We start from the raw sequence: 114,322 nt of genomic DNA on the forward strand, positions 1-114,322 counted from the left end.
GGCCTTCCAAATACAGCAATCATATTCCCTATATACACACGACATTCAGAAACCCTCGACCTTAACCGGTCGGGGGTTTTGTCGTTTCTGATGATAAATGTCGGAAAAAAACGGTGAGGCTTGGCCTTGATGGTGTCTTGCGCATGATATGCGCGGTAAAGTCTGTTTCTTCCACAGCGAAGCTCTTGTTTCTTAGTTCGCGAGAAAAGAATACATTAAGTTCTCGGAGGTTCTGTTGATGCCCTGATCGCGCAGTCAAATGCGATCTGTGATGGAAGTTCCGCCATACCGTGGCACCATCAACAGGATATATTAGATGAATCACCTCAAAAACCATCAAATCTTTGAGTCACAGGACTTGCATGAAACGCAAGCCTTTCTGTCGGATATGAACAGTATTGACACAATTGACGCGATTGGTAAAAACGCCATCACAGATGTTTCTATTCATTCTGCAGCCCTTGCCGATATTGTCCTTCTCGGTGCATCTTTTGGGGCTGGGCGCATTCATCTCAAAACCCCGGCGACCGAAACCGATGACTTGTTCCTTCTGTTTGTGAATGGCGGAAATGGTCAGGTCAAACACGGGGCGCATGAATTTGAAATTTCGCCCCAACGCGGGCTGATGCGCAACATGCGTGTACCGTTGTCCGCGATTGAGGAAGAGTTTTCGGCTCTTGGCGCGCACTTGCCGGTTTCAACCTTGCGCGAACATGCCCATGCCCTGACCGGGCGCGATATCTTTCGCAACGAACTGGTTTTCGATGCGGCAATCGATGTGACATTACCGGGCCAGAGACATGTTGCAGACACGCTTCACTATATCGCAAATGCGCTTGACGGGCCGCTCTATAATCTTGAAAACACGATTATTTTAGGCGAATTGCGTGATCTTCTTCTGACCAGTATTCTGATGCAGTTGCCAAACTCCTATTTGGACGTTTTGCATGACCGGCCATCGACAGTTGCCTTGCCGCGATATGTCAAGCGCGCCCGTGATTACATCCATGAATATGCGCAGACTGCTATTCATCTCGCCGATCTGGTTGCTTATGCTGGATGTGGCTATCGCACGCTTCTGGTGGGATTCAACGATGTCTTTGGCATGGCGCCCATGGCCTATGTCAAGATTGTCCGTTTAAACCGGGCTCATAATGATCTGCTTGAAGCTGCCCCGGGAGCGACGGTTGCCAAGGTTGCCAATAAGTGGGGGTTTGGCCATGCCGGACGGTTTGCGCAAAGCTATGCCATGCATTTTGGCGTTTCACCGTCCGAAACGCTCAAACGTTGTCGTTAACTGCGACATGAATCCTGTTCGATCATTGGCCTGAAAAAGGCAAGGCGATCCACTTTTATGCATTGCCTGTCCACTTATGGTTGGTAATCGGCGTGCGGTATTTATTTCTTCTGGTTTGATGAAAAACTTCTGCTTAATCCATGCCCCATGGCCGGGAAGAGGGGAGCGTTTTCAATGCCGTGCTTCCTGCGCGATATTCGTCATGCGGGGCCCTAATCCCGGATGCAGAAACAAAAAAGAAAGAAGGGTCCGGGCATGCAGATCAGAAGACTGACGCCAACTTGTTATAATTTGTATCGCTGGGCTGGGCTGCCGTTGAAGCGACACTTCCCGTCCGGAAAAACAGGATAGTGTCGCTTGATCGCTCCATAAACGTATTCATGCAGAAAGGTCGATCTACTGCGAGAGCTCTTTGCGATCCGTCGGGGCAAAAACGATGAACTTGCTGATCAGGAACATGCTGACGGAATAGGTTGCAATACCTGAAAGTTGGGACAAATATTCATTTAGCCCGACAAAGCGAACGGACATGTATAGAACCGCGAGGTTTGCAACATAGCAACATGCTGCGGCGATGATATATGCCGCAAACTGATACCTTGTCCGAGAGGACTTCGCAGAAAATGTCCAAATCTTGTTCAGCTGGTAGCTAACCGCAAGGCCAACCGCGTAACCGGCAAAGTTCGCAAGAAAATATGATATGTCGGTAAAGTACGTGAGGGCATAGATCACCGATAATCCGATAGCGGTATTGATCACGCCAACCGCTCCGAACTTTACCGCTTCGATTAAGCTTTTACGCATAACTATTTTCGGGCGTGTAGAAAATACTGAGCGCCTAACGGCAGCCAAGTTATTGATTTTTCCAGAACACGCAACTTTGCAAGCATCGAAGGAAAGAACATGCGATACTTGGTCGTATTATCAACCCAGCCAGCATCAGACGCGCGCGCGCGCAGGAGCGGCGCTGTTATGAGATGGGCATTTGCATCAAACGGGCAGGTGTTCACTGCACGCAGTGTAAGGGGATTGTAGGGGTTGTGTTCATAGATAAACAGGCTTCCGCCAGGTTTTGTAATTCTACGCAGCTCAGCCATCCAGTGAACATGTTCGGAATGCGGGATATGGTGGAAAACGCATGCAGAAAAAACGATATCGACAGAGTTATCGGCGAGCGGGACGCGGTTCTCGCTAATTTGTGCGTATTTCTCGTTCCCGGGAAAGCGGTTTTTGGAAATCTCGATACTTTTCCCCGATACATCCACGCAATTCAGGGCGCTTTCAGGAAAATACTTCCGAAAGAACGGAATAGAATTTCCGATGCCGCTCCCGAAGTCCACAATGTCATTCGCAGGCGCTTTGATCTTGTCTATTTGATTGCGAAGATCGCGGATCTTGTATTCCGAGAAAAACTCGGGGTTCTCGCCAGTTATTTCGATATTGCGGGCATGATCCTTGTAATATTCTTCCGCAAATGAGTCGAACTCGGCTTCAAGACTATATTCAGTGTTTTTATTGGTCATCGGTGTGCTCTTTACCGGCGTGGACGTGGTTGTTGCTCTGTTGATGAATAACGTCCTGTATTATAAACAGCGGGCGCCCTTTTGACTCGATGTACAGTCGCCCCAAATACTCTCCGATAATTCCCATCAGGACCAGTTGAACACTGCCAATGGACAGAATTACGATGATTATCGATGTCCAGCCATCTACCGAATTTCCAAACACAAAATTGAAAAGGGCATAAATGATCATTGCGAAGGCCGCCAGTCCAACGGCAAAGCCGGCATGAGCTGCAACTCTAAGCGGTCTGATTGAAAAGCTGGTAATAGCGTCGATCGAAAACTTGATCATCTTAGAGAGCGGATATTTTGTTGTGCCTGCAAATCTGGGGGCACGAGCATACAGGATGGGTTCTTGCTTAAACCCGATCCAGCTGACCATGCCACGAATGAACCTGTGATGCTCTGGCATCTTGAGAAGAACATCCAGTGCTCTTCTTGTCATGAGACGGAAATCACCTGTGTCAGCAGGGATCTCGATATCTGTGATCCGCTGGAGAAGACGATAGAAAACAAATGCAGATGCCTTCTTAAATAGCGTTTCTCCCTCACGTTCGAGACGTTGTCCAAAAACAACATCAACGCCAGCATCTACTTTTTTCATCATGTCATGAAGAAGCTCTGGTGGATCCTGCAGATCCGCATCAATAATAAAAATACGTTCTCCGCAACATACTTCCAGTCCTGCCGAGAGTGCAAGTTGATGTCCATGATTCCGGGACAGGTTTACTACAACAACATTTGGATCGGATTGAACGATGTCTCCCATGATCTCCAGTGTTTTGTCTGAAGATCCATCATTTACAAGAACAATTTCATATCCGTCTTTTTCGTATGTCTTGCAGGCATCAGTTAATCTTTTGTGTAGCTCGTGTATTACGTCTTCTTCATTGTAACAGGGGACGACTACCGAAAGTTTTTTTTGAGGTATCATTTCTTTTCTTTTCTGCATTGCGTCAAACTTTTTAACTACAAAAAGATTACGTGAGTTAATTCTGCGCGAGAATAAAGTTGGCGGAATCCTATATGGGTTGGCAGCCCACTGCAACACGGAATTGCGCTCTGGTTGCTTGGGAGTGTTTATTATTTGTTGACGGGATGATGGCGATGTTTTTAAAGGGACGCAAAGCGCGTCATGCGCTTCAAAATTAGGGGGTGGTTTGATGACGCTTTTGGTTTCGACCTTGAGTTATATTACGATTGTTGGGGGTCTTCTGGGGGCCGGTACTTATTTCCTAGTGAGCAAAACAACCGAGTATCGTGAGTGGGCTTTATCGTTTAGCAGCGAAATCCGGGTGCGGCCTGCAGAATTGCTTGCTTACGTCGTGATGTTGGGGTGTTTCCTTGCGTATCTCTTTTACGGCGTAAACTACCGTCACCACGACGAAGTGGGTCTTCTCTGGGGTGGCATTGGCCCTATGGTCTGGAGTGGCCGTTTCTTCCCTCTTGGTCATCAAGAGTTTAATATTCTGAATCTGAATGTTACAGGTGGAAGTTTCGTTGTTCTTTATTGCGTAATCGTTCTTCAGATGTTGCTTGCAGTCCTGATGCTGATGGACGCATTACGATTGCAAGACTGCAAGGCAAGAATACTATTCGTTTTCTGTATATTTATTACTGCAATTTGGCTTCCTTTTGAAAATCTGGTTGTTCCAGAGCGTAACGCCATGTTCTTCATGATTGCCTCCTTCTGGGGGTATATGAGGTTTTTGCGTGGGAGCAATGTATATTTTGCCGTAGTTGCCGTTTGTGCTGCCCATATCTCTATGTACTACAAGGAGCCGATTTTCGCGTTCTATCTTGTGTTTGCCGGCGTGCATATGATCACCAAGTTCATTTCGGTTGTAGAGTTGAAATGGTCCGCTTTGCGGAGGGTTGTCTTGGGGTCCCCGGTCGAGTTGGGGTGGTGTCTTGCGTCTGTTGGGTTCTTTGCTGCTTATGTCTATTGGGTCGTTCTTGGTCCTGCATTGACAGATGTTTATCTATTCTCGCCGAGCAACTTTTACATGAACCTCATGTTCTTCGTGAAGGATGTGAGCGCAATTCCGCTGTTCTTTGTTCTTGTCATTAACTTTGTTATGCTCAGGAATATCGGCGTTGAGGGGCGGATTGCCATTTCGTGTGTTGCAGCAGCTTTTGTTTACTTCCTTGAAATCAACATCATCGGATTGGTGCCAAGATACTATTTCCACTCAATCCCTTACCTGTATATCGGGATTGCGTTTGTGATGTTGACACGTGAAGTATGGTCTGCCGGAAGTAAAAAACAGATATTGGTCCTGGGTGCGGCCTATGCGGTTGTCGTCCTGTGCATTCCGCAGGCAGCCCGCTCCAACTACTTCTTCTCCATCTCCCAAAAGTCGAACCAGTTAAGCTATTCATATATTGAAGGGGTAGTGAACGAGATCGTCGACGGGGTCGATTCTGACGTCAATGTATTCTATCTGCATAAGGAAACTCCTTACGGACAATACAAGACTGCGGTGATGAGGCAGTTTTTGCTGAAACAGTTGAATGATCGGAAGGGCTTCCGCATCAACCTTTACAGCCTGACTGGATGCATGGATCATGACAGGAATCAGGACTCCGATGTCGTTCATTGCTTCAAATACGATCAGGATATTGATTTTGATATTGTTGCCCTGGACGGCATCACCCCGGAAAGTGTCACTGCGATCAATATTGAAGATTACAAAGTGTTCGACGAGTACCATTTCGAGGTTGAGGGTGCGAACATTGATCGTGACATGTTCTATTTCATGAGCCCGGTCAGCCGGTAGTCAGCAGTGGAAGATGGTTATGTATTTGCCAGAAGGTAAGTCTGTACTGGTCGTCGGCGGGGCCGGTTATATCGGATCGCATATGATCCATTTGCTAAGAGACCTGAATATTAGACATGTTGTTCTGGATGATCTGAGCTCCGGGCATCGTGAGGCTTTGCAGGGTTCTCGGCTGATTGAGGGAAATTGCGGTGATGCGACGTTGCTTCGCAACGTTTTTGCCGAGCATGATATTGATGCTGTCATACATTTTGCTTCATTCATAGAAGTAGGGGCATCCGTTCGCAATCCTGCTGCGTATTATGAGAATAACGTCTGCAATACGGTCACATTGCTTTCGGAAATGGTTCGAGCAGACGTAAAGAAGTTCATTTTTTCCTCGACCGCCGCAGTCTACGGATTGCCGGAAACAAGCAAGATCGATGAAAGTCACCGCAAGGGACCAATTAATCCCTACGGGAGAACCAAGTTGATGGTCGAAGAAATTTTGGGGGACTTCGAAAAAGCTTATGGGCTGCGATCTGTCTGTTTGCGTTACTTCAATGCAGCCGGAGCGCACCCGGACGGGGCGATTGGCGAGAATCATAATCCGGAAACCCATCTCATCCCGCTCGCGATAGCTGCCGCAATTACCCGGGAGAAGGTGTTGAAGGTCTTTGGTGATGATTATGACACCAGGGACGGAACATGTGTGCGGGACTACATCCATGTTTGTGATCTTGCTGACGCGCATCTTCTCGCTTTGAAATACCTGAATCAGAATGAGGCAAGCCTTGCGGCAAATCTCGGAAACGAGGCCGGTTTCACGGTTTTGGAAGTGATTGATGCTGTGTCGCGGCTCGCCGGGCAAGTGCCCTATGAGGTTGCCGCAAGAAGAGATGGTGATCCTGCTGTTCTTGTCGCGGATGCAACCAGGGCCAGAGAAGTTTTAGGCTGGACCCCGCAATACACAGACGTGAATGATATCGTTTCACATGCCTTGCAGTGGTATCGCAAGATCGCAGCTTGATAACAGCGATGTTGTTTATGTTCACGTCGCCTGACTGAAATGAGGCGCGGTCGAACGGCGTTCGACCATGCTGCAAAGTTTGATGCCTGCATTAATCAGGATTGAGTGGTGATCTCCGGTGCTTGTGGGCAAGGCAGGGCGGGGCGATTACTTTCCTGCAGCCATGCTGGATGCGGGCGGGGCGCTGTCACGCAGGCTGGAAAGGTAATCCTGACTAATGTCGTGAACAGCCATGATGTGGCCGTAGAGTAGTTCTTCGGCTGCCTTGAAATCCCCGCGCAAGATGGCATCAACAATGCCCTGATGTTCCTCGTGCGAGGAGGCAAGGCGGGCGAGGCTCTGGAACTGGACGCGGCGGAACGGGGCTACGCGCCGTCTGACTGATAATGTCACATCTACCAGCACGTCATTATGTGTCCCGCGATAAAGCGCGTTATGGAAAGACCGGTTGAGTGTCTCATAACTGTCGCTGTCGCCAAGCCGGACGGTTTCAGCCAGTTCATGATGGATCTTTTCAAGATTGTGCCGTTCACCACTGGTCATGCGCTTTGCTGCCAGTCGCCCGCACATGGCTTCAAGTTCGGCCATGCTTTCAAACATCGCTGTCAGGCGTTCGGGGGTGGCGAGTGAAACATAGACCCCCTTGTTGGGAATCTTTTCGGCAAGTTCGGTCGCGGTGAGCAATTGCAGCGCTTCGCGAACCGGGGTGCGCGACACGCCAAACCGTTTGGCCAGAAGCGGTTCTTCCAGTCTTTGCCCCGGTGGCAGCTTTCCCCTGACGATATCGTCTTCAAGCACCTGACACAGCTGCTGGGCAATGCCAAGCGGTTCTGTCTGTTCGGTTGGCGCAAAGAGCGTTTGACGAAGCTCTGTCATCTGATGTTTGAGCCCTTCTTGCGAGGTCTGGAAGCATTTCCCTTTTGGCGATGTATACACGAATTTTACCGGGAAATCCAAGTATCCTGCTACTTGTAAAGCGGGGTGTGATTCCTCAGTCATGTTTTGCACAATAATTATACATAAATAATATGCTACCTATAAAAATGATCATAAATAATGCATCGTGCGTGGTGATTGATATGTCGAAATATTGTTAAGTTATTGAAAAATATAGATTGGCATGTGTGTTGCAGGATGTATACACAATGCGGATTGCATTCCGTTGAGATTACTTTTCATAGAAATAGCTATCTCTATCAGGGAGACATCAATGACAAATGTTAAACGGCGCGACTTTCTGACGAAGTCGGCAATCGGGGCTGCAGCCACCGGGGCCGCAGTCATCGCAGCACCAAACATCGTGCGTGCAGAAGAAACCTTTAACTGGAAAATGACCAATGCCTATGGTCCGGGGTCGCCCTTTTATGTGACCGGTCCGGGCAGCCCGGAAGATTTCTGTGCGCGGGTAAGGGAGATGTCGAACGGGCGTCTCAATATCCAGCATTTCGCCGCAGGCGAGCTGATCCCGGCCCTTGAGGGCTTTGACGCCGTTCAGGCCGGTACGGTCGAAATGAATGCCGCCAATGCCTATTTCTGGGCAGGTAAAATTTTTGCAGCCCAGTATTTCACCACGGTTCCGTTCGGCCTGAACTTCCAGGGCATGAATGCATGGCTTTATCATGCGGGCGGGCTTGATCTGTGGCATGAAGTTTATAAGCCATACGGGCTTGTTGCCTTCCCGATGGGCAATACCGGCGTTCAGATGACCGGCTGGTTCCGCGAGCCGATTGAAAGCCTTGATGACTTCAAGGGCCTGAAAATGCGTATTCCGGGTCTAGCGGGCAAGGTCTATCAGCAGATCGGTGTTGAAGTGAAGCTGCTTCCGGGCGGGGAAATCTTCCCGGCACTGGAACGTGGCGTGATTGATGCTGCCGAATTTGTCGGTCCCTATCAGGATCGTCGTCTTGGTCTGCAGAAGGCCGCAAAATATTACTACACCACCGGCTGGCATGAGCCGTCCAACGTGACCGAGCTTCTGATCAATCAGAAAGCCTGGGAAAGCCTTCCGGCCGACCTTCAGGCGATTGTCAAGAACGCGGCACAGGCCTGCAACCTTGACAGCCATTCCTGGTGCGAAGCCAATAACGCAGCAGCCCTGCGTGATCTGGTCGAGAACTTTGGCGTTACCGCCCAGACACTTCCGGACGAAGTGGTGACCAAACTTAAGGGCATCACCAAGGAAACCCTTGAAGCCGAAGCTGCCAAGGATCCGGTCACCAAAAAGGTCCATGAAAGCTTCATGGCGTTCCGTGATACGCATCACGAATGGGCCGCTGTCAGTGAAAAGCCCTATCACGGCATCATTTCATCCAAAGACGGGATGAGCTGATATGAAGTCGACCCGTACTGAGCCGTTATTCGACCGTGTTCTTGGCCTGATTGTTGATATTGCCGGATGGGGGGCTGCGATCAGTGGTCTGGCCCTTGTGCTGGTGGTCGGGGGGAATGTGTTGTTGCGCTATCTGTTTAACTCCGGAAGTGTGGCTATGCAGGAACTTGAATGGCATCTGGTGTCGCCGATTGCCCTGATGGGCATGGCTTACGGGATGCGCCACGGCGGTCATGTGCGGGTCGATTTTCTTTATGAACGTCTGGGCCCCAAAGCCCAGGCGATCATTGACCTGTTTTCAGCACTCCTGATGGCTGTTCTTGGCGGGGCATTGATCTGGTTTTCGATCCCCTATGTCGAACAATCCATCATGATGGGCGAAGGGTCCCCCGATCCGGGAGGCTTGCCATATCGCTTTTTGCTGAAGGCCTTCATTCCTGTCGGATTTGGCTTGTTGCTTGTTCAGGCAATTTCGCAAGCCTTGATGAATTATCGCCAGATCCGCGTAGAAGATGACGCACCCGCCTATAATACGCCCGCCGCGGTTTCGCCGAGCGGTGCAGGAGACTAATCAGACATGACCGGAAATGAATGGCTGGCCATCGGCATGGTCGGGGGCTTCTTTGGCTTCCTTGTGCTTGGTGTGCCAGTGGCGATCTCGCTTGCGATTTCGGGATTTGCCTTTGGGATTATGGGGTTTGGCACCGGCCTGTTTAACCTGTTGCCCGCACGTGTCTACGGGGTTGTGACCAACTATACGCTGCTTGCCTTGCCGCTTTTCATCTTCATGGGCGTGATGCTTGAAAAGTCGAAGCTTGCCGAAGAACTGATTGATGTGATCGGCCATGCCATGGGCCGCCTCAAGGGCGGCATGGGGTTGGCGATTGTCATTGTCGGGGTTCTGATGGGGGCATCGTCGGGCGTGGTTGGGGCAACCGTTGTGACGGTCGGTTTGCTGTCGCTACAGCCGCTGATCAATCGCGGCTATGACAAGGGGGTGGCAAGCGGGGTGATCTGCGCGTCCGGAACGCTTGGGCAAATCATTCCGCCCAGTCTGGTTCTGATCCTGCTTGCCGATATTCTGGGTGAGTCTGTTGGTACGCTGTTTGCCGCGGCAATGGTGCCGGGATTGATCCTTGCCGGGATGCTTGGGCTTTATCTTGTGCTGCTTGGTATTTTCAAACCGGAAATGGTGCCGGCCATCCCGCAGGACGAACGCGATGCACTCGGTTCGCGTGATTTGCTGATCAAGATCGTTAAGGTGGTTTTGCCGCCGCTCGCCCTTGTGTTTGCTGTGCTTGGATCAATCGTCGGCGGTATTGCAGCCCCGACCGAGGCCGCATCGATGGGGGCACTTGGTGCTTTGTTGCTCGCACTTTTCACCGGTCGGCTAAGCCTTGGTGTGATGCGCGAAGTCCTGCACGATACCCTGATCACCAGTGCAATGGTGTTCTTTATCCTGATCTGTGCGCAGCCCTTTGGTCTTGCCTTCCGGGGGCTTGGCGGCGAAGGCCTTGTTCATGCGATGTTTGAATGGGTGCCGGGCGGGGATATGGGCAACCTTCTGTTCATGATGGGGGTGATCTTTATTCTTGGCTTCTTCCTTGAATGGATCGAGATTTCCTATATCGCGCTTCCGATGTTCCTGCCGGTATTTCTTAATAGCGGGATCGACATGGCATGGCTTGCCATTCTGGTGGCGATGAATTTGCAAACGAGCTTCCTCACACCTCCCTTTGGCTGGGCGCTGTTCTTCCTTAAGGGGGTTGCACCGCCTTCGGTGTCGACAACTGATATCTATCGCGGGGTGATACCGTTTATCGGCATTCAGGCGCTTGCCCTTATATTGCTGTTTATCTTTCCTGAGCTGACAAGCTGGTTGCCTGATCTGATCGGGTGGTGATGAAATCATTCTACGATGTGAAAAGCCGCTGAACTGAAAATCAAAACGGCGCTATGAACAAAAGTCACGGACATGCCGGGTAACAAGCCCGGTATGTCCGAAGCGTTACGGCAGGGAGGCCGAAAGACAATGTTACGTTCCAGAACCGCCCTTGGGGGAATGGTTACCGCCCCGCATCATCTGGCCGCACAGGCCGGGCGTGATATCCTGCGCAACGGCGGCAACGCGGTCGAGGCGATGATTGCCGCAGCCGCCACCATTGCAGTTGTCTATCCGCATATGAATGCGATTGGCGGCGACGGGTTCTGGCTGATCGCAGAACCGGGCAAGGATCCGGTTGCCATTCGGGCCTGTGGCGCGGCTGCGGGGGCGGCAACGCCGGACTTTTATCGTGAACAGGGGCATGCCGCGATCCCGGCACGCGGGCCGCTTGCCGCACTGACGGTGGCGGGGGCGATTGGTGGCTGGATCAAGGCAGCCGAAATTGCCAAGGGGCTTGGTGGCAAGGTTCCGCTGGCACGTCTGCTTGAAGATGCCGTACATCATGCCAAAACCGGCATTCCGGTAACACAGTCCCAGGTCGAGCTGACCACTACCAAGATGGCGGATCTTAAGGATGTGCCGGGCTTTGTTGAGACCTATGCCGCCAATGGCATTCCCGAAATTGGTGACGTGTTAAAGCAGCCCGCCCTTGGCGCGACGCTTGAACATCTGGGCAAGGTCGGACTGGATGATTTCTATCGCGGTGACGTCGCGCGCAGCAACGCCAAGGGACTGTCGCTGGTTGGAAGCCCGATTGCACTTGCCGATCTGGAAAGCTATCACGCCAAAGTCATGACACCGCTTTCGGTCAGACTTTCGGCCGGAACGGTCTTTAACATGGTGCCGCCGACCCAAGGGGTTGCGTCATTGATGATCCTTGGCCTGTTTGATCGTCTTGGTGTCAGCGCGGCAGACGGATTTGATCATATCCATGGCCTGATTGAATCGACCAAGCGCGCCTTCATCGCGCGCAACAATCATGTCGGCGATCCCGACCGCATGACCATTGATCCGATGGATTTGTTGTCTGATGCGACGCTGGATCGCGAAGCTTCCAAAATCAGCATGAAGACGGCACTGCCCTGGCCGCATATCGCCAAACCCGGTGATACGATCTGGATGGGGACGGTTGATTCAAACGGCGTTGCCGTAAGCTATATCCAGAGCATCTTCTGGGAATTCGGATCGGGCATCGTTGTGCCCGAAACCGGCGTTTTGTGGCAGAACCGCGGAGCAAGCTTTACGCTTCATGATGGCCCAAATCAGCTCGGACCGGGACGCTTGCCGTTCCATACGCTTAACCCGGCGATGGCACGCCTGAATGACGGGGCGGTTCTGACCTATGGCACCATGGGGGGCGAGGGACAGCCACAAACCCAGTCAGCCGTCTTTACCCGCAATGTCCTGTTTGGTCAGGATTTGCAGGAAGCAATCACCGCGCCGCGCTGGTTGCTGGGCAAGACCTGGGGTGATGAAACCACCACCCTTAAACTCGAAAACCGCTTTGATCCGGTCTTGATTGAGAAGCTTAAATCAGCCGGTCACGCGGTTGAGGTCGTTGGTCCCTATGAAGACATGATGGGCCATGCGGGCGGTATCCGGTTACGTCCGAATGGCGTGATGGAAGGGGCGACGGATCCGCGTGCGGATGGGACGGTTGCGGCCATTTGATTTAAAGTGATCCAGTGCCAGCTTTACGCTTTCGTGTTGTGGTTGTGGGAGTTGAGGTTCGGTTAAACTAACCATTTTCTTTTAAGGTGCGGTTCGGTACCTTTTACGAAACTGAAAATTGCCTGAAGATCAGGTCAGTAACGTTCGTAAAGGAAGTAAAGCTGTGAGCGCTTTTTCTGCAATCCTTATTGGTTTGGCCGTTCTTCTTGTTCTTCTGCTGCTGTACGGCGTGAGCATATACAACCGCTTGGTGTCGTTGCGTCAATCAGCCCGCGAGGGTTGGAGTGGTATTGACGTGCAACTTAAACGCCGCAGCAACCTTGTGCCAAATCTTGTCGAAACCGTGAAGGGCTATGCAAAGCACGAAAAGCAGTTGTTTGAAGAAGTGACTGAGTTGCGCGCAAAAACATCTGACGCAAGTTCGTCAGATGCAAATGCAAGGCAGGAGTTGGAGGGGCAAATGTCGACTGCGCTGATGCGGATATTTGCCGTAGCAGAGGCCTATCCGGAATTGCAGGCGGACAAGACCTTCATCGAGCTTCAGCAGTCTTTGTCTGAGCTGGAAAATCAGATCCAGATGGCGAGACGCTATTACAATGGCACCGTGCGGGATCTCAATATCGCCGTGCAATCGTTTCCAAGCAATATCGTCGCCGGTAGTTTTGGCTTTGTTGAGGGCAGCTACTACGAAGTTGAGCACGCGATTGAGCGTCATGTGCCTGGCGTGAAGTTTGATTGATGTTTGCTAGGGCGTCCAAAAAATCCATCATTTGTGTGAATGCCGGTCCTGCTATCAGGCTGTGGCTTTGGTTGGCAGTGTTCATGACGCTGATAGTCTCCAATGCTTCCGTTTCTGCGCAGGCTATCGGGGCCGCGTCGGGCGAACGGATAACGACATTCAGATCGGAGGTTTTTGTTCAGCAAAACGGCGGCATTCGTGTCATTGAAGACATACATGTCGAAGCGCAGGGAGAGCTGATCAAAAGAGGTGTCTATCGTGATTTTCCATTGGTTACGATGAATGCTTTGAAGTTCTATGATCTTGCCGATATTCAAATCGAAAGTATTTTGCTTGATGGGCGGATCGTGCCGTACCATACGGAAAAGCTGGATGGTGCAATACGGATTTACATGGGCGATCCACAGCGCACCCTGTCGATTGGTGAGCACAAGTTCACAATCACATATTTCCTGAATAATCAGATATCGCTCGGAGAAGGTACCGACGAGCTTTACTGGAACGTCACCGGTAATGACTGGCAGTTTTCAATCGATATTGTTGACGCAAAAGTTCATCTACCTGTTGGGGCCGAGGTCAATGATCTGGCCGTATATGTCGGACCCCAAGGCCAGAAGGGTGGCCGTTATGAGGTCCTGTCAGGTGCAGGAAACTTTGTAGAAGTTAGAAATGCAGTTGCCTTGTCAAAAGGAGATGGGCTGACCATTGCGGTGTCATGGCCATCCGGATATGTGAGCCATCCTGCTTTCGTCAATGCAGTAGGAAAGCTTGTTTCCGATAACCTCGGAATTTTCATCGGCATGACTTTGTGCTTGCTGCTTTTGGTTTATCTGACGTTCTCCTGGCGCAAATTTGGCAAGGATCCAAAACCACCAACTGTTGTACCTCGGTTTGAGCTACCTGTTGGAAGATCAGCAGCAGAAGTCGGGTTCCTGTGGCGCAAAGCAAAAGGCGGTCAGAATTTCGCAACCAAGGCATTCGCCGTTGTGTTGACGAGTTTGGCGGTAAAGAGATGCCTGACGATCAGTGTGACCGGTAAGGGGGAATACATCCTGTCAAAGCTGCCCGGCGTGCGCGATGACCTGCCAGATGACGAGCAAACTGTCTTGAACTCGTTGTTGCGCCAATCGGATGTCAAGGAAATCACCATTGGCCGCGAGTACCGAAAGGAAGTTGAAAGTGCACGGAACTCGTTGCTTGACCGGTATTCTGCTGCTCAAAGATCCCGTTATTTCGTGCGTAATGACTTTCCCTGGAAAATTGGTTTTGTAATGGCCGTACTGGCCGTCGCTGCCGTGGTTATGCTTGACCCTGTAATTGGTGCGCGTGATCCCGAATCTTTCATTGGTACTGCGATTGGAAGCATCATGCTCGTAGGTGCCATAATTCTGATCTTTAATTTTTTGCAGGCAATTCTGGCAGGGATTTTCGACCGAGGTAAGCCTGTCGAAAGGGCGATAGGAAAATTGGTTATAGTAAGTTTGGGATTTATGGCTCCGGCATGGGTTTTTGGCTTTATCCTGCTAGGAGCGATGTCACCCGTTGCGTTATGCGTTGCTGTTTTTGCTATTGTTGTCTGCTGCCTGTTCCGCATCTGGATGGAAGTTCCAACACAAGAGTTCTTGAAGCTCCATGCCGAGATTGAGGGATATCGTCGTTACCTTACTGTGGCAGAGCAGGACCGAATGAACTTCATGAACCGTGAAATGGGGGATGCTATTGCGATTTTCGAAAAGCATTTGCCGTTTGCTATGGCGCTCGATGCAGAAGACGTCTGGACGCAGCGGTTTGAAGATTATCTGCGTTCATTGCCCTCAGAAGCCGAAGGTCGGAACAAGGAATATAACCCAGCGTGGTACAAAGATGGTCGTGGGTGGCAGAACATAGGCAGTTTCAGTAGCAGCTCTGTCGGCCAGCTAAGTGCTGCTGCGGTATCTTTCGGTGCTCCAACAATTTCTTCTGCCGGAATTGCATCTGGTGGTGGCGGCTTTTCCGGCGGCGGTCGAGGTGGTGGCGGCGGTGGCGGTTGGTGATAGAGATGTTGCGTGTCCAGAAAAAAAAAAGCCCCGCAAATGCGGGGCTTTTTCGTTTAGGTAAACTCCCACTCGATCACATGGCGATAGGTTTCACCGGGATTGAGCCAAGGGCTTGGGAAGTCTGTGCGGTTGGGGCTGTTGGGATAGGTCTGGGGTTCCAGCGCAATGCCTGCGGATGTGTGCAGGGGAATGCCGGTTTCGGTTTTCATCGTCTTGTTGAAATGCTGGGCAAGGTAGAATTGTAGCCCGGCCTCGGTCGAGAACAGTTTGATCGAACGGCTGCTTTCAGGATCGGACAGGGTGGCGATTTGGCGCAGTGTACCGCGATCACCGGTCAGGCAGAAATTATGATCAAAGCCCTGTGTGGCGTTGGGCTGCATGTCTGAAATGCGGGCCGGGCTGCGGAAGTCATAACCGGTCCCGGCCACGCCACGGGCATCCGCAAGAGGGATCAGCTTGTTATCGACCGGAAGCCATTGATCGGCACTGATCTGTAAAACGTGGTCCGCTGCCGTTTGGTCGAATTTCCCCGACAGGTTCCAATAGGCGTGGCTTGTCATATTGACCGGGCAGGGCGCATCACAGGTCGCCGTGATTTCAAGCCTAAGGCGGTTTTGTGCAATGATTGAATAGGTTGCGGTTGCAACCATATTGCCCGGATATCCCTGATCACCATCGGGTGAGGAGAGCTGGAAGGTGACGCTGCTTTCCGACTGGTTGGTAATGTTCCAGATGCGTCGGTCAAAACCGTCCTTGCCGCCATGAAGATGGGTGTCGCCTTCGTTGGCAGAAAGCATGACTTCGTGGCCGGCCGGATCGGTGTAGCGGGAATTTTCGATCCGGTTGGCATAGCGCCCGCAAACAGCCCCGATATAGCTGTCCTGGGCAAGATAGGCATCATCATCAGACAGGCCAACAGCGATGTTTGTCGGGGCAGGTTTCGAATCCTCATACAAATCAAGGGCGCAAATACGCGCGCCAAGCGCAGAAACCGTAAGGCGAATCTGCGATGTCGCAAGCGTCACGCGCGGGGAGTTTTTACCCGAAATACGTGTTTGTGCCGATGGTATTACCATGTATGGTGCGTGGTGGCTTTCAGGCATTCGATCCTCTCGTAATCCTTGATTTTTCTACGTTTATTTCATGTTGTCAATCGCTGTGGGCGATGGGGGCTGCCTTGGAATAACTATATGGTTGAGCGGCTTCAAATCATATTGTAATACTATATGGCTTTTAAGCAATAAACCACACTTAGGGAGGAAATCGTGGTGAAATTCACAAAGCTTGCAGTTTCGACTGCAGCGCTTGGCGTTGCGCTTGGTCTTTCTTTTGCGGCCCATGCCGAAATGATGATTGGTTTTTCTCAGATCGGTTCTGAAAGCGGCTGGCGTACATCCGAAACCGCGTCGATCAAGGCTGAAGCCGAGAAACGTGGTATTGATCTGAAATTCTCGGATGCTCAGCAGAAGCAGGAAAACCAGATCAAGGCTGTTCGTTCATTCATCGCGCAGGGTGTTGACGGAATTCTTCTGGCTCCGGTGGTGGAAACCGGCTGGGACCAGGTTCTGAAAGAAGCAAAAGACGCCGGTATTCCGGTTGTTCTGGTTGACCGCGGTGTAGATGCCAGCGAAGACCTTTATCTGACCAAGGTCGCATCTGACTTTGTGGTCGAGGGTGCACTTGCTGCGGCTTGGTTGGCAACTGAAACCAACGCGGTTTGCGATGTTGTTGAACTGCAGGGAACTGTTGGTTCATCTGCTGCAAACGACCGTAAAGCCGGTTTTGAGTCGGTAATTTCCAACTTCCCGGGCATCAATATCATCCGTTCGCAGTCTGGAGACTTCACCCGCTCGGGCGGCAAGGAAGTCATGGAAAGCTTCCTGAAAGCTGAAAACGGCGGCAAGGACATCTGTGCTGTTTATGCACATAATGATGACATGGCGCTGGGTGCAGTCCAGGCGATCAAGGAAGCCGGCCTTAATCCGGGTGATGATATCAAGATCGTATCGATCGATGCGGTTCCTGATATCTTCAAGGCAATGGCCGATGGCGATACCAATGCTACCATCGAACTGAACCCGCATCTGGGTGGTCCGTCCTTTGATGCCATCAAGGCAGCCAAGGCCGGTCAGGAAGTTCCGAAATGGATCAAGGCAAATGGTCCGCTCTTCCTGCCTGATACCGCAGCAGAAGAATACAAAATGCGCAGCAAATAACAGCCTGACCCGGCATCATGAACGTGTTCGTGACGCCGGGGACGACTGGCTTGCCATTGCAATGACGTACCCCGGTCATGCCGGGGTGCGTCATGCTGTATCGGGATAAAAATCTGAATAACAGGGAGAGGGTGAGGCAATGACAGACACCGCACTTTCTGCAGGGACGGAAGATATCGTTCTTTCGGTGCGCGGTGCCGGAAAGTTCTTTCCCGGCGTCAAGGCGTTACAGGATGTCGATTTCGACCTGAAACGCGGCGAAATTCATGCCCTTCTTGGGGAAAACGGGGCGGGTAAATCCACCCTGATCAAAGTAATTACCGGGGTTCATCCCCGCGACGCCGGGGCGGTTATGCTCGACGGCGAGGAAATCCACCCGCAGCATCCGGGCGATGCGCAGGGGTTGGGGATTTCGACAGTTTATCAGGAAGTCAATCTGGTGCCGACCTTGTCGGTTGCCGAAAACCTGATGCTCGAACGCCAGACACGAAAGTTTGGCCTGATTTCATGGAAAAAGACCGAGGCCGATGCCAAGGCGGCACTGGAGATACTTGGTCTTGATATTGATGTGAACCGGCCGCTTGGATCCTATTCGGTGGCGATCCAGCAGCTTGTTGCCATCGCACGCGCCGTGGCGCTGGATGCACGCGTTCTGATTTTGGATGAACCAACGGCATCGCTTGACGGTGAAGAAATCAAGACGCTGTTTCGCATCATGCGCGAGCTGCGCGACAAGGGACTGGGTATTGTCTTTGTGACCCATTTCCTGGATCAGGTCTATGCGGTTACGGATCGCATCACGGTTCTGCGCAACGGACGTCTGGTCGGAACATTTGTGACCAGTGAACTTGCACAGATTGATCTGATCAATCACATGCTTGGCCGTGAACTGGCCGAGGTCAGTGCCCATCGTCATCAGGATGAAGGTAACTATTCCGGGCCAAAACGCACCATTCAGATCAAGAATCTTGGCAAGAAGCGTGTGCTTGAACCGGTGTCCCTTGATCTTCAGGCCGGTGAAATCGTTGGTCTGGCAGGCCTTCTGGGATCCGGGCGAACCGAACTTTCCGAACTGATATTCGGAACGCAAAAGGCTGACAGCGGTCTTGTGTTCCTTGACGGGGAACCGGTGATGTTGCGATCCCCGCGTCATGCGATCCGGTCGGGCTTTGGCCTGTGTCCGGAAGACCGCAAACAGGATGGTATTGTAGCGGAACTGAGTGTGCGCGAAAATATTGTTCTGGCCCTTCAGGGGCGGCGTGGTTGGCTGCGTCCGATCCCGCGCGCCGAGCAACAGAAATTTGCCGATGACATGATCAAGGCATTGGGCATTGCGACGCCAGACAGTGAAAAGCCGGTCGGGCAGTTGAGTGGTGGCAACCAGCAAAAGGTCATTCTGGCGCGCTGGCTGGTGTCAAAACCGATCCTTCTGATCCTTGATGAACCGACCCGTGGCATTGATGTCGGTGCGCATGCCGACATCATCAAACTGATCAAGGAGCTTTGCGACGAAGGTCTGGCCTTGCTGGTCGCCTCAAGCGAGCTTGAAGAAATCGTCGCCTTTGCCGATCGCGTTGCAGTGATGCGTGATCGTGAAAAGGTTTCCGAACTGGTGGGTGCGGAAATCACCCAGAACAAGATCATCGAGGCAATTGCGCGATGACCAGTTTGCAAGACAAAAAGAAATTACGGGAAAGCAGCACCATGTCTGCATCTTCTTTGATAAGTCGGCCCTGGTTCGGCCCGGTCGCGGCACTGGTTCTGATTGTGCTGGGGATCGGGGTGATTTCGCCCGACTTCTTTAGTATCCGCATTGTTGACGGGCATCTTTATGGATCGCTGGTCGATGTCGTTCATCGTGGCGCGTCAACAGCACTTGTGGCTGTTGGCATGGCGATTGTCATCGGGACGCGCGGGATTGACCTTTCTGTGGGGTCGATCATTGCCATTTCCGGGGCGGTGATGGCGGTTCTGATCCGCGACACCGATTTGCATCCGGCAGTGATTATCCTGGCCGCACTTGGGGCCGGTGTGCTGTGTGGATTGTGGAACGGGGTACTTGTTGCGTTCCTTGATATTCAGCCGATTATTGCCACCCTGATCCTGATGGTCGCGGGGCGTGGTATTGCCCAGATGATCACCGGTGGTCAGATTGTGACCTTCCATGGTGAGTTTTTCGAGGCCATTGGCAGTGGCTACTTGCTGGGTATTCCCTGGCGCGTGATCATTGCGGCTGCGGTGATTGCCGCGATCTATTTCATCATGCGCAAGACGGCCCTTGGCCTGTTTGTTGAGTCGGTTGGTGGCAACGCACGCGCCAGCCGGGTTGCAGGCATTGATGCACGTGGCATCAAGCTGATGGCCTATGCGGCATCTGGCCTGTGTTCTGCCTTTGCCGGGATCATTATTGCGGCTGATATTCGCGGGGCGGATGCCAATAATGCCGGGCTTTGGCTTGAACTTGATGCGATCCTTGCCGTCGTGATTGGCGGTGCATCGCTGATGGGCGGCCGGTTCTTTATTGCCATGACGGTGATTGGTGTTCTGATCATTCAGGCCCTGACGACCGGCATTCTTCTGTCGGGCTTGCCGTCGCAATATACCCTGATCGTCAAGGCAGCAGTGGTGATGGTTGTGCTTCTTGTGCAGGCACCAAAATCGCGTCAACTGGTCGGGCAGGCGATGGAACGCTTGAAGCGGGGAAAAGCAGATGAAAATTAATGAACGTTTTTACCCGATCCTGGCGACGCTGGCGGTTCTGGCCTTGCTGTATGGTTACGGGATTTTTGAACATCGCGCCTTTTCCGATACCTATGTTCTGGGCGCACTTCTGACCGATAATGCCTTTTTGATCATTACCGCCGTGGGTATGACATTTGTCATTCTTTCGGGCGGGATTGACCTGTCTGTCGGGTCAATGATCGCCTTTATCGGGGTTCTGATGGCCGAACTGGTTACCGGGTTTGGCATGCATCCGCTGATGGCAGCGCTGATTTCGCTGATTGTTGGTGCGGCGTTCGGGGCTTTCATGGGCGTCATCATCGCCAAGTTCGATATTCAGCCCTTTATCATCACGCTTGCAGGCATGTTCTTTTTGCGCGGGGTCTGCTTCCTGATCAATCTGGATTCCGTTCCGATTGATCACCCGTTTGTTGCGGCTTTCAGCGGCTTCAAGGTCCAGCTGCCCGGCCGTGGCTGGTTGACAGCATCAGCACTTTTGATGCTGGCGACCGTGATTGGCGGAGTGGTCATTGCCCATTACACGCGATTTGGGCGCAATGTCTATGCGATTGGTGGCGACCGTCATTCGGCCGAGCTTCTGGGCATTCCGGTTCATAGCACCATCATTCGCGTTTACACCCTGTCGGGTTTCTTCAGTGCGCTTTCAGGTGTGGTCTTTGCGTTCTATACCGCATCGGCCTATCCGCTGGCAGCTGTCGGGGTCGAGCTTGACGCGATTGCCGCTGTGGTGATTGGCGGGACGCTTCTGACCGGCGGGATGGGCTTTGTGATGGGAACGTTCTTTGGCGGGATCATCATGGGGGTTATCCAGACCCTGATCGCCTTTGACGGATCGCTTAACAGTTGGTGGACCAAGATCATGATTGGTGCCTTGCTGTTTGGCTTTATCGTCCTGCAACGTCTGATCACCCGGTCCTTCTCGGGGATGCGGGCCGGGACGACGTGATCCGGATCGCAAGTCTGTATCCATATCCATGCAAACAGGCACCCATCGGGTGCCTGTTTTTTTATGCGCGATCCGGAACGCGCAAACAAAAAATGCTGCGGTCATCGCGCAGCATTTTTATCGGGTGGAATGCAGCCGGTATTACAGCCCGATCTGGTCCCAGTCATGTTCGACCGACATGCCAAGTTGCTGGCGCAACTGGCGCATGGTGCCGCGCAGAAGGCGGCGCATGGCTTCGCGGGCGTCGCCCGGTTCTCGCTGGGCGATGGCCTTATAGACGGCCAGATGATCCGGAAGGGATTTGACATGGGCCTTTGGGCCGCCTGACGACAGGCGGAACGACCCGATCAGGGCGGTTTCGATCAACATGCCAAACGATTTCATGAAATCATTGCCCGACGCATCAAGGATCGCCTGATGAAAGGCAAGGTCGGTCATATAGACCGCGTCTGTACCCAGTTCGGCATTTTCCATGCCGGTATAGGCCGCTTCGATCAGGGCAAGCTGTTCTTCGGTCGCACGTTCGGCGGCCATGGCGGCGGTGTTCGGCTCGATAATCATGCGGGTTTCAAACAGACCATAAAGGAATGCCGGGTCCGGGTCCGGGAAGTGCCAGGACAGAACATCGGGATCCAGCAGGTTCCAGCTTGAGCGTGGCTTGACGCGTGTACCGGTTTTGGGGCGGCTTTCGATCAGGCCCTTGGCCGATAGAATTTTGATCGCCTCGCGCAGGGCCGTGCGCGATACATCAAGGGATTCACTTAAGGCAGCCTCGGTCGGAAGCACATCACCCGGTGCCAGCTGGCCCGAAACAATCCGGGCTCCTAAATCGTGCGCAACAATGCTGTGCAGGCTGCGTTTGGCATAGGTTCTCGACATGGACGACATTAAATTCCCTCCGGCGTGGCCTTATTGGTAAACAAAAAGGCAAAAGGCCCGCTTTGCAATTATTCATATAATATGAATTAATTTCGAGGGCAACTTATCTGACCCCATCAAGGCTTTGTGTTGCAAAGCATATAATTAATTCGGAGAGGGAGGAGGTCAGCCGAACGGGATGCCAAAGGTCACGAAGTTATAGACTACCATGCGGCAGATCGAAAGAACTCACTTCACCCGTTTGTCGCTTGACAGGCCCGGATATCCTGATCATTAATGTTATTGTATGAAGAATTAAAAAGCATAATTTTCAGGAGGAAGCATCATGAATACGAGCGGGGCGAAACAGCCGGACTGCTGAGCCCGATGCCAAACCGGTAAAAATTGCAGGCAGCATTCTGCCCTTCGGGGCTTTTGTCTTTTGCGCTGCACATATTCGGGATTGATGCAATTTCTGATAATTTTGAATAGAGAAACGGACCGTGCGGGGCGGAGTCCCTGTGTCCGGGCCGAAAGAGAAACAAAGAGAAACCAGACGACGGGAGAAGCAACGATCATGTCTGATCGCATGCCGACACACTATACCAGCCTTGAAGACAAGTCGGTGTTTATCACCGGTGGCGCATCGGGCATTGGCGAGGCGATTGTGACCGCCTTTGTTGAACAGGGCGCGAAAGTCGCCTTTGTCGACATCATGGAAGATGCGGGCGCAGCGCTTGTTGAAAAATTGTCAAAGGATGCGCGCAATGCGCCGGTCTTTATCAAATGCGACCTGACCGATGTTGACGCCTTGCGCGCGGCGATCGCCAGGGCAGCCGAGATCAATGGCCCGATCACCGGGCTTTTGAACAATGCGGCAAACGATACCCGTCATAAATGGCAGGACGTTACCCCGGAATACTGGGATGAACGCCAGGCCATCAATATTCGCCCGTCCTTCTTTGCCATTCAGGCCGTTGCCCCGATGATGCAGCAAAACGGTGGCGGCGCGATCATCAATTTCGGTTCTGTCAGCTGGATGATGGGGCAGGGCGGCATGCCCGGCTATACCACGGCCAAGGCAGCAACCCATGGCCTGACGCGCGGCATGGCGCGTGATCTGGGCAAGGATCATATCCGGGTCAATACGCTGGTTCCGGGTTGGGTCATGACCCAGCGCCAGCTTGATCTTTGGGTTGACGAGGCGGCCGAGCGCGAAATCGACGAGCGCCAGTGCCTTAAGAACAAGGTGATGCCACAGGATATCGCGCGCATGGCGCTGTTCCTGATTTCCGATGAAAGCCGGATGGTTACCGCCCAGAACTTTATCGTTGATGGTGGCTGGGTCTGATCGCAGACCCGCCAGCACGACATTCACGCACAGACAAAGATCACTCGGGACGAATTTTCATGAGACTGGTTCAATACAAGGATACCGCTGGCGCCCAGCATGTTGCCGTTGTCGAAGATCAGGATACCCTGATTGCCCTGACCGGTGTTGCGACCACCCGCGAACTGGCGGGGATCGCGATTGCGCAAGGGGTCACCATGATCGAGGCCGCCAAGGCCCGCATGGGCGAGGAGCGCCTCGACTATAATGCAATTGCATCCGAAGGCCGCCTTTTAGCGCCGATCACCCATGCCGATCCGGCACATTTTCTGGTGACGGGCACCGGCCTTACCCATCTGGGGTCGGCATCCGCACGTGCGAACATGCACAAGGCCGACAACAAGGCGGCTGACGAAACCGATTCCATGAAGATGTTCCGCATGGGGGTTGAGGGTGGCAAACCGGCCGCCGGTCAGAAGGGCGTTCAGCCCGAATGGTTCTATAAGGGCGATGGTTCGGTTGTTGCCAATCCGGGCGCGGATATTCCGAGCCCGTCCTTTGCCCTTGATGGCAGTGAAGAACCCGAAATTGCTGCGATCTATGTCATTGATCAGGATGGCAATCCGGTGCGTATCGGCTTCGCGATTGGCAACGAGTTTTCCGACCATGTCATGGAACGCCAGAACTATCTTTATCTGGCGCATTCAAAACTGCGCGCATGCTCGATGGGACCGGAATTGCTGCTGGGCGATCTGCCCAGCCATGTCGAAGGCACCTCGCGCCTGTATCGCGATGGCAAGGTGATCTGGGAAAAGCCGTTCCTGAGCGGCGAAGACAATATGTCGCACTCGCTCGCCAACCTTGAATATCATCATTTCAAATATGACCTGTTCTGCCGTCCGGGCGATGTCCATGCGCATTTCTTTGGTACCGCGACGCTGTCCTTTGCCGATGGCATTAAAACGCAGGATGGCGATGAATTTGAAATCGAAGCTGCACCCTTCGGGCGTGCCATTCGCAACCGCCTGAAAGTTCAGGCGGAACGTCCGGTGGTGATCAAAACCATCTGATATTTCGGGAATTATCGTAATTCCAAGGGGCGTAAAAGCCTCGTCTCCCTCCGAACGACACGAACTCCCCCGGCGCAGCAATGTGCCGGGGTTTTCTTTTGCGCATCTTGGTACGTGCCAATGAATGTTGGGAGAAATGTCAAAGGGCAGCGATTGAAACGCTGCCCTTTTTTTGATGTTTTGCGGTGGTGACGCGAAGAGGGGTTATGTCTGTTCGCTTACGGCGGGGGCAGGGCGGAGCACCATGGTCACGACGATGGATGCAACGATCAGGACGGTCCCGCCAACGGCAAACACACCCATGGCACCGGTGAAATCGACCAGAAGTCCGCCAAGAACCGCACCGCTGGCAATTGCGGTTTGGAAGCCCGCGACAACAAGGCCGCCGCCGCTTTCGGCTTCGTCCGGAACCGTGCGCGTGATCCAGGTTGACCAGGCAACCGGTACTCCGCCAAATGCTGCACCCCAGATCGCAACAAGAACGATGGTCGGAGTGAGTGCGCCATTGATCATCACCATACCAAGGGTCGCAAGCCCCATGACAAGCGGCATCAGGGCGATGGTCATGCGAAGCGAACGGGCGATCAGCGCCCCTGCCAGATGGGTGCCGATAAAATTGGCGAGCCCGAAGCCCAGCAGCACGCCGGAAACACCCGCCGTTGCCACACCCGTCACGTTTTCAAGGAACGGCCGGACATAGGTGAACAGGGCAAAGTGACCGGTGATGATGATAACCAGTGAAAACAGGCCAAACTTCATGCCCGGACGATTGATCAGGTCAACAAGGGTGCGAAGCGACGCCCGTCCGCGCGGTGGCAGGGATGGCAGGGTTGCGAACTGAACGATGAAGGTGATCACACCAATGCCTGCGGCCAGCAGGAACACTGCGCGCCAGCTTATAATGTCGCCAAGGAAGCTGCCAACCGGGGCGGCAAAGACCGTGGCAGCCGAAACGCCACTGAACATGATGGCAAGGGCGCGCGGCACCTGTTTTTCTGGCACCAGTCGCATGATGGTGGCCGCCGACATGGTCCAGAAACCGCCAAGGGCAATGCCCAAAAGAACACGGCCAAGCAACAGAAAGGCAAAGCTTTCGGCCATGGCGACCATGACGCTTGAAATCACCAGCAAGATCGAGAAGCTCAGCAAGACATTGCGCCGGTCAAAACGGCGGGTCACGGTCGCAATCAGAAGGCTTGTGATCAGCGCGAGAAAGGCCGTGGCCGAAATGGCCTGTCCTGCCAGACCTTCGGAGACGTGAAGGTCGTATGCAATCGGGGTCAGCAGGCTGACCGGGAGGAATTCGGCTGTGACCAGTCCGAAGACCCCGAGTGTCATGGATATGACGGCAGCCCATGCGGCGGGCGCTGGCGCGACGGAGGGCGTCTGCGCGGGCCGGGTGCCTGATTGTGGTTCACTCATGGGGAAGTCCTTTGAGTTTGTGTTTTTGCGTTGCACCCAAAATAGTCTGGACCGCCCGGACGATCTATGACAGTTTGTCTGAATTGATTGATCAATCGTCCGGAATATCATGTCGCCCATCGCAAATACCGCATTTAACAGCCCGTCAGACCATATCGGAGGCCCGTTCAATGCGGCTGGTCACGACATGGTCAATGAGCTTCTTTCGGGGGTGCGCCTGCGCGGTCTTGACTATCGCCGGATCGAGATTTCGACCCCCTATGGCCTGCGCTTTGGCGAGGATGTCGATGATGGCCGTGCATGGTTTCATTTCATCGGGCAGGGCAATGTCCATCTGCGTACCAAAAGCGGGGCGGTCCATGTTCTGGGCTGTGGGGATGCGGTGTTGTTGCCCTGTGCGGGTATTCACGACCTTTACAGCGAAGATGGCGTTGCGCTACGCAGTGTGGATACCTTTGAGAAGGCACCTTTATGTGATGCGGCATCGGAAATCAGGGCTTGTGAGGCCGATGTTTGCCGGTCAAAGGACAACCTGATTTTCAGTTGTGCGATGGAGTTTGATCTGGGCTGGTTGCACCCGTTGGCCCATCTCAAGCCGGAACTGATGCATATCGAAACCGTACCCGATCATGATCCGCAAATCCCGGCGATCCTTGATGTCATGACAGCCGAGCTTCGGGCAAAACGTCCGGGCTATGGCGTGATCCTGACCCGGCTTGCCGATGTTGTGGCCGCCGCCATTCTCAGGCGCTGGGTCGAGGCGGGCTGTGATGTGTGTGGCTGGGTCGAGGCGGTACGTGATCCCAAGCTGGCAAGGCTTCTGGCAGCCCTTCACAAGGAACCGGGGCGGAACTGGTCGGTGGCCGATATGGCGTCTGAAATGGGGATGTCACGTTCGGTCTTTGCCGAACGGTTTGTTGAGCTGACCAAGGCAACCCCGCAACAATATCTGACCAATCTGCGCATGCGTCTGGCCAGTCAGTGGATCGGGCGTGATAACCTGTCTCTGGACGAAGTTGCTGATCGGCTGGGTTATGCCTCGGTCGCGGCATTCAGCCGGGCATTCAAGCGCACCACGGGTATGTCACCCGGCGCGGTGCGACGTGCGGATTATGCTCTGTGACACGACAGGGCGATGCCATTGGCAATTTTACGTGCTACGTACGACGACGACCAGATATCTGCAATTCTGGGATCCCTGGTTCTGAAAAATACACTCTTGGGGCGGTCCGAGTTCAAGGCAGTCACCCTGATCCATTTGATGGACCCGATCGCCTTCGTGGAAAAAAAGCGTTCCCTCAATCACCCAGATTGCCTGCTTGATGAAGGTAAAGGCAGAGGCGGGCATGGAGACTTGTTGTCCGGCAGGCAAGTTGACCTCGACCAGTTCAAGCGGGATGTTCTGACCTGATAGAACCTGACGGCGATCATACCCTGTATCCGGATCTGACCATTGTGGCTGTTGTGCGTGGTGGCGTACACCATTGTGGACGGTGCTTGTATGGGACAGCAATGCCGAAACGGTCAGCGACAATGCCCCGGACAGGCGGCCAAGGACCGTTGCTGTCGGGCTGGCTTCGCCGCGCTCGATCTTGCTGATCATGGCTTTAGAAACGCCGGATTTCTCCGCAAACTGGCCTAATGACCAACCCCGGTTTTCGCGTTCGCGGCGGATCCGAACCGAAATCCATGCGGTGGTGTCGTCTTCTATGGTAGCCATTTCCATCTTTCTGATCTGTGAAATCAATATTGACTGTCTACTATAGTGGATGTAATTGTGCAACCTGTTATCGGCCTTGCAAAGGAGGTGAATATGCAGGTGCGCAGTGCGACAAAGATGGACCTTCCCGAAATTCTTGAAATCTATAATCAGGTGCTTCGGGACAGTACGGCGATCTATGACAATGAGCCGTCAAGTCTGGCAGAGCGTGAAGAATGGTTTGATGGACGGGTGAGAGATGGATTTCCCATTCTGGTAGCCGAACAGGACAGCTCTATCTTGGGATTCTCATCCTATGGGGCGTGGCGTGGCCGGTGGGGATACCGCTATACAGTCGAACATTCAGTCCATGTTCATGTCTCGCATCGTGGTACCGGTGTGGGGCGGGCGTTGTTAAGCCCGTTGATTGAGATGGCGCGCGCTGCTGGCATGCATGTCATGATCGGCGGTATTGATGCAGAAAACCTCAATTCAATTCGTTTTCACGAACGTCTTGGTTTTGTGCAGGTCGGCTGTGCCAAGGAAGTCGCGCGAAAGTTTGATCGCTGGCTTGATCTTGTCACGATGCAGCTGACCCTTGATGATGGGGCAGGGTTGCGTGCTTAGCTGATTACAGGGCGCTTAAGTGATTAGTCGTTTCATCAGCCATAAAGCGTGTCGCATGCGGTTCGGGTTGCGGTCTGAAGATGGACTAGCTTGTCTTTCGCATTTTCAATCAATGTGGGGGACGCACTAAAAATCGAGATCGCTGAGATCATCTTGCCATGCTGGGTCGTGATCGGAACGGCGATGGCATAGATGTCATTTTCGCGTTCGCCATTGTTGGTGGAAAATCCCTGTGCGCGGATGGCCGCAAGTTCGGACTTCAGGGTGTCAAGATCGGTAATGGTGTGATCGGTCATGCCGGTCAGGGTGGCATTTTTGAAATAGCGGTCCTGATCTTCATCGCTCATATGGGCCAGCCACAATTTGCCGTGGGCCGTGCAAAAGGCATCAAGTTTCGAACCAATCCGGATATCCACATAAAGCGGCCGGTCGGGCAGGGCCTTGGCGATGCAGATCGCCATATCGCGATCAAACTCGGTCGCCATGCAGGCCTCCCCGGTGTCACGCGCCAGCTGATCAAGGATCGGCTGCAGCAGGGTCGGCAGATTGCCGTCATGCAAAACCCGCTCGCCCAGATCGGCAAACATATATCCCAAACGGAAGACCCCGCGTGACGTGGCGCGAAGCGCACCGGCATGGACCAGCGTGTGCAAAAAGCGATGTGCGGTGATCATGTTGATGTCAAGCGCATCGGCGGTTTCCTTTGCGGTGAGTTCGGTCTTTCCCGCTGCAAACAGATCCAGAATTTTGAAGGCCTTAAGGACCGAACCGTTGAGCTGACTGGTCATGATGTTCCGCTGCCTGATGTGGTGGCTGGTGTGATTGGTGATAGTGCAAAGCTGATTGGCCGGATGTCATGCTTGACGACGCCCGGATTTCAATAATAAACTATATTATAAATTATATTTCAAATATAGAAATATTGAGCGTAAAAAACAAGAGGCGTCTGATGACAAAAGATACGCGTGAAACTTCCGGTCAAATCACCCTGACCGCCGGTGGGGCGGTTCTGGCCCGTATGAAGGCCATCGGGATTGATTATATTTTTGCCAATTCCGGCACCGATTTTCCGCCGATCATCGAAGGTCTGGCCGAAGCCGCGGCAAAGGATATCGATCTTCCCAATGCGCTGATCATGCCGCACGAAAATGCGGCGATGGGCATGGCGCATGGCTATTACCTTGCGACCGGAAAAACGCAGGCGGTCATGGCGCATACCAATGTTGGTCTTGCCAATTGCGCAATCGGGGCGATCAATGCCGCGACCGAACATGTGCCGGTCGTTCTGATGTCGGGCAGAACGCCCGTGATGGAAAAAGGCCGTCTTGGTGCGCGCACCGTTCCGATTGGCTGGGGTCAGGAAATGCGCGATCAGGCAGCACTGGTGCGTGAAAGCTCCAAATGGGAATATGAACTGAAGTTCCCCGAACAGGTGCCCGAAGTCGTTGATCGTGCCTATGCCATCGCATCATCCGTGCCCAAGGGGCCGGTTTATGTCAGCCTGCCGCGCGAAGTTCTGTGCGAACCCTGCCCGGGCGACGAAATTGACGGGCCGCTTCGCATGCAGCCGGTCCCGGTTGCCCCGCCGCAAGCCAGTGTCGAGGCAGCGGCTGACATTCTTGCCAATGCCAAGAACCCGGTGATCATTGCCCAGCGCGGGACGGGTACAGCCGAGGCCTTTGGTCGTTTGTCGGGCCTTGTGGATCAGTGGGGTATTCCGGTGGTGCAATACTGGGCGATCCAGCTTGCCATTGGCACCGAGCATCCGATGTTTGCCGGGATGGATCCGGCACCCTGGCTTAAGGATGCCGATGCGGTCGTGGTGATTGATTGTCTGGCACCCTGGTCACCGGAAATTCATGCGTTGCGCCCGGATTGCAAGGTCGTGCAGATCGGTCAGAACCCGCTTTACTCGCGCTTCCCCGGCCGTAATTTTGCCGCCGACCTGTCGCTTGTGGGCGAAACCGGTGATGTGATCATGATGCTGGCAGAAGCCATGGATCGCCGTCATGCCGATCATAGTGCCGTTTGCGCCGATCGCCGTGGCAAGGTTGCCGCGATCAATGCCGAAACCCGCAAAAAGGCGCTGGCAGCCGCCGATGCCGGGGCGGTGGATCCGATGACCAAGGCCTATGTGTCGCGCTGCTTGTCCGAGGCGATTGCCGGGCGTTCTGCCACCGTGTTTTCCGAGCTTGGCTGTCCGCTTGAACCACTTTCGCTTTCGGAACATAGCAGCTGGTATCAGGAACCGCATTCCGGTGGTCTTGGCTGGTCGTTCCCGGCGTCGATGGGCTATCAGCTTGCGGATAAGGACAAGCTGGTTGTCGCGACCATGGGCGATGGTTCCTACATGTTTGCCAACCCGACGGCATGTCATCAGATTGCCGAGGCGCTTGAACTGCCGATCCTGATCCTTGTTCTCAATAACAATGAATGGGGCGCGGTGCGCCAGTCGGTGGCGGGGATGTATCCCAACGGCTATGCGGCAAAAACCAATGAAATGCCGCTGACCGCCCTTAAACCCAGCCCGGATTTCACCAAGGTTGCCGAAGCCAGCCGTGCCTGGGTGGCCAAGGCCAAGCGTCCCGAAGACCTTCCGGGTATCCTGCGCGATGCCATCAAACATATTGACACCAAGCGTACCCATGCGCTGGTCGAGGTAACGATTGCGCCGTAAGACCACAATGCCGTAACGAAAAAGAATGCGGGTATCGTTTGATCGATGCCCGCATTTTTTATGATTTTGACCAGTCACCTGACTATGATCGGCTTTCATCGGACCAACGATAACGAACAACAGGTTGACGGGTATATGGAAAAGCCGATCAAAAGCAGTCGTGACAACAGTCATCAGAAAGGGGCAAAGCCGCCTGTTGATGTGCATGACGGTGTGCCGCTGCTTGATAGTGGCGTGAATTTCATTGGCGAGCAGGTTTCCTATCCATCGGGCAAGGCACGGATCAAATCAATGCTGGCAACGATGGAACCGGGGCAGAAAACCGGATGGCACAAGCATGGTGTGCCGACCTATGGCTATATCCTTGAAGGCCAGATCACGGTTGATTACGGCGATCGGGGCAAAACAACCTATTTTGCGGGCGAGGGGGTGCTGGAGGCCATGGATTATTGGCATGAAGGGATCAACGATGGTGATGTTCCAGCCCGTGTGGTTGTTGTTTTCATGGGGGCAGAGGGGGCTGAGAACGTGATTTACAAACCCGACGCTGTTGCGGATTAGGTCTTTGTTTTCCGGGCTGTCATGGTCGCTGGGTGATGATCCTGCTTGGTTTTTCGGCATGGAAAAATCCCTGCTTGCATCCTGTGCAGTTTCATTATTTCATTGGTTTAACCGTTTGAATTTCCTGCCCGGAAGGAGCCAGTATGAATCGTGTTGTCGGAACCTCGGGGCGGATTGCGTTTGCCAGCGCGATGCGCAACCTTCTTGCCGATGTGTATCCCGGACATGATCACGAAGCCCTGGTGTTGCGTGTTTTCGACGAGCTGGGCCTCCCGATTGAAGGCGACGGACCGGAGCCAAAGGAAGAATATCTGCGCAAATGGGATCAGCGTGATGCGTTTCTGATTACCTATGGCGACAGTATCCATCAGGATGGCAAAAAGGGCCTGCAAAGCCTTGGCGAATTTCATCGCAAGTGGCTTAAGGACTGGCTGACGGGCATTCACATCCTGCCATTCCATCCCTTTACGTCTGATGACGGTTTTTCAGTCAGTGATTTTGAACAGCTGCGCCCCGAACTTGGCGACTGGAGCGATGTAGAGGAACTGTCAAAGCACGGAACCGTCATGGCCGATCTGGTGGCGAACCATATATCGGCATCGCACCCCTGGTATCAGCAGTTTCTGGCCGGTGAAAAGCCCGGTGTCGATTACATCAAAACCGCAAGCCCCGATGATGACCTTTCCGATGTTGTGCGCCCGCGCAGTCATGCGTTGCTAAATGATGTGGTGACCAGAGACGGTGAAAAGCATGTCTGGTGCACATTCAGCTATGATCAGGTCGATCTGGATTATGGCAATCCCGATGTGTTTTTTGAAATGCTGCGCGTGGTCCTGAATTACCTGAAGCATGGTGTGCGCGTCGTGCGCCTTGATGCCATCGGCTTTATCTGGAAAGAGGCCGGGACGACGTCAATCAACCTTGATCAGACCCATAAACTGATCAAGGCGATGCGACTGGCCTGCAATGCGGTTCATCCCGATGTGTTGTTCATTACGGAAACCAACCTGCCGCTGCTTGAAAACCTGTCCTATTTCGGCAATCAGGATGAGGCGCATCTGATTTACAATTTCTCGTTGCCGCCGGTGATCATTCATGCATTGCTCAGCGGCCGGTCTGACTATATCCGCAAATGCATCATGGCGATGCCGCCCGCCCCGGCAGGCTGTACCTTCTTTAACTTTACGGCCAGCCACGATGGTATTGGTCTGCGTCCGGCCGAGAACCTTATTCCTGATAACGATATCGACGGGCTTCGCGAACATGCCCTTAGGATGGGCGGGCAGGTAAGCTATCGTGCGCTTAAGGGCGGTGGGCAAAAGCCCTATGAGCTGAACGTCACGCTATATAGCATGCTGGCCGAAAACTTTGCCGGAGAAGCCACCATGGGGCTTGAGCGCTTTGTGATGAGTCAGGCCATTGCCATGTCTCTGGAAGGCATTCCGGCCATCTATGTCCAGACCATCCTTGCCACCGAAAATGATCAGAAGGCCTATGAAGAGACCGGCATTCCGCGCCGTCTGAACCGCAAGGTCTGGCAACTTGCGGATGCCGAACGGGTCTTGTCCGAAGATGGTCCGGCTAAATCGGCGTTTGATCAGCTACGCGCCCTGATGTCAATCCGCATGGGGCAACCGGCATTCCATCCCAATGCGACGCAATATACCCTTAATCTTGGCCCTGATCTTTTGGGGATATGGCGGCAGTCGCATCTTAATGAGCAAAGTATTTTCTGTGTCTTTAACCTGACCGAAGAACCGCAGGCGCTTGATCTTTCAAAGATCAACCTGATCATGACAGAAGGCTGGCAGGATCTGATCACCCAGCAGGTGATCGAGGATTATGACGGCATCATGAAGCTCGCCCCCTATCAGATCGTCTGGATTTCCAATCTTGATGGCCGGAATCGCACCGAAAGCCGGTTGCTGCAACGCTATCGCGACGCGATGCCGGTTTAGGAGGCTACGTGAAACTGCCGATGGATTTTCAGGTTTCTGCACCGTTTCAGAAGTTTTTACACAAATTTGACAGTGCTTTCGAGTTTGTCATTGCGTCGTGATTTGTGCTTTGCAAAAGTTATGAGACATAGAGAAGACCTAGAGGGCATTTTACGCAATGGCGTATGCGCAGGAAGTTCTTATTCCGCAATTGCCCAATGATACAGACAGCCATGTCCGGGCATATTATGAGACATGGCGCGAGGCGGCCAGGAATGGCAGCGTGCCGGATCGCAGAGTGCTGACCAGTGACGTTTTGTCACCGTGGCTTGATGATATCTGTATCTATGAATATCTTCCCAAAAAGCGTGATTTTGTGATCCGTATTGATGCGCCCAATATCATTGCCGCCAGTGGCGAGACATATCTTGGCTGTTCGCCGCGCCAGATTGATCTCGACTTCGGGACGACCCTGCATGCAGTGTTGCTTGAAGTGGTCGACAATGGCGCACCTGCCATACACAGGATCGGGTATGAACGCAGAGTATGGGAAGAATGGTTGCGGCTTTTGTTGCCTGTGACAACCTCTGACCGTCAGGGTGGAGTAATCCATCAGGTGTTTGTCACCCATTTCCTGTATCGTGGCCATTAGCGAATATTTATTAGCCGTTACTTGTTTTGAAGCAAGGCTTTCCCACGTGAATAGTCGGGGGATATGCCATGACATCATCACGCGTGCTTGAATCATCGGATACCGAGCTGGAAGGTTTGCCAGATCACACGGATGCCAGGGTCATTTCTTTGGTAGATACCTGGTATGATGCGGTGATGCATGCTGGCGGAGAAGGCATCCCGACGCGTTCGATTTTAAGTGCAGAACGCCTGAGCCGGTGGCGTGATGACATCAGTATTTACGAGTATCTGCCAATCAAGAATGATTTTCTGATCAGGATTGATGCGCCGTCTTTTGTCGCTGCAAGTGGCGAAAGTTTTCAGGGCACGACCCCGCGTGAGATCGATCTGAAATATGGAACCTGCCTGATGGCGGCATTGTTGAAAACCCTGAATGAAAAGCGCCCGACATTTCATTATATTCAATTGGTCGGGCAATATGGAAAATGTCGCCAATGGTTGCGGGTTCTGCTACCTGCACGGACAACTGACCAGTGCGGCGACCCGATCTTTCAGGTTCTTGGCGCGCGATTTCCATGCGAGCCCATCCACGATAATTGACGGGTTAAGGATGACGACGCTTTACAGTTCACAGGAAAAAGAAGTGCCGTTGCAAACGCTTGCAGCGGATGCGCCGCGTCAGGCCCATGATCTGTTGTCCTTTTGGCTGCGCTTTGCCAAAGCCGGAAATATTCCCACGCGGGATGACTTTACCCCCGAAAACCTCGCGCCATGGATCAATGATATCAGCATTTATGAATATCACGCAGGCAAGGATGATTTTCAGATATTGCTGGAGGGGGAGAATATTGTTGCCCTGACCGGCGAGGATTGGCGTGGTGCTTTTGCCCGCGAGGTCGATTGCCATTTCTCGACCGCACTGCATGCGTCGCTATCTTTGGCGCGCCTCACCGGACAGCCGCAAATCCATCAGTTGCAGATTTTTCAGAAGGAATGGCGAAACGGTATCCGTCTTCTGTTGCCGGTATTGCTCAAAAAGAAAGGCCAGAAAGACATTATGCAGGTCTTTCTGGCCATATTCCCGATGAGCGAAATGCAATCGTAATTCGCACGATCCGTTTGATCGGAGTGCCTATTCCTTGCCGATATCCATATCGTTCAGATCATCTTCCACAGCGCTGGACAGATGTTCGAAAATGTCACCCATCGCACTTTCGACGCGCTGCCAGCTTGGAATAAACGGACTTTCAAGCGGGTTTTCAAGATAGTGCTGACCGGCGCTTATGATGACCTCTGACAATACCTCGACGCATTTTTCTTCTTCGTCGCGGTTGATCTTGAGGCCGTTAAACAATGCGTCCGCGCGATATTGTTCAATCAGATCAAGGGCGACGCGGTAATAAGTCGCCTTGATCGTGCGAAATGTCTCGTGCGAGAAAATCGTGCCCTGGGTTGCGAGTTTGCGAAACAGTGATTTGGCGATATCACCAGCCATCCTTGAAAGCCCGTCATCTTTTTGCGCCGGGTCAAATTCACGATGCTTGTGATCATAGATATCGGCAATATCGACCTGGGCGAGGCGATGGACCGTGTGGTTGCGATACATTTCCGAAAGCATCGAAATCTCAAGTCCCCAGTCCGATGCGACCCGCAAGCCATAGGCAACATCGGTACGGATTGCCATTTCCCCCGATAGGGAATAGCGGAAGCAGTCAAGGTAATTCAGGAAGTCGGTCTTGCCGATAACCTGCTTGAGCGCGCGGATCAGCGGGGTGACAAACAGGCGACAGACCCGGCCCTTGAGCGTGCCATTGGCAACGCGTGCATAATAGCCCTTGGCAAATGCAAAGTTGAATGCCGGATTGGCAATCGGATACATCAGCTTGGCCGGAAGGTCGGGCGTATATGTGGCGATATCGCAATCATGAATGCCAATCACCGAGCTTCGCCCCGATGCCAGCGTATAGCCCATGCAATACCAGACATTGCGACCCTTGCCCGGTTCGTATCGGGCCAACCCAAATTCATCAAGCCGGTCATGGACATTGCGCAAACGCGGACCATCATTCCACAGAATGCGCACATGTTGCGGCAGGTCCTTGAAGAATTCGCGGGCATGAAGGTATTGCTGAGCGTTGGCGCGGTCGAGACCCACGACGATCTGGTCAATATAGGTCGCCTGTTTAAGACCTTCGACGATGGTCGTCATGGCTGGCGTTTCAAGCTCGGAATACAGGCACGGCAAAATCAGGGTCTGTCGGCGTTGCCGCGCAAAGGCGGTCATTTCATAAGCGAGTTCTTCCGGATTACGGTCAAGAATGCGATGAAGGGTTGTGATCGGGCCACCCTGATGGAAATCAGCCATGAAGTACCTCGCTGTTTTTATTGGTATTTGTTATCTCGTCCAAGATTTCATTAAGTGCGACATTCCACCCAGCCGGTCCGGGGTACGGGGCAAGGCGCAAGTTCGAATGTTCAAGCAAAGGGGCCTTGCGACCGCGATTTTTTGTCGGGATCTGCACAGCAAAATCGGCCTCGGCCAGCATCGGGATATCGTTGGGGGAATCGCCAAGGGCGATGGTCGTGAAGCGTTTGACAGGTTTGCCTGACATGTCGCGATAAAATACGGCCAGCCGTTCGAGCATCCGCTTCATCGCATGCCCCTTGTTTGATGGGCCGCAGATCGTGTGAAAACGCCCCCCCTTGACCAGATTGAGCCCTTTTTGTTCCGCGATAGTGCGCGCGATCCTGACATCCTGTGCCGAGGGTTGCCAGATCAGCGGGTCGGAGCAATGGCGTTGTCCGGCGCGAATGGCATCGTCAAGTGACAGGCCTGTTTCCGCGGCAATGATTTCCGGTTCCACGGTTCTGAAACTGCGAAGCGGGACATGGATCGCCGATCTGATCTGTTCGCGGACCATATCGATTGTTTCGGAAGACGGGCCGTGCTGTTCCATCGCGCTTTTCAGCGACACAATCCCGCCATTCTCGGCGATCAGACCGTCAAACAGTTCCGCGTTCTGATTGATATGTTCAAGTTCGGCCAGCGTTTTGGAAGATACGGCAATCAGCGGGATGGACAGAAGATTCACGCGATCAAGTGCCGGGCGAGCATCTTCCCAGCTATAGGTGTCATGATCAAGCAATGTGCCGTCAAGGTCGGTGAAGATGACGATAGCGCGGCTTTCTGGCATTATCCCGTTCTGTCGCGGTTTTAAGATGGTTTGAGACCGTGAATTGATCTCTTGTGCAACAGTTTAACACAGCGATCCCGGCGGATCGACCTTTCGCAAGATTAATTTTTGCTCACAGGTTTGATCTGGTTAAAAAACGAGCGCCTTAAATACAACTTTGTGAATAAATTCCGGCTGCAACCCATTTTCTGCATCAACCGTGTCAGCAGGTGATATTGTCTGTATGGTATTGATCCGTTGTTGGTTCTTGTCGTGGTTTTGGGGACGAATAACGGATCTCACATTTCCGGAGATGCCTATGAGGTTGCGTCGGAAAAGTCACGTTTGCCAAGTGCTGGCGGCATTGTGTTTGTTGATCACGCTGAGCGGTGCAAGTGCCGCGACACATGCTGCGACTGCCGCACAGTTGGCCGGTGACCGTGATGCCAAAGCGATAACCCCGCCAATCCCCGATGTCATTGGCGAGCAGGCTTCTGAGCGCGTTGATCTTAAGGAAGGATATGAGTTTCGGGTTGCGGTCGGTGAATGGCCGCCAATGATCAGTGAAACCCTTCCGGACTTTGGCAGGCACGCCAAAAGGTTCCAGACCATATTCAGCGCCATGGGCTTTAAGGTGCAGTTCGTTTTTGTGCCCTGGCAGCGGGCTTATGAGCAAACCCGGCGGGGTGTCTATATCGCGACATTCCCATGGCTTGGAACCGATATACGTATCGATGAGTTTCACGTTCCGCACTATCCGATTGCCCATGCACACCAAAAAGGATTCTACAAAACCACGCGCTTTCCCGATGGTATCAACTTGAACCGGCTGGCCGATGTTCCATTGCTTGGATTGCGGCCCGTCGGGATTGCAAGTTACTGGTATGAAGAAGAATTCAGGAGGCTTGGTATCGCGGCTGATATGGTAAGCAATCCTGAATCAGCCTGGCGGTTTCTTGATGCCGATCGCGCCGATATCCTGTTTGAGGAAGAAGAGGTCGGATGGTTTGATCTGACCAGATTACTGGGCGAAAAGGTGGCTGCGACCTATGCCACCACCGATCCGATAACGACAAACAATATGTTCATCCTGTTTTCGCGCAATCATCCGGATGGCGAAGCATTGATGAGGGCATATGAGCGTTATATTGCCTCTGATGAGGGGCAGGAAATCTGTAAGGAATGGTCCATCTGCAAGGAAGATCTTCCCGCAAGGTCCGGTCAGGATCGTGACAGGAACAGCGAATAGTCGCCCGATCCAAGCAACCCTTGCGGGAATTCCCCGAGGATGGGAGTGATCCAGAACCATATCGGAATTGATCTATAACCAAATATGAATACGTGTTCGATTTGTCCAATCATTATCCCGGTTTGTCCATTCTGTCCAAGCGCCAACCAGCGTATTGTTTCCGCAATGGAATGGTTCTTGTTCCAATTAAAAAAGAACAATCAACAACCGTGATCTTGTGAGGAAATCGTCATGCATGTCCCTGTCGTCATTATCGGTTCCGGCCCGGCTGGCTTGCTTCTTTCCCACCTGTTGCATGTACAGGGAATTGAATCCGTCATTCTTGAACGCAAAAGCCGCGACTATGTCGAAGGCCGCATCCGCGCTGGCGTTCTTGAAATGGGGACAGTTGACCTGATGAAGCGGGTCGGTGTTGATGCGCGCATGAATAAGGAAGGCATCATTCATGGCGGCATCTATATCAGCGTGAATGGCAAACGTACGCACGTGAATATGGAAGAACTCACCGGTGGTTCGACGGTGATGATCTATGGTCAGACCGAAGTCACCAAAGACCTGATCTCAGCCCGTCTTGCCCATGGTGGCGAGATCGTGTTCGAAGCCGAGGATGTCAGTCTGCATGACATTGATGGCGACAAACCGCGTGTTCGATATGTCAAAGACGGCAATGAAACCGAATTGACCTGTGATTATATCGCTGCCTGCGACGGGTTCCATGGTGTCGGCCGCAAGACGCTTCCGGGTGTGCAGGAATTCGAAAAGGTCTATCCGTTTGGCTGGCTGGGTGTTCTGGCCCATGCAAAACCGGTTGCCGACGAACTGATCTATGCCAAGCATGATCGTGGTTTTGCGCTGTGCTCGATGCGCTCGGAAACCGTTGTGCGCCACTATGTTCAGGTGCCCAGCACCGACAAGATCGAAGACTGGTCTGATGACCGCTTCTGGGCCGAACTGCGCACCCGCCTTGGTGAAGAAGACGGTGAACTGGTCAATGAAGGCGAAGTGTTTGAAAAAAGCATCGCGCCGCTGCGCAGCTTTGTCGCCGAACCGATGCAGCATGGCCGTCTGTTCCTGGCAGGGGACGCTGCCCATATCGTGCCGCCGACCGGTGCCAAGGGCCTTAACCTTGCGGCAAGCGACGTTCACTACCTGTCCGAAGCCCTGATTGCGAAATACAAGAACAACCGTCAGGACCTGCTTGAAAGCTATTCGGAGACTGCGCTTGCACGCGTCTGGAAGGCAGAGCGGTTCTCATGGTGGATGACCTCGATGCTCCATACTTTCGGGGATCAGAAAGAATTTGACGGCCGCATCCGCGATGCCGAATTGCAGTATATCCTGTCGTCAAAGGCAGGATTGACCAACCTGTCGGAAAACTACGTCGGTTTGCCTTACTGATTGACGTAACGGGGATACCCACTCCCGTAAGAAGAGCTCCCACTCTTCATTTCCGCCCAGAAATTTCCGACAGGATCTTGGAACGGCCCGCAGCCCACGCGGGCCGTTCCTGTTTTCGCGGTTGAGCCAGGCTGCCCGAAAATGATCACAATTGAATTCGGAACCATTTCCACGACCGACCGTTTCCTGTGTGTTGGATTTCAATACAACAGGAGAAAATCATGGCGACCAAAACCGAGACGACGGCTGATGCTGCAAAACTTCAGGCCGATGTCGATGCACTTCGCAAGGATCTGGCAGAGGTCACCAAGACGCTCCGGACCATGGCGGGCGAGGGGGCGCAAACCCGTACACAGGCCGCAGCCGAACGTATCCGTGAAGTATCCGATCAGGCCCGCGACCAGTTTGATCATGCCCGCGAAGTCGCGGTGGAACGTGTGCGTGAACGCCCGTTATCTTCCGTCGCCGTGACATTCGGTGTTGGCCTTCTGATTGGCCGACTGCTTCAGAAATGATTGACCAGTTGACGCAAACGCTTTCGGGCGCGTTGACAGATCTGGCAAAGGCTGCTGTACGAAAGTGCGCGGTCTTTGCCGTGATCGGTCTTGTGCTTCTGACAGGTGCAGGTTTTTTGCTGGCTGCCGTCTATATGGCGCTGGCTGCGAGTTTCGGGGCAATTGTTGCTGCTATAACGCTTGGCGGCACCCTGATCACGCTTGGTCTGATTGCGCTTGCGATCATCATGCAGCGTGATCCCGGCGACGCGATTGACAGGCCGACGAAGGATGAAATATCGTCAGAACGTGATGCAAGGGAAGATGACGTTCTGTTTGATCTTCTGATCCATTCCGCCATGACCGGCTATGCGACCGGGCAGGGCAACCACCCCAAAATGAAAACGGGGTTTGACCAGATGGTTGCGGACCTTGATGCACTTGGCGTTTTTGGCCGAAAACCCGATGTCAGGGAACCTGATGCCCGTACCACAGACACAACAAAGGCGGGATAGCATTGCTTCCCGCCTTTTTGATTGTCCGATGCGTATCCGGCTTATTCGCCGTGGAAATGCACGGTGCCGATATAGGGCAGGTTGCGGTTGTTCTGGGCATAATCGATGCCATAGCCAACCACGAATTCGTCGGGAATATCAAAGCCACAGAAATCAATCGGGATTTCGACTTCGCGGCGCGACGGCTTGTTCAGAAGCGTGCAGATTTCCAGACGGTTCGGATCGCGGGTCTTGAGCAGGCGGACAACTTCCGAAAGCGTATAACCGGTATCAATGATGTCTTCGACCAGAAGCACATCCTTGCCACGGATCTGACCATCAAGATCCTTTACGATACGCACATTGCGCGAGCTTTCAGTAGAGTCGCCGTAAGATGATGCGACCATGAAGTCGACTTCGACCGGAACGGTCAGCTTGCGGGCCAGATCGGCGATGAATACGAAAGAGCCGCGAAGCAGGCCGACAACTATCAGCTTTTGGGTGTCTTTGAAGCTCTCATTGATCTTGGCGGCAAGCGCGTCAATCTGGGTGGCAATTTCGTCCGCCGTGATCAGCGGCTTGACATCATAATCGGCCATAAATTCTGGTCCTGAAGCGTTGGGTTGTGATGTTTGGCTTGCTAGCACACGAAGGTCGTTCTGACCAGCCCGTGAATGGTAACAGAAGTATAATCCCTTAGATCACAAATACATTATCGCGCCATGGGTGAGGCAAGACATGCCTTTGCGCGGCAGAGATGCGAAGTCTTGCGCCTGAATGTCCCGGCGATCACTGGGATGTTGGCGAGCTGATTGTATTTTCAATGGTGGAATGGGGGATTAGTGATTTCAGGTTTCGATTTCTGACCAAGCTCAGAAAGGCCTGTGCCGCAGGGGATAATGTGCGGCCGGACCGCCAGACCAATCCGATTTGCCGTAACAAGACCGGACTTTCCAGCGGTCGGAATATAAGCGGCGAACGTCCAAGAACCGGCAATGTAAGTGATGGCAGCGCCGTGATGCAAAGCCCCTGGGATACGAGCGCGCCTGCCGTTGCAAGATGTGCGACTTCAAACCGGGGACGAAATAGAAAATTGTTTTGCGCACAGGCAGCATCAATGACGGCCCGGACACTTGTTTCACGCGACATCGCCACCATCGGCTGTGACAGAATTTCTTCCCATTTATAGGTGCGTTCTTCCTGCAAGAAGCTGTTTGGTGCGCCGACTGCGATAAACCTGTCACTTAACAGGCGCTGAAATGAAAGATTGTCGCTATTTTCAACCACATCTGCCGTAAAGCCGATATCGGCACGGCCCATTTCAACCTCGCGAAGCACGCCATCAGATAACATGTCATTGAGTTGAAGGTCGACATCGGGATGGGTGTCCATGAATTCGGCAATCAGCGGCGGCAACAGCCCGGCAGTGACAGAAGGCAGACCCGCAATCGTCAGCTTGCCGCGTCTGGTGTTCAGATATGTGTCAAATTCTGCCAGTGCAGAATCAGTGGTGTTCAGGATGCGTTCGGCGAGTCTCAGGAACATTTTGCCCTGATCGGTCAGCGCAACATTACGTGTGTCACGATCAAACAGTCGCGCCCCGGTGCGTTCCTCGATACGGCTGATCTGGCGGCTCAATGTTGATCCGGAAATGCCAAGTCGTTGAGCCGCCTTACGAAAACTGCCGCTTTCTGCCAGAAGGCAGAAGGCACGTACTTCGTCGGTATCAAGATTGATGCGTTTCATGCATCAATTATCTCACTATTTGATCTTCCTGCAATAAAAAATCTGAACCACACTTTCCGTCCGCCGAGAATAATCAAAGCCCAAGACTTGCCGGCGGAACATCAAACATGCCTGATAAGGCATAGGGAGGAAATATTATGAAAATCACGAAACTCGCCTTGGCGGGCGTGCTCGCCTTTGGTCTGTCGGTGCCTGCATTCGCACAGGACAAATTGCTGATCGGTTCTACTTCGGCTTCTTCGTCGCACTATGGCTATTTCGTTTCTGTCGCCAAGCTGATCAATGATGCGAAGAATGATATCGAAGCATCGGTTGTGGAAACCGGTGCCACGATGGACAACCTGCGTCGTATCGAACGCAACCAGATTGACCTTGGTCTGGTAACCACCAACGTTGCCCAGCACGCCCATTCCGGGACCAAGGCCTTTGACGGCAAGGCGATGGAAAATCTGGGGCTTCTCTGGGTGTATACCGGCGCGCCGCAGAATGTGATTGTGCGCGAAGATGCGGGAATCAGTAGCCTTGCGGAACTGGCCGGACAGCGTTTCAATCCCGGTATCAAAGGGTCTGCAACCGAAAGCACAACAGAGGCTGTTTTCCAGACACTTGGCCTGTCATCTGATTATGTCCGTGGTTCGACCACCGATGTCGTCGACATGATCAAGGATAACCGCGTGACTGGATATGTAAAATCCGGTGCGGGGCTTAAACTTGATAGCTCGACCCTTGATATCGCGACTTTTACACCGATCAAGGTTCTGAGCCTTACCGATGCGCAGAAACAGACCCTTCTTGAGAAAATGCCGGATGTGTCAGTGGTAGATATTCCTGAAGGTGCCGCTGATGGCGTTCCGGCCTATTCGACCTGGAGCTTTGGTGTCGGTGTTGGTGCTTCTGCCAATCTGTCCGAAGATGCGGCCTACAAGATTGTTGATGCCATCATGACCGACAAGGAAGTCCAGGGGGCCGCAATGGCGAGCGTCAAGGGCGTCAATCTGGCAGAGCTGACGCTGCAATATGCGACCATTCCCCTGCATCCGGGGGCCGCGAAATGGTTCCGTGAAAACGGGTATGAAATCCCGGCGAACCTCGATCCCGCAAAATAAAAACAAGCCTTGATACAAAGGGAAAACCGCCATGTCTGGACGTCTCCGGGACGGGTTTGCGTTGCTCGTCGGCATCTTCGTATTCTACACGGCCGCAACAGGTCCGTTTGAAAGTCTGATCCAAAGGGCGGTTTTTCTTGCGCTGGTTACCTGTCTTGGTCTGAGCCTTTTTCCGCTGGGGCAGGGCACGCCCTGGCGGAAGGCAGGCTTGGTTATAGATCTGGTTTTGGCTGCGGTAACAGTCACAGCCTGTTCCTATATTGTTGTGAACTACGACGAGATCATGACGACCCTGCCATGGGCGACCCGGCTTGATATGGTGTTGACACTTGGCCTTGTCGTCACGGTTCTTGAAGTAGGGCGTCGTGCCGTCGGCTTGATCTTCCCGGTACTGGTGATTGCCGGATTGATGTATGCGCTGCTTGGAAAATACATTCCCGGCAGCATGGGGCATCGTGGCTTTGACCTTGAATTTGTCACAGAAACCATTTTCCTCGGCGATCTGGGGATATGGGGGATGCTGACCGGAGTTGCGGCAACCGTGATTGCTGCCTTTGTCCTGTTCGGTGCCTTGCTGCTCCATACCGGCGGGGGGCAGAGCTTTATGGATCTGGCCATGCGGTTGGGCGGACGGCAAAGAGGTGGTGCAGCAAAAATCGCCATCATTTCCAGTGGCCTGTTTGGCATGATTTCCGGCTCGGCCGTTGCCAATGTTGCAACCACGGGCAATTTCACCATTCCGATGATGCGCCGTCTTGGTTATCCGGCGCCACTTGCCGCCGCCGTTGAAGCCGTGGCTTCAACCGGAGGGCAGATCGCCCCGCCCATCATGGGGGCAGCCGCCTTTGTCATGGCCGAGATCCTTGGTATTGCCTATGTCGATGTCATGGTGGCTGCGATTATTCCGGCTGTTCTGTTTTACCTTTCGGTTTTTGTGACGGTCCATATCGTTGCGACCCGCCGTAATCTTAGCCTTGTGCCAGAAGATGAACTTCCGGCATGGTCGGAAATTCTCGCCCTGCGCAAGGTCTTGCCGATTGTGGCCGCCCTAGGCTGTCTTGCCATTGGCATTTTCATGGGGCGGTCGGTTGCGACTTCGGCCTTTTACGGCATGGCCGGTCTGCTGGTTGCGTTCATTGCGACCTCTGTCGGGCGGCTTTCCATGCGCGAAATGTGTGTGCGTGTTCTGGACGGGGTCACCGATGCCGGCAAGGGGATGGTGATTATTGGTGTCCTGCTTGCCGGGGCGCAAATCCTTGTTTCCATGATCAATATGACCGGCATTGGTGTGACGCTCAGTTCGATGATTGTCGCAATTGCCGGTGACTCAACCGTTCTTGTTGCCGTGATTGTTGGTCTGGTGTGCCTGATCATGGGCATGGGTTTGCCGACCACAGCGGCCTATGTGCTGGTTGCGGCTGTTCTGGCCCCGGCAATGACGGCGGTCGGAATTGACCCGCTGACCGCACATCTGTTTGTGTTTTATTTCGCGACGATTTCGGTCATCACGCCACCGGTATGTGTGGCGGTATTTGTCGGCGCAGGTATCGCGCAGACCAACTGGCTACCAGCCGCATTTGAAGCCGTGCGTCTCGGGGCGCTGACCTATGTCGTGCCGTTCATGTTGCTGCTTTATCCAGGCATGATTGGTAGTGGCGGAACACTGGCCGTGATCAATGCGGTTCTGTCGGGGCTTGTTCTGGTCGTTGCCATACCGGCATTGCTGGGCGGGCAGCCGCTTTGGGGGCGCCTGTGGGTGGATCGGGGCTTGTTGCTGATTGTGATTGCCATTGCGCTGTGGCCTGCAATGCTGACCCCGTTGATTGCTGCCGGATTGCTTGGGGCGTGCCTGTTCTTCGGGCGGAGCGCCCGCCGCGCCATGCAGGAGGTCGGGCAATGAAAACCATCCGCATAGGGACCGGTGCCGGGTTTTCTGGCGACCGGGTGGAACCGGCGGTCGATCTGGCCCAACACGGCGACATTGATTATCTGGTTTTTGAATGTCTGGCTGAACGCACCATCGCCCTTGCCCAGCAGGCAAAGATGCGTGATCCGGATGCCGGGTTTGATCCGTTGCTTGAACGGCGTATGCGTGCCGTGCTTCCTGTGTGCCATGAAAAGTCCATTCGGGTCATCTCCAATATGGGGGCAGCCAACCCGGTTGCCGCCGCCAGGCACACCGTTGCGATTGCCCGCGAGCTTGGCTTGACCGGGTTAAGGGTGGCGGCGGTTCTGGGTGATGACGTGCTTGATATCCTGTCGCCTGACGAATTCCACATTACCGAAACAGCCGCTACGTTACGTGATTTCAAAAAGCAGGTTGTATCGGCGAATGCCTATCTTGGTGCAGGCGGGATTGTTGATGCACTTGCGGCGGGGGCGGATGTGATCCTGACTGGCCGGGCTGCCGATCCGGCAATGTTCCTGGCACCACAAATCTTTGAATTTGACTGGAAAATGGATGACTGGACCCTGCTTGGCCGGGGGACGCTGGTTGGTCATCTTCTCGAATGTGGGGGGCAGATCACGGGTGGGTATTTTGCTGATCCCGGTCTTAAGGATGTCCCCGATCTTGCCCGTCTGGGCTTTCCAATTGCCGAAGTCAGTGCCGATGGAAACGCGGTGATTACCAAGCTTGAAGGTTCGGGCGGCTGTGTGACGGCCGCGACCTGCAAGGAACAACTGCTTTACGAAGTGCATGATCCGAAAAAATACATTCAGCCTGACGTGGTTGCCGATTTCTCGGGGGTGCGTATCGAAGAAATCGGGCCGGATCGGGTTGCCATATCCGGTGGTGATGGTTCGCCCAGAACAGGAAGCCTGAAAGTCTCGATCGGTTATATCGATTCCTGCATTGGCGAAGGTCAGATTTCATATGCAGGTCCGGGTGCTGTGGCACGCGGGCAGCTTGCACTCGATATTCTGGATCAACGCCTGGCTTTGGCCGGAATTGACTATGAGGAAAAGCGGGGCGAACTGATCGGGGTTAATTCGATTGTGACGAATGCCGACATGGCAGGGGTACCGCCAAACGAGGTTCGCCTGCGCTTTGTTGTGCGGACAGATGACCTTGCGAGTGCAGCCCGTATCGGCGAGGAAGTCGAAAGCCTGTATCTGAATGGTCCCGCTGGTGGTGGGGGTGTTACCAAAACCGCACGCGAAATCGTCGCAATCGTGTCGGGGCTGCTGCCCGAACATCATGTGCAGACACGTTTCGAAATGATGGAGGCCTGATGATGTTGTTACGTGACATTGCACATTCCCGAACTGGCGACAAAGGCAATATTTCCAACGTGTCCGTTATCGCCTTTGACCCAAAGGACTGGGATGTTCTGGTCCGGCAGGTAACGGCAGAACGGGTGCGTGCCCATTTTGGTGCCATGATCACCGGCCGGGTCGAACGTTACGAACTGCCTCAGATATCGGCCCTCAATTTCGTCATGCATGATGCGCTGGCCGGTGGTGTTACCCGTTCGCTGGCCCTTGATCCGCACGGAAAATGTCTGAGTTCGCTGATCCTGACACTCGATATCGATATGTCAGCGGCCTAGGGCAGGCGGCGGGAAAACCGGAAAGTTATCCCGTCACGCCGCCTTGAAAATGATCGGGGTGTCGCCTTCGTGCCACTGGTCATACTTGATCATGGCGCGCTCAAAGAAAGATGATTTCAGGAAGTCATTCAGCCAGCGTTGCAGATGGACAAACGGCATGGCGTCAAATGCTTCAAGGTCGGTATTGGCAAACTGGCGGATAAAGGGCGCAATGGCAAAATCAGCCAGTGCCGGGCGCGACCCGAACAGGTATTTGCCAACCGCCAAACGGCCATCAAGCCGGTTAAGGATCTTTTCCGCATCCCGGCGATGTTCGGCCGGATCAGCATCCTCGTAGCGGTTGAAATATTTATAGCGATCAAGATGATATTTGAACGGGCCGTCATTTTGCGAAATCAGGGCCAGCATATCATCAAGTGTGCCGCTTTCGGGATTAAGCCAGTCATGCGGGTCATTCTCGGCCAGTGCCCAGACCATGATTTCAAGGCTTTCATCAATCACCGTGCCATCGGGCAGGATCAGGACCGGAACGGTGGCCTTTGGCGATGCATCAATCATGCTTTGCGGTTTGTCGCGCAAGACAACTTCGCGCAGTTCCACATCAATATCGGCTGCCAGAAGCGCAATACGTGCGCGCATGGCATAGGGACAGCGACGGAAGCTGTATAAAATCGGGCGTGCGGACCCGTCTGTTACACTGTCAGCAGAAGATTTGATTTCGGTGGTTTGGTCATGATTGGGCATATATCCGGATTAAACGGTGCATGCGGCGAATGCAACTGCTTATGCGTGCAAAGTCGGGCAGATGAATGTGATCTGGTGAAAATTGATCAAAACGGCGTTTTTTGATCAATTTTGGTCGTTGCGGGCTTGATTTTCAGGGGCAGTTTGTGAAAGGACAGTGCACCAGTTTTACGTCCGGGCCGAGGAAAGAGGGCAGACGCCAAAGCGTCGATGCGATATCCTGTGGTCTGACAGTTAAAAGCCGATTGGAAAGAACAAGGGGCAAGTCCTATGACACCGACCGAAATCGCGCGCGTTACCGATTATCTGCGCCGTACCTTTGACAATAACCAGATCGCGATTGATGCACCGAAGAAAAAAGGTCATCCGATCGAGATGCGCGTTGGTGACGAGTTCGTTGGCGTTCTGCATCGTGACGAGGATGAAGGCGAAGTCAGCTATTCGCTGAATATTGTCATCCTTGAAGAAGACCTGCCGCCGGCACCGTGATCGGCAAAGCCGTTCAGACATGAAAACGCCCCGCGCCAGTTTGGTCGGGGCGTTTTTTTATATCACGACAGCATCTGGCGGATTTCATCTGGGGTCGGGACCTTGCCTTCGACCAGAATGTCATCATCAATCATCAGGGCCGGGGTGCGCATGATCCCGGCATCAATGATCCGGTTCACGTCGGTGACTTTTTCGATCTCGTATTCAAGTTCAAGGGCCTGTGCAGCGGCTTCGGCGTTTTTGGCCAAGGCCTGACATTTTGCGCATCCGCTGCCGTAAATACTGATTTTCATCCGAGCACTCCTGTTGAGCGAGACTATTGGAAATTGCCATAAATAAAGCCTGAAACGGTGGCCATGACGACGACAAGCGCGCAGTAAACCAGTGTCTTCTGCGTGCCGATTACGGTTCTGATCACCAGCATATTGGGCAGGGACAGGGCAGGCCCCGCCAGCAAAAGCGCCAATGCCGGGCCTTTGCCCATGCCAGCCCCCATCAGGGCCTCGACAATCGGAACTTCCGTCAGGGTCGAGAAATACATGAAGGCCCCCAGAACCGATGCAAGTGCGGTCGAGGTCAGGGAATTATCCCCCACGGCGGCCTGCACCCATTGTTCGGGGACAAGTCCTTCGTGGCCCGGTCGGCCAAGCAGCAATCCTGCGATAAAGACACCGATCACCAGAAGCGGCAAAATCTGTTTGGTGAAATCCCAGCTTTGCGTCACCCATTCACGATCCTGATCACGCGAAAGCGCCACCATCATCAGGCCGATAATGCCGACGCCAAAGGTCAGTTGCGGATAGTGCGGAAACAAAAGCGCAATCGTGACAAGAAGGGCTGCAAGGACAAGAACCTGTTTGGGCGGCCAGTTCCATTGCCAGATCAAAAGCCCGGCAAAACCGGCCGCAAGCAAGGCCGTGATGACCCATTTAACCTGATAGATCGCCATCCAGCCCGGACTGTCAGGAACCGACGCCCAGTTGGCAAACACCAGAATACCTATCATCAGGCCGAAAAACGCGATGGTGATCGAAAGCGGCTTGCCCTCGTCATCTGCGCCAAAACCGCGTCTGGGTTTCAGGGCGCGTTCGCCTTCCTCGCGGCGATAGATCAGGTGCATGATCAGGCCAATGACAATCGCAAAGGCGATGGCACCAATCCCGCGTGCAATGCCGATTTCTGCCCCCAGAACCTTGGATGTCACGACGATTGCAATCACATTGATCGCCGGACCGGAATATAAAAACGCGATGGCCGGGCCAAGTCCGGCACCACGTTTGTAAATCCCCCCGAAAAGCGGCAGGACCGTACAGGAACAAACCGCAAGCAGCGTTCCCGAAACGGACGCAACGCCAAGCGCGACCGGGCGTGATGCATCCGGCCCGAGATAGCGCATCACCGATCCCTGACTGATATAGATTGCCATGGCACCGGCAATGACAAAGGCCGGAAGCAGGCATAAAATGACATGCTCGCGTGCGTACCAGTTGGTCAGATAGACGGCCTCAAGCACGGCATTGTCAAACCGTCCTGTTCCTGCCGGAATGAAATAGATTGCCAGAAAGCCCAGTGCGATGACGGCAAACAGGCGGCCTTCACGGGGATTCTCGCGATAAAGCGTCATCAGGGTATTGAGCATTCACGGGCTCCCATTGGCGCCGTTCGGGCAGGTTGATCAATATCTGTTTTAAAATCTATCAAATGTCGGGGCATAAAACCTTGAGCTATCGCAACCTGTGATCACCGGACGGTTTTTAGATGTGCCAATAAAAAACGCCCCGAACCAATGCGGATCGGGGCGTTTTACGATTGATATCCAGGGTGTGTGATCGGGGGTTAAGCCGCGTTGCTGGCGTCTTCGGATTTGATGACCTTGTGGGTGTCTTCATTCATGCCAAGCTTCCAATAGCTTGAAATATAAAGATCATCCTTGCCAAGTCCACGTTCCTCGCGGAAATAGCGCCGCAATTCCTTCATCGCACTGAACTCGCACGCGGCCCAGACGGATGCCCGGCCTTCAAGCCAGCCAATCTTGCGTACCACATCAACAAGGGCTGTGGTGTTTTCACCCGGACGCGGATTGATCACCCACTCAATTGTCATATTGGCGGGCTTTCGGATCGACTGAATATCGGCCTCGGACCGGACCTCGATCACGGCATAGCCGCGTGCATCTGCATGCAGGGTTTCAAGATTGACCGAAACAGCGGGCAGGGCCGTCATATCGCCAACAATCAGGAACCAGTCAGCCGTCGGATCAACCAGCTTTTTCGGGCCGGGGCCGCCAACCGTGATTACATCACCGGGTTTGCAATTTACCGCCCAGTTTGATGCCGGGCCGCCATGATCATGGTCGTCATCGGCATCGCCATGCATGACGAAATCAAGATCAATCTCGCGGCCCTGATCGGTCATGCGGTCATGACGCACCGTATAGGTCCGGCGCAACACACGGTCCTTGTCATCGCCATCAATCGGGAAGATCAGTTTGACATAGGCACTTTCCTGATCCTCAGGAAAGCCTGCCATGCCGTCACCGCCAAGGGTAACGCGCAGCATATTGGGGGTGACTTGCGTTTTTGCGATCACGACAAGATCGCGCGGGGCAGGTCTGTTCATTGAAGTCTCCTAGGAACCACAGGGGTCGAGGTTATCAGCCATCAGGTTGGCGATTTCGACAAAGTCCCTGATTTGTTGGGGCGTAAGGCCGCGTGTCATGCGGGATCTGACATCTTGCTCGACCGCACGGAAGGCTTCCATGCGGGTCTCGCCTGCGGTCGTCAAATGCAGCGTCTGACTGCGTCGATCAATGGGGTGCGGGCGGCGTTCAATCAGCCCGTCATTTACAAGTTCCTGCAAAAGCCGTGTGATGCGGCCTTTGTCCTGACCTGATTTTTCGGCCATCTGCTGGGCGGTGATGCCCGGAATGCGGACGATCCATTTCATTACGCGCTTGTGCGAAATCGGCATCGGCATATCGGCATCAACCATCGCATTCATCAGGCTGCGTTTATAGGCATGGACAAGCCGATGCAGGGTTTCACCCGGGACGTGTGCCTGATCCTGTTCGATCATGATCTCTCTCGCTTTCTTGTATTCACAGGCCCGCCGGGCTTGTGATCCTGCCGGTGCGAAGGGCATGGCGACGACCTTCGCAAATAAGGGCCGATGTCAGGGCGGCACCACTTGCCACCATCATGATGGTATCAAAGTCAAACGAAGTCCCCGTGCCGATCAGGATCGCGGCAAGGGCCGCACCGACCGATTGCCCGGTCAGGCGTGCGGTTGACAACATCCCGCTGGCCCCGCCCGAACGTTCGCGCGGCGCACTGGTCAGCATCAGGCGGTTATTTGGGGCCTGAAACAGTCCGAACCCGATCCCGCAGATCGCAAGGGCAGCAATAATTCCGCCATAGCTGCCTTCTGCCGGAACAAAGGTGACGGCAGAAAGCCCGACGGCAAAGACCATCATGCCAAGCCCGGTCAGACGGATCGGCGAATATTTATCGGCCAGCCGTCCGGCAACGGGGGCGGCAACTGCGGTGGCAAGCGGCCAGGGCGTCATCAAAAGTCCGGTCATGGTCGGGCTATAACCCAGCACGTCATGGAAATAGAAAGGCAGGGTGACAAACGCAATCATCTGGGCGCAAAAGCCAAAGATCGATGACCCGATGGAACAGGCAAAAATCGGCAGCTTCAAAAGATCAAGCGGCAACATCGGCCGATCCTTGGACAATTGGCGTCGCACCAGAAACGCACCGGCAATGATCGCAATGGCAAATTGCGCAGTAATCAAAGCCGGGCTGCTTTCGGTGCCCACATTGCCAAGGGCCGAAATCAATCCGCCAAAGGCCAGGACATTCAAAAACGCACTGATGAAATCAAACCGGGTGCGGCTTGGCGCGTTAAAGGGCAGGGCGAAATAGCCGACAATGATCGCCAGAACCGAAATCGGCACATTGATCAAAAACAGCCAGTGCCAGCTTGCGACCGCCAGAATGGCCGAGGCAATGGTCGGTCCACCTGCGGCCGACACCGAAACCGTCATGGCGATCCAGCCAATCGCACGGCCAAGTTTGGCCTGCGGGAAGATATGGCGCATGACCGCACCATTGATGCTCATCAGTGCTGCGGCACCAAGGCCCTGCAACACGCGGGCTGCGGTCAGAATTTCGATATTCGGGGCCATGGCACACAGCAATGATGCGATCCCGAAGATCGCAATGCCGCTCAGATATACCTTGCGAAACCCGATGGCCTCGCCAAGGGCGGCAAGCGGTAACAGGGCAACAACAATGGCCAGCTGATAGGCAGTGACAACCCAGATGGCATGGGCGGGCGAAACGCCCTGATCCTGCGCAATGATCGGAAGCGCCACATTCATGATCGTGCCATCCAGCACGGCCATCATGATGGTCAGCAACACCGCGATGGCGGCAAATCCGGCCCGCGGGCTTGGCAATCCGTCCGGGTAAATGGTGGTCGAAATCTTCATGGGGCGATTTCACTTTCAGACTAACAATGGCGCAAGGCGGCACATTCCAGCGGACGGCAAAGCATTGCGCAATTCGGTGACACGCGAGGGGTGCGGGGCGGATACAGAAGCCGGGGAATGGGGGGCGAAAGGCGTCTGTATCTGCGAGCTTATTTGGTTGACTATATCAACTATATGAAAGTAGTTGATTGTGTCAACTATGTTTTCTGATCTTCTGGTCAGAGAGATGTCAACAGCCCTACAGCCGACATTAAACGATAATAACAGTGAACGTATGATGTCAGCTTTTCTGTATCGCTAACCGTTCGGGTAGTTGATCGTATTGATTGAGAAGGTATGGTTGGTGACGGCGTTACAAGAATGAAAACCTATCGTCGTCAATCCCTTGGGGGAGCTGTTATCAGCTAGAGGGACCACGTTTAATGGTGCGGATAAGATTCGCGACAGGGATGATTGCTGCACAAGCAAGTATATTGTTGGCGGGGTGCGACGTTGACGAAAATGTGAGCAAGCTGCTTTCCGAACGCACTGTCACCTTCCATGCAATCCTGTCTGACGATTATGTGACGTTCGGCTCGAACCGTGCATTCAATATCTTGATCCTCAAGGACAAGAACCTCGATGATCCCCTGGATGTCGACCTTGGGGTCCAAGGGACCAGATTTGTCGAAGGTGGGCATGGCAATGATCACATCCGTGCTGGCTCACAGCTTGAAGCGGTGATGTATGGCGGGCCCGGTGATGACGAAATCGTCGGCGGGCTGGAGGGAGATCTTCTTGTGGGTGATCAGGGTAAGGATACCCTGGACGCTGGTCCGGGCGATGACTATCTCGTCATTGACGAGTTTGACCGCTTTAACGGCGGGGCAGGCATGGATCGTGCGATCTATATCGGCAGTGCGGATTTCGACATCAATATTTCAAACCATGAAGTTGAAATATTCAACTCTGGCTCTGGCGATGATTTTATTCTTACGGACTTATCCAGTGAGGCCGCGATTGACGGAGGACCCGGCAGCGATCGCATTTATGGGAGTTGGGGGCACGACTGGTTAATGGGTGGCAAAGGCAAGGACTTCCTCGAGGGCGGTTTCGGTAATGACACCTACATTTTTCGCCGTGGTGACGGGCGTGACACGATTAATGATTTCTCGTTCAATCGCCGCACCGATACTGTTTACGATCTGTATTCCGATGGCTCGAAACGTAACCTTAAGAAGCGAGAGGTTCGAGTAAGGGAACACGCGGGTTATGATCGTATCCTGTTTGGCAAAGAGATCGCGCCGCGTGATTTGATTGTTCGTTTTGACGGTTTGGATCTGCTGTTTGCCATCAAGGATTTAAAGAATTTCTCTGCATCTTTCGATGATTTTGAGGACCAGATCAGACTGGTAAACTGGACCGACATTTGTGATCGTCTGGAATATCTTGAATTCAGTTCCGGTTTGACAATCGATATTGCGACACTGATTCGCGTGAACGCTGTCAGTCAGGATAGCGGCAGTTTTGATTTTGCAACGCTTGGTACATTCAAGTCGTACGGGTTTAACATGGAAGCCAAACCGAAAGGCTGTGAGCCGCGCGACGTTATTCTAAGTACCCGTCCTGTGTCACAAGAACAGCAATTTACTGATACAGCCAAATAACCTAAGCCGTTCGAGGAGCCAAACACCCACTCAACAAATACCCCCCAGTAGGCGCCTCCCAATCAACCATTTCGCCCAAGCAATAGGTGCCGGGGCGTTTGATGAGCTGGAAATTGTCATCAAGTTCTTCCCATGCAACACCGCCTGCGGTGCTGATGGCCTCTTCGATTGGGCGGGGCTTTTTGATTTTGACTTTGAGGTTCTTGATTGCAGCCGCCAGTTTGGCCGGATCGTTCTGGATGTCGCGCGGGGTGACTTCGAAAATGAGTGCGGTTTTGGTGGCATCAAGGCCAAGTGTCTTGCGCAGGTGATTGCCCAGCGAGTTCTTGCCGCGTGGTTTGGCAAGGCGGTTTGTGACGTCCTCAAGCGTGCGGTCGGGGCAGAGGTCGAGCGTCAGGGTTCCGACCCCGGTTTCAAGCCATTGATCGCGGAGTGTTGCCGAGATCGCGTAAACCGCGCTGCCTTCGATCCCGGTTTTGGAAATCACGAATTCGCCGCGTATGGTCTGGTCGCCGCAGGTCAGGGTGACGGCCTTGACGGGTGATCCCGCGCATTTGTCGATCAGATGATCCGTCCAGTCGATGTCAAAGCCGCAATTGGCCGGTTTGAACGGATTGCATTTGATACCCGCCTTGGTCAGGATTTCCATCCATTTGCCGTCCGAGCCCAATCGTTTCCAGCTTCCGCCGCCAAGGGCGAGGATGGTGATATCGGCCTGTGCCGTAACGTCGCCATCAGTTGTTTTGAAAACCGCCTGACCGGCATCGTTCCAGCCGGTCCAGTAATGGCGGTAGTGGATCACGCAACCAAGACCATCAAGGCGTCGCAACCAGGCACGCAAAAGCGGGCTTGCCTTCATCACGGTCGGGAAGACCCGGCCCGATGACCCGACAAAGGTTTCAACGCCAAGCCCCGCACACCATTCACGGATTTGATCGGGACCGAATTTGCGCAAATGCGATTCAAGGCGGGCCTGCGAGGTGCCATAGCGGGTCAGGAAAGTTTCCAGATCCTCGCCATGTGTGATGTTAAGCCCCGATTTCCCCGCCATCAGGAATTTGCGCCCGGCACTAGGCATGCCTTCATAGATCGTCACGCCGTAGCCTTCGCCCGCCAGCCGTTCGGCCGCCATCAGGCCAGCCGGACCCGCACCAATCACCATGGCGGTTTTGCCATTAGGGGTCGGTCTTGCGGAGGGCGTGGAAGGTGCGGACATGATCTGCCTTATGATGTCATGAGGGTTGGTTTGGCAGTTGTAGTGGCTTTGACGTGGCTTGGCAATTTTGTGCTGGTATATCCTGTGGCACTTGCGGTGCGAGGCCCCCGCCTGCGCGGGGGTGACGAACGGGGCGGAGTGATGAAGGGGATTTGGAATAACGAAGATGTGCAGTAGTGACAAAGAGGCGCGGGGTAATGGCGAGAGGCATAACCCAACCCGTCATGCCCGCATAGGCGGGCGCCCATAGGGGCGGACGCAATGCGGGACGATGCGGGATAATTGGCACTTTATCAGCATTCTCAACCATATATGGAATGTGGTGCCGGGGATTTGCCGCGTGATTTAGTTTATTGTGAAATATCATTTCACGAACGGGTTGATATGGGGTGAATTCAACCCTTTTTGTCGCTGTTTGCGCCAAACATTGGCAATTTATCGGTAATTCGGCTAACAAAAAATCAGAAGAGGCAAACAAACCAAAAGACGACCAACAGGAGGAAACATGCGTTCTTACGATCTGGTGAAGGGGATCGGTGCGATCACCCGTCGTTCCATGCTGGCAACCGCCCTTGGCGCGATTGCATTTGGCGCGGTGTCATTCGGACAGGGGGCGGCACAGGCCGCTGAAAAAATCAACATCGCTGCCCTGACTTTCGTTTCAAGCTCGCCGCTGTTTATTGCCAAGGAAAAGGGCTATTTCGCGGACGAAGGCCTTGATGCAGAAATTACGTTCTTCCGCGCGGCCCAGCCGGTTGCGGTGGCGATTGCTTCGGGGGATGCGGATTTTGGTGTGACGGCCTTCACCGGCGGGTTCTTTAACCTTGCGGGCAAGGGCGCGCTTAAGGTTATCGGCGCACAGCTTCATGAAGATCCGGGCTATGACGGTTCGGCCATTCTGGCCTCGAACGCCGCATATGAAGCTGGTCTGACCTCGGTCGACAAGCTTGGCGGGCACAGCTTTGCCCTGTCGCAGGTGGGGTCATCCTTCCATTACATGATCGGCAATGTGGCGGAAAAGGCCGGTGTCGACATCGAAAGCATGGAGCTTAAGCCGCTTCAGTCCGTACCGAACATGATCGGCGCGCTGAAAAGCGGTCAGGTCGACAGCATGATCATCGTCCCGCACATCGCCAAGCCGCTGGCCAATGCCGGTGCGGCGCATATCATCGGCTGGGTAAAGGATTACGTTCCCTATCAGGTAGGTGGTCTTTTCACGTCGTCGAAAAACGTTGAAGAACGTCGTGACGTGGTCGAGAAATTCGTGCGCGCCTATCAGAAAGGTGTGGCCGATTACCGTGCGGGCCTTTTGGCGACTGATGCGGATGGCAAGCTGATTGAAAGCGATACCACCAACGAAATCCTCGAGATCGTGCACAAATATGTCTATGCCGAAGACCCGGCAGAGAAGGCCTATCCGAAAATCCGTAATGGCGCGATGTTCATTACCGAGGAAGGCAAACTCAATGTCGAGGACGTCAAGGCACAGGTCAAATGGTATCAGGATCGCGGCTTTGTGTCGGATGCTGCCAATCCCGATACCTTCATCGATACCAGCTTCATCGCCCCGCTTGGCCAGTAAGCTGATGTGATTTCAAACCGGGCCGAAACAAGTGCGTTCGGCCCGGTTATCTTTTGGAAAAGCTGTTTTCCGAAATTGCCACCATCCCTGTTTCATTACCCAAAGAGTTGGCCATGCGGCTTACCATCAAAAATGTCAGCCATCGTTACGATCAGGTCGAAGCATTGCGCGACATCAACCTTGCGATTGAACCGGGCGAGGTCGTTGCCCTGATCGGGCCTTCGGGCTGTGGCAAATCAACGCTTTTATCGATCATTGGCGGGATGCTTGCGCCCAGTTCCGGCGACGTCCTGATTGATGATCAGGCCAAACCCGAAGGGTGTCTTAACCCGCTGACCTATGTCTTTCAGGATTTCGCATTGCTGCCCTGGCGTACGGTCGCAGGCAATATCAGCCTTGTGCTTGAAGACCATCCGCTGTCCAAATCCGAACGCGATGTACGGATCGAGGAAGTTCTGGCGCAAACCAATTTGTCTGATTTCAGGGATGCCTATCCAAAGCAGCTTTCAGGCGGCATGAAACAGCGTGTCGGCATTGCGCGCGCCCTTGCGGTGCGTCCGGCGGTGTTGCTGATGGACGAACCCCTTTCGGCCCTTGATGCCCAGACCCGTATTTTATTGCTTGATGAATTTTCCGATCTGTTTGCACGCACCGGCATGACGGCGGTTTATGTCACCCATAACCTGAACGAGGCGGTGCGTCTGGCCCATCGGGTGGTGGCCTTGCGTCGTCGTCCGGGCACGATCAAGGAAATCCATAGCATCGATATTCCGATCCAGGATCGCCGCGAAGGCATGCACGAACTGGTTTCCCATGAACAGGCCCTTTGGAACCTGATCCGCGACGAAGCGATTGCGGCGGACAAGGAGCTTGAAAATGTCGCGTGATATCGAAATGCAAACCGCTGAAAATACCGACAACAAGGTCCGTTTCCGTGCCACGGGCTTTAACCCCAAGGCCAACCCGGTTGCCGCATGGGCAAGCTTTTTTGTGGTGATTGCCCTTTGGCAGTTGGGATCAAGCACCGGATTTATTTCCGAACTTGCAATGCCAAGCCCGGTGGCGGTGGCCCAGGCGCTTTGGCAGCTGATTGTCTCAGGTGATTTGTGGCGTCATTTGGCGGCGTCGTTGCAGCGCCTTGCTGGCGGCTGGATCATGGGGACCGTGGCGGGTTTGATTGTCGGATTTATGGTTGGCATGTTCACATGGGCACGCTCGCCCGGTGTGGCACTTGTCTCGGCCCTGTTTCCGATCCCGAAAATCGCGCTTTTGCCGCTGTTTATCATCTGGTTTGGCATTGGCGAGCCGTCCAAATTCGCCACCATTGCCTTTGGTGTGTTTTTCCCGACGGTGATCAATACATTTGGCGGGGTTGATAACGTTCAACGTAATCTTATCCGCATGGGGCAAAGCTTTGACATGCCGATGTGGTCGGTGATCCGCAAGATCATCCTGCCCGGTGCATTGCCGACCATCCTGTCGGGCTTTCGCATTTCATCCTCGATCGCGATTATCCTTCTGATCGCAGCCGAGATGATTGGCGCGCAATACGGGATCGGGGCGCTGGTTCTTTCAGCCGGGCAACTTTACCAGACCGATCAGCTGATTGCCGGTGTATTGGTGCTTTCTGTTCTTGGATTGTGCGTATCGTGGTTGCTTGGCCGACTGGATCGCTGGTTACTGGCATGGCGATAGGAGAGTTGAAAATGACGGGAAGCTGGGAAATCCCCACCAGGGATGAATTTCCACGCATCGTTGAGATGATGGAAGACGAAGCCTTCTATGATCAAATCGCGCGCGTCCCGGATGCGGATTTGAAAGCCGCATTAAACGGATCAAAGGAGGCCGCCCTTTGGGTTTATCGGGTCGACGGGCGGGCTGTGGCCTATGCCTATTTGTTGGACCTGGCGACAGCATTGCCGAAACTTGACGAGTTTGGGGTGTTTGAACGCGGGCGCGGCTTTGGCAAGGCAGCGCTTGCCGCACTTGCAGAAAAATGCGCGCAAACGCCAAGCTATGAGAAGCTTTGGCTAAATGTCGTGGATGGCAATGAAACGGCAATGGGGCTTTATCGCAGCCTTGGTTTTGGCGAGGAACTGTTTATCGCCAAGGGCTGGAAAACCCGATCTGGAAAGGTGGTTGATCAGGTCCGTATGTGGCTGACGCTTGATCGCTTGCGCGGGCAATCAGCATAAGGTCCGCCTATCGGTGATCTGATCTGAATTGGGCGGGCGGAATGCCCGCCTTTTTTGCAAAGAAGCGTGAAAAATACCCTGCATCGCGAAAGCCAAGTTCATCGGCGATCTGTTGAACGGCGATGTCGGTATAGATCAGGGTGCGTTTGGCCTCCAGCATCAGGCGGTTTTGCAGAACCTCGCTTGCGGTCATGCCATAGATATCCTTGGCGATCCGGTTCAGCTGGGTGGTGGTGATACCAATCTCGCGGGCATAGAATTCAAGCGATTTGTGATGCTTGTAAAACCGTTCGACCAGCATCTGGAATTTGCGGAATTTGGCGGTTTTCTGTTCCTGCCGGGACAGATGGGCGGGATCGCCTTGCGGGGCAGAGCGTCCGACATCAAGCAACAGCAATCCAAGAAGATGACGAAGCGCAAAAAGCCGCCCGGTATTGTGGCTGTAATATTCCCGCACCAGCTGGGATATCAGGAAATCTACCGGTCCCGATGGCCGGGGCTGATCGGGGGGCAAATTGCTGTCCACACAGATCGTCTGATCAAGCCGGGCAAGCAGTTTCGGGGCCGGGGCCAGAATTTCCTGAAGATGATGATCGGTCAGTGAAATCACCCAGCCATCAATATCATCGCTGAACTTAAAGCCATGCACCGTGCCCGGCGGAACCGTGATCAGCTGACCGGCCTGCATTGTCAGGTTCTGGTCATCAAAGCTGATTTTTGCCGTGCCGTTGGTGATGTAAAGCAACTGGAACAGGTTGGTATGGCGGTGCGGTTTGATATGAAGATCATGCAGGCGGGATCGTTCGGGGATGCTTTCAAGATGAAAGAATTCCGGTTCGGTGATCGGTTGCTGTTCGCTGACTTCCGGCCCATCAGACCCATCGGACAGATCCCGGTCAAACCCGTCCAGCTCCGTTTGCGGACGGTTGGCATCGCGTTCGCCATACAGTTTGTAAATCGGAATGCTGTTGCGCATGGGGTTCCTGAAGCAGCTCAATCGGGATGTCCTGAAGTCTAGCCGGTTTTATGCGCGATCAAAAGCAGGCAAAAGAAAAGCCCGCCACAGTTCAATGGCGGGCTTTGATGATCTGTTATCCGGTGTCTATCCGCCCAGTATCGACGGCACAAACAGTGTCAGGATCGGCACAAAGATCAGAAGCAGAATACGAATGATCTCGGCACCAAAGAACGGCATCACGCCCCGGAAGGTCTGGCTCATCGGGACACCCTTGGCGAGTGCATTGATGATGAACACGTTCAGTCCGACCGGCGGGGTTATCAGCCCCAGCTCCACGACAATCAGTGCAAGAATACCGAACCAGATTTTAAGGTCCTCGGTCCCCATGCCATAGGCTGCGGTAGCTGCGGTTGCCCAGTCGCCACCATTGATATCAACAAGGGCAGGCCAGAAGAACGGGATCACAACCACGATCATGGAAAGACTTTCCATGAAGCAGCCCAGCAGAATCAGCGCCATCAGCATCAGAACCATGATCAGCCATGGATCAAGGCCACTGGTCGCAGCTGCTTCTGCCATATAGGCCGGAAGGTTTGCACGGCTGAAAAAGCCCTTGAGGACTTCTGCGCCCAGCAGGATGAAGAAGATCATCGAAGACGTAATCGCCGTATCCTTAAGCGACTGGCGCAGACCGGCCCATGACAGACCGCCTCTGCCGCGAAACCGCATATAGGCACCGTATACCAGGATCGCGAACACACCCACACCGGCCGCCGGGGTTGGCGTGAACAGGCCAGCCCCAAGGCCCAGAATGATTGATCCGAAAATCACCATGACCGGGATCAGACGCAGAAGGGCTTCCTTGCGTTCTGCGGCGGGCATCGGTTCGGGTTTCGGGGCCAGTGACGGATTGATGCGCACCTGAATGGCAATAACAGCCATAAAGAATACAACGGCAATCAGACCCGGAATGATCGCAGCCTGGAACATCTGAATGATCGATGCTTCCACCGTGACGGCGTAAATCACAAGTGCGACCGATGGCGGGATCAGAATGCCAAGCGTACCGCCTGCGGCCAGTGTGCCAGTTGCCAGACGCGGCGAATATTTCAACCGGTCCAGTTCAGGCAGGGCAACCTTGCCCATGGTCGAAGCTGTTGCCAGCGACGATCCGCAGACCGCACCAAAACCGGCACAGGCACCGATTGCGGCCATGGCAACACCACCCCGGAAACGACCGAGAATGGCGTTCACACCCTGGAACAGATCGCGTGACAGGTTGGCCTGACTTGCCAGATACCCCATCAGGACGAACAGCGGTACGACAGACAGTTCATAGTTCGACACAATCCCGTAGAGCAGGGATTTGAACTGCTGCAGGTAGGGATCAAACCGCAGGAACGGGAAAAACAGGCTCAGCACATAGTTGCCGCCGATACCAACACCAACCATGGCGAGGCCGACCGGAACACGCAAAGCCAGAACGAAAAAGAGAACAGCAAGGCCACCAAGGCCAATCAATTCGCGCTCAGACATCGGCCTCTCTTTCGAAAATCTGACTTCCGGCAATCGCGGCCCACAGGAACATCGAGATGATGCCCGGCACATAGAACGGCCAGATCGGCCAGCCCAGAATTGCGGAAAGGGTGTTGTCGCCACGAACCTCGATCAGGCCATTGACCATCATATAGCCAAGGAACAGCGCCAAGCCGGTCATGAGGATGCCCGAAAGCACGCTAACTGCGCGGGCAAACCAGTCCGGGAACATTTTGATGAACACGTCGACGGCAACGTGACCGTGATGTGCCTGGCAGTAGGGGAAGAACATCAGGGCAGCCGAGCTGACAATCATGCTGACGAAATCTTCATAGCCGATAATGGCGGGGAAGTTTGCGTCAAACAGCCGGGCGATCTTGTCCAGACCAAAGGCGGTAACGTTGACAATCGTTACAACGGCAATCAGCAGGGCAAGCAGGCCACCGGCAACGGCAAACCATGATGCAGCCTTGTAGAGCACGTTTTTCATATGTCTAACTTTTAGCGGGAAAAAGAGGGTCACGCGTCAATATGATACGTGACCCCACAAGATTTTCCAGTAACTTGGCGAAGTTACTTGGTATGGGTCAGAACGGCTGCTTTGGCGTCTTCGACGAGTTTTGCGCCATCAATGCCGTTGGACTTGGATTCTTCGATCCAGCGATCAACAACAGATGCAGCCGCATCATCGAAGGTTGCTTTCTCGGCAGCGGTCAGCTGAACAACCTGGCCTTTGCCCTCGTTGATCATCTTCTTGCCGACTTCCTCAACATTGTTGAAGATATCGCCAATCTCGGCTGCAAAATCACGGCCAGAGTTACGGTCGATGATTTCCTTGAGATCGTCCGGAAGGCTTTCGTAACGATCCTTGTTCATAGCAAACAGGAAGGTCGAGGTGCCGAAGCGCGAATTTGCGCCTTCGCCTTCAACAGAGAAGGAAATCAGTTCAGCCAGTTTCAGCGGCGGCACAACTTCGAACGGAACCAGACCACCGTCAACAACGCCAAGCGACAATGCCTGCGGCAGGGCCGGGACCGGCATGCCGACCGGCTCTGCGCCCCAGGATTCAATTACCCAGGAACCGGTGCGGGTCGGAGTACGCAGTTTCAGACCTTTGACATCGTCAACGGTGCGGACTTCTTTTTCCGTCAGGTGGATAGCCTGACCAGCATGGACGTGAACGGCCAGCGGGTGGATATCTTTAAGGTCTTCGGCGAATTGGTCCTTCAGGTCCCACATCGCAAGGTTGGTTGCGCGTGCGTCACCAAGGTGAACACCCGGAAGTTCAAAAACTTCGATGCGCGGGAAAACGCCCGGGGTATAACCCGGAAGCGTCCAGACGATGTCAGCAACGCCGTCACGGACCTGGCGATACAGTTCCGGCGGGTTGCCGCCAAGCGACATGGACGGGAAGATTTCAAACTTGATACGGCCGTTTGACTCTTCTTCGATTTTCTTTGCCCAGGGTTCGATCATCTTCGACTGAGCCGGTGCTTTCGGACCCAGGAAATGGTGAACGGTCAGGGTGACTTCCTGCGCGTGAGCGCCGAACGACACCATGGTCGCAACAGCTGCACCCGCCAGCAATTTGGTGATGTGTTTCATTCTTCCTCCTTTGAACGTCTTGTCGCGGTAATGATACCGACAAGCGTCTCAGCCACGATGCGCATCTAGCGTGCGAAGTTTTCCAAGAAACTTAATTATTGTTTTTATTGTTATTTTTTGAGAATGGCCTGCGTTTGACGCATTCCTGCCATACCGGATTGGAACCAATCTAATAGGCAGCAGCTGGTTATGTATAATGATATGTCCGCAAATTTACATAACCAAACGATTATGTTTCAGAGCTCGAATGGGTTGTGTGATGTTGTGTCGCTTCTTCGCGGACAGCGTTGATCAGCATCTCGACCGGCGGCGAAATCGGCGAGTCAATCCGGGTCGTCAGTCCGACCGGCCCGAAGGTGTCACTTGTATCAATCGGTAATTCAACAAGGTGGCCCTCGGCGATGTCTGATGCAACGGCCCCGTTTGAAATGATCCAGATGGCATCGGTTTCACGCGTGAAGGCGCGCCCGAACGAAGTTGAAACTGTTTCAATCCGGTCGGGAAGAGCGCCAATCCCGTGCGCAATCAGCATCTTGTCAACGGTCGGGTGAATGATCGCCTGTTTTGGCGGTACAAGAACCGTAAATTCGCGGATGCGCGTGATGTCGGGATTTTCATCGGTTAGCAGCGGGTGGCCGGGTCGCGCCACCAGCGAAATATGTTCCGAATATAAATGTATGAATGAAAGACCCGACATTTGATCGGGTTCGGCCAGACGTCCGACCACAAGATCAAGCTCTCCAACACGCAACTGCCCCATCAGCATCATGTTCGGACCGGTAACCACCTTGACCGTGGTGTCGGGGCTCAGTGACTTGAACCGTCGGATGGCATTGGGCATAACGCTTGCTGCAACTGTTGGCAGGACACCAAGGTTGATTGAAAGTCCGCCTTGCATGCGGACCTGGCTGATGCTGTCGACACCCTGACGAAGGGCTGTGACACTGGCCCCGGCATAGCGCAGGAACACCTTGCCAAAATCGGTCAGGGTTACGCCGCGCTTTGAGCGGTCAAACAAACGGGCATCAAGATGTTCCTCGAGCTCGCGGATGGTCTTGGAAACAGCAGGCTGGGTAATGGCCAGCGTATCGGCAGCCTTGACGACGCTTCGCTGACGGGCCACTTCGAGAAAACAGGTCAAATGTCTGAATTTGATGCGTTGGTCGAGCATGTGTGCCTACGTCAGGTCATTGTAGAATAATGTTATCAGATGCCTATGCATAATTATATAGTTATGCAAAATACGCAATTCCTCATTTTACATAACCAAATCCGTCTGCGAAATTGTGCGCAAATAAGCAGGGTGGAAATGACATGAGTCTTCAAGTTGCCCCGGTCAACGGGACACATATCCATTACAGTCAGTCAGGGCCGAAAAACGCGCCTGTACTGGTGTTTTCGAACTCGCTTGGAACCGATTTGCGCATCTGGGATGACGTGGTCAGTGTTCTTTCGGAACGGTTCAACATCGTTACCTATGACAAACGCGGTCACGGTCTTTCGGGCATTGGTGACGCGGAATATGATATTTCGCTGCATGCGAATGACCTGATCGGATTGCTTGATTACCTTGGTCTGGGTGAAGTGATCATTTGTGGTCTGTCTGTTGGCGGTCTGATCGCCCAGAAAGTGACCCAATTGCAGCCCGAACGTATTCGCGGCCTGATCCTGTGTGATACAGCCCCCAAACTTGGCGATTATAATGGCTGGAACACCCGGATCGAAGCCATCAAGGCCGACGGGATCGAAGTTCTGGGCGATGCAATCATCGAACGCTGGCTGTCGCCGACCTTCCGCAAGGAACACCCGCTGGAAACCGCGATGTATCGCGACATGCTGGTGCGCACAACCGAGGCTGGCTACATCGGTACCTGTGTCGCATTGCGCGACGGGGACCTGCGCGAGGCCGCAGGCAAAATTGCCGTTCCGACATTATGTATTTGTGGATCGGCCGATCTCGCGACGCCGCCCGATGTGGTGCGCGAAATGGCAACCATGATCCCCGATGCCGAATTTGAACTGATAGACGGGGTCGGGCATTTGCCATGCATTGAAACCCCGGAATTGCTGACCCGGTTGATCGACCGATTTACCAAGGAGAAGAACCTTGTCTGAGAGCCGGTATGACATTGGCATGAAAACCCGCCGATCCGTTTTGGGCGATGCACATGTGGATCGTGCATCGAAAAACATCACCGAAATCGACGAGGGCTTTCAGCGCTACATCACCGAGAATGTCTGGAACGGTGTCTGGACAAGTGACCAATTCACCAAGCGCGAACGTTCGATTGTAACCATTGCCCTGCTTGCAGGTCTTGGTCATGAGGAAGAACTCGCCATGCATATCCGTGCGACCCTCAATACCGGGGCGACGCGCGAAGACATCCGTGAAGTACTGATGCATGTTGCGGTTTATGCCGGCGTTCCCGCCGCCAATACGGCATTCCGCATTGCCAAACAAACCTATGCCGAGATCGACGCGGCATCCAAGGGAGAGTAAGCCACATGTCCACCTTTAAACCGCGTGATTGGGGATCCCACGCCCCGTTAATCGCACCGGAATATAAATCGACCATCCTGCGTGGTCCGTCCCGTTCTCCGCTCGCCATCAAGTCGGGCCTGACTGAAGGCACCGGTCCGCGCTTCGCCCCGGCGGCCGTGCGCGAGCTTGACTTCGATCTGACCAGAAATGGTGTCGTCAATGGCGAACCGCAGGGCGAACGCATTGTTGTGCATGGTCGTGTCATGGACACCGATGGCCGTCCTCAATCCAACATTCTTGTCGAAATCTGGCAGGCCAATGCTGCTGGTCGTTATGTCCACAAGGTTGACCAGCACGACGCGCCGCTTGATCCGAACTTCCGTGGTTCGGGCCGCTGCTTTACCGATGAAGACGGTAACTACAAATTCTATACCATCAAGCCGGGTGCCTATCCGTGGGGGAACCATTTCAACGCATGGCGCCCGAACCATATTCACCTGTCGCTGTTCGGGCCGGGCTTCGCCACGCGTCTTGTCACCCAGATGTATTTCCCGGGTGACCCGTTGCTTGAACTCGACCCGATCTTCCTTGGCACCGAAGATGCGCGCGCCCGCGAACGCCTGATTGCCAAATTCTCGATCGACAGGACCGAGGAGGGCTTTGCCCTTGGTTATCAGTTCGACATTGTCCTGCGTGGACGCAACGGCACCCCGATGGAGAATTAAGTCATGTCATATGGTGAAACCCCCTCACAGACGGTTGGTCCGTATTTCGCCTATGGTCTGACAGCAGGCCAGTATGGTTACGACTTTACCGATATTGCCGATCCGGTTGTTGCCGGCCAGGACGCCAAGGGCGAGCATATCCGCATCACCGGCACGGTGTTTGATGCCAATGGCGCACCGGTCAATGACGCGATGATCGAAATCTGGCAGGCCGATGCCGATGGCAATTACAGTGAAAAGCCGATTGATGTTGCGGATACCGGTTTCCGTGGTCTTGGCCGTTGCGGCACGGGAACGGATGCCAAAAACCGTTTCTGGTTTGACACGGTAAAGCCCGGTGTCGTTGCCGATGCCGAAGCACCGTTCGTCAATGTGATCGTTTTCATGCGAGGCATGCTGGTTCATGCCTTTACCCGGTTCTATTTCGACGATGAAGCTGAGCTGAATGCAAAAGACCCTGTCTTGCAGTCGGTTCCCGCAGATCGTCGCGACACCCTGATTGCCAAGCGTGTCGAAACCTCGACCGGGATTGAATACCAGATCGATATCCACATGCAGGGGGACGCGGAAACCGTGTTCTTCGACGTGTAAGTCGATCTGGCGCGATGGCTGCGTCCGCTGCTTTGGGGAAAGCCGGCGGTCGCAGCCATCGACCCAATTTTCCAACGCAAAGGGGCAAGGCCCTGCGTTTGTTCTGTTTTGGTTAGATACCACAGGAGTTAGCCGTGGTTGCACGTTTCATGTCGCTTAAAGAGGCAGTCGCGTCCTGCGTTAAGGATGGCGATACCATCTCGATGGAAGGCTTCACCCATCTTATTCCGCACGCTGCCGGACACGAGATCATCCGTCAGGGCATCAAGGACCTGACCCTGATCCGTATGACGCCCGATATGATCTATGATCAGCTGATTGGTGCGGGCTGTGCCAAGAAGCTTGTCTTCTCCTGGGGTGGGAACCCTGGTGTCGGTTCGCTGCATCGTCTGCGCGAAGCCGTTCAGGAACACTGGCCGCACAAGCTTGAGATCGAAGAACACTCCCACGCGGCCATGGCCAATGCCTATGACGCCGGTGCGGCTGGTCTGCCCTGTGCAGTGTTCAAGGGCTATCGCGGGGCAGAACTGCCGCGTGTGAACCCGAATATCAAATTCATCAAATGCCCGTTCACCGGCGAAAGCCTTGCGGCGGTGCCGTCGATCCGTCCGGATGTGACTGTGGTCCACGCTCAGAAAGCCAACAAAAAGGGCGATGTCCTGTTTGAAGGTATTGTCGGTGTTCAGAAAGAAGCCGTTCTGGCAGCCAAGAAATCCATCGTGACAGTCGAAGAGATCGTTGATGATTTCGGTGATATTTCGTCGAATGCTGTGATGCTGCCGAACTGGGCAGTGACCGCGATTGTTGAAATCCCGGGTGGGGCGCATCCGTCCTACGCCCAAGGCTACTACAAGCGCGACAACGCGTTTTACAAGGCATGGGATCCGATTGCGCGTGATCGCGAAGCGTTCCTCGCATGGATCGAAGAACATGTCATGAATGGCGGTCCCGAAGATTTCGCGGCCAAGCGTGAAGCAAACAAAGGCTAAGCGGAGAAAAGATCATGGTTGAATATACCCCGACTGAAATGATGACGGTATCCGCTGCACGCGCGCTGAAAAACGACGATGTGTGCTTTGTTGGTATCGGAATGCCATCTGCGGCCTGCAATCTGGCCCGTCTGACCCACGCCCCTGACATCACCCTGATTTATGAAAGTGGCACGATTGGCACCAAGCCCGATGTCCTGCCGCTGTCGATTGGTGATGGCGAACTTTGCGAAACGGCTTTGAACACGGTTCCGGTGCCGGAAATGTTCCGTTACTGGCTGCAGGGCGGCAAGATTTCGGTTGGTTTCCTTGGTGCCGCCCAGCTTGACAAGTTTGGTAACATCAACACCACCGTGATTGGTGATTACGACAACCCCAAAGTCCGTCTTCCGGGCGGTGGCGGTGCGCCGGAAATCGCAACCAGCTGTGGCGAAGTCTTCCTTGTGATGAAACAAAGCAAGCGTGGTTTTGTTGAAAAGATCGATTTCGTGACCTCGCTTGGTCATGGCAAGGGTGGCGATGACCGCGCATCCTATGGCGTGGATACCAAGGGTCCGTCGCGTTTGATCACGGATCTTTGCATCATGGAACCGCACCCGGTTGGTAAGCAGTTCGTTGTGACCTCGATCCATCCGGGCGTAACCCGCGAAGAAATCATCGAAAATACCGGCTGGACAGTTGAGTTTGCCGACAAAGTCGCGGAAACTGCGATCCCGACCGAAAAAGAATTGCAGGTTCTGCGTGAACTGCATGCTCGTACCGCCAAGGCCCATGCGGGCCAGCAGTAAGAGCATTAACAAGGATCTTAGAAATGGCTGACGCATATATTTGCGATTACATCCGTACCCCGATTGGCCGCTTTGGTGGCAGCCTGTCACAGGTACGTGCCGACGATCTTGGTGCCGTGCCGCTCAAGGCGCTGGTTGACCGTAATCCGGGTCTGGATTTTGCCGCTGTTGACGACGTCATTTTTGGCTGTGCCAACCAGGCCGGTGAGGACAACCGTAACGTTGCGCGTATGTCTTCGCTTCTGGCAGGTCTTCCGGAAACCGTGACCGGCACCACGGTCAACCGTCTGTGCGGTTCGGGCATGGATGCAATCATCATTGCCGCACGCGCGATCAAGGCCGGTGAAGCAGATCTGATGATTGCCGGTGGTGTTGAAAGCATGTCACGTGCGCCGTTCGTGATGCCCAAGGCAACCTCGGCATTCTCGCGCAATGCGGAAATCTATGACACCACCATTGGCTGGCGCTTCGTCAACCCGGTGATGAAGAAACAGTATGGCGTGGATTCCATGCCTGAAACCGGCGAAAACGTTGCCGAGGATTTCAGCGTTTCGCGTGCTGATCAGGATGCCTTTGCTGTGCGTTCGCAGGAAAAAGCCGTTGCTGCCCAGCAGAACGGAACCCTGGCACAGGAAATCACCCCGGTCACCATTCCCCAGCGCAAAGGCGATCCGGTTGTCGTGGATAAAGACGAACATCCGCGCGCAGGCACCACGATTGAAACCCTTGCCAAACTGCCGACCCCGTTCCGCGAAGGCGGTTCGGTCACGGCCGGTAACGCATCGGGTGTCAATGACGGGGCGGCTGCCCTGATCATCGCGTCCGAAGCCGCAGTCAAAAAATATGGTCTGAAACCGATTGCCAAGGTTGTTGGCGGTGCGACCGCGGGTGTTGCCCCGCGTATCATGGGCTTTGGCCCGGCACCGGCTTCGAAAAAGCTTCTGGCACGTCTGGGCTGGACCACTGAACAGCTTGATGTGATCGAACTGAACGAAGCATTTGCATCGCAGGGTCTTGCGACCCTTCGCGATCTTGGCATTGCCGATGATGATGCACGCGTGAACCCGAATGGTGGTGCGATTGCCCTTGGCCATCCTCTGGGCATGTCGGGTGCACGTATTGCCGGTACCGCGGCCCTTCAGCTGAAGCGTACCGGTGGCAAATACGCACTGGCAACCATGTGCATCGGTGTCGGTCAGGGTATTGCGATCGCACTTGAAGCTGTCTGAGGCTGCGGGCGTTTTGCCGATCTTTTGAAAGATGCCCCTGTGCCGCTTGTCGGGCAGGGGCTTCTTTTTTGCGTTATTGACCAAACAGGTTGGCAGCGCGACACTATCGATCTGATTTTACACCTGTTTAACCCGGTGGATTACCCCTGATGACCATTTCGCCTTTTGATTCCGCCCTGCTTGGGGATCTGTTTTCCGACCCGGAAATTGCGGCCCTGTTTGATGACAAGGCACAGATTGCCTCGATGCTTCTGGTTGAATCTGCTCTTGCCGCCGCCGAGGCGCGCGCAGGCGTCATTCCTGAACAAAGTGCGGTCCGCATTGCCGAAGTGTGTCGGGACTTCAATCCCGATCCGGCATCGCTTGCGGCAGGGACAGCAAGTGCAGGTGTGCCGGTGCCGGCATTGGTCAAGGCATTGAAAGCCGAAATTGGTGGCGAAGATGCGCGGTTCGCACATTTCGGGGCAACCAGTCAGGATGTGGTGGATACCGCCCTTGTTTTGCGTCTGCGCGAGGCCATTGGCATCATTCGTCGGCGTATCCGCAAACTGGCAAAGTCCCTTGGCGCACATGCGGATGCGCATCGGGCAACAGTGATGATCGGGCGTACCCGATCCCAGCAGGCGGTACCAACGACCTTTGGCCTTAAGGCCGCAGGGTGGCTTGCGCCTTTGGCGCGTATTGATCGCCGGATTGAAAGCCTGTCTTCGGATTTGCTGCGCCTGTCCTTTGGCGGGGCGGCGGGAACGCTTGCCTCTATCGGGGCAAAGGCCATCGATGTTGAAAGCAACCTTGCCGAGGAACTTGATCTTCCGGTTGCCGATATGCCCTGGCATGCGCAGCGCGATGTGCTGGTTGATTTTGCCAGTCAGTTAACAGCGTTAACCGGTGCGCTTGGCAAGATGGGGCAGGACCTTGTTTTGCTGGCTCAGTCGGAAATTGCCGAAGTGCAGCCGGGCAAGGGCGGCGGGTCGTCAACCATGCCCCATAAATCCAACCCGGTGCAGGCCGAAATGCTGGTGACTCTGGCACGTTTCAATGCCGGGCAGCTTGGCGTTTTCAGCCAGTCGCAATTGCATGACCATGAACGGTGCGGGTCAAGCTGGCTTCTGGAATGGCTGACCTTGCCGCAGATCATTATTGCGGCGGGGACGGCACTGGCGCAGGCGGTTGATATGGTGCCGGACCTTAAAATCAACACCAACCGCATGACTGAAAACCTTGAACTGTCGCGCGGTGCCATGCTGGCCGAGGCCGCGACATTTGCCCTTGCCGATCATCTTGGTCGGGATGCTGCGGACAAGCTGGTCAAGGAAGCGATTGCCAAATCAGCGGCAAACGGATCAAACCTGTTTGACGAATTACCCGGTCTGACCGATGCGCCGGTTGATTGGGCACATGTGCGCAGTCCGGCCAATTATGTCGGGCAGTCCGACCTGTTTATTGATCGGGTTCTAGGGGCGGCAAAGCGCGGATTTCGGGAATAAACAGACATGAAAAAGGCTGCCCCGGGGCAGCCTTTTTGATTTTGTGGCTATGTCTAGCGCGGTGCGCGCAGTCGCTTTTCAACGGCATAGTTGTGGATGGGGACGCCATTGACTTCAAAGTCGCGGCGTTCCACCACCGAAAATCCCTGTTTGAGCAGGAAGGATTTGGCAAGCTCGCTGGCTTCTGAATAAAGCTTGCCGATATCCTGTTTTCTGGCCTCGGCCTCAAGGGCGGCATACAGCTGTGCCACGACACCGGTTCCGGCAACATCGGGTGCGGCATACAAAAAACCGATATGCCCGTCGCGTTCGATATCGCCAAATGCGACGACCTGATCGCTGTCATTGACCGCAACAAGGCAATAACGCCCGTCATTCATCACTTCGGCAAACCGCGCCGGGGTGGGTTGCAAACTGGCCCAGACGGCGACCTGTTCTGGGCCATATCCTTTGGGGCCAAGCTTTTTGACAGCGCGACGATAAATCTCGGACATCATCGCGGCATCTTCATCGCGAAAAGGACGTATCGTGATCATGCATCTTGATCCCATGCAGCGTCAAAGAACTGAACTTCAAGTTCCGTGGCACGTTTGAAACAGGACAGGCAGCTCTGGCGTTCATCATTTGAAAGTGTGGGGCCAACCTGATCAAGCTGATCATTGAGATAGGCAACAACACTTTCAAAATACGCACCGACATGCAGATCAAGCCATTCGGAATACCAGAAATCCGTGGGGCGCGTTTCAAGCCCGCGATTGACCCGGTCCGCCCAGCCCAGATAGGTGCCCTCGGCAACGGCAAGAACCGCAAGCATATCGGCATACCGGTTGCTGTTGGTGGCATCGGCCATCAATTGCTTGAAATCTGCCGTAACAGGCCAGTCCGGCTGGTCTTCACGTGCCGTCTCGCTGACGCCAAGTGCCACAAAGGATCGTTCGAAATAGGTATTTTCCGCCCCGGTCACAAGGGCAAGAAACTGACAGCCCGGAATGCGGTCCTTTAATGTCGGGGCACGCGAAACGGCGGCGGCCAAAAGTGCGACAAACCGGTCGATAAAACGATGGTCCTGAATAAGGTAGTTTTCAAGATTGCGTTTTGGAACTGCCGCCTTTCCCCACGCATCGGTAAAGGGATGATGGGTCACACGGTGCCAGTCTTTGGCAACGGATGCCTTCAGCCAGTCGGAAAAGACCCCATCGGGATGTGACTGTTTCCAGACCGGGAAATCGGGAACTGGTTGGGTGTTGTTCATGGTCACGGCGCGTTTCCTGATATCTTTGATTTTTCTTCTTTTTACACGCGATTGTGGCAAGGGCAAGAACCCAATAATTTGCCCGGACATCTGTGACGTGATTGATGCTTGTCAATGTAAAACAACAAATAAGAATGTAATGGTATAGGCAGTTCTTCTCAATCATCCTTGGAGGATGTCATGGCAAATGTCGGAACCGTCGATCGCCTGTTGCGTGCCTGTGCTGGTGTCATTTTGCTTGCTTTGCCGTTCCTGATGGCCAATCCCGCAGAAGGTGCAATTGCATTTGGTGTTTATGGCTGGGTCATGATCGCAGCTGGTGTCGTCTTGCTGGTGACGGCCGCATTCCGTTTCTGCCCGCTTTATATGATTTTCGGTTTGCGGACCTGCCCGCTTTCGAAGTAGGAGCCGTTCAGTAATCCCGCGCAGCAATTTCTGTTCGAGCTGTTGGCAACAGCGCGTTATAGTGACATCCGTAACAGTTACGGTGTGTGACGTTTGTCCTGTTTGACAGGGCATAATGTGATAACGCCACCGGCAATGAATAACGGAACAGAAAAATGAAACGCCTGAGCGACGATCTGACGGTATCCCCGCAATTGCCCCTTGAAGCAATCGACGAGATTGCCAAGGCCGGATACAAAACCATTATCTGTAACCGCCCGGATGATGAAGATCCGGGGCAGCCATCCTTTGCCGAAATTTCTGCCAAGGCCGAAGCCGCAGGTATAAAGGCGATTTTCCAGCCGGTCGTGAGCGGCAATGTCACGGATGCCGATGCCGATGCCTTTGCTGCCAATCTTGCCGATGCGGCCAAGCCGATTTTTGCCTATTGCCGTACGGGGACACGTTGCACGATCCTGTGGTCGCTGGCCAATGCCGGGGCACTTCCGGTTCAGGACATTATCAAGTCGGCGTCTGATGCCGGTTATGACATGTCGCCACTTTTGCCGCGTATTGCTGCGCGCGCCTAGAATTTGGGATGAATTGATGCGGTGGGGTTGATCATGCCCCATCGCATAATCGCGCGGCACGCCTGCCAAAATTGCACTATCGATTTTTTGCAAATCGTGGCGATATGACATGACGGTATGTGATCCGTATGTCTGATTTTCTGGTGTGGATGTGAATTTGAAGACGCGCGAAGACGCCACGATAGAGTTTCGATTGGCGGTGCCCGGCGATATTGATGCGCTGTGCGATATTGAAAACCAGTCCTTTGATATAGACCTCCTGAACCGTCGTGCGTTCAAACGCTTTGTCGGAAGCGAAACCGCGCGCCTGATGGTTGCCTGCAAGAACGGCGGTGTTGTCGGATATGTACTGGTTATTTTCCGGCGCAATGTGGCTTTGGCGCGTCTTTATTCAATGGCGGTCTTGCCCGATATGCGAGGGCAGGGTATCGGCAGGCAACTGGTCACCCGGGCCGAAGACCTCAGTCTTGATTTCGGGGCTCCGATCCTGCGTCTTGAAGTCAGTCAGAAAAATGCGAGGGCGATTTCGCTATTCCGGGCTGCCGGATATCGGGAATTTGCCCTTTATCCGGATTATTACCCGGATCATAGCGATGCTTTGCGCATGGAAAAGGTCCTTGTGCCCAATGCACTTTCCCTGCCATCGCCCATTCATTTCTATCACCAGACCCTGCCATTTACCTGTGGTCCGGCGGCTTTGATGATGGCGATGAATGCACTTGATCCGTCGCTTGAACTTGATCGCAATCTTGAAATTGCTCTGTGGCGCGAAGCCACCACTATTTTCATGACCTCGGGCCATGGCGGATGCGGGCCGCTTGGTCTTGCTCTTGCGGCCAACCGGCGCGGCTTTGATGTCGAGGTTCTAAGCAGCCGCGATGGTCCGCTTTTTGTCGACACCGTACGCAAACCCAAGAACCGCGAAGTGGTCGAACTGGTGCATTATGATTTTGCCCGTCAGGCCCAGGATATGGGTATCCCCGTGATGACCGGACCCTTTGGCGTCGCCGAGATCGAGGAACGTGCCAAAAAAGGAAAAATGGCACTGGTTCTGATCAGTCAGTACCGGATTTACGGCGACAAGATCCCGCATTGGGTGGTGGTGTCGGGGTTTGATGACCGCTTTGTCTATGTCAGCGATCCGGATATCGGCGAAGATCACGAACCGTTCACGGGCAGTGACTGTCTGTCTGTCCCGATCCTGCGTCACGAGTTCGACCTGATGGCGCGATATGGGCGTGACAAGCTTCAGGCCGCCGTGTTCATTTACAAAAAGGCCGGGTAAAACCCGGCCTTTTTCGTTGGTGTGTTGACCGGATTACGGTCGTGCGATCTTGCCCAGAAGATGGGCGATGATGCGGCGGTAAAGGTCCATGCCCAGTACCACATCCTCGACCCCGGCATCGATATTGGGGTTGTCATTGACCTCGATGACCATCGGACCATGCGGGGTTTCCTTGACATCGACACCATAAAGCCCGTCACCCATCAGGCGCGCTGCGGCAAGGGCGGTTGAAACGATATCTGCTGGCGCGTCTTCAACAGCGACTGTTTCAAATCCGCCTTCCTCAAAGCTTTTGCCATCGTCTTCATGCTTGACGATCTGCCAGTGGCCCGGCGCCATGAAATAGCGGCTGGCAAAGATCGGTTCGCCGCCCAGAACACCAATGCGCCAGTCAAAGGTCGTTTCGACATATTCCTGAATGACCAGAAGTTCCGAGTTCTTGAACATCTCGGTCGCAACTTCATTCAGATGCTCGGGTGATTTTACCTTGCGCACCCCGCGCGAGAAGCATCCGTCCGGCACCTTAAGAACCGACGGGAAGCTGAATTGCTGAGCGATTTCGGTAATACGGCGTTTGTCAAAGATCGCACTTTTCGGGGCCGGAATACGGTGTGTGCGCAGCAATTCGGCCAGATAGACCTTGTTGGTACAACGCAGCATCGAGTCCGGATCGTCGATCACCGGAATGCCTTCCTTTACCGCACGTTTGGCAAAGCGATAGGTATGGTGATCAAGGGCAGTGGTTTCACGGATCAGAAGGGCATCAAATTCCGACAAATGATGGAAATCCTTGGCCGTGATCAGTTCGGCCTTGGCACCAAGATCAGATGCAGCCTGAACAAAATTTGCCAAGGCTTCCTTGTCAGACGGCGGCAAAACCTCGTCCGGGTCATGCAGGATCGCAACCAGTGCCGTTGGCGGAGTGACGTTGCCCTGTTTGCGCACGCGCCCGCGCAGATAGGCCCGAAGCGCTGCCTCAAACTCGGCAAGGTTGCTGTCATCAAGTTGGCCAAGTGACGGGGCTTCGATTTCGCGCAAAATCTTGCGATCCTGCCGGTTCAGATGCAGGCGCAGGATCGGGCAACGGAACTGATCAAAGGCCCGTTCGGCGATCTGGCGGAACCGTTTGTCGGCGGTGCGTCCGAAATAGACATCAATATGGTCCGGGGCTTGCTCCGGGCCGTGCCCCGATTTGGCAAGGGCGTCAATGATCTGCGGGCTCAGTTCGGAACGGGCGGTTTTCTGAAGACGTTTCCAGTTAAGGTCAAGAAGAACATCTGCCTCGGGGATCACGCGTTCGGCGCGGGCCGCGGCCAGAAGGCTGCAATAATAGCCGCGCGACAGATATTCATAAGACTGGCACAGGTTGATCACACGGCGGTTGCGTACTCCGTGATCAAGGGCCAGATAATCACGCACCCGCATCACACGCGCACCCGAAACCGCAAAACGCTGATCGGACAGTCGATCCACCAGAATCAGCGGTGCACCGGTGGCAACCGCCGGGGTGACATCGGTCTGCCCGTTATAAAGTGCATGTTCAAGGCGAATGCCATCGCCGCCATCTTCGTAATAGCCCGGAAGATCTGCAATTTTCTGATAGCCGTGCCGTTCATAAAGATTGCGTGCTGTATCGTTCTTTACGCGGACTTCCAGTCGCATGCGCAGGCAGCCGGCATCCATCGCCAGATTCTCAAGACCGGCCAGAAGTTGCGTGCCCAGACCCTTGCCACGCCATTGCTGTGCAATCGCCAGTGAATAGATACGTGCCGTGACCGTGTTGGCGCGCAACAGCAACATTCCGTAACCGACGATTGCCGGTTTGTCGGCATCCCCGGCATCCGCGACCAAAAGGCGTGCGGTTGCCTGACGCAGGAAACGGGAAAAGGATGGGCGCGAAATCAGGTCAGTTTCAAAATTTGCCTGCTCAAGGGCGCAAAGCCCGTCAAGGTCGGCGCGTACAGCATTGCGAATAATGACGGTATTGGTCTGGGTTGAAGCCACGAGATGGACCTCCTGCAATGTGGGGTGTGACGCATATGGTGCGCTCAACTCCCGGTACGCTCAAACCAAAAAGCTCACAAGTGCGTTTATTGTTCACAGCCATGCCATTTTTTCATGGGAATTGGCATAGGTGACACTCGACCTGTAAGATGAATAAAAATATGGTATTTCGTGATAGCAGTTTTGAAAATAACAATAATTCCGCTTGCACGAAGCCCTGCCATGAGCGTCGGATATAAAATGGATCGGGCTGGTGGAACCTGCATCAGTCGACCGGGCATGAAGCACAAAGGACAAGATATTCTTGAACAGGCACAATCCCCGCAATCTGGCATCACTTGGACGGTATCGGGCAATTGTTCCGCTTTTGCTGGCGGGAACGATTTTGGGTGCATGTTCATCTGATGAAGGATCAGGGGGGCTGGGGTTCGGTTTTGGAAATGAGGATGCGGTGGAGCAGGGCGATCTGCGATCAACCATCCCCTATGAGGTCGAACTGGTCGGGATTGACGCGCAGGAAAGCGATCTGCTTTCCGCCCTTGAGGCCGTAAGCACGGCACGTCGCCTGCAATCGCGCCCGACAGCGTCACGGGCAGGTCTGCAACGCCGGGCCGAGGACGATATTGAACGTTTTCAGGCGGTTCTGCGCTCAAACGGTTTTTATGACGGCCAGATCACCTTCGATATTCAGGAAAAGCCCGTTGTCCCGCAATCTGGCAACGAAAACACCGAGCTATCGGAAAATGCAGATGCAGGAGATGCAACAAGCGATACCGCGAACGGTGCCGCATCCGAAGATGCTGTTTCACCGGCAGACACGCCGACGCCGCTTGTTCTGACCTATAATATCGATACAGGTGCGCCATATCTGATTTCATCGGTTGATCTGGTGATTGTGCGTCCCGATGAAACCATCGAACGTCCGGCCACCGACGAGGAACTGGTCAGAACCCGCCTGCAGATCGGACAACGTGCAACGGCACAGCCGATTATCCTTGCCGAGCAATATGGTGTGGATGTTCTGAAGGATCAGGGATATCCGCTGGTGAAATCGACCAAGCGGACCGTGATGGCCGATACCGCCCGGAAAACCATTTCGATCAAATATGCCTTTGAAACCGGTCCCGCGGCCAATTTCGGTGCGGTCACGGTCAATGGTGCCGAACAGGTTGATCAGGACTTTATCGCCGGATATCGCAGTTGGGATCCGGGCGAGCAATACAGCCCCGAAGAGGTCAGAACCACACGACGCGATCTGGCGCAGACCAACCTGTTTGACAGTGTGATTGTAAAGGTTGCCGGTCCGGTTGGTGAAAATGGTGAAATCCCTGTCGAGATCAATGTGGTTGAACGCAAAATGCGCTCGATCGGTGGCGGGCTTGATTTCTCGACTGCCGAAGGTCCCGGTGGCAATGCTTTCTGGGAACATCGCAACCTGTTTGGTGCGGGTGAAAGGTTGCGGTTGGGGATGGATGTCTCAAGTCTTGAGCAGGGTGTCAGTGCGGAATTCAAAAAGCCGCAATTCCTGGAACGCAAGCAATCCTTTGTTGCAGATGCCCATGCCAAGAACAACGACACGGATGCCTATAAGGGCTCAACGATTGACAGTTTTGTCGGTATCGAACGGCCACTTGGTGAAAACTGGTCAGCGAGCCTTGGTGTGACAGCGGAATATTCCGATCTGACCGGATCTGACTCCCCGAATGAGGAATTCTATCTGGCGGGTCTGCGCGGTATTTTGCGTCACGACAACACCGATAATCCGCTTGATCCGACCAAAGGCACGCGCTTTGAAATCAACGTGTCGCCTTATATGGGACTGACGGATCAGGATACGGGATTTACCTCGGTCTCGCTTGCCGGTTCGCAATATCTGTCAGTTGATAAAGACGGCGATTATGTGTTTGCCGCGCGCGCGCGCACCGGGACGATCATTGGTGAAGAACGCGGCAGCCTGCCGTCCAACAAACGTTATTATTCTGGTGGCGGTGGATCGATCCGTGGCTATGAATATCAAAAGGTCGGACCGCTTGATGATGATCACGATCCTCTTGGCGGGCGGTCTGTTCTGGAAGTCGGATTTGAATTTCGTGCACGGGTAACGGAATCATTTGGCATCGTCCCGTTTGTTGAAGGCGGCAATGTCTATGCCCGAAGCGAACCCGAAGACATCTCGTTACTGTGGGCAGCGGGGCTTGGTTTCCGCTATTACACGGCGGTCGGGCCGCTGCGTTTTGATGTGGCCCTGCCGCTTGATAAACGTGACAATGTCGATGACGATTTCCAGCTTTATATCAGTTTGGGGCAGGCATTTTGACCGGGGCTGAACAACCGTCCAGCAAGGCATCACAGAAAACAAGACGTTCCCGTTCTGCATCAAGATGGGGGCGTTATGCTGCCTATGGTCTGGGCGGTGCCGTGCTTGGCGTTACCGGTATTGTGACGATTGCCGGAACCGGCCCGGTTCTGCGTGCGCTTACCCCGATGATCAATGAAACGGTATCGACCGCAACGGACAGCACCTTTGAGATTGGCCGCATAGAAGGAAGTCTTTGGACTGGTCTGACGCTTGATCGTCTTTTGATGGACCGGGCGGGCGATGGTTTTCATCTTGAACTGGGATCGGCTGATTTTGACTGGTCGCCACTGGCCTTGTTGGGCGGGACATTAAAGGTCAATCATCTTGGACTTCAAAGTGCAAAGGTTGTTCTGCCAAATACGACAGGCCTGGAAGAGGTCGAGGAAGAGACATCTGATTCAGAAAGCGGTCTTTCTCTTCCGCTTGCCGTTGCAATCGACGCCGTCGCGCTTCGCGAGATAGCGCTGATTGATCCGCTGTCAGGCAAAGAGTTTCTGTATGGGCTTAATGCCAAGGCAGCGGTTGGAACCAATCTTTCGGCAACGGCGAAGATTGATTTGCACCCGCTGGATGACGGGTCTGACCGGTTTGATGTTGATCTGGATTTCGATGGACCGGATCAGCGACTGGCTGCGAAAATCGATGGCGCGCTTGGGCGAGAAGGCCTTGTCATGACCCTTGCCGGGGTGGCGCCCGATGTAGCCACCGATATCGATATCAAGCTTGCCGGGAATGGTCCGGCGAATGACTGGCGGGGAACACTTGATGTCGGGGCAGATGGCTATGGCGCACTGTCAGCTGACATCGGTGTTCAGCTTTCATCTGATATTCTGGCTTTCACACTTGATGGTGGTCTTGAGACATTTGATCGTATCTCTGATCAGTTGCCAGAGCAGTTGCGCAAGAAAATCGATCTTGGCATTGGCGGGGCGTTTGATGCTGATCATCAGCGCCTGTCATTTGATCGTGTTTCGGTTGCGATGGCGGATGCGGTGGCGATTTCGGCCACGGCTGATCTTGATCTGGCAGAAAGCACTGTGGCGGCCAAGCTTGATGGCAAGATCGATCCGGCATTGTCCGCACTTGTTGATGACGCGGTGACATGGGGGCAGCTTGATCTTGGTGTTTCTGCCAAGGGTGATCTTGCCATGCCAGGGGTTGAGGTCACGATTGACGGGCGCGATGTCACAACACCGGTCTCTACCATTGCGAATGTGACAGTGCGCGCCGATATGCCCGAACCCGAAAATGATGATGCGATCACGGCAAGTCTTATGGCATCGACATCGGGAAGTGACTGGCAGGATACAGATCTTGCGGCGTTTCTTGGCACGGGTCAGGAGTTGTCCCTTAATGCGTTGATATCGTCTGATTTTTCCAGTGTGGCGCTGCGGGATATGCTGGTTTCAGCACCCCAAATGAAGCTGCATGGTGATGCCGAACTTGATGGTGCCTTTGCCATCACGACAGCCAAGCTGACCGGTGATGTTGCCGATCTTTCGATCTTTGCCCCGATTTCCGGACTTGATCTGAGCGGGCAGGGGCAGGTCACGCTTGGCAACATGTCGTGGTCGACAGAAGCCGGATTAAAAAGCGATCTGGCAATATCAACAACCGAAACCGGATTTGGCATTGCCGATCTTGACCGGATTGTCGGACCATCCCCAACGATCACCGGTCAGGTCGCGCTGATGCCAAATCTTGATCTGACAGTTGATCTGGCATCGGTCGAGACCGCGACGGTCAAGGGACCGGTCAGGGTCGATATTACCGAAGAATTTGAACGTCTTGCCGTAGTTGGTGATCTTGATGTTGCCCCCGGAACTGTCCCGCCAGAAATAGGTGTTTCAATCGCACCGGCAAAGCTTTCCGTGCGGCTGGATGGCGATATATCAGCGCCGCCGGGCCAGATAGAACTTGTGGTGCCAAGCGTCGAGGCCGGTGGGCAACGCTTTGACAAGGTTGCACTCTCAACCCGGATGGAATGGTCGGATCAGGCGGTATTGTCGCTGCTTAATCGCGGTGCGTTTACTCTTGGCAAACATGGTTATGAACTTGCGGCAAATGTGGGACTGCCTGATGACGGTCTGAGGGTTGAAGGGATTTCATTGCGTGGCGATTATTTGGTGCTGCGCGGTGATCTGATGCTGCCCGATTATGCCACACCGATCCAGGGCAACATTGTGCTCGAAAATCTTGATGCCGAATTGCTTGGTGATTTCGGTGTGCCCTTTGCCAATGGCACTGTGACAGCCGATCTTGGATTTACTCCCGATGGCGAACGTCAGACAGTCACAGTTTCCGCACTTGCAATGGGGCTTCGCATGATTGTGGAAAGTGATGGCAACCCGTCGATGATCGAGGATGTCGAACTTGATGCCACGGTTCGCGATGCCTTCGCCGCCCCGGATATCACAGCCAAGCTTGAAGGACGCGATATCGTCTTTTCGCCAGTCGCAATTGATGACATATCGCTGGACGTAAAAGGCGGGCTGGAAGCGCTTGATATCGTTTTAAATACCAGCGGTCTTTATCAGGGAAATGTCCCGATATCAGCCGACCTTGTCGCAGATATCGCTCTTGGCCCGGACATCAGTGTGACAGCACGGAAATTTGATTTCGATGTCAGTGATCAGGCAGTCACCCTGCGTCGTCCGTTGCAATTCGTCATGGCCGCAAACGGGCAACAGAAACTTGACGTCGATCTTGCGGTCGGGTCCGGGCAGCTTGTTGCACGCATGACACAGGAAGCCGGTCAGAAATCGATCAAGGGTGATGTGTCGCTTGACGGTGTCGATCTTGCCCCATGGGGTCGCATTGCCGGGTATGACGGACTAAGCGGGACAGCCAACCTGTCGGCAAACTTGCGTGAAAGCAGGGGAACCTTGCCAGCCGTACAGGTCAAAGGGCGGATCACAGGTATTACTGCCAAGGCGGTCAAGGATCTCGAACCATTTGAGATGGCACTCGATATTGATCTGACCAAGGGCATTCTGAAAGGTACGGCAAATCTCGCCAATTCGGATATCGAGGCGCTGTCAGCAAAGGGTACGGTGCCGCTTGCGATTTCGGTCCTGGAACAGAATTTCAGTCCCGATCTTTCGGCGCCTGTATCGGCCAGCGTTCGCATGAATGGCCAGATCGCCGAATTCTGGCCCTATGTCCCGGCACCGGACCATCAGGTTTCGGGCAAGATCAGGCTTGAGCTTGATGTTGCCGGAACGCTTGATGATATCGGCTGGAATGGCAATCTGGATCTTTCGGATGGCCATTATGAAAATCTGGTCTATGGCACGATCCTTGATCAACTGGCCCTTAAGGGAGAATTTGATCAGAACGGGCTTTCGATCCCGTCGATCACGGCAACGGATGGCGGGAATGGCAGTCTTGATGCGTCGGTTGATCTGAAAATGAAGGATGGCGGTGAGGTCGCCTATGAGGTGACCACCAAGCTGCGTAATTTTGCCTTGTCGCGGGTCGATGAATTGCGGTTCTGGGCGGATGTCGATACCAAGGTCAATGGCAATCAGAACGGTGCCGATATCAAAAGTACCGTTGCCGTTCAGCGTGGCGAGGTTGATCTGTCACTGGCATTGCCAGAATCCGTTCCGACGATCGAGATTTCGAACCTTCCTGACGAAGCGGAAAAGGAAAAGGCCCGCAAGGCCGCCGACAAGGATACCGGTTTTGTCGGTAATCTGGATGTTACGGTCGATATCCCCGGACGATTGTTTGTACGCGGCAAGGGGCTTGATTCCGAGTGGGGCGGGTCACTTGAAATTTCAGGGACGACCGACGATCCCCGGATTGTCGGGCAGTTGTCTGCGCTTCGCGGGCAGCTTGATATCATTGGCAAAACCTTTGTGATCAAGGATTCCAAAATCACCTTTGCCGGGGGCTCGCCGCCTGATCCGATGCTTGATATCAAGGGTATCTACACGACAACCGATCTTGAAGTTTCCGCGGGCTTCCAGGGACCGGCAAGCGATCCTGAACTGGTCCTGTCATCCAATCCGTCCTTGCCCGAGGATGAAATTCTGTCGCAGGTCCTGTTTGGCAAATCACAAGGCAGTCTGAGTGCTGTCGAAGCCGTGCAGCTGGCGAGTGCGCTTAATGAATTGTCCGGCGGCGGCAGTGGTCTTGATGTGGTTGGCAGTGTGCGCCGTTTTATCGGGGCTGACGTGCTTCAGGTTGGTGGTGGCGAAGACGGGCCCGAGGTCAAGGTTGGCAAATACCTGAGCGAGGGCGTCTATGTCGGTACCAAGGCCGGGGCAACACCGGGATCAAGCGGGGTCGAAGTCGAAATCGAGGTCACGCCGAATATCAGCGTGACCAGTGAAAGCACCGAGATCGACAGCAAGGCCGGTGTGCAGTATCGGCTGGATTACTAACCGAGTTCCAGATCGCTGATATCAACCAGTGCTCCGTGACGGCAGATCACCCGGCCGGCTACTTTCTGGGCAATGCTGATGGCCCCTTCGACACTTTGGCCATGCGAACGTGCGGCCAGAAACGCCCCGTTAAAGGAATCACCGGCCGATGTTGTATCGACGATCTCGGTGATGACGGGCGGGGTAACGAAACCGGACTGGCCGTCCTTGTTGCACCAATAGGTCGGATCGCCCCCCGATTTGACGATGACTTCGCGCACTCCGGCTTCAAGCCAGCGCTGCCCGGTTTCCTGCGCGGATTTGTCGCCAAACAGGGCCGCATCATCATCAAAGGTCGGAAGAACAGTGTCACAGAACAGCGCAATGGCGCGATAAATGTCCATCGCGGTCTGATCGCCGGACCAAAGACGCGGACGATGATTGGTGTCGAAATAGACCTTGCCGCCCTTGTTGGCGTAATCGGCGACAAGGGCGATCATTTTCTGGCGATCATCGGGCGACAGGATCGCAAGACTGATCCCCGAAAGGTAAAAGCCGTCAAAACGCCCGAAAGAATCCCTGATTTGTGCGTCATGACCGCCACCAAGAACCTGCTTTGCTGCGGCCTGATCACGCCAGTAGGAAAAACTGCGCTCGCCGTCTGCGTCGGTCTGGATGGTATAAAGGCCGGGAAGAGCGCCATCGATCCGGCGAACAAGATCTGTGGCAATGCCGTCGGACTGCCAGGCTTCGATCATCGCGTTGCTATAGGCGTCGGTGCCAAGTGCGGTGATATAGGAAGCGCATTTAATGCTGGCCGGGTCAAGAAGACGGCTGGTACGTGCCATATAGGTTGCGGCATTCAGGGTATCCCCGGCAAAGCCAAGCTTTGCTGCACCAAAAACCGTGCCGGGCTGCGCACCGGAAAGCTCAAGCATACATTCACCGATAAACGCGATGTGGGGCATTGGGTAACCTTTGAACTTGGGTAAGATAATTCCGTGACAATGCGCCTAGTCGCCGATCGGCTGACGCCCGGTAGGCGGGTTGAGCGTCAAAAGCGACGACCGGATGCGACGCAGCTTCTCTTTTGCCTGATCAGGCATGCGTCGCGCAACTGCTGTTGCAATCACGTCAATGGTTGCCAGAAAGGCATGGCGCGTTGCGGTCGGTTTGTAGATGTCCGGGTTTTCGGGCATTTCGATCCCGATCACCAGATCGCTCTCAGCCGCAAGGGGGCTGTCAGGGTGGGTCAGGGAAATGACCTTGGCGCCATATTGCCGGGCAATGGCCGCAGAATGGATAAGCTCGGTCGGGCGACCGCTGGTTGAGATGGCAAACACCACATCTTCCGGGCCAAGGGTCGAAGACAGCATGCGCTGCAAATAGCCGTCACTTTGTGACTGTGCGGGAATGCCAAGCCTGAAAAAGCGGTTGGCCGCATCAAAGGCCACCATGGTCGACCCGCCCCCGACACCAAAAAAGGCAATCTGGCGTGCCTTGACCAGAATGTCGGCGGCCTTGTCGATCTGTTCGGATGAAATCTGATCGCGGAGCAGGCGCAGGTTATCAATGATCACACCCAGAACGTGACTTGAAAGTACGTCTGCGGCAGTTGTGTCATCCGAAATATCCTCGGATGTCAGATACTGCATGCTGACCGCAAGATTTTGCGCCAGACGCATTTTGAAATCACGAAAACCGTCACAGCCCAGTGTCCGGCAAAAACGGATAACCGTTGGCTCGCTGACCCCGACATTACTGGCAAGATCGGAAAGGGCAATCGTGGTGACAGCTTCCAGATTTTCACTGACATAATCGGCGACCAGCTGTTCCCGGTTGGGAAAGCTTCCCGACTGGCTGCGCAGCAGGCTGATGATGTCGGCGGTCGGTTGCATCACACTGGTCCGGTTCTGTTTTCAGGGACGGGTAGGGGCGCCACAGACAATTGCCGTTCATGGCACCCCTTTGGCAAGTATCACTTTTCCGGCTTGTAAGCGATAGCTTCAATTTCAATTTTGGCGTCAACCATCATCTGAGACTGTACCGTAGAACGTGCAGGACGCTCATTGGGGAAGAATTCCGCATAGACGCGGTTAAAGGTCCAGAAATCGCGGGTATCAGCCAGCCAGACATTGATCTTGAAAACATCGTCAAGGGTGCAATCGGCAAGTGCGAGGGCGGCTTTGACATTTTCCATGGTCAGGCGTGTCTGGTCCTCGATACCGCCATAGGCGATTTCACCATTTTCCTTCATGGCAACCTGACCGGAAATATAAACGTAGTCACCCGCACGAACGGCCGGAGAAAAAGGTAGTTTCTGTCCGCCGGCACCGCTGCGCTCATTGCCATAATGTTTGATCGCCATGGAAATCTCCCTGCTTTGGCTTGCGGGTGCAGATCAGAACGCACCCTGTTTAAAATGTAGTTTAACTACCTAAAGCAGTTTCAAAATTCGGTCAATAGCGGAAAATTTGCGCCGATGATGTTAAAAATGTGTAGACAAGCTACAAAAATGATCTCAGGATGTAGAAAAATTACACAAAAGATTCATCAGCGGAGAGATTGGCGAAGATGGCATTACGCCGTGTTGAAACCATTGCAGCGACCCTAAGCCGTTCCCTGAACTGGGTTGTCGAACGCGTTATTGCGCTTTTGATGCTTGTTCTGGTTCTGGATGTCTGGCTTGGCGTTATTGATCGATACATTTTCCATTGGCAACTACCCTGGCCCGAGGAACTCGCCCGTTATCTGATGATCTGGGCGGCACTTCTGGCGATTTCGGCCGGGATTGCGCGCCGCGAGCATATAGGGATCGGGATGTTTGTTCTGAGCCTGCCAATGCCGATCCAGCGCAGCATCCTGTTTCTGGTCGATCTGATTGCACTCGCCGCATTCCTCTATCTTGCGATCTATGGATTGGGCTTTGCCGAAGGCGGCATGCGCCGTCAGGCCATGATTTTCGGGATGTCGCTCGCACTTCCCTATGCCGCAGTACCGGTCTCAAGCCTGTTGGCGGCAATCCAGCTTCTTCTTGTAGCCTTGCGTGATCAGGGCCGCTTCATCCCGGTTGATCTTGCGGAGGGCGCGGAATGATCGTCGCCATTATCTTTGTCGTTCTGATGGTTTTGGGCATGCCGATCGGTTTTGCCCTGGGTGTGGCAGGTGTCGTTGGCCTGTTTGACATGGGCGGGGGGATGTTTCTGTCCCAGGGCCCAAGCAAGGTATTTAACGGACTGAACGTCTTTCCGTTCCTTGCCATGCCTTTCTTTATTCTTGCTGGCGAAATCATGAACCATATCGGCATCACAAGCCGTCTGGTGAAATTTGCCCAGGCCCTTGTCGGGCATATGCGTGGTGGTCTGGCCCATACCAATATGCTGGCATCCGTTTTCTTTGCGGGACTTACGGGTGCCGCAACGGCGGATGCGGCGGCCTTTGGCAAGACGCTTGTTCCTGCCATGGTCGAACGCGGATATCGCCGTGACTATGCCTGTGCGGTGACGGCCGCCGGGTCGATCATCGGCCCGACCATTCCCCCATCGGGACTGATGGTGGTCTATGGCTCACTGATGGGGGTTTCGATTGGTGGTCTGTTTGCCGCAGGTATTTTGCCGGGTCTAATGATCTGTCTGATCTGCATGACCGTGATTGCGGTGACGGCACGCGCCAAGAACCTGCCGAAAAATGAACGTCGGGCCACACTTCTTGAAATCTGGCAGATTTTCAAATCATCGATTACCGCACTGATCATGCCTCTGATCATTCTGGGCGGCATTCTTGGCGGGATTGTCACACCGACCGAGGCTGCATCGGTTGCGGTTGCCTATGCGCTGTTTATCGGTGTGTTCATCTATCGTGCGCTGAGCTTTGCCGATTTCTTCGGGATGCTGGTGCGCACAGCCCGCGTCACGGGCGTGATTTTCGTGATTATTGCCTTTGCGTCGATCCTCGGCTGGTGGCTGAGCTTCAATCGCATTCCGCAAGAAGTCGCAAGCCTTGTTCTGGGTGTGTCCGGGAACCCCTATATCGTGATCTTCATGATTGTCGGTCTGCTTCTGCTGATCGGTATGGTGATGGATATCAACGCCATCCTGATCATTCTGGCACCGGTTCTGGTTCCGCTGACAGTCCAGATCGGAATGGACCCGATCCATGCCGGGATCATCTTTATCCTTGCGCTCAATATCTCGCTGATGACGCCGCCTGTCGGGGCCTGTCTGTTCGTGTTGTCATCGGTGACGGGTGAAAAGCTTGAAAAAATTGCAGCACAGCTTTGGCCATTCCTTTTGGCTGAACTGGGTGTGCTGTTCCTGTTTGCCTTCTGGTCGGATCTGGCGCTCGCGATACCGCGACTGCTGGGCTTCCGCTAGGCCTGCGGGGTGAAGGCAGCCCCGGTCAGTCCGGGCCGGGGCACGCACCAAAACAAAATGCCGGACACCATAAAGTCGTTACATCAAGGAGAGGTAAGAATGAAAACCGTAAAGCGTTTGGGCGCAGCCGCCCTGGCAACTGCGATGCTGATGGGCAGCACCTCGATGGCGTTTGCCGAGGCCAAAGTCCTGAAATTCGCCCACGACAATAAAACCGACCCGTTCGAAAACCCGGCACATGCCTGTACTGCTGTTTTTGCCAATATTGTCGAAGCTGACACCAATGGCGAAATCAAGGTTGAAGTCTATCCGTCCAACCAGCTTGGTTCGGCCGCCGAACATGTTCAAATGGTTCGTGATGGTCTGATTCAGGGTACCCTGACCTCGACCGGGGCGCTGGCATCCTATTATCCGCGCATCGATGTTCTGAACCTTGCATTCGCATTTGACAGCAACGCGTCCACCTATGACGTATTTGATGGTCCTTTCGGCTCGGCGCTTGCGTCTGACATCGAAGGTACCCTTGGTGATGTCAAGGTTCTGGGCTTCCCTGATACCGGCGGGTTCTTTGCTGTGACCAACTCCCAGCATGCGATTGCCACCCTTGAGGATTTCAAGGGTATTCGTATCCGCACCATGTCACTGCCGTCACACCAGAAAATCATGCAGGCACTGGGTGCAGAAGCATATCCGATGGCCTGGGGCGAAGTTTATGCCGGCCTTCAGACCGGCGTGATCGACGGTCAGATGAACCCGGTTCCGACCGTGACCTTTGCCAAGTTCAACGAAGTTCAGGGATACCTGACCCTGACCAATCACCTGTTCTCGCCTTACACCATGATGCTGTCCAAAGCATTCTGGGATGACCTGACCGCCGATCAGCAGAAAATCATCCGCTACGCTGCCCAGTCTTGCGTTGTTGCAAGCCGCGGTGTGTCACGCGTGATCGAGGCGTCTGATCGTGGTCTTGCCGGTCTTAAGGACAAAATGGAAATCACCGCTCTGTCGGCTGAAGACCGTGAAAAGTTCAAAGAGGCAACCCAGCCGGTCGTGATCCAGCACGTACAGGAAAGCCTTGGCGACGAAGGTGTGAAACTTCTGAACCTGTTCAAGGAAGAAGTCGAGAAAGCCAACGCCAGCCGCTACATGGAATAAGCCATTCCACCCACCGAAGGGGCGGCTTTCTGCCCCTTCGGATTTCATTAGCTGATATCAAAAGACCAATAACAAAGGCACGGGCCATGCGGATTTTTTGCGCCTCGATTGCAACCGAGACCAATACATTTTCACCTTTAAGAACCGATTTTTCCGATTTTCAGGAAAGCTTTTACGCGCCGCCTGGTCAGCATCCGGTAACCCCGACGCTGTGCAGTGCCGTCTTTACCGAAGGCCGCCTTCGTGCCGCAAAGGAAGGCTGGGACCTGATCGAAGGCACTGCAACCTGGGCTGAGCCCGGCGGGCTTGTCAGTCGCGAAACCTATGAACAGCTTCGCGACGAGGTTCTGGGGCAGCTCCGCGCGGCCATGCCGGTTGATGGCGTGATCCTTGGCCTGCATGGCGCGATGGTTGCGCAGGATTATCTTGATTGCGAGGGCGATCTTATTTCACGCATTCGCGCGCTTGTTGGTCCGGAAGTTGTGATCGGCACCAGCTTTGACCCGCATAGCCATCTGACTGCATTGCGTGTCGATAATGCCGACATCATCGTCGCCTTCAAGGAATTCCCCCATACCGATTTCGTCGAAACCGGGCGTGCGGTGGTTGATCTTGTGTTGCGCACGCTGCGCGGTGAAATCACGCCGACCAAGGCAGTCTTTGATTGCCATATGATCGAAGTCCTGCCGACATCGCGTGAACCGATGCGGTCCTTTATTGACCGCGCAAAGGATATGGAAGGGACGGGCGATATTTTATCGGTTTCCTTCATTCATGGCTTTATGGCCGGTGACGTGCCCGACCTTGGTGCCAAGGTCATTGTCACCACCAACAATAACCCTGCGGAAGCCAAACAGATTGCACGAGACCTGGGGGTTGAGTTGTTTGGTTTCCGTGGGGCCACCCGGCCGACATTCCTTAAACCCGAAGCGGCCCTTGATCAGGCATTGGCGTCGGACGCCAAACCTATTGTGCTAACCGATGTCTGGGATAATCCGGGCGGAGGCGTACCGGGCGACAGCACGATTTTACTGCGCGCGGTGATGGAACGCGGGCTTTCTGATTATGCCTTTGGCACGCTTTGGGACCCGATGGCGGTAAAGATCTGTTTTTCTGCGGGCGAGGGCGCGACATTGCCGCTGCGCTTTGGCGGTAAAACCGGTGCCCATGCCGGTGCCCCGATTGACGCCGAGGTCACGGTCAAGAAGCTTGAACGTAATGCCTGGCAGTATTTCGGCGAAAGCATTGTGCCGCTTGGCGATTGTGCGGTGATCGTTCTTCCGGGCGGGGGTGAGGTGATCCTCAATACCAACCGGTCGCAAAGTTTCGATCCCAGCCTGTTTTCGAATATGGGGATCGATCCGAAATCAAAAAAATATTTGTTTATCAAATCGACCAATCACTTCTACGATGCCTTCGCCAAAATCGCGGGCGAGATCATCTATATTGATGTGCATGGTCCTTATCCTTCGGATCCGAAAACCAATGGATACCGTCATGTCAAACGTCCGCTTTGGCCGATTGTCGATGATCCGTTTGCCCAAAAGGCCAGCTGATTGTTGATTGCCATCGCCCCTTCGCGTCACCACCGAAAATCAAAGGACGTTTTTCATGACCCGTTCACCGCAATATCCCCAACTTGATACGCCTTGCGCGGTGATCAATCTTGATACGGTCGATCGCAACGTAAATGCCTATCAGGCCTATTGCGACAAGCACGGTATTGCGCTGCGCCCGCATATCAAGACTCACAAGATCCCGGCCTTTGCCAAACAGCAAATCGATGCCGGGGCCAGGGGAATTACCTGTCAGAAAATTGGCGAGGCCGAAATTATGGCCGATGCCGGACTGGATGACATTCTTCTGACCTATAATGTGTTGGGAGAACGCAAGCTTGCCCGTCTGCGTTCCTTGTTTGACCGGATCAAAACACTTCGTGTTGTTGCCGATAACGAGGCCGTCATCGAAGGCCTGTCGCGTGCCTTTTCTGACAGTGCCAAGCCGCTGGAAATCCTGATTGAATGTGATACCGGCGGCGGACGTTGTGGTGTGCAAAGCCCCGATGCAGCAGTGGTTCTTGCACAAAAGATCCAATCCCTTCCGGGCATTGCCTTTGCCGGTCTGATGACCTATCCGGCGGCCGGTGGTGGACCGAAAGTCGGCGGGTTCTTTGGCGATGCCATGGCCAAGCTCGACGCGGTCGGGATTGACTGCCCGATCAGAAGTTCGGGCGGGACACCCGATATGTGGAAGGCCCACGAAGTATCGAACGTCACCGAACATCGTATCGGCACCTATATCTATAACGACCGGTCATTGATGGCGCGTGAGGTCTGTGGCGAGGATGATTGTGCACTTCGTGTTCTGGCCGAGGTGGTTTCACTCCCGGCACCCGGACGTGCAATCATTGATGCGGGATCAAAGGTTCTGACTTCCGATCTTTTGGGTCTTGAGGGATATGGCTGTGTCGTTGGCCATCCCGAGGTCAATGTGGTCGGTCTTTCCGAAGAACACGGCATCCTGCATTTCGAGGCCGATCTGAGCCCGTTTGAAATCGGCGAGCGGATCGAAATCATCCCCAACCATGTCTGCGTGGTCAGCAATATGCTTGATCAGGTGCATCTGGTGCGTGGGGACGTGATCTCAACGGTCGATGTCACCGCACGCGGCAAGGTTTTGTAACCAAACAATCCATATCGCGGGAAGGCCCGGCGGTCACGCCGGGTCGTGATTGGGCAGATAGCCGGTGAAACCGGTGATCAGCCATTTCCCGTCATCCTGTTTTTCGCAGTAATAATGGGTTTTCCAAAGCAGACGGTCTTCTGTGCCGTCTTCTTTTTTGATGCGCCCGTTGAAATGTTTGCGCACCAATGCGCGGTTGCCGGTAATGTCGATTTTCTCAAGCCTGGTTGCACGAAATACACCCGCATAAAGGTCTTCGGCAAACGCGATTTTTTGCGCTTCGATCGCCTGACGCAGCCATTCATCGCGATAGGCCCCAAGATCGGGAAACATCATTTTCCAGTCATCGGGATTATCGGATTTACAGGCATCAATCGCATAAAACCCGTCTGCCTTGAAATCATCCTCGACCATCGACCAGTCGGCGGCAACGAAGGCCGCAATATCGCGCGGAACCAGCATTTCCCATATTTGATTGCGGTCGGTATCAGATGGCGGAAACGGGCTTTGATCGGTGGGGCGCATTGCTGTCTATCCGGTTGATATAAAAATGATTTAACCCATTTTCGCATCCCGGCGATGGCGGTTCAATCACAGAAGAAACAAACGCGTAAAAATACGCATCCCCGATGCGAAGTGATTGCAAACAGGGAAAAATTGAAGAAAGATCGGTATTGAAGATCAGATCGTATACAGATCTAACCCATAAAATCCGAGGTGCCGATGGCTTGGGGTGGTTTCACATCAGCTGAACTTGAATGGCAATATAATCCGCGCGAAACCGTGCCGGAATTCATGACGCATTTCGAACGGTTTGTGAAACTGTCCGGTGAAACCCGCGCACAGTTGGGCGGCAAAATTGATGTCCGGTTCGGTGACGGACCCAAGGAAACCATGGATGTTTTCATGGCATCCGATCCCGGTGCCCCGGTTCATATCTTCTTCCATGGCGGATACTGGCGCAGTCAGGACAAAAAGGATTATGCCTTTGTCGCCCGTGATCTGGTGGCGGCCGGGTTTACGGTGATTTGCCCGAACTATGATCTTTGTCCTGATGTCACGGTGGCCGATATCACCGAGGAAGCCGTGCGTTGCATCGACTATGTCTATCGCAATGTCGAAGATTTTAACGGGGATCGGGACAATATCTCGATCTCTGGCCATTCAGCAGGCGGGCAGATTGTCGCGCGCCTTGCCACCCATGACTGGGAAGAAACACTTGGCGATGCGACACCGTTTTCGGCCGTGATTCCGATTTCGGGTGTTTTTGATCTTGAGCCGATCCGTCACACCAGTCTGAATGACGATATTCGTCTTGATGAAGCATCGGCTGCAGATAATTCCCCGATGCTTGATGCTGTGCCGATGGATGTGCATATGATGGTCATTGTCGGCGGCAATGAAAGCCCGGAATTCGTGCGCCAAAGTGATGCCTATGCAGCCTATTGCGGAAGTGCCGGGCACAAGGTTCCTGTCTACAAGGCCTGGGGGGCGAACCACTTTACCGTGCTTGAAGAAGTGTTTTTGGGTACCGGTTCGTTGTTTGGGCATCTCAAGCGGTTCCTGCAACCGTAAATCACGGAAAATCACCTAAAAACAGCATGAAAAACCATCGCACTTCCTGTGACGCGGGCAGTCTGACGTGATATAAAAAATGTCCGCTACCATACTGAAACACAAATAATTCTACAGGAAGGCCCATGCGTTTCGTTACTGCCGAAGATATCGACAAATTTGTATCGCCCCGTGATCTGGTTGAAGCCCTTCGTGATGGTTTTGCACAAGGCTGCGAAGCGCCGTTGCGCAGTCATTTCAACATGGAACGCAGTAACGAGGATGATGCAACTTTCCTGATCATGCCAGCCTGGCAAAAAGACGGGGCAGCGGGTGTTAAAATCGCCGCTGTTGTGCCGGGGAATTCTGCACGCAATCTTCCGGCGGTTTCGGGAACCTATGTGCTGCTTGATGCGGTCACCGGACAGCCATCGGCCGTGATTGATGGCACCAAGCTGACCACGCGCCGCACGGCGGCGGCATCGGCGCTGGCGGCTGACTATCTGGCACGCGAGGATGCGACGGATATGGTCATGGTCGGTTCAGGTGCCATGGCCCCGCAATTGATCAAGGCCCATGCGTCGGTGCGTCCGATCAAAAATGTCACGATCTGGAACCGCAATGCCGACAAGGCGATGAAACTTGCCACCGAGATCGCCGAACTTGGTTTCAATGCGTCGGGAACCGATGATCTTGAAACCGCCTGCAAGTCCGCAGACCTGATTTCATGTGCGACCCTTTCGACCGAGCCGCTGGTACGCGGTGACTGGCTGCGTGATGGCACCCATGTCGATCTGGTGGGCGCGTTCAAGCCGACCATGCGCGAAAGTGATGATGCCGTCATGGCGAAATCGCGCATCTATGTCGACAGCTTCGAAGGGGCCAGCGCCGAAGGCGGCGATGTTGTTCAGGCAATCAAAAGCGGTGCCATCGCCAAGTCCGATATCATCGGTGATCTGTTTGGCCTGACCCGTGGTGAAGTCAAAGGGCGTGAAACCGATGGCGAATGCACGGTGTTTAAATCCGTCGGACATTCGCTGGAAGATTTCTTTGCCGCTGTTACTGTAGTCAAGGCGGTTGAAAAATGATCAGCAAGGATCTGTTTGCCAAAGAACCGCTCGAAGTATTTCGCGGAACCATCAAACCGGAATGGATTGATTTTAACGGCCATATGAATGTCGGATATTACGTGGTTGCATTCGATCTGGGGTCCATGGCGTTCCTGAATGCGGTGGGTATGGGCTTGAACTATCCCGAACAGCGCAATGGATCGACCTTTGCCCTTGAAATGCATGTGACCTATGACCGGGAAATTCATCAGGATGAACCGTTTGTCATTCACACCCGTGTACTCGATTGCGACCAGAAGCGTGTTCACATGTATCACGAAATGCGTCACGGCACCGAAGGCTGGCTGGCATCAACCAACGAAATCATCACCATGCATATCAATATGACGGAACGCCGGTCGGCCCCGTTCCCCGACGATATCATGGCGACACTCAACAAGATCAGGGAAGCCCATGCTGACCTTCCGATCCCGTCCGGTGTCGGGCGCAAGATCGGCATTCGCCGCAAGTGAAATGATAAACCCCGCATCGGATGGATGCGGGGTTTTCTTTTTGCGAAATGTACCGGCTTAGGGACGGGTTGCCATATAGAGCCTGCATATCTCGCCCGACTGATTGACATCCTGATCCCGTAAAAATGTCAGGCCCAGTTTTTCAAGCATGTGAATGGACGGGCCATTATCGGGCAGGCAGTAACCATAAACCTTGTCAAAACCATAGATGTTCCAGCCGTGATCAAGCAGGGCGGAACAGACTTCATAGGCGTATCCCTTGCCCTGATGGGGCTCTGTCACGGCATAACCGATATCAGGCGCATCAAGGGTATCGCGTTTGACAAAGCCGATCAGTCCAATCGGGCTTTGTGTTTCCTTTTCCAGCGCAACGCACATTCCGAAGCCAAGCTTTTCATAATTCTCGCGAAAGCGCAGATCAATGTAATCGCGTGCGGCCTGAAGGTCGTGGATGTTGCGATCACCGATAAAACGGATCCATCCCGGCTCGTTGAGCAGTTGCAGAATGAACGGTGCGTCGTCATGGGTGGCTTCGCGCAGGATTGTGCGCGGTGTTTCAAGAATGGTCATGATGTGGGGCGCTTGTTATGGTGGAAAAAGACGTTCAGAACTTTACCGTGAATTCCATGTAATCAAAGCCGTTTTTCGGTTTGCAGACACGGAGAGATCAATGCCGGTCAAGCCCATTAAACTGACATTCGAAGGTGCCCATGGGGCCGAACTGGCCGCAAGGCTGGATTTGCCGGTGGGGCCCGTGCGGGCCTATGCGTTGTTTGCCCATTGTTTCACCTGTAGCAAGGATTTAACCGCGGCACGCAAAATCGCCCAGTCCCTGACCTTGCAGGGGATTGGTGTGTTGCGGTTTGATTTTACCGGGCTTGGCGGTTCGGGCGGGGATTTCTCGTCGACCAATTTCACCTCCAACCTTGAAGATCTGCGGCGCGCGGCGGATTTTATGCGGCATGAATTTGCGGCCCCCAGACTTCTGATCGGCCATTCACTGGGCGGGGCGGCGGTTCTGGCCGTTGCCGATAGCGTGCCCGAAGCAACCGCCGTGGCAACTATTGCCGCACCTGCCGATGTCGAACATGTGACGCATAATTTTGATGGTTATCTTGATGATATCGAACGCGACGGGCAGGCGGAGGTATCACTGGGCGGGCGACCCTTTGTGATCAAGCGCCAGTTTGTCGAAGATCTGCGTCATCACAGTGTCGAAGCCGCAGTTGGCAAATTGCACAAGGCGTTGCTGGTGCTCCACGCGCCAATGGATCAGACCGTCGGGATCGAAAATGCCGGGCGGATTTATGATGCGGCCAAACATCCCAAAAGCTATGTCTCGCTTGATAGTGCCGACCATCTTTTGCGCAATCCTGATGACGCCGAATATGCAGCAAACGTCATTGCGGCATGGGCGAAACGCTATCTTCCCGACGATACGCCCGAGCAGCCGGAAGTGTCCGAAGGTGTGGTGGTGCGCGAGACCGGCCTTGGCAAATTCCAGTCGATGGTGATTGCCGGGCAGCACCGCATGATTGCCGATGAACCGGAAAATGTCGGTGGCTTTGACAGCGGCCCGTCTCCCTATGATTTTCTGTCAGCCGCCCTTGGTTCCTGCACGGTAATGACGCTGCGACTTTATGCCGATCAGAAGCAGATCCCGCTTGATAGTGTCCGGGTTGAAGTCCGTCACGAAAAAATCCATGCCGAAGACTGTGCAGAATGCGCCGGAAAACCGGTGTCGAAGTCGGGCAAGATTGATCGGTTTGAACGCCTGATTACGCTTCATGGCGATTTCACCGATGACGTGCGCACAAGGCTTCTTGAAATTGCCGATAAATGCCCGGTTCACAGAACACTTGAAGCCAGTTCCGTGATTGTGACACAGGAACATTCGGCCTGAGTGCGAAAACAAAAACGCCCGGCATACATTCCATATGCCGGGCGTTTTGTGATGATATCGATCAGATTACGGTTTTGCCGCAACGATGATGAATTCAACAAGGTAATCCGGGGTGGCAAGCTTCGCTTCGCCGCATGCACGTGCCGGGGTGTGACCCTGCGGAACCCATGCGTCCCAGATTTCGTTCATTGCGGCGAAATCTTTCATGTCAGCCAGCCAGATGGTGGTCGACAGGATGTTTTCCTTGCTCGAACCGCATTCGGCCAGAAGCGCGTCTACCTTTGCCAGGCATTCTTTGGTCTGGTTGGTAACGTCGCTGCCCGGTTCGCCGACCTGACCAGCAAGATAGATGGTGTTGCCATGAACAACGGCCTGGCTCATACGCGGGCCGGTGTGGAAACGTTGAACGCTCATGAAGCTCTCCTTTGGTGACAAAATTGAATAATTTATTCGGGTTTAGCTACCACGCTTTTGCACGCCGCACCAGTCAGCAATGAACAGGGCAAGCACTTCGGTAACTTCCATCATGGATGCGATTGAAACCCGTTCGTCAATGCCATGAATTCGTTCGGCTTTTGGGCCATAACAGGTTGCCGGAATGTTACCGTAAATCTGGAAAAAACGGGCATCTGTGGTCGCAGTCGAGGCATAGTTTTTGATCGCGTTTCCGGTGACTTCCTGATGGATGTCGCCAATCATCGTCATCATCGGATGATTGACATCCATTTCGCATCCTTCGGCCTGAAAACCGCGATAGGTGATCTCGATCTTGGCACCCTTGCAGGACGGATGATTATCAAGCGCGCTTTGTTTCACCGCCTCGATGGTTTCGCGCACTTTTTCAAGTTCCATCCCCGGATAGAAACCAACCCGGATATCAGCCGTGCAAACCGGCGGTACGGTTGATGCCCATTCGCCGCCCTCGATCTTGCCAAGGTTGAAGTTCACGGGGTGAACATGCGCCCCGTATGCACAATGCCGGTCCGTCGGATGGTTCCAGATATCCTCGACCTCCTTAAGGACTTCAAAGAAGCCAAATGCGGCTTCAATGGCGTTGCTTCCGGCTGAGGTATCAAGAACATGGGCGGGGCTTCCCGAAACATGGATCTGGAACCACATCACGCCAAGCTGTGCGGTCATAAGTGTCTGGTTAAACGGTTCAGGGATGATTGCACAATCGGCACGATATCCGGCATGAAGACAGGCAAGCGCGCCGTTGCCGGTACATTCTTCCTCGATCACCGATTGCAGGGTAACCGGGGCAGCGGGTTCAAGCCCGATATCGTGCAGGGCCTGAAGGGCATGGCAATAGGCAATGATACCGGCCTTCATGTCGCCCGCACCGCGCCCATAAAGCCAGTCACCATCAACATACGGATCAAACGGTCCGCGACGCCATTGTTCAACCGGTCCGGTCGGTACAACATCCATATGCCCGTTGAGGATCAGACTTCTTCCCGTCGGGTTTTGCGGTCGATGCAGGCCAACCACATTTTCGCGCCCGTCATAATTTTCGATTACGGGCGGGGAGAAGCCGGGTTGATCCCGCAGGGCTTCGATATCGATTGTGACGCGTTCGACATCCAGTCCCATTTTGGCAAACTGTTCGGCGATCCAGTCCTGCGCCGATGCTTCGTTGCCCAGAAGGCTGTCGTGACGCACCAGCGCGCAAAGATCATCAACCGCCGCAGATGTGCGCTCTGCTACGGCCTTGCGAAGGGCGGCGCGATCAAAACCGGTCATAGTGTCTTCTCCGTTCAGGCAAGGCATGGTAGCCGATTGCCTGTGTCGTCATCATTTGCCAGTGGCAAGGGTCGGTCGGGTGGCCGAAAGGGCATCCTTGGTCACGCCAAGCTTATCCATATGGGGCGGGACGCCATCGCCACAAATCAGGCTTGCGGCATATTCACCCATGGCGGGTGCCGTCTGAATGCCATAGCCGCCCTGACCGGCAAGCCAGTAAAACCCGTTTTCGTCCGCATCAAAGCCGGAAACCGGATCACCATCGGCAAAGAAGCTGCGCAGTCCGGCCCATGATTCACCGGGGCGACGCACAACAACATTGGTCGCCGTCATCAGGCGGTCAATGGCAATGGCGATATCAAGTTCTTCGGGCTGAACATCATGGGGTTCGGTCGGTGTCTTATCGGCTGGCGATACCAGCAAACGACCGGCGTCTTCCTTGAAGTAAAGGGACTCATCAAGGGCTGCGACCATGGGCATTCCATGGATGTTGATATCTGCCGGGGCATCAATCATTACGGCCGTTCTGCGCTTGGGAACGATGCCAAGCGGTTTGACACCAGCCTTGGTTGCGATGTCATCGGCCCATGCGCCTGCGGCATTCACAACGATATCACCCCCATAAACCGAACCGTTGGCAAGCGTGACCTGCCATTTTCCATCGGCCTTGGTGATTGAATGCACGTCGGCCTTGGTGACAAGCGTTCCGCCATTGGCTTTGAACTGACGGATAAAGCCCCAATGCAGCGCGTGAACATCGATGTCCATGGCATCGGTTTCATGGGCGCCCTTGCCAATCAGATCGATATTAAGGATCGGAACTATTTCCTTGAGTTCCGCAGGGCTTAATTCTGTGAAAGTGGCCCCGTTGGCGCGTCCTTCGGAAATCAGTGCATCCAGTTCGGCTTCTTCGCCCGGGGCTGCATACATCACGATCCCGCGTGGGGCCAGGATCGGGTTCTCGGTGAAACCGGCTGGCGGGTTCAAAAAGAAGTCCCGGCTGGCGGTTGACATCTTGCGAATGATCTTGGGGCCATAGGTCTCGCTATAAAGGGCGGCGGATCGACCGGTGCTGTGATAGCCAGGCTGATCTTCGCGTTCGAGAACCGTGACGGATTTTCCCGCTTTTGCCAGAAAATATGCAGCCGACATACCGGCAATGCCGCCGCCAATAATCAGGATGTCTGAATGGGTCATTTGGGGCCTTCTGATAACGTGGTGTTCTTGTTGGTGACGCCAAAGGCGCTGAGGAATTGATACAGGTTTTCTGCCAGCGTGGAACTGACATAACCACCTTCCTGCACTATCACGGTTGGGCAGGTAAGGGTGCCAATTTTTTCACCGATTTTCGAAAAACCATCGGGGCTGACAGCAAGCCCGCCGAACGGATCATCACGGGACGCATCAAGACCAAGCGCAACCACAACTGCATCCGCCCCGAAATCGTCAATCGCTGCCATGGCGCGATCAAGTGCTTCGAGAAATACCGCATCGCCGCTGCCCAGTGGCAGGGGATAGTTTCTGTTAAATCCATGGCCTTCCTGTGCACCGGTTTCCTCTGCGTGGCCCCAGAAAAATGGATAAAAATCCATGGGATCAGCATGGATCGAAAGGGTCATGACATCGGCGCGGTCATAGAAGATATGCTGCGTACCATTGCCGTGATGCAGATCGACATCAAGGATCGCCACCCGGTCATATTTCGCACGCAGCTCCTGTGCGGCAATTGCGCTGTTGTTCAGATAGCAAAATCCGCCGGCGATATTGCCACTCGCGTGATGGCCGGGCGGACGACACAGGGCATAGGCCGCATGCGCGCCCTTGTCGCGGACGTGGCGGGCGGCTGAAATCGCGGTCTGGGCACTGGCATAGGCCGAATGCCAGGTGGTTTCCGATACCGGACAGGATGTGTCGCCCAGATGAAAACCGGCCTTGCCCGTATGGTGGCGCGGGTAGGGGCCATTGCGGTCAAACGGATGGATATTGGGGACCACCAGTTCCGATCCGCCCGCCTCACGCCATTCCCGATAGATGGTTTGCAGAAAGTCCAGATATTGCTCATCGTGAATGGCGGCAATCGGTGCCATACCGGCATCATCGGGCGCGCGAAGTTCAAGGCCCAGCCGCGATACCGCCGTGCGCAGAATATCGGCGCGTTCGGGGACTTCGGGGATCGGCTTTTTCTCACCCGCGACAATGAATGTCTTGCCGTGATGACGTAACTGATCGTCTGAGAAATAGGCATGCATCATCGCTGCCGCCTTTCACTTTGTGCGTGGTCAAACGGTTGTGGCTTTGTGTCTTCAGTTGTGTGTCGAACTAAAAGGCGACCTTGTCGGCACCTTTCAGTCCCAAAATCGCGCGCGCCTCGTCGGGGGTTGCGATTTCAAGTGACAACCCGTCCAGAACTTCGCGAATTTTGCGAACCTGAGATGCGTTGTCGGGCGCAAGTTCGCCCTTGCGCAGATAAAGATTGTCTTCAAGGCCGACCCGGACATTGCCACCCATGGCGGCTGCCATACTGGCAAGCGGCATCTGATGACGACCAGCCCCCAGAACCGAGAAATGGTACTGGTCACCAAACAGCTTGTCGGCAGTGCGTTTCAGATGGGCAAGGTTGTCGGGATCAGCCCCGATGCCGCCCAGAACGCCCAGCACAAACTGGATAAAGATCGGCCCCTTGATCAGACCCCGGTCGACAAAATGGGCAAGGGTATAAAGATGGCCGACGTCATAGCATTCAAACTCGAACCGCGTGCCGTTGGCTTCGCCCAGATCGGCCAGAATGGTCTCGATGTCCGAAAACGTGTTCTTGAAAACAAAGTCGCGGCTGTTTTCAATAAACTCCGGCTCCCAGTCATGTTTCCATTCTGTACGGCTGGCAAGCGCCGGGAACAGGCCGAAATTCATCGTGCCCATATTCAGCGATGCCATTTCCGGCGCAGCATGACTGGCCGCTCGAATGCGGTCCTTGACTGTCATGGTCATGCCGCCGCCGGTCGATATGTTGATTACTGCATCGGTTGCGGCCTTGATCCTGGGCAGGAATTCCATGAACAGATCCGGTTCGGGACTTGGAAATCCGGTCTGCGGGTCACGGGCATGCAGATGCAGGATCGACGCCCCGGCATTGGCCGCATCAATGGCCTGCTGTGCGATCTCGTCCGGGGTGATGGGCAGATGCGGGCTCATGGATGGTGTATGCACCGATCCGGTCACCGCGCAGGTGATGATAACTTTGCGGCTCATGAAAACGCTCCGGCGGTGGCAAGTTCGTCCTGAAGTTCGACAAGGGCGGCGCGCAGCGGCACCAGAATGTCGTCGAACTGTTCGGGCTTGATCGTCATGGGCGGGCAGACCATGACATGGTCGCCGCGATATCCGCCGCGTGTGCGACGCCAGTAAATGATCAGCCCCTTGTCATAGGCAATGTCAACCAGACGGGCAGCCGCCATATGTTTGGGGTCAATCGGCTCCATGGATGTGCGATCCTTGACCAGCTCGACCGCCAGCAACAATCCCTTGCCGCGCACATCACCTATCATGGTGAATTCGTCCGACAGCTTGGAAAGTTCGGCCTTCAATGCCGCACCGCTGGCGGCTGCATTTTCAAGCAGGCCGTCTTCGTCAATCACATCAAGAACCGCATTGCCCGCCGCACAGGCCAGCGGATTACCGGCATAGGTGTAACCATGGATAAACCCGCCATGATCGAGAACCGGGCCGACAATGCGATCAGGCGCAATCATTGCACCCAGCGGGGCATAACCTGCTGCCAGTCCCTTTGACACGGCAAGGATATCAGGCGTGATGCCCCAATGTTCGCAGGCAAAATATTTACCGGTACGACCGGCCCCGGTCATGACCTCGTCATAAATCAGAAGAATGCCGTATTGATCGCAAATCTCGCGAATGCGGCCATAGTAACTATCAGGGGCAACAAGTGCCCCGGTCGCAGCCCCACCCACCGGTTCCATGATGAAACCAAGAACGGTTTCCGGGCCCTGTTTGATGATCTCGGCTTCCAGCATATTGGCATATTTGATGCCGCGATCATGATCGGACAGATCATCACGATCCAGATAACAGGTCGGTGCGGGGATTTTCGGCTGATCCACCATCATCGGGGCAAATGGCGCATGCATCGGCGTATAACCGGTCAGGGCCAGTGCGCCAAGGGTCGATCCATGGTAGCTCGGGAACCGCGAGATGATCTTGGTGCGTTGTGCCTGACCTTTGGCCAGTGCATATTGACGGGCAAGCTTGATGCAGCTTTCAACCGCCTCTGACCCACCCGAAACAAAGAATACCCGTTCAAGATCGCCCGGTGCCCGTTCTGCCAGTCGCCAGGCAAGGTTTTCGGCCGCATCATTTTCGAAATGCAGGCGATAGGCGAAGCTTGCCTTTTCAAGCTGGGCATTCATTGCGGCAATCACGCGCGGGTCGCTATGGCCGATATTGCTGACCATCGCCCCGCTGGATGCATCGATATAGCGTTTGCCATCGACGTCCCACATGTAAACGCCTTCGGCACGGTCGATCAGCGGACGACGCGACCGGCTTTGATAGAACAGACGGGACTCCCGGTTATGACCGACCGGGCTTTTGATATCATGCGTCATTTATGGTGGCTCTCCTGAACCGGTATCAGTGATCCTTAGTCCTGATGACCGGGCAACAACACACAATTACGTGCCGCGATATGCATATAGATATCGGCACCTTCCTGATGGGGCCGGGCATCAATCGGGTTGATGACCTGCCAGTCGCGGCCATTGGCCTCGACGAAATAACGGGCCTGCTGGCCAAGATAATCGACTGTTTTGATCTTGCCGGGAATAGCGATAACGCCGTCACCGGAACCATTTTGATCAGACAGTTCAATTTTTTCCGCGCGCACGACGGCACGCACATCTTTGGACCCATTGGCCTTGGCGGTTTGCTCGGTCGTGGTCAGAAGTGTCTCGCCACTTTTAAGACTGACACGTGTGAAACCTGCATCCGGGCTGCCAAGGTTTGCCGGGATTATGTTGGAATGGCCAAGGAAGTCGGCAACAAATGCTGATGCGGGATTGTTGTAAACATCCTGCGGTGCGCCTTCCTGCTCGACAATGCCGTTATTCATGACAACCAGCTTGTCAGACATCGCCAATGCTTCGGACTGATCATGGGTAACAAATACGGTGGCAACGCCCAGTTCACGCTGAATGCGTTTGAGCTCGACCCGCATTTCTTCGCGCAGGTTGGCATCAAGGGCCGAAAGGGGTTCATCAAGCAGCAAAACATCGGGTTCGATCACAATGGCACGCGCTAGCGCAATGCGCTGTTGCTGACCACCGGAAAGCTGATTGGGATAACGTTCCGCAACATGGGGAAGCTGCACCAGATCAAGCGCCTGATTGACCTTCTTTGCGATGTCGGCCTTGGCGACTTTGCGATATTTCAGGCCAAAGGCGATATTGTCAAAAATCGTCTTGTGCGGGAACAGGGCATAGTTCTGAAACACAAGACCAAGATTGCGCTTGTGGATCGGCAGGCTGTTGACCCGTTTGCCCCGGATCATCAAATCGCCTTCGGTAATATCGGTCAGACCCGCGATCATGCGCAATGTCGTGGTTTTGCCACAGCCCGACGGGCCGAGAAAGGTGACAAAGCTGTTATCGGGCACGGTCAGGTCCATGCGTTTGACCGCCGTGAATTCCCCGTAACGCTTGACGACATTTTGAAGTTCAACGGCGTTGGATGTGTCTGCCATTGTGTTTAATACCCTGTCAGAATAAAGGTGCCCGCCCAAAAAGGTTGGGCAAATGTGTCCTGGCCGGTTGTGCGAAGGCCAGGACACAGGATCAGGTGCGCAAGGCGGGATTAGTAACCGCGCTGCACACGTGAGAAGGTTTTCGACCAGTCGGCTTCATTTTCGTTCCAGTAGGCCGGATCAAAGAAGCTGAGTGATGCGAGCGTGCCCTTTGGATCGAATGCCGGCAGCGTCGGGATGACTTTGCCAAGTTCAACCTTCTGCGGGTCAAGGGCCGGCGGATAGCTCTGGCCTTCGGCAACCGCAATCGCGACTTCCGGCTCCAGCATGAAGTTCAGAAGCTCTTCACAGGCCGCCATCGGGCTGCCACGCAGCACAAACAGACATTCCTGCCAGCCAAGACCACCAGCCGGATCAAGATAGCCAATGTCATGGCCCTGATCCTGAAGTGCCTTGATGCGGCCAGACCAGCCTTCGGTAACATAGATTTCTTCTTCGGCCAGAAGGCTCATCAGTTCCGCGCCCGAGCTCCAGTATTTAAGCGCCAGATCACGGTGCGAACGGATCATGTCCCAAACCGCGTCAATGTCCTTGATATTGTTCGGGTCCTGATCGGACTGAAGGGCGCCGTACCAGATACGGGTTTTCCATTCACCCCAACCGCCGATCTTGCCTTTATAGGCTTCATCGACCATCAGCTTGGCGCCCTTGGCCTTGGCTTCGTCGTCGCTGATATATTTGCGGTTATAGGCAATGCCCGTGGTGCCGTAATCATATGGCACGGCCGAAATCGTGCCGCCGGTGATTTTACGAAGCGGCTCGATCAGGCTTGGAATCACGTTCTGAAGGTTCGGAATATTGGCTTCGTTGAGTTCCGAAGTCAGTTCGAGACCATGATAACGGGCATAGTCAAACACGCCCGAAAGGTGGGCAAGGTTGAATTCGCCCGGCTGGCCTGCCTTGACGCGTGCGATATATTCGTCAGCCCCGCCAAAGGTGCCCGAAACAACCTTGATACCGGTTTTCTGGGTATATGGTGCAAAGGCGTATTTTTCGAATGCCTCGGAAACAACGCCACCCCAACCGTCAAAGCGAACCTGTTCCGGGGTGGCAGCATGCGCCTTGCGTGCGAGCATCCCCATCGGGCCGCCGGTGACACCGGCAACAACACCGGCAGCGCCAAGAGCGGTCAGAAAAGTACGGCGGCTGATATCACCATCGCGGTAGCGATTAAGCAGGCGTTCATAGCGTTTCGTATCGTCCATTTAAGGCCTCCTGATAAAACAATTTATTCCGTTATCGGTTTTGTTCTTGGTCGTTGGTCTTTTGGTCTTGTTGTTGGTTTTGGCGGTTTCCCGCGATATTCAAAGCTTGCTCTAGGCAATCTGTGTCTTGCGGTTTGATGCGCGCAATTTGCGCATTGCCATCACGCGCGCAATTGATGCCGCGACAAGGGGCAGGGCGACGGTGAAGATCACCATCACAGCGCCAAGGGCATTGATTTCCGGGCTGATGGAATTGCGCAGCATGGCAAAAATCTGGGTTGGCACGGTTTCAACACCGCCCGGTTTCCAGAACAGGGTGCCGGTGATGTCATCAAATGAAATCGTGAAGGAAAACAGCATCCCGGCCATCACCGCAGGCATCATCAGCGGCAGGGTGATTTCAAAGAATGTCTGAATTGGCGTTGCGCCAAGGCTCATGGCGGCTTCTTCGACATCGCGCCGGATGGACACCAGTCGTGCCTGTACCACAAGCACCACGAAGGGCAGGGTAAAGACAACATGCCCCATCAAAAGCAGGCCAAAGCTTTTGGGCATCGACAATGCCTGTAGGAAAAGCAGCAAGGCAACAGCCAGAACAACTTCGGGGATCAGGATCGGCGCAACCAGAAGGGTCGAAATCGTCCGTTTTCCAGGGAAGTCATAGCGCACCATCGCAAGGGCGGCCAGCGTGCCAAGCGTCGTTGACACCGCACTGGTCAGAAAACCCAGTAACAGGGACGTTTTAAACGCGCGCACAATGGCGTCATTGTTCCAAAGCGCTTCGAACCAGCGCAGAGAAAATCCCTCGATTGGAAATCCGCCAAACTGATTTGCGTTGAATGCCAGAAGGATCACCACGGCAACCGGCGCAAACAGGAACAGATATACAAGGATCGTGGCAATTCGGATCATCGACCAGCCGGACATTGTCATATACCTCCCTTATTTGAAGCTCTTGGCGATCTGATCGATGCCGAGATAGCGGGTGTAAATGACGACCAGCGCCCCCAGAAGGGCCAGAAGGACGAGTGAAAGTGCCGATCCAAGCGGCCAGTTCAACTGGGTGACGATGGCCTCGAACACCAGATTGGCAAACATCGCATCACGCGGACCGCCCAGAACAATCGGGGTGATATAGGTGCCCGCCGCCAGCACAAAGCACAGAAGCGATCCGGCTGCCAGGCCGGGCAGCGACAGTGGCAAGGTCACTTCGCGGAAGGCCTGAAAACCTGTGCAGCCAAGACTTTGGGCCGCTTCCGTCAGGTTCTTGTCGATACCATCAAGGCTGACATAGACATTCAGGATCATGAAAGGTAGCAGATAATGCACAAGCCCCAGCACAACCGTGGTCTGGTTATAAAGCATCTGGATCGGTTCATTGATGATGCCAAGCGACAGCATCACAGTATTAAGCGCGCCCGACGTGCCCAGAATGTTGATCCAAGACATGGTGCGGATGATGTAGCTGATCCAGAAGGGCAGCATCAGCATCAAAAGCAGAAATGCCTTGGATTTCATTGGCGTATTGGCAACGAAATAGGCCGGGATATAGCCGACCAGTGCACAGATCACTGTGGTGTAAAAGGCAATGGCAAAGGTCTGAAACAGGATATCGCGATAGAACCGGTCGCCGAGAACCTCGATCCAGTTATCAAGATAAAAGCCGACCTGATCCGCCCCGGTCGCTGTGCGTAACCAGAACGAATAGACGACAATAAACAGCATCGGGATGATCAAAAGCAGCCCGACTGTTGCCAGCGATGGCGATAACAGTATCCAGGGCGCGCGACGCGTCCCGGCGATATCTGCGGCCATTTATGCCTCCCGTTATTGTGCTCCGGCGATGCCGTGCGCGGTTATTTGGCCGTTGAAATAATTGCAGGCACCATTCCACCCCAGACTTGCACATAGCGCAAATAGATAAGTAGAATAGATCTCATAGCCAATAACTATGGGATAGGTTGAACATGGCAGCAGCCGGGGATTGTGATGAATGAACTGATGCGTCGCCAGTTTGACTGGAACCTGTTGCATACCTTTACCGTGATTGTCGAAGAACGCTCGATCACAGGGGCCGCCAACCGGCTTTTGCTGCGTCAGCCAAGTGTCAGCAATGCGCTTAAACGGCTTGAAGATCAGATTGGCGCGCGTTTGATTGACCGGGAACGTGGCCGGTTCGAAGTCACCGAACAGGGACTGGCACTCTATCACGAATGTCGTGAAATCTGCGGGGCGATTGGCCGTTTGTCTGATGTGATGTCTGATAGCGGCAGTCAGCTGACCGGTCACTTGCATCTCTGGCTGGCCAGTCACGTGGTGTTTCCGCCGCTTGACGATGCGCTGTTTGATTTCAACCGTGCGCACCCCGAGGTAACCTATGAAATCAATGTTGCAACCTCGATGCATGTTGTTGATCAGGTTCTCTCACAGCAGGCGAGTTTTGGCATCTGTCTGGTCAAGGAGCAGCATCCGCGACTGGAATATCGCAAGCTTTACCGCGAACATTTTGGCTTCTTCTGTGGGCCCAGCCATCATTTGTTTGGCAAGGAGAACCTGACACTTGCCGATTTGCGCAGCGAGGCTTTTGTTTCATTTTCCACCGATCAGCTTACCGATGCATTGGCCCCTGTCGCCATCTTGCGCGCACAGGAAGGCATGCGCGGCAAGGTCGTTGCTGTCAGCCCGCACCTTGAAGAGGTCCGTCGTCTGATCAATGCCGGACTGGGCATCGGGCCGCTGCCGATCCATGTGGTGCAGAACGCGACCGAACGCGGACAGCTGTGGCGCTTGCCGCCCTATGATGCGCCACCGGCGATTGACATCTATCTGGTCACCAATCCGCGCATGTCGCTGAGCCGGGCAGAACGGTTCTTCATCGATAACCTGACCGCACGCCTGTCACATGCCCCTGATGGATATTTTGTCTATCCATAAGGGGCCTGCCGTGGATTTTCCTCATACAATGGCATCTTGAGGCATAAAATAATAATTTATAACAGAAGGTTATCGCCAAAAAATGCATTTTGATAAATTTATCTTATATTTTTATGATTGTCTGGTAAAAGATTAAAGAGCTAGGTTAATAAGCAGTCTGAGAAACTTGCATCTATGAAACAAAAATCATTTTTCGTCGCACGCGAAAACGAAACCGTTGGTGAAGTCGCTTTTCGTAACATCCGATCCGATATCATCCGGGGGAGATTGGCCCCGGGGCAAAAGCTTAAACTTGAAAAGCTCAAGGCGGAGTACGGAGTAGCGGTTCCAACCCTTCGCGAAATTTTGAACCGGCTCGCGGCCGAGGAATTTGTAATTGCCGAGGGCCAGCGCGGATTTGAGGTAACAGGCGTTTCCGAGGCGGGGCTTCGTGATATTGCGGGACTGCGTCTGTTGCTCGAAACCCATGCCTTGCGACAGTCTATTGCAACAGGTGACCTGCAATGGGAAGCGCGTGTTGTTTCTTCGCATCATATGCTTAAAGTGGTTGAAACCAAGCTGATCGAAGGTGATCTCAGTCAGGTGGAACAATGGGTTCAGCAGGATTGGGAGTTTCACCATGCGACCATTTCGGCATGCCAGTCACCTGCGATGATGGCGGCCCATTCAACGGCCTTTGACCGGTTTCTGCGCTATCATATGCTGGTTCTGGACTTCCGTGGCAAGCCAGCCGCTGATGAACATGCAAAGTTGCGTGATCTTGTCATCGAACGCGATGTCGAAGCTGCGGTAAAGCTTCTGACCAGCCATGTTGAAAGTGGTCTTAATCACGTTCTTGGCACAGGAAAAATCCCCGCCTAGGCGGGGATTGCTTCCTGTTCTGAGATCATTTCCTTGAGCGCGCCGATAGCAGTCGGATAGCCCTTGGCACCAAGTCCGGCGATCACTGCTGTGACAACTCCCGACATCAGCGAATGGTGATACATCTCTTCGCGACGGTGAATATTGGTAATGTGCAATTCAATTACCGGACCGGAAAACATCTTCAACGCATCCATGATTGCCATCGACGTGAACGTATAGGCGGCTGGGTTGAAAACCAGGCCCGATGCCGTGTCGGTTGCCTCATGTATCCACTCGATAAGCTGGGTTTCGGAGTTGCTTTGGCGAAACTCAAGCGGCGTATCGCCAGCCGCAGCGCGGCACATTTTTTCCACGTCGGCCAGGGTCGTGTAACCATAAACTTCCGGTTCACGACGACCGAGCCGGTTAAGATTGGGGCCGTTTAAAACAAAAATGGGCTTAGACATGGTGGTCCTCTTAACCTTTGTAGCCAAATGCTCTGGGAAGCCAGAGCGCAATCTCGGGCACCAGAGTAAACAACAGCAATGCGCCGAGCATTGCGATCAGGAACGGGAATATTTCGCGGGAAATTTCACGCAGCGGACGATTTGAAATTGCCGTCATCACGAACAGCAGCAATCCATACGGCGGGGTGATCAGGCCAATCATGATGTTGATCACGCAGATCACACCGAAATGAACCAGATCAACACCAAGCATGTTTGCAGTTGGAATGAAGACAGGGACAATCACAAGAAGAATGGTCGTCCCTTCCAGCAGACAGCCAAGGACAAGCAGGATGGCATTCACCATCAAAAGGAATGCCATTGGTGAAAGGTCAAAGCCGCCCAGCCATGTGCTGAGGCTTGATGGGATATTTTCAACAGTCACGACATAGTTAAACACCATTGCCCCGGCGATCAGCATGCCGATTGATGTCGTTGTGCGCGCACTTGAAAGAAGCGAATGATAAAGGGCGCTCAGGTTTACGCTGCGATAAAGGATTGTCGAAACCAGCAATGCGTAAAGAGCTGCAATCGCGGCGGCTTCTGTCGGGGTGGTAATGCCGCCGTAAATCCCGCCCAGCAGAACAACCGGCATCAACAAGGCCGGAAAGGCATTTAGCGTAACCTTGGGTAACTCTTTTAGCGGGACAGGAGATTCGATCGGGAACTTGCGCCGACGGGCGGATGTTACGATGTAACCGGCCTGAAAAAGCCCCATAATAACGCCGGGAATGACACCCGCCAGAAACAGATATCCAATCGATGCATCGGAAACGAGCGCATAGACAACCATCGGAATGGATGGCGGAATAATCGGACCGATGACAGCAGATGCGGCTGTCAGTGCGGCGGCAAATGCTGGCGGATACTTGTTATCCTCGGTCATCATGCGTTGCATCATTTTACCCGTGCCAGCAGCATCCGCGATGGCAGAGCCGGACATGCCGGCGAAAATGATGCTTTGAACGACGTTGACCAACGCCAGACCACCCGGGAAACGACCAACGACAGCGTTACAAAAAGCAAGCAGGCGAACAGTCATGCTGCCCGAATTCATCAGCTCGGCGGCAAGAATGAACAAAGGCACAGCTAGTAGAATATAGCTCGAAAACATGCCATTGAGCAGTTGCTCTGATGCTGTCCCCATATCCAGTCCGGAGACCATCAGATACAGAATAGAAGAGGCAATCATCGCATGCCCGATGGGCAGGCCCAGAAGGCAAAGGCACACAATCGAAATGACGCAAAGCGCAAAGGGATCAACGAAACTCATGAATGGGTATCCGTATCGGAAAGGTGTGCCGGGTTTTCAGAGGTGTTTTGCCCGCGTAACGCAGTAATCAAAATCCACACATACCGAACCAGAATGGCAACGGCGAAAATCAGGTAGATCGAGAATAGCCAGTCGAAACGGATATCAAGATATGACGTGTCCTGAATTTTCATGAAGGTCACGAAATCCCACGTCGCAGGGAAAGACACCCCATAAAGAAACAGCAAGGCCAGTGCCGACAAAACGGTCATCACACGGCGAACTTTTGCGGGCACTGCGCTATAGACTATGTCAAAGCGTATCTCGTCTCTTTCACGCAGAACAAAGGCAGCACCCCAGAGAACAATCCAGAGCCACATGATGATGGTGAGTTCGGATGCGCCACCAATCGGAAAGTTCAGCAAGTATCGAAAGGCGACCTGGACAATGAAGGCGCCAAACATGATGGCAAGCATCAAGGCGGCAATGTTCTCTGCTCGACGATGGAGCCAGGCGCCGATCATTCTGATCCTGTCAGACATGTCTTGAATTCCGGTTTGCGTGCACAGGGAAAGCTTCCCTGCGCACGGTTTTGGAGTGGATGAACGGTTAGGAAAACTTACATCGCGTTGATGCGATCAAGCATGCCTTCCGGCCAGTCTTTGGAAAGATCGGAATCCAGATACATTTTCTGTGCGTGGGCACGGAATGCAGCAACGTCCGGAGTATAAATTTCGAGGCCCTGTTCCTTGAAGAAGTCCGCAAGTTTCTGCTCGCGGGCAAGGTGCTGTTCCTGACTCCAGTTGATGGCGTCATCCGCTGCTTTCTGGAAGGCCGCCTGTTCGTCGGCACTTAATCCATCCCAAACCTTGGATGACACGACGAGCAAGTCATAAGCAACCAGATGCGAAGTCAGGGCGATTTGCTTCATGACTTCATAGAACTTCATGTTTTCAACGTTTGGCAGCGGGTTGTCCTGACCGTCAATGGCACCGGTCTGAAGGCCGGTGTAAACCTCTGCATAGGCCATCGGGGTCGGGTTGGCACCCAGTGCCTTGCCCAGAAACTGCCATGCATCACCTCCGGGCATGCGCAGTTTGATGTCGCCCATATCTGCCGGGGTGTTGATTTTCTGATCTGTCCGCAGGCCGACCTGACGTGTGCCAAAATAGGTCGGGCCAAGGATGTGAATACCCAGTTGATCTTCGGCCATCTTCTTCATTTCAGTGCCAGCATCGCTGGCAAAGAATTTCCGCATATGATCCGCATCACGGAACAGATATGCCGAGCTGAGGATGGAAAATGCCGGAACCTGCGTTGCGATGTCCTGCGGGGATACGTTCCCCATTTCAAGGTTCCCGCGCTGGATCGCAAGAATCTCGGTGGTCTGCTTGAACAGGTTGCCGCCGTAATACAGTTCAACATTATACTTGTCACCAAGTGCTGACGAAAACTGCTTCATCATGTCAGCGCGAATGTCTTGTTCCGAGAAAACGGCAGAAAAACGCAGCTGTGTCTTGTCTTGGGCAACCGCCGGATTTCCAAATCCAAGCAGTGCCACAGTTCCGATTGCGGCCAGACCTGTTGCCAGCGCCCAACGACGGGTGATCTTACGTGTCATCTCTTGCCTCCCTAGATGCATTAATTATAAGACACTATCACTTTTGTAAGGTGATTCTTATTATATATGTGAAAAATTAGAACCTATCAAGATGCAAGCTGCCGCATGCCCCTCTAAGGGCTTTTGGCGATGTGGATAGACAGCGTTGCGGTGGATTGATCTGGGTTTTGGGGACTTGCGTCTTGGCAGTGATTGCGCAAGCATGGGCCAAACTCAAATCAGTCATCAGGATTGCAAATGAAACTGGTCTATTTTTCGTGGGTCAAGGACCGCATCGGTTTTGGCGAGGAAGACATTGATCTTCCCGATGATGTTAAAACCGTCGAAGACCTTCTTGTCTGGCTTCCGGGGCGGGGGGCGAACTTTGCGGATGCGCTTGCCGATCCCGCCATCATCCGGGTCGCGGTGGATCAGGAATATTCAACGCCTGATGCCGATGTCACCAAAGCCAGCGAGATTGCCCTGTTCCCGCCCGTGACCGGTGGCTGATTTTATTTGTCATACAAATAAAGATACCGCGCATCGCGATGCGGTTAATCGGCAGAAGATTTCACGATAATCGAATTTCAATCCCGGTCAGTGTTTGTTCACCGACCGGGATTTTGTTTTGGGTGATTGCATTCGCATCAAAGGCGGGTGATGATCATGGCATATTGTATGCAATTATCCCGCAAAATCCGACATGCAGCGCCAATCAAGAAGTACCGCCATGCAAGAAATCAGCCTGCTTAATTCCGTCATCGGTCCTGTCATGCGCGGGCCGTCCAGTTCGCACTGTGCAGCACCCTATATGATGGCAAAGCTTGTCCGCGAACTTTCGTGCTCGAACGGCGAGGTTCTTGAAAAGGCGGTGGTG

General features: G+C 54.0%; 110 protein-coding genes (1 of these 110 cut by a window edge). 63 read left to right on the top strand and 47 right to left on the bottom strand.

What is annotated here, in order from left to right:
- Positions 1-316 precede the first annotated feature (316 nt).
- On the top strand, positions 317-1,297 hold the full coding sequence (locus tag TH30_RS06110; protein ID WP_114097216.1) for an AraC family transcriptional regulator: 981 nt from the start codon (positions 317-319) through the stop codon (positions 1,295-1,297).
- A 396-nt stretch (positions 1,298-1,693) separates the two neighbouring features.
- On the opposite strand, the gene TH30_RS06115 is transcribed toward TH30_RS06110, so the two are convergent.
- From TH30_RS06115 to TH30_RS06125, 3 genes are read right to left on the bottom strand one after another with little or no spacing between them, the layout of a single operon-like run.
- Complete coding sequence (locus TH30_RS06115; RefSeq protein WP_114097217.1) at positions 1,694-2,101, bottom strand: GtrA family protein; 408 nt, start codon at positions 2,099-2,101, stop codon at positions 1,694-1,696.
- A gap of 2 nt (positions 2,102-2,103) precedes the next feature.
- The gene (locus tag TH30_RS06120; protein WP_114097218.1) at positions 2,104-2,820 is read right to left on the bottom strand and encodes a class I SAM-dependent methyltransferase; all 717 of its coding nucleotides are present in this window, start codon (positions 2,818-2,820) and stop codon (positions 2,104-2,106) included.
- Positions 2,810-3,910: a glycosyltransferase family 2 protein gene (locus tag TH30_RS06125; protein ID WP_258548635.1), complete on the bottom strand. Its 1,101-nt coding sequence runs from the start codon at positions 3,908-3,910 to the stop codon at positions 2,810-2,812. Before TH30_RS06125 ends, TH30_RS06120 begins: the two co-directional genes overlap by 11 nt.
- A gap of 112 nt (positions 3,911-4,022) precedes the next feature.
- Here TH30_RS06125 and TH30_RS06130 point away from each other — a divergent pair, with 112 nt between their 5' ends.
- Positions 4,023-5,639, top strand: coding sequence for a hypothetical protein (locus TH30_RS06130; protein ID WP_114097219.1), 1,617 nt, complete (start codon positions 4,023-4,025; stop codon positions 5,637-5,639).
- A gap of 19 nt (positions 5,640-5,658) precedes the next feature.
- Positions 5,659-6,648: a UDP-glucose 4-epimerase GalE gene (galE, locus tag TH30_RS06135; protein ID WP_114097507.1), complete on the top strand. Its 990-nt coding sequence runs from the start codon at positions 5,659-5,661 to the stop codon at positions 6,646-6,648.
- A 147-nt stretch (positions 6,649-6,795) separates the two neighbouring features.
- Here galE and TH30_RS06140 read toward each other — a convergent pair whose 3' ends face one another.
- Complete coding sequence (locus tag TH30_RS06140) at positions 6,796-7,524, bottom strand: GntR family transcriptional regulator (RefSeq protein ID WP_114097220.1); 729 nt, start codon at positions 7,522-7,524, stop codon at positions 6,796-6,798.
- 334 nt (positions 7,525-7,858) lie between these two features.
- On the opposite strand from TH30_RS06140, the gene TH30_RS06145 reads away from it, so the two are divergent.
- From TH30_RS06145 to TH30_RS06170, 6 genes are all read left to right on the top strand, one after another.
- Positions 7,859-8,977 (top strand): TRAP transporter substrate-binding protein, encoded by a 1,119-nt coding sequence (locus tag TH30_RS06145; protein ID WP_181850164.1) that lies wholly within the window; start codon positions 7,859-7,861, stop codon positions 8,975-8,977.
- Position 8,978: 1 nt separating this feature from the next.
- Entirely contained in the window at positions 8,979-9,548 is a 570-nt protein-coding gene (locus tag TH30_RS06150; RefSeq protein ID WP_114097221.1) for a TRAP transporter small permease subunit, read from the top strand.
- 6 nt (positions 9,549-9,554) lie between these two features.
- On the top strand, positions 9,555-10,880 hold the full coding sequence (locus tag TH30_RS06155; RefSeq protein WP_114097222.1) for a TRAP transporter large permease: 1,326 nt from the start codon (positions 9,555-9,557) through the stop codon (positions 10,878-10,880).
- 129 nt (positions 10,881-11,009) lie between these two features.
- Positions 11,010-12,593 (top strand): gamma-glutamyltransferase family protein, encoded by a 1,584-nt coding sequence (locus TH30_RS06160; protein ID WP_114097223.1) that lies wholly within the window; start codon positions 11,010-11,012, stop codon positions 12,591-12,593.
- Positions 12,594-12,711: 118 nt separating this feature from the next.
- The gene (locus TH30_RS06165) at positions 12,712-13,332 is read left to right on the top strand and encodes a LemA family protein (RefSeq protein ID WP_258548636.1); all 621 of its coding nucleotides are present in this window, start codon (positions 12,712-12,714) and stop codon (positions 13,330-13,332) included.
- Between the two features lie 83 nt (positions 13,333-13,415).
- Positions 13,416-15,365, top strand: a complete 1,950-nt coding sequence (locus tag TH30_RS06170) for a DUF2207 domain-containing protein (protein WP_181850165.1) — start codon at positions 13,416-13,418, stop codon at positions 15,363-15,365.
- A gap of 56 nt (positions 15,366-15,421) precedes the next feature.
- On the opposite strand, the gene TH30_RS06175 is transcribed toward TH30_RS06170, so the two are convergent.
- The gene (locus TH30_RS06175) at positions 15,422-16,471 is read right to left on the bottom strand and encodes an aldose epimerase family protein (RefSeq protein ID WP_258548637.1); all 1,050 of its coding nucleotides are present in this window, start codon (positions 16,469-16,471) and stop codon (positions 15,422-15,424) included.
- 165 nt (positions 16,472-16,636) lie between these two features.
- Here TH30_RS06175 and TH30_RS06180 point away from each other — a divergent pair, with 165 nt between their 5' ends.
- The 4 genes from TH30_RS06180 to yjfF all read left to right on the top strand — a co-directional run bounded on the left by TH30_RS06180 (position 16,637) and on the right by yjfF (position 21,272).
- Positions 16,637-17,584, top strand: a complete 948-nt coding sequence (locus TH30_RS06180) for an ABC transporter substrate-binding protein (RefSeq protein WP_220150283.1) — start codon at positions 16,637-16,639, stop codon at positions 17,582-17,584.
- Between the two features lie 139 nt (positions 17,585-17,723).
- Positions 17,724-19,247, top strand: a complete 1,524-nt coding sequence (locus tag TH30_RS06185) for a sugar ABC transporter ATP-binding protein (protein ID WP_114097227.1) — start codon at positions 17,724-17,726, stop codon at positions 19,245-19,247.
- Between the two features lie 41 nt (positions 19,248-19,288).
- The gene (locus TH30_RS06190) at positions 19,289-20,305 is read left to right on the top strand and encodes an ABC transporter permease (RefSeq protein ID WP_258548638.1); all 1,017 of its coding nucleotides are present in this window, start codon (positions 19,289-19,291) and stop codon (positions 20,303-20,305) included.
- Positions 20,295-21,272, top strand: a complete 978-nt coding sequence (gene yjfF / locus TH30_RS06195; protein WP_114097229.1) for a galactofuranose ABC transporter, permease protein YjfF — start codon at positions 20,295-20,297, stop codon at positions 21,270-21,272. Before TH30_RS06190 ends, yjfF begins: the two co-directional genes overlap by 11 nt.
- Before the next feature lie 141 nt (positions 21,273-21,413).
- Here the strand turns inward: yjfF and TH30_RS06200 are convergent, their stop codons facing one another.
- On the bottom strand, positions 21,414-22,160 hold the full coding sequence (locus TH30_RS06200) for a FadR/GntR family transcriptional regulator (protein ID WP_114097230.1): 747 nt from the start codon (positions 22,158-22,160) through the stop codon (positions 21,414-21,416).
- 547 nt (positions 22,161-22,707) lie between these two features.
- Between TH30_RS06200 and TH30_RS06205 the strand changes: the two genes are divergently transcribed.
- Positions 22,708-23,481, top strand: coding sequence for an SDR family NAD(P)-dependent oxidoreductase (locus tag TH30_RS06205; RefSeq protein WP_114097231.1), 774 nt, complete (start codon positions 22,708-22,710; stop codon positions 23,479-23,481).
- A gap of 59 nt (positions 23,482-23,540) precedes the next feature.
- The gene (gene araD1, locus TH30_RS06210; protein WP_114097232.1) at positions 23,541-24,530 is read left to right on the top strand and encodes an AraD1 family protein; all 990 of its coding nucleotides are present in this window, start codon (positions 23,541-23,543) and stop codon (positions 24,528-24,530) included.
- A gap of 204 nt (positions 24,531-24,734) precedes the next feature.
- Here the strand turns inward: araD1 and TH30_RS06215 are convergent, their stop codons facing one another.
- Positions 24,735-25,952, bottom strand: coding sequence for an MFS transporter (locus TH30_RS06215; RefSeq protein ID WP_114097233.1), 1,218 nt, complete (start codon positions 25,950-25,952; stop codon positions 24,735-24,737).
- 109 nt (positions 25,953-26,061) lie between these two features.
- On the opposite strand from TH30_RS06215, the gene TH30_RS06220 reads away from it, so the two are divergent.
- Positions 26,062-27,075, top strand: coding sequence for an AraC family transcriptional regulator (locus tag TH30_RS06220; RefSeq protein ID WP_114097234.1), 1,014 nt, complete (start codon positions 26,062-26,064; stop codon positions 27,073-27,075).
- A gap of 27 nt (positions 27,076-27,102) precedes the next feature.
- Here TH30_RS06220 and TH30_RS06225 read toward each other — a convergent pair whose 3' ends face one another.
- Positions 27,103-27,672 (bottom strand): helix-turn-helix domain-containing protein, encoded by a 570-nt coding sequence (locus TH30_RS06225; RefSeq protein ID WP_114097510.1) that lies wholly within the window; start codon positions 27,670-27,672, stop codon positions 27,103-27,105.
- 93 nt (positions 27,673-27,765) lie between these two features.
- Here TH30_RS06225 and TH30_RS06230 point away from each other — a divergent pair, with 93 nt between their 5' ends.
- Positions 27,766-28,278 carry a GNAT family N-acetyltransferase gene (locus TH30_RS06230; RefSeq protein ID WP_114097511.1) on the top strand — a complete coding sequence of 171 codons (513 nt, stop codon included), beginning with the start codon at positions 27,766-27,768 and terminating at the stop codon, positions 28,276-28,278.
- 35 nt (positions 28,279-28,313) lie between these two features.
- Here TH30_RS06230 and TH30_RS06235 read toward each other — a convergent pair whose 3' ends face one another.
- A complete protein-coding gene (locus TH30_RS06235; RefSeq protein ID WP_114097235.1) occupies positions 28,314-29,066 on the bottom strand; it encodes an IclR family transcriptional regulator in 753 nt (250 codons plus the stop codon).
- A 161-nt stretch (positions 29,067-29,227) separates the two neighbouring features.
- On the opposite strand from TH30_RS06235, the gene TH30_RS06240 reads away from it, so the two are divergent.
- From TH30_RS06240 to TH30_RS06265, 6 genes are all read left to right on the top strand, one after another.
- Complete coding sequence (locus TH30_RS06240; protein ID WP_114097236.1) at positions 29,228-30,955, top strand: thiamine pyrophosphate-requiring protein; 1,728 nt, start codon at positions 29,228-29,230, stop codon at positions 30,953-30,955.
- A gap of 84 nt (positions 30,956-31,039) precedes the next feature.
- Complete coding sequence (locus TH30_RS06245; RefSeq protein ID WP_181850166.1) at positions 31,040-31,516, top strand: cupin domain-containing protein; 477 nt, start codon at positions 31,040-31,042, stop codon at positions 31,514-31,516.
- A gap of 143 nt (positions 31,517-31,659) precedes the next feature.
- A complete protein-coding gene (locus tag TH30_RS06250; RefSeq protein WP_114097238.1) occupies positions 31,660-33,474 on the top strand; it encodes an alpha-amylase family glycosyl hydrolase in 1,815 nt (604 codons plus the stop codon).
- Between the two features lie 157 nt (positions 33,475-33,631).
- Entirely contained in the window at positions 33,632-34,105 is a 474-nt protein-coding gene (locus TH30_RS06255) for a hypothetical protein (RefSeq protein ID WP_114097239.1), read from the top strand.
- Positions 34,106-34,173: 68 nt separating this feature from the next.
- Positions 34,174-34,686 carry a hypothetical protein gene (locus tag TH30_RS06260; protein WP_114097240.1) on the top strand — a complete coding sequence of 171 codons (513 nt, stop codon included), beginning with the start codon at positions 34,174-34,176 and terminating at the stop codon, positions 34,684-34,686.
- Between the two features lie 10 nt (positions 34,687-34,696).
- Positions 34,697-35,191, top strand: a complete 495-nt coding sequence (locus TH30_RS06265) for a PAS domain-containing protein (RefSeq protein WP_114097241.1) — start codon at positions 34,697-34,699, stop codon at positions 35,189-35,191.
- A gap of 27 nt (positions 35,192-35,218) precedes the next feature.
- Here the strand turns inward: TH30_RS06265 and TH30_RS06270 are convergent, their stop codons facing one another.
- Both TH30_RS06270 and TH30_RS06275 read right to left on the bottom strand, forming a co-directional pair.
- Positions 35,219-36,451 (bottom strand): glycosyltransferase family protein, encoded by a 1,233-nt coding sequence (locus TH30_RS06270; protein ID WP_114097242.1) that lies wholly within the window; start codon positions 36,449-36,451, stop codon positions 35,219-35,221.
- Complete coding sequence (locus tag TH30_RS06275) at positions 36,444-37,280, bottom strand: HAD-IIB family hydrolase (RefSeq protein ID WP_114097243.1); 837 nt, start codon at positions 37,278-37,280, stop codon at positions 36,444-36,446. The genes TH30_RS06270 and TH30_RS06275 overlap by 8 nt, the downstream gene beginning before the upstream one ends.
- 298 nt (positions 37,281-37,578) lie before the next feature.
- On the opposite strand from TH30_RS06275, the gene TH30_RS06280 reads away from it, so the two are divergent.
- From TH30_RS06280 to TH30_RS06295, 4 genes are all read left to right on the top strand, one after another.
- Complete coding sequence (locus TH30_RS06280) at positions 37,579-38,508, top strand: type 2 periplasmic-binding domain-containing protein (RefSeq protein WP_147251945.1); 930 nt, start codon at positions 37,579-37,581, stop codon at positions 38,506-38,508.
- 231 nt (positions 38,509-38,739) lie between these two features.
- Positions 38,740-39,906, top strand: a complete 1,167-nt coding sequence (gene pobA / locus TH30_RS06285; protein WP_114097245.1) for a 4-hydroxybenzoate 3-monooxygenase — start codon at positions 38,740-38,742, stop codon at positions 39,904-39,906.
- Positions 39,907-40,127: 221 nt separating this feature from the next.
- Positions 40,128-40,421 (top strand): ElaB/YgaM/YqjD family protein, encoded by a 294-nt coding sequence (locus TH30_RS06290; RefSeq protein WP_114097246.1) that lies wholly within the window; start codon positions 40,128-40,130, stop codon positions 40,419-40,421.
- Positions 40,418-40,915 carry a phage holin family protein gene (locus tag TH30_RS06295; RefSeq protein ID WP_114097247.1) on the top strand — a complete coding sequence of 166 codons (498 nt, stop codon included), beginning with the start codon at positions 40,418-40,420 and terminating at the stop codon, positions 40,913-40,915. Before TH30_RS06290 ends, TH30_RS06295 begins: the two co-directional genes overlap by 4 nt.
- A gap of 41 nt (positions 40,916-40,956) precedes the next feature.
- On the opposite strand, the gene hpt is transcribed toward TH30_RS06295, so the two are convergent.
- Positions 40,957-41,493 (bottom strand): hypoxanthine phosphoribosyltransferase, encoded by a 537-nt coding sequence (gene hpt, locus TH30_RS06300; protein WP_114097248.1) that lies wholly within the window; start codon positions 41,491-41,493, stop codon positions 40,957-40,959.
- A 190-nt stretch (positions 41,494-41,683) separates the two neighbouring features.
- The gene (locus tag TH30_RS06305) at positions 41,684-42,640 is read right to left on the bottom strand and encodes a LysR family transcriptional regulator (protein WP_114097249.1); all 957 of its coding nucleotides are present in this window, start codon (positions 42,638-42,640) and stop codon (positions 41,684-41,686) included.
- Between the two features lie 137 nt (positions 42,641-42,777).
- Here TH30_RS06305 and TH30_RS06310 point away from each other — a divergent pair, with 137 nt between their 5' ends.
- Genes TH30_RS06310 through TH30_RS06325 form a run of 4 tightly spaced genes read left to right on the top strand, consistent with a single transcriptional unit; the run spans position 42,778 to position 47,297 of the window.
- A complete protein-coding gene (locus tag TH30_RS06310; RefSeq protein ID WP_114097250.1) occupies positions 42,778-43,746 on the top strand; it encodes a TAXI family TRAP transporter solute-binding subunit in 969 nt (322 codons plus the stop codon).
- 31 nt (positions 43,747-43,777) lie between these two features.
- On the top strand, positions 43,778-45,646 hold the full coding sequence (locus TH30_RS06315) for a TRAP transporter permease (RefSeq protein WP_114097251.1): 1,869 nt from the start codon (positions 43,778-43,780) through the stop codon (positions 45,644-45,646).
- Entirely contained in the window at positions 45,643-46,980 is a 1,338-nt protein-coding gene (locus TH30_RS06320; RefSeq protein WP_114097252.1) for an acyclic terpene utilization AtuA family protein, read from the top strand. The genes TH30_RS06315 and TH30_RS06320 overlap by 4 nt, the downstream gene beginning before the upstream one ends.
- Positions 46,980-47,297, top strand: a complete 318-nt coding sequence (locus tag TH30_RS06325) for an AtuA-related protein (protein WP_309471200.1) — start codon at positions 46,980-46,982, stop codon at positions 47,295-47,297. The genes TH30_RS06320 and TH30_RS06325 overlap by 1 nt, the downstream gene beginning before the upstream one ends.
- A gap of 33 nt (positions 47,298-47,330) precedes the next feature.
- Here the strand turns inward: TH30_RS06325 and TH30_RS06330 are convergent, their stop codons facing one another.
- The gene (locus tag TH30_RS06330; protein WP_114097253.1) at positions 47,331-48,041 is read right to left on the bottom strand and encodes a glutathione S-transferase; all 711 of its coding nucleotides are present in this window, start codon (positions 48,039-48,041) and stop codon (positions 47,331-47,333) included.
- 270 nt (positions 48,042-48,311) lie between these two features.
- Between TH30_RS06330 and TH30_RS06335 the strand changes: the two genes are divergently transcribed.
- A complete protein-coding gene (locus TH30_RS06335; protein WP_114097254.1) occupies positions 48,312-48,530 on the top strand; it encodes a DUF3126 family protein in 219 nt (72 codons plus the stop codon).
- Between the two features lie 62 nt (positions 48,531-48,592).
- Here TH30_RS06335 and TH30_RS06340 read toward each other — a convergent pair whose 3' ends face one another.
- The 5 genes from TH30_RS06340 to TH30_RS06360 all read right to left on the bottom strand — a co-directional run bounded on the left by TH30_RS06340 (position 48,593) and on the right by TH30_RS06360 (position 53,025).
- Positions 48,593-48,823, bottom strand: a complete 231-nt coding sequence (locus TH30_RS06340; RefSeq protein ID WP_114097255.1) for a thioredoxin family protein — start codon at positions 48,821-48,823, stop codon at positions 48,593-48,595.
- A gap of 23 nt (positions 48,824-48,846) precedes the next feature.
- Complete coding sequence (locus TH30_RS06345; RefSeq protein ID WP_114097256.1) at positions 48,847-50,169, bottom strand: permease; 1,323 nt, start codon at positions 50,167-50,169, stop codon at positions 48,847-48,849.
- Positions 50,170-50,366: 197 nt separating this feature from the next.
- Positions 50,367-51,149, bottom strand: a complete 783-nt coding sequence (locus tag TH30_RS06350) for a siderophore-interacting protein (RefSeq protein ID WP_114097257.1) — start codon at positions 51,147-51,149, stop codon at positions 50,367-50,369.
- A 9-nt stretch (positions 51,150-51,158) separates the two neighbouring features.
- Positions 51,159-51,605, bottom strand: coding sequence for a MarR family winged helix-turn-helix transcriptional regulator (locus TH30_RS06355; protein WP_114097258.1), 447 nt, complete (start codon positions 51,603-51,605; stop codon positions 51,159-51,161).
- Positions 51,606-51,627: 22 nt separating this feature from the next.
- Positions 51,628-53,025, bottom strand: coding sequence for an MFS transporter (locus TH30_RS06360; RefSeq protein WP_114097259.1), 1,398 nt, complete (start codon positions 53,023-53,025; stop codon positions 51,628-51,630).
- Between the two features lie 503 nt (positions 53,026-53,528).
- Here TH30_RS06360 and TH30_RS06365 point away from each other — a divergent pair.
- Positions 53,529-54,671 carry a calcium-binding protein gene (locus TH30_RS06365; RefSeq protein ID WP_181850167.1) on the top strand — a complete coding sequence of 381 codons (1,143 nt, stop codon included), beginning with the start codon at positions 53,529-53,531 and terminating at the stop codon, positions 54,669-54,671.
- Between the two features lies 1 nt (position 54,672).
- Here the strand turns inward: TH30_RS06365 and TH30_RS06370 are convergent, their stop codons facing one another.
- The gene (locus tag TH30_RS06370; protein ID WP_114097261.1) at positions 54,673-55,887 is read right to left on the bottom strand and encodes a TIGR03862 family flavoprotein; all 1,215 of its coding nucleotides are present in this window, start codon (positions 55,885-55,887) and stop codon (positions 54,673-54,675) included.
- A 505-nt stretch (positions 55,888-56,392) separates the two neighbouring features.
- On the opposite strand from TH30_RS06370, the gene TH30_RS06375 reads away from it, so the two are divergent.
- The 4 genes from TH30_RS06375 to TH30_RS06390 all read left to right on the top strand — a co-directional run bounded on the left by TH30_RS06375 (position 56,393) and on the right by TH30_RS06390 (position 59,664).
- Positions 56,393-57,469 carry an ABC transporter substrate-binding protein gene (locus tag TH30_RS06375; protein WP_114097262.1) on the top strand — a complete coding sequence of 359 codons (1,077 nt, stop codon included), beginning with the start codon at positions 56,393-56,395 and terminating at the stop codon, positions 57,467-57,469.
- Between the two features lie 113 nt (positions 57,470-57,582).
- The gene (locus tag TH30_RS06380) at positions 57,583-58,356 is read left to right on the top strand and encodes an ABC transporter ATP-binding protein (protein WP_114097513.1); all 774 of its coding nucleotides are present in this window, start codon (positions 57,583-57,585) and stop codon (positions 58,354-58,356) included.
- On the top strand, positions 58,346-59,164 hold the full coding sequence (locus TH30_RS06385) for an ABC transporter permease (protein WP_181850168.1): 819 nt from the start codon (positions 58,346-58,348) through the stop codon (positions 59,162-59,164). The genes TH30_RS06380 and TH30_RS06385 overlap by 11 nt, the downstream gene beginning before the upstream one ends.
- 11 nt (positions 59,165-59,175) lie before the next feature.
- A complete protein-coding gene (locus tag TH30_RS06390; RefSeq protein WP_181850169.1) occupies positions 59,176-59,664 on the top strand; it encodes a GNAT family N-acetyltransferase in 489 nt (162 codons plus the stop codon).
- A 7-nt stretch (positions 59,665-59,671) separates the two neighbouring features.
- On the opposite strand, the gene TH30_RS06395 is transcribed toward TH30_RS06390, so the two are convergent.
- The 5 genes from TH30_RS06395 to pcaQ form a co-directional block, all read right to left on the bottom strand.
- Positions 59,672-60,640: a helix-turn-helix domain-containing protein gene (locus tag TH30_RS06395; RefSeq protein WP_114097264.1), complete on the bottom strand. Its 969-nt coding sequence runs from the start codon at positions 60,638-60,640 to the stop codon at positions 59,672-59,674.
- Between the two features lie 126 nt (positions 60,641-60,766).
- Positions 60,767-62,158 carry a TRAP transporter large permease gene (locus tag TH30_RS06400; protein ID WP_114097265.1) on the bottom strand — a complete coding sequence of 464 codons (1,392 nt, stop codon included), beginning with the start codon at positions 62,156-62,158 and terminating at the stop codon, positions 60,767-60,769.
- Positions 62,151-62,648 (bottom strand): TRAP transporter small permease, encoded by a 498-nt coding sequence (locus TH30_RS06405; protein WP_114097266.1) that lies wholly within the window; start codon positions 62,646-62,648, stop codon positions 62,151-62,153. The genes TH30_RS06400 and TH30_RS06405 overlap by 8 nt, the downstream gene beginning before the upstream one ends.
- 83 nt (positions 62,649-62,731) lie before the next feature.
- Positions 62,732-63,763 carry a TRAP transporter substrate-binding protein gene (locus TH30_RS06410; RefSeq protein ID WP_114097267.1) on the bottom strand — a complete coding sequence of 344 codons (1,032 nt, stop codon included), beginning with the start codon at positions 63,761-63,763 and terminating at the stop codon, positions 62,732-62,734.
- Positions 63,764-63,992: 229 nt separating this feature from the next.
- The gene (gene pcaQ, locus TH30_RS06415) at positions 63,993-64,934 is read right to left on the bottom strand and encodes a pca operon transcription factor PcaQ (RefSeq protein ID WP_114097268.1); all 942 of its coding nucleotides are present in this window, start codon (positions 64,932-64,934) and stop codon (positions 63,993-63,995) included.
- 143 nt (positions 64,935-65,077) lie between these two features.
- On the opposite strand from pcaQ, the gene pcaD reads away from it, so the two are divergent.
- The 8 genes from pcaD to pcaB all read left to right on the top strand — a co-directional run bounded on the left by pcaD (position 65,078) and on the right by pcaB (position 72,054).
- Positions 65,078-65,878: a 3-oxoadipate enol-lactonase gene (pcaD, locus tag TH30_RS06420; protein WP_114097269.1), complete on the top strand. Its 801-nt coding sequence runs from the start codon at positions 65,078-65,080 to the stop codon at positions 65,876-65,878.
- Complete coding sequence (gene pcaC, locus TH30_RS06425) at positions 65,871-66,263, top strand: 4-carboxymuconolactone decarboxylase (protein WP_114097270.1); 393 nt, start codon at positions 65,871-65,873, stop codon at positions 66,261-66,263. The genes pcaD and pcaC overlap by 8 nt, the downstream gene beginning before the upstream one ends.
- 5 nt (positions 66,264-66,268) lie before the next feature.
- On the top strand, positions 66,269-66,970 hold the full coding sequence (gene pcaH, locus TH30_RS06430; protein WP_114097271.1) for a protocatechuate 3,4-dioxygenase subunit beta: 702 nt from the start codon (positions 66,269-66,271) through the stop codon (positions 66,968-66,970).
- A 3-nt stretch (positions 66,971-66,973) separates the two neighbouring features.
- Complete coding sequence (gene pcaG, locus TH30_RS06435) at positions 66,974-67,561, top strand: protocatechuate 3,4-dioxygenase subunit alpha (protein WP_114097272.1); 588 nt, start codon at positions 66,974-66,976, stop codon at positions 67,559-67,561.
- A 134-nt stretch (positions 67,562-67,695) separates the two neighbouring features.
- Complete coding sequence (locus tag TH30_RS06440; protein WP_114097273.1) at positions 67,696-68,550, top strand: CoA transferase subunit A; 855 nt, start codon at positions 67,696-67,698, stop codon at positions 68,548-68,550.
- 14 nt (positions 68,551-68,564) lie between these two features.
- Positions 68,565-69,338: a CoA-transferase subunit beta gene (locus tag TH30_RS06445; protein WP_114097274.1), complete on the top strand. Its 774-nt coding sequence runs from the start codon at positions 68,565-68,567 to the stop codon at positions 69,336-69,338.
- 23 nt (positions 69,339-69,361) lie between these two features.
- Positions 69,362-70,567, top strand: a complete 1,206-nt coding sequence (gene pcaF, locus TH30_RS06450; RefSeq protein ID WP_114097275.1) for a 3-oxoadipyl-CoA thiolase — start codon at positions 69,362-69,364, stop codon at positions 70,565-70,567.
- Between the two features lie 149 nt (positions 70,568-70,716).
- Entirely contained in the window at positions 70,717-72,054 is a 1,338-nt protein-coding gene (gene pcaB / locus TH30_RS06455; RefSeq protein WP_114097276.1) for a 3-carboxy-cis,cis-muconate cycloisomerase, read from the top strand.
- Positions 72,055-72,107: 53 nt separating this feature from the next.
- Here pcaB and TH30_RS06460 read toward each other — a convergent pair whose 3' ends face one another.
- A complete protein-coding gene (locus TH30_RS06460) occupies positions 72,108-72,590 on the bottom strand; it encodes a GNAT family N-acetyltransferase (RefSeq protein WP_114097277.1) in 483 nt (160 codons plus the stop codon).
- Entirely contained in the window at positions 72,587-73,306 is a 720-nt protein-coding gene (locus tag TH30_RS06465) for a TenA family protein (RefSeq protein ID WP_114097278.1), read from the bottom strand. Before TH30_RS06465 ends, TH30_RS06460 begins: the two co-directional genes overlap by 4 nt.
- 180 nt (positions 73,307-73,486) lie before the next feature.
- On the opposite strand from TH30_RS06465, the gene TH30_RS06470 reads away from it, so the two are divergent.
- From TH30_RS06470 to TH30_RS06480, 3 genes are all read left to right on the top strand, one after another.
- On the top strand, positions 73,487-73,711 hold the full coding sequence (locus TH30_RS06470) for a YgaP family membrane protein (RefSeq protein ID WP_114097279.1): 225 nt from the start codon (positions 73,487-73,489) through the stop codon (positions 73,709-73,711).
- Between the two features lie 155 nt (positions 73,712-73,866).
- Positions 73,867-74,280: a protein tyrosine phosphatase family protein gene (locus tag TH30_RS06475; RefSeq protein ID WP_114097280.1), complete on the top strand. Its 414-nt coding sequence runs from the start codon at positions 73,867-73,869 to the stop codon at positions 74,278-74,280.
- Positions 74,281-74,437: 157 nt separating this feature from the next.
- Entirely contained in the window at positions 74,438-75,565 is a 1,128-nt protein-coding gene (locus tag TH30_RS06480; RefSeq protein ID WP_114097515.1) for a peptidase C39 family protein, read from the top strand.
- Between the two features lie 33 nt (positions 75,566-75,598).
- Here TH30_RS06480 and TH30_RS06485 read toward each other — a convergent pair whose 3' ends face one another.
- Positions 75,599-77,569 carry a GNAT family N-acetyltransferase gene (locus tag TH30_RS06485; protein WP_114097281.1) on the bottom strand — a complete coding sequence of 657 codons (1,971 nt, stop codon included), beginning with the start codon at positions 77,567-77,569 and terminating at the stop codon, positions 75,599-75,601.
- A gap of 304 nt (positions 77,570-77,873) precedes the next feature.
- Here TH30_RS06485 and TH30_RS06490 point away from each other — a divergent pair, with 304 nt between their 5' ends.
- Together TH30_RS06490 and TH30_RS06495 are read left to right on the top strand one after the other, a co-directional pair.
- Complete coding sequence (locus TH30_RS06490) at positions 77,874-79,886, top strand: autotransporter assembly complex protein TamA (protein WP_258548639.1); 2,013 nt, start codon at positions 77,874-77,876, stop codon at positions 79,884-79,886.
- Positions 79,883-84,319, top strand: coding sequence for a translocation/assembly module TamB domain-containing protein (locus TH30_RS06495; protein ID WP_114097282.1), 4,437 nt, complete (start codon positions 79,883-79,885; stop codon positions 84,317-84,319). Before TH30_RS06490 ends, TH30_RS06495 begins: the two co-directional genes overlap by 4 nt.
- Here the strand turns inward: TH30_RS06495 and TH30_RS06500 are convergent.
- The 3 genes from TH30_RS06500 to TH30_RS06510 form a co-directional block, all read right to left on the bottom strand.
- Positions 84,316-85,266, bottom strand: coding sequence for a sugar kinase (locus TH30_RS06500; RefSeq protein WP_114097283.1), 951 nt, complete (start codon positions 85,264-85,266; stop codon positions 84,316-84,318). The genes TH30_RS06495 and TH30_RS06500 overlap by 4 nt on opposite strands.
- A gap of 45 nt (positions 85,267-85,311) precedes the next feature.
- Positions 85,312-86,196 carry a MurR/RpiR family transcriptional regulator gene (locus tag TH30_RS06505; RefSeq protein WP_114097284.1) on the bottom strand — a complete coding sequence of 295 codons (885 nt, stop codon included), beginning with the start codon at positions 86,194-86,196 and terminating at the stop codon, positions 85,312-85,314.
- An 80-nt stretch (positions 86,197-86,276) separates the two neighbouring features.
- Complete coding sequence (locus tag TH30_RS06510) at positions 86,277-86,666, bottom strand: RidA family protein (RefSeq protein WP_114097285.1); 390 nt, start codon at positions 86,664-86,666, stop codon at positions 86,277-86,279.
- 206 nt (positions 86,667-86,872) lie between these two features.
- Between TH30_RS06510 and TH30_RS06515 the strand changes: the two genes are divergently transcribed.
- The 5 genes from TH30_RS06515 (at position 86,873) to TH30_RS06535 (ending at position 92,508) form a co-directional block, all read left to right on the top strand.
- Positions 86,873-87,394, top strand: coding sequence for a TRAP transporter small permease (locus TH30_RS06515; protein ID WP_114097286.1), 522 nt, complete (start codon positions 86,873-86,875; stop codon positions 87,392-87,394).
- Positions 87,391-88,671 carry a TRAP transporter large permease gene (locus tag TH30_RS06520; protein WP_114097287.1) on the top strand — a complete coding sequence of 427 codons (1,281 nt, stop codon included), beginning with the start codon at positions 87,391-87,393 and terminating at the stop codon, positions 88,669-88,671. Before TH30_RS06515 ends, TH30_RS06520 begins: the two co-directional genes overlap by 4 nt.
- A 99-nt stretch (positions 88,672-88,770) precedes the next feature.
- A complete protein-coding gene (locus tag TH30_RS06525) occupies positions 88,771-89,826 on the top strand; it encodes a TRAP transporter substrate-binding protein (protein ID WP_114097288.1) in 1,056 nt (351 codons plus the stop codon).
- Positions 89,827-89,912: 86 nt separating this feature from the next.
- Positions 89,913-91,382, top strand: a complete 1,470-nt coding sequence (locus TH30_RS06530) for a M81 family metallopeptidase (protein ID WP_114097289.1) — start codon at positions 89,913-89,915, stop codon at positions 91,380-91,382.
- 55 nt (positions 91,383-91,437) lie between these two features.
- The gene (locus tag TH30_RS06535; protein WP_114097290.1) at positions 91,438-92,508 is read left to right on the top strand and encodes a D-TA family PLP-dependent enzyme; all 1,071 of its coding nucleotides are present in this window, start codon (positions 91,438-91,440) and stop codon (positions 92,506-92,508) included.
- 33 nt (positions 92,509-92,541) lie between these two features.
- On the opposite strand, the gene TH30_RS06540 is transcribed toward TH30_RS06535, so the two are convergent.
- Positions 92,542-93,033: a hypothetical protein gene (locus TH30_RS06540; protein WP_114097291.1), complete on the bottom strand. Its 492-nt coding sequence runs from the start codon at positions 93,031-93,033 to the stop codon at positions 92,542-92,544.
- 198 nt (positions 93,034-93,231) lie between these two features.
- Here TH30_RS06540 and TH30_RS06545 point away from each other — a divergent pair, with 198 nt between their 5' ends.
- From TH30_RS06545 to TH30_RS06555, 3 genes are all read left to right on the top strand, one after another.
- Complete coding sequence (locus TH30_RS06545) at positions 93,232-94,083, top strand: alpha/beta hydrolase (RefSeq protein ID WP_114097292.1); 852 nt, start codon at positions 93,232-93,234, stop codon at positions 94,081-94,083.
- Positions 94,084-94,208: 125 nt separating this feature from the next.
- Positions 94,209-95,150 (top strand): bifunctional Delta(1)-pyrroline-2-carboxylate/Delta(1)-piperideine-2-carboxylate reductase, encoded by a 942-nt coding sequence (lhpI, locus tag TH30_RS06550; RefSeq protein ID WP_114097293.1) that lies wholly within the window; start codon positions 94,209-94,211, stop codon positions 95,148-95,150.
- Positions 95,147-95,644: a thioesterase family protein gene (locus tag TH30_RS06555; RefSeq protein ID WP_114097294.1), complete on the top strand. Its 498-nt coding sequence runs from the start codon at positions 95,147-95,149 to the stop codon at positions 95,642-95,644. The genes lhpI and TH30_RS06555 overlap by 4 nt, the downstream gene beginning before the upstream one ends.
- A gap of 57 nt (positions 95,645-95,701) precedes the next feature.
- Here the strand turns inward: TH30_RS06555 and TH30_RS06560 are convergent, their stop codons facing one another.
- Complete coding sequence (locus tag TH30_RS06560; RefSeq protein ID WP_114097295.1) at positions 95,702-96,214, bottom strand: GNAT family N-acetyltransferase; 513 nt, start codon at positions 96,212-96,214, stop codon at positions 95,702-95,704.
- A gap of 100 nt (positions 96,215-96,314) precedes the next feature.
- Between TH30_RS06560 and TH30_RS06565 the strand changes: the two genes are divergently transcribed.
- Positions 96,315-97,547, top strand: coding sequence for a bifunctional alpha/beta hydrolase/OsmC family protein (locus tag TH30_RS06565; protein ID WP_114097517.1), 1,233 nt, complete (start codon positions 96,315-96,317; stop codon positions 97,545-97,547).
- Between the two features lie 66 nt (positions 97,548-97,613).
- On the opposite strand, the gene TH30_RS06570 is transcribed toward TH30_RS06565, so the two are convergent.
- From TH30_RS06570 to TH30_RS06615, 10 genes are all read right to left on the bottom strand, one after another.
- Entirely contained in the window at positions 97,614-97,961 is a 348-nt protein-coding gene (locus TH30_RS06570; protein ID WP_114097296.1) for a RidA family protein, read from the bottom strand.
- A 42-nt stretch (positions 97,962-98,003) separates the two neighbouring features.
- A complete protein-coding gene (locus TH30_RS06575) occupies positions 98,004-99,290 on the bottom strand; it encodes a M20 family metallopeptidase (RefSeq protein ID WP_114097297.1) in 1,287 nt (428 codons plus the stop codon).
- 51 nt (positions 99,291-99,341) lie between these two features.
- Complete coding sequence (locus TH30_RS06580; RefSeq protein WP_114097298.1) at positions 99,342-100,487, bottom strand: NAD(P)/FAD-dependent oxidoreductase; 1,146 nt, start codon at positions 100,485-100,487, stop codon at positions 99,342-99,344.
- Entirely contained in the window at positions 100,484-101,542 is a 1,059-nt protein-coding gene (locus TH30_RS06585) for a histone deacetylase family protein (protein ID WP_114097299.1), read from the bottom strand. The genes TH30_RS06580 and TH30_RS06585 overlap by 4 nt, the downstream gene beginning before the upstream one ends.
- Positions 101,543-101,609: 67 nt before the next feature.
- Positions 101,610-102,539: a 3,5-dioxohexanoate:acetyl-CoA acetone transferase gene (gene kce, locus TH30_RS06590; protein WP_114097300.1), complete on the bottom strand. Its 930-nt coding sequence runs from the start codon at positions 102,537-102,539 to the stop codon at positions 101,610-101,612.
- Positions 102,536-103,912 (bottom strand): aminotransferase family protein, encoded by a 1,377-nt coding sequence (locus tag TH30_RS06595; protein ID WP_114097301.1) that lies wholly within the window; start codon positions 103,910-103,912, stop codon positions 102,536-102,538. Before TH30_RS06595 ends, kce begins: the two co-directional genes overlap by 4 nt.
- 35 nt (positions 103,913-103,947) lie before the next feature.
- The gene (locus tag TH30_RS06600) at positions 103,948-105,045 is read right to left on the bottom strand and encodes an ABC transporter ATP-binding protein (protein WP_114097302.1); all 1,098 of its coding nucleotides are present in this window, start codon (positions 105,043-105,045) and stop codon (positions 103,948-103,950) included.
- A gap of 110 nt (positions 105,046-105,155) precedes the next feature.
- The gene (locus tag TH30_RS06605) at positions 105,156-106,310 is read right to left on the bottom strand and encodes an ABC transporter substrate-binding protein (RefSeq protein WP_114097303.1); all 1,155 of its coding nucleotides are present in this window, start codon (positions 106,308-106,310) and stop codon (positions 105,156-105,158) included.
- A 111-nt stretch (positions 106,311-106,421) separates the two neighbouring features.
- Positions 106,422-107,237, bottom strand: coding sequence for an ABC transporter permease (locus tag TH30_RS06610; RefSeq protein WP_114097518.1), 816 nt, complete (start codon positions 107,235-107,237; stop codon positions 106,422-106,424).
- 15 nt (positions 107,238-107,252) lie between these two features.
- Positions 107,253-108,125, bottom strand: coding sequence for an ABC transporter permease (locus TH30_RS06615; RefSeq protein ID WP_114097304.1), 873 nt, complete (start codon positions 108,123-108,125; stop codon positions 107,253-107,255).
- A 174-nt stretch (positions 108,126-108,299) separates the two neighbouring features.
- Here TH30_RS06615 and TH30_RS06620 point away from each other — a divergent pair, with 174 nt between their 5' ends.
- Positions 108,300-109,244 carry a LysR family transcriptional regulator gene (locus TH30_RS06620; RefSeq protein WP_258548640.1) on the top strand — a complete coding sequence of 315 codons (945 nt, stop codon included), beginning with the start codon at positions 108,300-108,302 and terminating at the stop codon, positions 109,242-109,244.
- A 174-nt stretch (positions 109,245-109,418) separates the two neighbouring features.
- The gene (locus tag TH30_RS06625) at positions 109,419-110,105 is read left to right on the top strand and encodes a GntR family transcriptional regulator (RefSeq protein WP_114097305.1); all 687 of its coding nucleotides are present in this window, start codon (positions 109,419-109,421) and stop codon (positions 110,103-110,105) included.
- Here TH30_RS06625 and TH30_RS06630 read toward each other — a convergent pair.
- From TH30_RS06630 to TH30_RS06645, 4 genes are all read right to left on the bottom strand, one after another.
- Positions 110,102-110,554, bottom strand: coding sequence for a type II 3-dehydroquinate dehydratase (locus tag TH30_RS06630; RefSeq protein WP_114097306.1), 453 nt, complete (start codon positions 110,552-110,554; stop codon positions 110,102-110,104). The two genes, TH30_RS06625 and TH30_RS06630, sit on opposite strands and share 4 nt — an antisense overlap.
- A gap of 10 nt (positions 110,555-110,564) precedes the next feature.
- A complete protein-coding gene (locus tag TH30_RS06635) occupies positions 110,565-111,866 on the bottom strand; it encodes a TRAP transporter large permease (RefSeq protein ID WP_114097307.1) in 1,302 nt (433 codons plus the stop codon).
- Positions 111,863-112,387 carry a TRAP transporter small permease gene (locus TH30_RS06640; protein WP_114097308.1) on the bottom strand — a complete coding sequence of 175 codons (525 nt, stop codon included), beginning with the start codon at positions 112,385-112,387 and terminating at the stop codon, positions 111,863-111,865. The genes TH30_RS06635 and TH30_RS06640 overlap by 4 nt, the downstream gene beginning before the upstream one ends.
- 77 nt (positions 112,388-112,464) lie before the next feature.
- On the bottom strand, positions 112,465-113,466 hold the full coding sequence (locus TH30_RS06645; RefSeq protein WP_114097309.1) for a sialic acid TRAP transporter substrate-binding protein SiaP: 1,002 nt from the start codon (positions 113,464-113,466) through the stop codon (positions 112,465-112,467).
- Positions 113,467-113,703: 237 nt separating this feature from the next.
- Here TH30_RS06645 and moaD point away from each other — a divergent pair, with 237 nt between their 5' ends.
- On the top strand, positions 113,704-113,955 hold the full coding sequence (gene moaD / locus TH30_RS06650) for a molybdopterin converting factor subunit 1 (protein WP_114097310.1): 252 nt from the start codon (positions 113,704-113,706) through the stop codon (positions 113,953-113,955).
- Positions 113,956-114,175: 220 nt separating this feature from the next.
- A protein-coding gene (locus tag TH30_RS06655) for an L-serine ammonia-lyase, iron-sulfur-dependent, subunit alpha (protein ID WP_114097311.1) crosses the window boundary here: on the top strand, positions 114,176-114,322 show its start. Its footprint extends 1,446 nt past the window's final position; the window shows 147 of its 1,593 coding nt (coding positions 1-147); the start codon lies at positions 114,176-114,178; its stop codon lies off the right edge, out of view.

This window comes from Thalassospira profundimaris (assembly GCF_003326795.1).
GTDB lineage: Bacteria > Pseudomonadota > Alphaproteobacteria > Rhodospirillales > Thalassospiraceae > Thalassospira > Thalassospira profundimaris_C.

What these genes read in the sequence shown, in the direction of transcription:
- TH30_RS06595 (WP_114097301.1), bottom strand. Translation starts at nt 103,912, where the DNA reads ATGACGCATGATATCAAAAGCCCGGTCGGTCATAACCGGGAGTCCCGT.
- TH30_RS06560 (WP_114097295.1), bottom strand. Translation starts at nt 96,214, where the DNA reads ATGACCATTCTTGAAACACCGCGCACAATCCTGCGCGAAGCCACCCAT.
- pcaD (WP_114097269.1), top strand. Translation starts at nt 65,078, where the DNA reads ATGAGTCTTCAAGTTGCCCCGGTCAACGGGACACATATCCATTACAGT.
- kce (WP_114097300.1), bottom strand. Translation starts at nt 102,539, where the DNA reads ATGAGCCGCAAAGTTATCATCACCTGCGCGGTGACCGGATCGGTGCAT.
- TH30_RS06565 (WP_114097517.1), top strand. Translation starts at nt 96,315, where the DNA reads ATGCCGGTCAAGCCCATTAAACTGACATTCGAAGGTGCCCATGGGGCC.
- TH30_RS06390 (WP_181850169.1), top strand. Translation starts at nt 59,176, where the DNA reads ATGACGGGAAGCTGGGAAATCCCCACCAGGGATGAATTTCCACGCATC.
- TH30_RS06555 (WP_114097294.1), top strand. Translation starts at nt 95,147, where the DNA reads ATGATCAGCAAGGATCTGTTTGCCAAAGAACCGCTCGAAGTATTTCGC.
- TH30_RS06610 (WP_114097518.1), bottom strand. Translation starts at nt 107,237, where the DNA reads ATGTCCGGCTGGTCGATGATCCGAATTGCCACGATCCTTGTATATCTG.
- TH30_RS06175 (WP_258548637.1), bottom strand. Translation starts at nt 16,471, where the DNA reads ATGCCTGAAAGCCACCACGCACCATACATGGTAATACCATCGGCACAA.
- TH30_RS06360 (WP_114097259.1), bottom strand. Translation starts at nt 53,025, where the DNA reads ATGAAGATTTCGACCACCATTTACCCGGACGGATTGCCAAGCCCGCGG.
- TH30_RS06470 (WP_114097279.1), top strand. Translation starts at nt 73,487, where the DNA reads ATGGCAAATGTCGGAACCGTCGATCGCCTGTTGCGTGCCTGTGCTGGT.
- TH30_RS06465 (WP_114097278.1), bottom strand. Translation starts at nt 73,306, where the DNA reads ATGAACAACACCCAACCAGTTCCCGATTTCCCGGTCTGGAAACAGTCA.
- TH30_RS06635 (WP_114097307.1), bottom strand. Translation starts at nt 111,866, where the DNA reads ATGAGTTTCGTTGATCCCTTTGCGCTTTGCGTCATTTCGATTGTGTGC.
- TH30_RS06615 (WP_114097304.1), bottom strand. Translation starts at nt 108,125, where the DNA reads ATGGCCGCAGATATCGCCGGGACGCGTCGCGCGCCCTGGATACTGTTA.
- TH30_RS06330 (WP_114097253.1), bottom strand. Translation starts at nt 48,041, where the DNA reads ATGCCCAATCATGACCAAACCACCGAAATCAAATCTTCTGCTGACAGT.
- TH30_RS06310 (WP_114097250.1), top strand. Translation starts at nt 42,778, where the DNA reads ATGAAAATCACGAAACTCGCCTTGGCGGGCGTGCTCGCCTTTGGTCTG.
- TH30_RS06395 (WP_114097264.1), bottom strand. Translation starts at nt 60,640, where the DNA reads ATGCGCAACAGCATTCCGATTTACAAACTGTATGGCGAACGCGATGCC.
- TH30_RS06240 (WP_114097236.1), top strand. Translation starts at nt 29,228, where the DNA reads ATGACAAAAGATACGCGTGAAACTTCCGGTCAAATCACCCTGACCGCC.
- TH30_RS06545 (WP_114097292.1), top strand. Translation starts at nt 93,232, where the DNA reads ATGGCTTGGGGTGGTTTCACATCAGCTGAACTTGAATGGCAATATAAT.
- TH30_RS06335 (WP_114097254.1), top strand. Translation starts at nt 48,312, where the DNA reads ATGACACCGACCGAAATCGCGCGCGTTACCGATTATCTGCGCCGTACC.
- TH30_RS06190 (WP_258548638.1), top strand. Translation starts at nt 19,289, where the DNA reads ATGTCTGCATCTTCTTTGATAAGTCGGCCCTGGTTCGGCCCGGTCGCG.
- TH30_RS06410 (WP_114097267.1), bottom strand. Translation starts at nt 63,763, where the DNA reads ATGAAACACATCACCAAATTGCTGGCGGGTGCAGCTGTTGCGACCATG.
- hpt (WP_114097248.1), bottom strand. Translation starts at nt 41,493, where the DNA reads ATGGCCGATTATGATGTCAAGCCGCTGATCACGGCGGACGAAATTGCC.
- pcaB (WP_114097276.1), top strand. Translation starts at nt 70,717, where the DNA reads ATGACCATTTCGCCTTTTGATTCCGCCCTGCTTGGGGATCTGTTTTCC.
- TH30_RS06305 (WP_114097249.1), bottom strand. Translation starts at nt 42,640, where the DNA reads ATGAAACGCATCAATCTTGATACCGACGAAGTACGTGCCTTCTGCCTT.
- TH30_RS06460 (WP_114097277.1), bottom strand. Translation starts at nt 72,590, where the DNA reads ATGATCACGATACGTCCTTTTCGCGATGAAGATGCCGCGATGATGTCC.
- TH30_RS06530 (WP_114097289.1), top strand. Translation starts at nt 89,913, where the DNA reads ATGCGGATTTTTTGCGCCTCGATTGCAACCGAGACCAATACATTTTCA.
- TH30_RS06380 (WP_114097513.1), top strand. Translation starts at nt 57,583, where the DNA reads ATGCGGCTTACCATCAAAAATGTCAGCCATCGTTACGATCAGGTCGAA.
- TH30_RS06510 (WP_114097285.1), bottom strand. Translation starts at nt 86,666, where the DNA reads ATGGCGATCAAACATTATGGCAATGAGCGCAGCGGTGCCGGCGGACAG.
- TH30_RS06295 (WP_114097247.1), top strand. Translation starts at nt 40,418, where the DNA reads ATGATTGACCAGTTGACGCAAACGCTTTCGGGCGCGTTGACAGATCTG.
- TH30_RS06605 (WP_114097303.1), bottom strand. Translation starts at nt 106,310, where the DNA reads ATGGACGATACGAAACGCTATGAACGCCTGCTTAATCGCTACCGCGAT.
- TH30_RS06140 (WP_114097220.1), bottom strand. Translation starts at nt 7,524, where the DNA reads ATGACAGAGCTTCGTCAAACGCTCTTTGCGCCAACCGAACAGACAGAA.
- TH30_RS06110 (WP_114097216.1), top strand. Translation starts at nt 317, where the DNA reads ATGAATCACCTCAAAAACCATCAAATCTTTGAGTCACAGGACTTGCAT.
- TH30_RS06115 (WP_114097217.1), bottom strand. Translation starts at nt 2,101, where the DNA reads ATGCGTAAAAGCTTAATCGAAGCGGTAAAGTTCGGAGCGGTTGGCGTG.
- araD1 (WP_114097232.1), top strand. Translation starts at nt 23,541, where the DNA reads ATGAGACTGGTTCAATACAAGGATACCGCTGGCGCCCAGCATGTTGCC.
- yjfF (WP_114097229.1), top strand. Translation starts at nt 20,295, where the DNA reads ATGAAAATTAATGAACGTTTTTACCCGATCCTGGCGACGCTGGCGGTT.
- TH30_RS06475 (WP_114097280.1), top strand. Translation starts at nt 73,867, where the DNA reads ATGAAACGCCTGAGCGACGATCTGACGGTATCCCCGCAATTGCCCCTT.
- TH30_RS06515 (WP_114097286.1), top strand. Translation starts at nt 86,873, where the DNA reads ATGGCATTACGCCGTGTTGAAACCATTGCAGCGACCCTAAGCCGTTCC.
- TH30_RS06155 (WP_114097222.1), top strand. Translation starts at nt 9,555, where the DNA reads ATGACCGGAAATGAATGGCTGGCCATCGGCATGGTCGGGGGCTTCTTT.
- TH30_RS06220 (WP_114097234.1), top strand. Translation starts at nt 26,062, where the DNA reads ATGTCGCCCATCGCAAATACCGCATTTAACAGCCCGTCAGACCATATC.
- pobA (WP_114097245.1), top strand. Translation starts at nt 38,740, where the DNA reads ATGCATGTCCCTGTCGTCATTATCGGTTCCGGCCCGGCTGGCTTGCTT.
- TH30_RS06255 (WP_114097239.1), top strand. Translation starts at nt 33,632, where the DNA reads ATGGCGTATGCGCAGGAAGTTCTTATTCCGCAATTGCCCAATGATACA.
- galE (WP_114097507.1), top strand. Translation starts at nt 5,659, where the DNA reads ATGTATTTGCCAGAAGGTAAGTCTGTACTGGTCGTCGGCGGGGCCGGT.
- pcaQ (WP_114097268.1), bottom strand. Translation starts at nt 64,934, where the DNA reads ATGCTCGACCAACGCATCAAATTCAGACATTTGACCTGTTTTCTCGAA.
- TH30_RS06355 (WP_114097258.1), bottom strand. Translation starts at nt 51,605, where the DNA reads ATGATCGAACAGGATCAGGCACACGTCCCGGGTGAAACCCTGCATCGG.
- moaD (WP_114097310.1), top strand. Translation starts at nt 113,704, where the DNA reads ATGAAACTGGTCTATTTTTCGTGGGTCAAGGACCGCATCGGTTTTGGC.
- TH30_RS06525 (WP_114097288.1), top strand. Translation starts at nt 88,771, where the DNA reads ATGAAAACCGTAAAGCGTTTGGGCGCAGCCGCCCTGGCAACTGCGATG.
- lhpI (WP_114097293.1), top strand. Translation starts at nt 94,209, where the DNA reads ATGCGTTTCGTTACTGCCGAAGATATCGACAAATTTGTATCGCCCCGT.
- TH30_RS06320 (WP_114097252.1), top strand. Translation starts at nt 45,643, where the DNA reads ATGAAAACCATCCGCATAGGGACCGGTGCCGGGTTTTCTGGCGACCGG.
- TH30_RS06400 (WP_114097265.1), bottom strand. Translation starts at nt 62,158, where the DNA reads ATGTCTGAGCGCGAATTGATTGGCCTTGGTGGCCTTGCTGTTCTCTTT.
- TH30_RS06535 (WP_114097290.1), top strand. Translation starts at nt 91,438, where the DNA reads ATGACCCGTTCACCGCAATATCCCCAACTTGATACGCCTTGCGCGGTG.
- TH30_RS06500 (WP_114097283.1), bottom strand. Translation starts at nt 85,266, where the DNA reads ATGCCCCACATCGCGTTTATCGGTGAATGTATGCTTGAGCTTTCCGGT.
- TH30_RS06580 (WP_114097298.1), bottom strand. Translation starts at nt 100,487, where the DNA reads ATGACCCATTCAGACATCCTGATTATTGGCGGCGGCATTGCCGGTATG.
- TH30_RS06385 (WP_181850168.1), top strand. Translation starts at nt 58,346, where the DNA reads ATGTCGCGTGATATCGAAATGCAAACCGCTGAAAATACCGACAACAAG.
- TH30_RS06230 (WP_114097511.1), top strand. Translation starts at nt 27,766, where the DNA reads ATGCAGGTGCGCAGTGCGACAAAGATGGACCTTCCCGAAATTCTTGAA.
- TH30_RS06170 (WP_181850165.1), top strand. Translation starts at nt 13,416, where the DNA reads ATGACGCTGATAGTCTCCAATGCTTCCGTTTCTGCGCAGGCTATCGGG.
- TH30_RS06145 (WP_181850164.1), top strand. Translation starts at nt 7,859, where the DNA reads ATGACAAATGTTAAACGGCGCGACTTTCTGACGAAGTCGGCAATCGGG.
- TH30_RS06630 (WP_114097306.1), bottom strand. Translation starts at nt 110,554, where the DNA reads ATGTCTAAGCCCATTTTTGTTTTAAACGGCCCCAATCTTAACCGGCTC.
- TH30_RS06200 (WP_114097230.1), bottom strand. Translation starts at nt 22,160, where the DNA reads ATGTCGTCCATGTCGAGAACCTATGCCAAACGCAGCCTGCACAGCATT.
- TH30_RS06225 (WP_114097510.1), bottom strand. Translation starts at nt 27,672, where the DNA reads ATGGCTACCATAGAAGACGACACCACCGCATGGATTTCGGTTCGGATC.
- TH30_RS06185 (WP_114097227.1), top strand. Translation starts at nt 17,724, where the DNA reads ATGACAGACACCGCACTTTCTGCAGGGACGGAAGATATCGTTCTTTCG.
- TH30_RS06150 (WP_114097221.1), top strand. Translation starts at nt 8,979, where the DNA reads ATGAAGTCGACCCGTACTGAGCCGTTATTCGACCGTGTTCTTGGCCTG.
- TH30_RS06315 (WP_114097251.1), top strand. Translation starts at nt 43,778, where the DNA reads ATGTCTGGACGTCTCCGGGACGGGTTTGCGTTGCTCGTCGGCATCTTC.
- TH30_RS06585 (WP_114097299.1), bottom strand. Translation starts at nt 101,542, where the DNA reads ATGATGCATGCCTATTTCTCAGACGATCAGTTACGTCATCACGGCAAG.
- TH30_RS06130 (WP_114097219.1), top strand. Translation starts at nt 4,023, where the DNA reads ATGACGCTTTTGGTTTCGACCTTGAGTTATATTACGATTGTTGGGGGT.
- pcaF (WP_114097275.1), top strand. Translation starts at nt 69,362, where the DNA reads ATGGCTGACGCATATATTTGCGATTACATCCGTACCCCGATTGGCCGC.
- TH30_RS06290 (WP_114097246.1), top strand. Translation starts at nt 40,128, where the DNA reads ATGGCGACCAAAACCGAGACGACGGCTGATGCTGCAAAACTTCAGGCC.
- TH30_RS06340 (WP_114097255.1), bottom strand. Translation starts at nt 48,823, where the DNA reads ATGAAAATCAGTATTTACGGCAGCGGATGCGCAAAATGTCAGGCCTTG.
- TH30_RS06280 (WP_147251945.1), top strand. Translation starts at nt 37,579, where the DNA reads ATGAGGTTGCGTCGGAAAAGTCACGTTTGCCAAGTGCTGGCGGCATTG.
- TH30_RS06120 (WP_114097218.1), bottom strand. Translation starts at nt 2,820, where the DNA reads ATGACCAATAAAAACACTGAATATAGTCTTGAAGCCGAGTTCGACTCA.
- TH30_RS06350 (WP_114097257.1), bottom strand. Translation starts at nt 51,149, where the DNA reads ATGAACAGACCTGCCCCGCGCGATCTTGTCGTGATCGCAAAAACGCAA.
- TH30_RS06235 (WP_114097235.1), bottom strand. Translation starts at nt 29,066, where the DNA reads ATGACCAGTCAGCTCAACGGTTCGGTCCTTAAGGCCTTCAAAATTCTG.
- TH30_RS06645 (WP_114097309.1), bottom strand. Translation starts at nt 113,466, where the DNA reads ATGACACGTAAGATCACCCGTCGTTGGGCGCTGGCAACAGGTCTGGCC.
- pcaH (WP_114097271.1), top strand. Translation starts at nt 66,269, where the DNA reads ATGTCCACCTTTAAACCGCGTGATTGGGGATCCCACGCCCCGTTAATC.
- TH30_RS06625 (WP_114097305.1), top strand. Translation starts at nt 109,419, where the DNA reads ATGAAACAAAAATCATTTTTCGTCGCACGCGAAAACGAAACCGTTGGT.
- TH30_RS06520 (WP_114097287.1), top strand. Translation starts at nt 87,391, where the DNA reads ATGATCGTCGCCATTATCTTTGTCGTTCTGATGGTTTTGGGCATGCCG.
- TH30_RS06445 (WP_114097274.1), top strand. Translation starts at nt 68,565, where the DNA reads ATGGTTGAATATACCCCGACTGAAATGATGACGGTATCCGCTGCACGC.
- TH30_RS06570 (WP_114097296.1), bottom strand. Translation starts at nt 97,961, where the DNA reads ATGAGCGTTCAACGTTTCCACACCGGCCCGCGTATGAGCCAGGCCGTT.
- pcaG (WP_114097272.1), top strand. Translation starts at nt 66,974, where the DNA reads ATGTCATATGGTGAAACCCCCTCACAGACGGTTGGTCCGTATTTCGCC.
- TH30_RS06620 (WP_258548640.1), top strand. Translation starts at nt 108,300, where the DNA reads ATGAATGAACTGATGCGTCGCCAGTTTGACTGGAACCTGTTGCATACC.
- TH30_RS06215 (WP_114097233.1), bottom strand. Translation starts at nt 25,952, where the DNA reads ATGAGTGAACCACAATCAGGCACCCGGCCCGCGCAGACGCCCTCCGTC.
- TH30_RS06260 (WP_114097240.1), top strand. Translation starts at nt 34,174, where the DNA reads ATGACATCATCACGCGTGCTTGAATCATCGGATACCGAGCTGGAAGGT.
- TH30_RS06250 (WP_114097238.1), top strand. Translation starts at nt 31,660, where the DNA reads ATGAATCGTGTTGTCGGAACCTCGGGGCGGATTGCGTTTGCCAGCGCG.
- TH30_RS06505 (WP_114097284.1), bottom strand. Translation starts at nt 86,196, where the DNA reads ATGCAACCGACCGCCGACATCATCAGCCTGCTGCGCAGCCAGTCGGGA.
- TH30_RS06575 (WP_114097297.1), bottom strand. Translation starts at nt 99,290, where the DNA reads ATGACCGGTTTTGATCGCGCCGCCCTTCGCAAGGCCGTAGCAGAGCGC.
- TH30_RS06160 (WP_114097223.1), top strand. Translation starts at nt 11,010, where the DNA reads ATGTTACGTTCCAGAACCGCCCTTGGGGGAATGGTTACCGCCCCGCAT.
- TH30_RS06345 (WP_114097256.1), bottom strand. Translation starts at nt 50,169, where the DNA reads ATGCTCAATACCCTGATGACGCTTTATCGCGAGAATCCCCGTGAAGGC.
- TH30_RS06275 (WP_114097243.1), bottom strand. Translation starts at nt 37,280, where the DNA reads ATGCCAGAAAGCCGCGCTATCGTCATCTTCACCGACCTTGACGGCACA.
- TH30_RS06540 (WP_114097291.1), bottom strand. Translation starts at nt 93,033, where the DNA reads ATGCGCCCCACCGATCAAAGCCCGTTTCCGCCATCTGATACCGACCGC.
- TH30_RS06370 (WP_114097261.1), bottom strand. Translation starts at nt 55,887, where the DNA reads ATGTCCGCACCTTCCACGCCCTCCGCAAGACCGACCCCTAATGGCAAA.
- TH30_RS06270 (WP_114097242.1), bottom strand. Translation starts at nt 36,451, where the DNA reads ATGGCTGATTTCCATCAGGGTGGCCCGATCACAACCCTTCATCGCATT.
- TH30_RS06600 (WP_114097302.1), bottom strand. Translation starts at nt 105,045, where the DNA reads ATGGCAGACACATCCAACGCCGTTGAACTTCAAAATGTCGTCAAGCGT.
- TH30_RS06265 (WP_114097241.1), top strand. Translation starts at nt 34,697, where the DNA reads ATGACGACGCTTTACAGTTCACAGGAAAAAGAAGTGCCGTTGCAAACG.
- TH30_RS06375 (WP_114097262.1), top strand. Translation starts at nt 56,393, where the DNA reads ATGCGTTCTTACGATCTGGTGAAGGGGATCGGTGCGATCACCCGTCGT.
- TH30_RS06245 (WP_181850166.1), top strand. Translation starts at nt 31,040, where the DNA reads ATGATCGGCTTTCATCGGACCAACGATAACGAACAACAGGTTGACGGG.
- TH30_RS06640 (WP_114097308.1), bottom strand. Translation starts at nt 112,387, where the DNA reads ATGTCTGACAGGATCAGAATGATCGGCGCCTGGCTCCATCGTCGAGCA.
- TH30_RS06405 (WP_114097266.1), bottom strand. Translation starts at nt 62,648, where the DNA reads ATGAAAAACGTGCTCTACAAGGCTGCATCATGGTTTGCCGTTGCCGGT.
- TH30_RS06325 (WP_309471200.1), top strand. Translation starts at nt 46,980, where the DNA reads ATGATGTTGTTACGTGACATTGCACATTCCCGAACTGGCGACAAAGGC.
- TH30_RS06205 (WP_114097231.1), top strand. Translation starts at nt 22,708, where the DNA reads ATGTCTGATCGCATGCCGACACACTATACCAGCCTTGAAGACAAGTCG.